The 115,343-nt window shown below is 59.7% G+C and carries 91 protein-coding genes, 1 other RNA gene and 1 pseudogene (1 of these 93 running past the window's edge); 44 read left to right on the plus strand and 49 right to left on the minus strand.

What is annotated here, in order from left to right:
* Positions 1-78: 78 nt before the first annotated feature.
* From PMI27_RS05225 to PMI27_RS05210, 4 genes are all read left to right on the plus strand, one after another.
* Positions 79-450, plus strand: coding sequence for a hypothetical protein (locus PMI27_RS05225; RefSeq protein ID WP_008148833.1), 372 nt, complete (start codon positions 79-81; stop codon positions 448-450).
* Between the two features lie 184 nt (positions 451-634).
* Positions 635-1,063 (plus strand): glycine zipper domain-containing protein, encoded by a 429-nt coding sequence (locus PMI27_RS05220; RefSeq protein ID WP_008148835.1) that lies wholly within the window; start codon positions 635-637, stop codon positions 1,061-1,063.
* A gap of 127 nt (positions 1,064-1,190) precedes the next feature.
* A complete protein-coding gene (locus PMI27_RS05215; protein ID WP_008148838.1) occupies positions 1,191-1,385 on the plus strand; it encodes a hypothetical protein in 195 nt (64 codons plus the stop codon).
* A gap of 108 nt (positions 1,386-1,493) precedes the next feature.
* Positions 1,494-1,706 carry a hypothetical protein gene (locus tag PMI27_RS05210; RefSeq protein WP_008148840.1) on the plus strand — a complete coding sequence of 71 codons (213 nt, stop codon included), beginning with the start codon at positions 1,494-1,496 and terminating at the stop codon, positions 1,704-1,706.
* Positions 1,707-2,272: 566 nt separating this feature from the next.
* Here the strand turns inward: PMI27_RS05210 and PMI27_RS05205 are convergent.
* Entirely contained in the window at positions 2,273-2,671 is a 399-nt protein-coding gene (locus PMI27_RS05205; RefSeq protein ID WP_008148842.1) for a hypothetical protein, read from the minus strand.
* Positions 2,672-2,674: 3 nt separating this feature from the next.
* Positions 2,675-7,528: an RHS repeat-associated core domain-containing protein gene (locus PMI27_RS05200; protein WP_024164597.1), complete on the minus strand. Its 4,854-nt coding sequence runs from the start codon at positions 7,526-7,528 to the stop codon at positions 2,675-2,677.
* Between the two features lie 263 nt (positions 7,529-7,791).
* On the opposite strand from PMI27_RS05200, the gene PMI27_RS05195 reads away from it, so the two are divergent.
* A complete protein-coding gene (locus tag PMI27_RS05195; protein ID WP_008146004.1) occupies positions 7,792-8,487 on the plus strand; it encodes an HAD-IA family hydrolase in 696 nt (231 codons plus the stop codon).
* Between the two features lie 136 nt (positions 8,488-8,623).
* On the opposite strand, the gene PMI27_RS05190 is transcribed toward PMI27_RS05195, so the two are convergent.
* Positions 8,624-9,370: a 3-oxoacyl-ACP reductase family protein gene (locus PMI27_RS05190; protein ID WP_008146002.1), complete on the minus strand. Its 747-nt coding sequence runs from the start codon at positions 9,368-9,370 to the stop codon at positions 8,624-8,626.
* A gap of 125 nt (positions 9,371-9,495) precedes the next feature.
* Here PMI27_RS05190 and PMI27_RS05185 point away from each other — a divergent pair, with 125 nt between their 5' ends.
* Positions 9,496-10,419, plus strand: coding sequence for a LysR family transcriptional regulator (locus PMI27_RS05185; RefSeq protein WP_008146000.1), 924 nt, complete (start codon positions 9,496-9,498; stop codon positions 10,417-10,419).
* Between the two features lie 118 nt (positions 10,420-10,537).
* Here PMI27_RS05185 and PMI27_RS05180 read toward each other — a convergent pair whose 3' ends face one another.
* From PMI27_RS05180 to PMI27_RS05170, 3 genes are all read right to left on the minus strand, one after another.
* On the minus strand, positions 10,538-11,266 hold the full coding sequence (locus PMI27_RS05180; RefSeq protein ID WP_008145998.1) for an aspartate/glutamate racemase family protein: 729 nt from the start codon (positions 11,264-11,266) through the stop codon (positions 10,538-10,540).
* Positions 11,267-11,322: 56 nt separating this feature from the next.
* Positions 11,323-12,864, minus strand: a complete 1,542-nt coding sequence (locus PMI27_RS05175; RefSeq protein ID WP_008145997.1) for an NCS1 family nucleobase:cation symporter-1 — start codon at positions 12,862-12,864, stop codon at positions 11,323-11,325.
* 566 nt (positions 12,865-13,430) lie between these two features.
* A complete protein-coding gene (locus PMI27_RS05170) occupies positions 13,431-14,171 on the minus strand; it encodes a phosphoadenylyl-sulfate reductase (RefSeq protein ID WP_008145995.1) in 741 nt (246 codons plus the stop codon).
* Positions 14,172-14,343: 172 nt separating this feature from the next.
* Here PMI27_RS05170 and thrH point away from each other — a divergent pair, with 172 nt between their 5' ends.
* Positions 14,344-14,961: a bifunctional phosphoserine phosphatase/homoserine phosphotransferase ThrH gene (gene thrH / locus PMI27_RS05165; RefSeq protein WP_008145993.1), complete on the plus strand. Its 618-nt coding sequence runs from the start codon at positions 14,344-14,346 to the stop codon at positions 14,959-14,961.
* 85 nt (positions 14,962-15,046) lie between these two features.
* On the opposite strand, the gene pabB is transcribed toward thrH, so the two are convergent.
* Complete coding sequence (gene pabB / locus PMI27_RS05160; RefSeq protein WP_008145991.1) at positions 15,047-16,384, minus strand: aminodeoxychorismate synthase component I; 1,338 nt, start codon at positions 16,382-16,384, stop codon at positions 15,047-15,049.
* Positions 16,385-16,593: 209 nt separating this feature from the next.
* Here pabB and PMI27_RS05155 point away from each other — a divergent pair, with 209 nt between their 5' ends.
* A complete protein-coding gene (locus PMI27_RS05155) occupies positions 16,594-17,844 on the plus strand; it encodes an IS256 family transposase (protein WP_008156893.1) in 1,251 nt (416 codons plus the stop codon).
* A gap of 122 nt (positions 17,845-17,966) precedes the next feature.
* On the opposite strand, the gene PMI27_RS05150 is transcribed toward PMI27_RS05155, so the two are convergent.
* From PMI27_RS05150 to rloA, 3 genes are read right to left on the minus strand one after another with little or no spacing between them, the layout of a single operon-like run.
* Positions 17,967-18,953: an alpha-L-glutamate ligase-like protein gene (locus PMI27_RS05150; RefSeq protein WP_008146339.1), complete on the minus strand. Its 987-nt coding sequence runs from the start codon at positions 18,951-18,953 to the stop codon at positions 17,967-17,969.
* On the minus strand, positions 18,953-20,488 hold the full coding sequence (rloB, locus tag PMI27_RS05145; RefSeq protein ID WP_008146336.1) for an osmotic stress tolerance membrane protein RloB: 1,536 nt from the start codon (positions 20,486-20,488) through the stop codon (positions 18,953-18,955). The genes PMI27_RS05150 and rloB overlap by 1 nt, the downstream gene beginning before the upstream one ends.
* Positions 20,489-20,493: 5 nt before the next feature.
* Positions 20,494-21,030: a retropepsin-like aspartic peptidase RloA gene (gene rloA, locus PMI27_RS05140; protein WP_008146333.1), complete on the minus strand. Its 537-nt coding sequence runs from the start codon at positions 21,028-21,030 to the stop codon at positions 20,494-20,496.
* Positions 21,031-21,332: 302 nt separating this feature from the next.
* On the opposite strand from rloA, the gene PMI27_RS05135 reads away from it, so the two are divergent.
* The 6 genes from PMI27_RS05135 to prpD all read left to right on the plus strand — a co-directional run bounded on the left by PMI27_RS05135 (position 21,333) and on the right by prpD (position 30,007).
* The gene (locus PMI27_RS05135; protein WP_177327884.1) at positions 21,333-22,052 is read left to right on the plus strand and encodes a GntR family transcriptional regulator; all 720 of its coding nucleotides are present in this window, start codon (positions 21,333-21,335) and stop codon (positions 22,050-22,052) included.
* A complete protein-coding gene (prpB, locus tag PMI27_RS05130) occupies positions 22,049-22,939 on the plus strand; it encodes a methylisocitrate lyase (RefSeq protein WP_008146328.1) in 891 nt (296 codons plus the stop codon). The genes PMI27_RS05135 and prpB overlap by 4 nt, the downstream gene beginning before the upstream one ends.
* A gap of 139 nt (positions 22,940-23,078) precedes the next feature.
* Positions 23,079-24,206, plus strand: coding sequence for a bifunctional 2-methylcitrate synthase/citrate synthase (gene prpC / locus PMI27_RS05125; RefSeq protein ID WP_008146326.1), 1,128 nt, complete (start codon positions 23,079-23,081; stop codon positions 24,204-24,206).
* A gap of 185 nt (positions 24,207-24,391) precedes the next feature.
* Positions 24,392-26,986, plus strand: coding sequence for a Fe/S-dependent 2-methylisocitrate dehydratase AcnD (gene acnD, locus PMI27_RS05120; protein ID WP_008146323.1), 2,595 nt, complete (start codon positions 24,392-24,394; stop codon positions 26,984-26,986).
* A 54-nt stretch (positions 26,987-27,040) separates the two neighbouring features.
* Entirely contained in the window at positions 27,041-28,231 is a 1,191-nt protein-coding gene (gene prpF / locus PMI27_RS05115; protein ID WP_008146321.1) for a 2-methylaconitate cis-trans isomerase PrpF, read from the plus strand.
* A gap of 291 nt (positions 28,232-28,522) precedes the next feature.
* Positions 28,523-30,007, plus strand: coding sequence for a 2-methylcitrate dehydratase (prpD, locus tag PMI27_RS05110; RefSeq protein WP_008146319.1), 1,485 nt, complete (start codon positions 28,523-28,525; stop codon positions 30,005-30,007).
* A 144-nt stretch (positions 30,008-30,151) separates the two neighbouring features.
* Here the strand turns inward: prpD and ppsR are convergent, their stop codons facing one another.
* On the minus strand, positions 30,152-30,970 hold the full coding sequence (gene ppsR / locus PMI27_RS05105) for a posphoenolpyruvate synthetase regulatory kinase/phosphorylase PpsR (RefSeq protein WP_008146317.1): 819 nt from the start codon (positions 30,968-30,970) through the stop codon (positions 30,152-30,154).
* Between the two features lie 174 nt (positions 30,971-31,144).
* Here ppsR and ppsA point away from each other — a divergent pair, with 174 nt between their 5' ends.
* The 8 genes from ppsA to PMI27_RS05065 all read left to right on the plus strand — a co-directional run bounded on the left by ppsA (position 31,145) and on the right by PMI27_RS05065 (position 39,273).
* Positions 31,145-33,520 carry a phosphoenolpyruvate synthase gene (ppsA, locus tag PMI27_RS05100; RefSeq protein WP_008146314.1) on the plus strand — a complete coding sequence of 792 codons (2,376 nt, stop codon included), beginning with the start codon at positions 31,145-31,147 and terminating at the stop codon, positions 33,518-33,520.
* 166 nt (positions 33,521-33,686) lie between these two features.
* Complete coding sequence (locus PMI27_RS05095; protein ID WP_008146312.1) at positions 33,687-34,676, plus strand: alpha/beta fold hydrolase; 990 nt, start codon at positions 33,687-33,689, stop codon at positions 34,674-34,676.
* 121 nt (positions 34,677-34,797) lie between these two features.
* Positions 34,798-35,289: a ribonuclease E activity regulator RraA gene (gene rraA, locus PMI27_RS05090; RefSeq protein ID WP_008146309.1), complete on the plus strand. Its 492-nt coding sequence runs from the start codon at positions 34,798-34,800 to the stop codon at positions 35,287-35,289.
* A gap of 26 nt (positions 35,290-35,315) precedes the next feature.
* Positions 35,316-36,311 (plus strand): zinc transporter ZntB, encoded by a 996-nt coding sequence (locus PMI27_RS05085; RefSeq protein WP_008146306.1) that lies wholly within the window; start codon positions 35,316-35,318, stop codon positions 36,309-36,311.
* A gap of 63 nt (positions 36,312-36,374) precedes the next feature.
* Positions 36,375-36,623, plus strand: a complete 249-nt coding sequence (locus tag PMI27_RS05080) for a hypothetical protein (protein WP_008146303.1) — start codon at positions 36,375-36,377, stop codon at positions 36,621-36,623.
* Between the two features lie 2 nt (positions 36,624-36,625).
* The gene (locus PMI27_RS05075) at positions 36,626-37,450 is read left to right on the plus strand and encodes a mechanosensitive ion channel family protein (protein WP_008027407.1); all 825 of its coding nucleotides are present in this window, start codon (positions 36,626-36,628) and stop codon (positions 37,448-37,450) included.
* Positions 37,451-37,540: 90 nt separating this feature from the next.
* On the plus strand, positions 37,541-38,131 hold the full coding sequence (gene sigX / locus PMI27_RS05070) for an RNA polymerase sigma factor SigX (RefSeq protein WP_008146300.1): 591 nt from the start codon (positions 37,541-37,543) through the stop codon (positions 38,129-38,131).
* Positions 38,132-38,238: 107 nt separating this feature from the next.
* A complete protein-coding gene (locus PMI27_RS05065) occupies positions 38,239-39,273 on the plus strand; it encodes an OmpA family protein (protein ID WP_008146296.1) in 1,035 nt (344 codons plus the stop codon).
* An 88-nt stretch (positions 39,274-39,361) separates the two neighbouring features.
* Here PMI27_RS05065 and cobA read toward each other — a convergent pair whose 3' ends face one another.
* The 8 genes from cobA to PMI27_RS05025 form a co-directional block, all read right to left on the minus strand.
* Entirely contained in the window at positions 39,362-40,126 is a 765-nt protein-coding gene (gene cobA / locus PMI27_RS05060) for a uroporphyrinogen-III C-methyltransferase (protein WP_008146295.1), read from the minus strand.
* Positions 40,127-40,136: 10 nt separating this feature from the next.
* Positions 40,137-42,851 carry a nitrate reductase gene (locus tag PMI27_RS05055; RefSeq protein WP_008146294.1) on the minus strand — a complete coding sequence of 905 codons (2,715 nt, stop codon included), beginning with the start codon at positions 42,849-42,851 and terminating at the stop codon, positions 40,137-40,139.
* Positions 42,851-43,168: a nitrite reductase small subunit NirD gene (gene nirD, locus PMI27_RS05050; protein WP_008146292.1), complete on the minus strand. Its 318-nt coding sequence runs from the start codon at positions 43,166-43,168 to the stop codon at positions 42,851-42,853. Before nirD ends, PMI27_RS05055 begins: the two co-directional genes overlap by 1 nt.
* Positions 43,165-45,618 (minus strand): nitrite reductase large subunit NirB, encoded by a 2,454-nt coding sequence (gene nirB / locus PMI27_RS05045; RefSeq protein WP_008146290.1) that lies wholly within the window; start codon positions 45,616-45,618, stop codon positions 43,165-43,167. Before nirB ends, nirD begins: the two co-directional genes overlap by 4 nt.
* A gap of 403 nt (positions 45,619-46,021) precedes the next feature.
* Positions 46,022-47,692 (minus strand): bifunctional protein-serine/threonine kinase/phosphatase, encoded by a 1,671-nt coding sequence (locus PMI27_RS05040; RefSeq protein ID WP_008146289.1) that lies wholly within the window; start codon positions 47,690-47,692, stop codon positions 46,022-46,024.
* Positions 47,693-47,699: 7 nt separating this feature from the next.
* On the minus strand, positions 47,700-48,911 hold the full coding sequence (locus PMI27_RS05035; RefSeq protein WP_008146287.1) for a nitrate/nitrite transporter: 1,212 nt from the start codon (positions 48,909-48,911) through the stop codon (positions 47,700-47,702).
* A 359-nt stretch (positions 48,912-49,270) separates the two neighbouring features.
* The gene (locus PMI27_RS05030; RefSeq protein WP_008146285.1) at positions 49,271-49,846 is read right to left on the minus strand and encodes an ANTAR domain-containing response regulator; all 576 of its coding nucleotides are present in this window, start codon (positions 49,844-49,846) and stop codon (positions 49,271-49,273) included.
* 15 nt (positions 49,847-49,861) lie between these two features.
* Positions 49,862-51,073 (minus strand): CmpA/NrtA family ABC transporter substrate-binding protein, encoded by a 1,212-nt coding sequence (locus PMI27_RS05025; protein WP_008146284.1) that lies wholly within the window; start codon positions 51,071-51,073, stop codon positions 49,862-49,864.
* A 229-nt stretch (positions 51,074-51,302) separates the two neighbouring features.
* Here PMI27_RS05025 and PMI27_RS05020 point away from each other — a divergent pair, with 229 nt between their 5' ends.
* A complete protein-coding gene (locus tag PMI27_RS05020) occupies positions 51,303-52,322 on the plus strand; it encodes a quinone-dependent dihydroorotate dehydrogenase (protein ID WP_008146283.1) in 1,020 nt (339 codons plus the stop codon).
* 313 nt (positions 52,323-52,635) lie between these two features.
* On the opposite strand, the gene rmf is transcribed toward PMI27_RS05020, so the two are convergent.
* Positions 52,636-52,851, minus strand: coding sequence for a ribosome modulation factor (rmf, locus tag PMI27_RS30760; protein WP_003223300.1), 216 nt, complete (start codon positions 52,849-52,851; stop codon positions 52,636-52,638).
* Between the two features lie 530 nt (positions 52,852-53,381).
* Here rmf and rlmKL point away from each other — a divergent pair.
* Both rlmKL and PMI27_RS05010 read left to right on the plus strand, forming a co-directional pair.
* Entirely contained in the window at positions 53,382-55,652 is a 2,271-nt protein-coding gene (rlmKL, locus tag PMI27_RS05015; RefSeq protein ID WP_008146282.1) for a bifunctional 23S rRNA (guanine(2069)-N(7))-methyltransferase RlmK/23S rRNA (guanine(2445)-N(2))-methyltransferase RlmL, read from the plus strand.
* 142 nt (positions 55,653-55,794) lie between these two features.
* Positions 55,795-58,194 carry a sensor domain-containing diguanylate cyclase gene (locus PMI27_RS05010; protein ID WP_008146281.1) on the plus strand — a complete coding sequence of 800 codons (2,400 nt, stop codon included), beginning with the start codon at positions 55,795-55,797 and terminating at the stop codon, positions 58,192-58,194.
* A 135-nt stretch (positions 58,195-58,329) separates the two neighbouring features.
* On the opposite strand, the gene dacB is transcribed toward PMI27_RS05010, so the two are convergent.
* The gene (gene dacB, locus PMI27_RS05005) at positions 58,330-59,790 is read right to left on the minus strand and encodes a D-alanyl-D-alanine carboxypeptidase/D-alanyl-D-alanine endopeptidase (protein WP_008146279.1); all 1,461 of its coding nucleotides are present in this window, start codon (positions 59,788-59,790) and stop codon (positions 58,330-58,332) included.
* Positions 59,791-60,023: 233 nt separating this feature from the next.
* On the opposite strand from dacB, the gene PMI27_RS05000 reads away from it, so the two are divergent.
* Positions 60,024-60,368 carry a YggL family protein gene (locus PMI27_RS05000; RefSeq protein WP_007896965.1) on the plus strand — a complete coding sequence of 115 codons (345 nt, stop codon included), beginning with the start codon at positions 60,024-60,026 and terminating at the stop codon, positions 60,366-60,368.
* Between the two features lie 150 nt (positions 60,369-60,518).
* Here the strand turns inward: PMI27_RS05000 and PMI27_RS04995 are convergent, their stop codons facing one another.
* The gene (locus tag PMI27_RS04995) at positions 60,519-61,709 is read right to left on the minus strand and encodes a benzoate/H(+) symporter BenE family transporter (protein WP_008146367.1); all 1,191 of its coding nucleotides are present in this window, start codon (positions 61,707-61,709) and stop codon (positions 60,519-60,521) included.
* Between the two features lie 339 nt (positions 61,710-62,048).
* Between PMI27_RS04995 and PMI27_RS04990 the strand changes: the two genes are divergently transcribed.
* The gene (locus PMI27_RS04990; protein ID WP_008146364.1) at positions 62,049-62,813 is read left to right on the plus strand and encodes a GntR family transcriptional regulator; all 765 of its coding nucleotides are present in this window, start codon (positions 62,049-62,051) and stop codon (positions 62,811-62,813) included.
* A gap of 187 nt (positions 62,814-63,000) precedes the next feature.
* On the opposite strand, the gene guaD is transcribed toward PMI27_RS04990, so the two are convergent.
* The 4 genes from guaD to xdhA all read right to left on the minus strand — a co-directional run bounded on the left by guaD (position 63,001) and on the right by xdhA (position 69,164).
* Positions 63,001-64,305, minus strand: a complete 1,305-nt coding sequence (gene guaD, locus PMI27_RS04985; protein WP_008146362.1) for a guanine deaminase — start codon at positions 64,303-64,305, stop codon at positions 63,001-63,003.
* 23 nt (positions 64,306-64,328) lie between these two features.
* Entirely contained in the window at positions 64,329-65,174 is an 846-nt protein-coding gene (xdhC, locus tag PMI27_RS04980; RefSeq protein WP_008146359.1) for a xanthine dehydrogenase accessory protein XdhC, read from the minus strand.
* Between the two features lie 143 nt (positions 65,175-65,317).
* Positions 65,318-67,717 (minus strand): xanthine dehydrogenase molybdopterin binding subunit, encoded by a 2,400-nt coding sequence (xdhB, locus tag PMI27_RS04975; RefSeq protein WP_008146357.1) that lies wholly within the window; start codon positions 67,715-67,717, stop codon positions 65,318-65,320.
* A complete protein-coding gene (gene xdhA / locus PMI27_RS04970; RefSeq protein WP_008146355.1) occupies positions 67,710-69,164 on the minus strand; it encodes a xanthine dehydrogenase small subunit in 1,455 nt (484 codons plus the stop codon). Before xdhA ends, xdhB begins: the two co-directional genes overlap by 8 nt.
* Before the next feature lie 267 nt (positions 69,165-69,431).
* On the opposite strand from xdhA, the gene PMI27_RS04965 reads away from it, so the two are divergent.
* The 6 genes from PMI27_RS04965 to ffs all read left to right on the plus strand — a co-directional run bounded on the left by PMI27_RS04965 (position 69,432) and on the right by ffs (position 78,849).
* A complete protein-coding gene (locus PMI27_RS04965; RefSeq protein ID WP_033053567.1) occupies positions 69,432-70,091 on the plus strand; it encodes a GntR family transcriptional regulator in 660 nt (219 codons plus the stop codon).
* A 2-nt stretch (positions 70,092-70,093) separates the two neighbouring features.
* Positions 70,094-73,582, plus strand: coding sequence for a chromosome segregation protein SMC (gene smc / locus PMI27_RS04960; protein WP_008146353.1), 3,489 nt, complete (start codon positions 70,094-70,096; stop codon positions 73,580-73,582).
* Positions 73,583-73,840: 258 nt separating this feature from the next.
* A complete protein-coding gene (gene zipA / locus PMI27_RS04955; protein ID WP_008146352.1) occupies positions 73,841-74,695 on the plus strand; it encodes a cell division protein ZipA in 855 nt (284 codons plus the stop codon).
* Positions 74,696-74,851: 156 nt separating this feature from the next.
* Positions 74,852-77,209, plus strand: a complete 2,358-nt coding sequence (gene ligA, locus PMI27_RS04950) for an NAD-dependent DNA ligase LigA (protein WP_008146793.1) — start codon at positions 74,852-74,854, stop codon at positions 77,207-77,209.
* 177 nt (positions 77,210-77,386) lie between these two features.
* The gene (locus PMI27_RS04945; protein ID WP_008146796.1) at positions 77,387-78,550 is read left to right on the plus strand and encodes a zinc-binding metallopeptidase family protein; all 1,164 of its coding nucleotides are present in this window, start codon (positions 77,387-77,389) and stop codon (positions 78,548-78,550) included.
* A gap of 202 nt (positions 78,551-78,752) precedes the next feature.
* An RNA gene (gene ffs, locus PMI27_RS30765) (signal recognition particle sRNA small type) lies at positions 78,753-78,849 on the plus strand.
* 182 nt (positions 78,850-79,031) lie between these two features.
* Here the strand turns inward: ffs and PMI27_RS04940 are convergent.
* The gene (locus tag PMI27_RS04940; RefSeq protein ID WP_008146799.1) at positions 79,032-79,346 is read right to left on the minus strand and encodes a helix-turn-helix domain-containing protein; all 315 of its coding nucleotides are present in this window, start codon (positions 79,344-79,346) and stop codon (positions 79,032-79,034) included.
* 283 nt (positions 79,347-79,629) lie between these two features.
* On the opposite strand from PMI27_RS04940, the gene PMI27_RS04935 reads away from it, so the two are divergent.
* Positions 79,630-81,330: a putative bifunctional diguanylate cyclase/phosphodiesterase gene (locus PMI27_RS04935; protein ID WP_008146801.1), complete on the plus strand. Its 1,701-nt coding sequence runs from the start codon at positions 79,630-79,632 to the stop codon at positions 81,328-81,330.
* A gap of 143 nt (positions 81,331-81,473) precedes the next feature.
* Here the strand turns inward: PMI27_RS04935 and PMI27_RS04930 are convergent, their stop codons facing one another.
* Positions 81,474-82,223 (minus strand): substrate-binding periplasmic protein, encoded by a 750-nt coding sequence (locus PMI27_RS04930; protein WP_008146803.1) that lies wholly within the window; start codon positions 82,221-82,223, stop codon positions 81,474-81,476.
* A gap of 144 nt (positions 82,224-82,367) precedes the next feature.
* On the opposite strand from PMI27_RS04930, the gene dnaX reads away from it, so the two are divergent.
* The 5 genes from dnaX to PMI27_RS04905 all read left to right on the plus strand — a co-directional run bounded on the left by dnaX (position 82,368) and on the right by PMI27_RS04905 (position 88,159).
* Positions 82,368-84,452, plus strand: a complete 2,085-nt coding sequence (dnaX, locus tag PMI27_RS04925; protein ID WP_008146804.1) for a DNA polymerase III subunit gamma/tau — start codon at positions 82,368-82,370, stop codon at positions 84,450-84,452.
* Between the two features lie 67 nt (positions 84,453-84,519).
* A complete protein-coding gene (locus PMI27_RS04920) occupies positions 84,520-84,858 on the plus strand; it encodes a YbaB/EbfC family nucleoid-associated protein (protein ID WP_008028561.1) in 339 nt (112 codons plus the stop codon).
* 262 nt (positions 84,859-85,120) lie between these two features.
* Positions 85,121-86,155 carry an NADP-dependent oxidoreductase gene (locus PMI27_RS04915; protein ID WP_008146807.1) on the plus strand — a complete coding sequence of 345 codons (1,035 nt, stop codon included), beginning with the start codon at positions 85,121-85,123 and terminating at the stop codon, positions 86,153-86,155.
* A gap of 65 nt (positions 86,156-86,220) precedes the next feature.
* Positions 86,221-86,823 carry a recombination mediator RecR gene (gene recR, locus PMI27_RS04910; RefSeq protein WP_008146809.1) on the plus strand — a complete coding sequence of 201 codons (603 nt, stop codon included), beginning with the start codon at positions 86,221-86,223 and terminating at the stop codon, positions 86,821-86,823.
* A 187-nt stretch (positions 86,824-87,010) separates the two neighbouring features.
* On the plus strand, positions 87,011-88,159 hold the full coding sequence (locus PMI27_RS04905; RefSeq protein ID WP_008146810.1) for an acyl-CoA dehydrogenase family protein: 1,149 nt from the start codon (positions 87,011-87,013) through the stop codon (positions 88,157-88,159).
* Between the two features lie 136 nt (positions 88,160-88,295).
* Here the strand turns inward: PMI27_RS04905 and PMI27_RS04900 are convergent, their stop codons facing one another.
* From PMI27_RS04900 to ccoG, 8 genes are all read right to left on the minus strand, one after another.
* The gene (locus tag PMI27_RS04900) at positions 88,296-88,844 is read right to left on the minus strand and encodes an adenine phosphoribosyltransferase (protein WP_008146813.1); all 549 of its coding nucleotides are present in this window, start codon (positions 88,842-88,844) and stop codon (positions 88,296-88,298) included.
* Positions 88,845-88,923: 79 nt separating this feature from the next.
* Positions 88,924-89,658, minus strand: coding sequence for a fumarate/nitrate reduction transcriptional regulator Fnr (fnr, locus tag PMI27_RS04895; protein WP_008146816.1), 735 nt, complete (start codon positions 89,656-89,658; stop codon positions 88,924-88,926).
* Between the two features lie 129 nt (positions 89,659-89,787).
* A complete protein-coding gene (gene hemN, locus PMI27_RS04890; protein WP_033053568.1) occupies positions 89,788-91,170 on the minus strand; it encodes an oxygen-independent coproporphyrinogen III oxidase in 1,383 nt (460 codons plus the stop codon).
* A gap of 180 nt (positions 91,171-91,350) precedes the next feature.
* A complete protein-coding gene (locus PMI27_RS04885) occupies positions 91,351-92,034 on the minus strand; it encodes a sulfite exporter TauE/SafE family protein (protein WP_008146819.1) in 684 nt (227 codons plus the stop codon).
* On the minus strand, positions 92,027-92,245 hold the full coding sequence (gene ccoS, locus PMI27_RS04880; protein WP_007905420.1) for a cbb3-type cytochrome oxidase assembly protein CcoS: 219 nt from the start codon (positions 92,243-92,245) through the stop codon (positions 92,027-92,029). Before ccoS ends, PMI27_RS04885 begins: the two co-directional genes overlap by 8 nt.
* 22 nt (positions 92,246-92,267) lie before the next feature.
* The gene (locus PMI27_RS04875; RefSeq protein ID WP_008146822.1) at positions 92,268-94,718 is read right to left on the minus strand and encodes a heavy metal translocating P-type ATPase; all 2,451 of its coding nucleotides are present in this window, start codon (positions 94,716-94,718) and stop codon (positions 92,268-92,270) included.
* 142 nt (positions 94,719-94,860) lie between these two features.
* Positions 94,861-95,400 carry a FixH family protein gene (locus tag PMI27_RS04870; protein WP_008146825.1) on the minus strand — a complete coding sequence of 180 codons (540 nt, stop codon included), beginning with the start codon at positions 95,398-95,400 and terminating at the stop codon, positions 94,861-94,863.
* 11 nt (positions 95,401-95,411) lie between these two features.
* Entirely contained in the window at positions 95,412-96,824 is a 1,413-nt protein-coding gene (ccoG, locus tag PMI27_RS04865) for a cytochrome c oxidase accessory protein CcoG (protein WP_008146827.1), read from the minus strand.
* A gap of 495 nt (positions 96,825-97,319) precedes the next feature.
* Here ccoG and PMI27_RS04860 point away from each other — a divergent pair, with 495 nt between their 5' ends.
* The gene (locus PMI27_RS04860) at positions 97,320-98,339 is read left to right on the plus strand and encodes a metallophosphoesterase family protein (RefSeq protein WP_008146837.1); all 1,020 of its coding nucleotides are present in this window, start codon (positions 97,320-97,322) and stop codon (positions 98,337-98,339) included.
* Between the two features lie 78 nt (positions 98,340-98,417).
* Here PMI27_RS04860 and ccoP (PMI27_RS04855) read toward each other — a convergent pair whose 3' ends face one another.
* The 8 genes from ccoP (PMI27_RS04855) to ccoN (PMI27_RS04820) form a co-directional block, all read right to left on the minus strand.
* The gene (gene ccoP / locus PMI27_RS04855; protein ID WP_008146838.1) at positions 98,418-99,401 is read right to left on the minus strand and encodes a cytochrome-c oxidase, cbb3-type subunit III; all 984 of its coding nucleotides are present in this window, start codon (positions 99,399-99,401) and stop codon (positions 98,418-98,420) included.
* Positions 99,398-99,583 carry a CcoQ/FixQ family Cbb3-type cytochrome c oxidase assembly chaperone gene (locus PMI27_RS04850; protein WP_003175465.1) on the minus strand — a complete coding sequence of 62 codons (186 nt, stop codon included), beginning with the start codon at positions 99,581-99,583 and terminating at the stop codon, positions 99,398-99,400. Before PMI27_RS04850 ends, ccoP (PMI27_RS04855) begins: the two co-directional genes overlap by 4 nt.
* Positions 99,584-99,588: 5 nt before the next feature.
* Positions 99,589-100,197, minus strand: a complete 609-nt coding sequence (ccoO, locus tag PMI27_RS04845) for a cytochrome-c oxidase, cbb3-type subunit II (protein ID WP_018925301.1) — start codon at positions 100,195-100,197, stop codon at positions 99,589-99,591.
* Positions 100,197-101,639 (minus strand): cytochrome-c oxidase, cbb3-type subunit I, encoded by a 1,443-nt coding sequence (gene ccoN, locus PMI27_RS04840; RefSeq protein WP_008157290.1) that lies wholly within the window; start codon positions 101,637-101,639, stop codon positions 100,197-100,199. The genes ccoO (PMI27_RS04845) and ccoN (PMI27_RS04840) overlap by 1 nt, the downstream gene beginning before the upstream one ends.
* A 483-nt stretch (positions 101,640-102,122) precedes the next feature.
* On the minus strand, positions 102,123-103,076 hold the full coding sequence (ccoP, locus tag PMI27_RS04835) for a cytochrome-c oxidase, cbb3-type subunit III (RefSeq protein WP_008157293.1): 954 nt from the start codon (positions 103,074-103,076) through the stop codon (positions 102,123-102,125).
* A complete protein-coding gene (locus PMI27_RS04830; RefSeq protein ID WP_443200789.1) occupies positions 103,073-103,285 on the minus strand; it encodes a cbb3-type cytochrome oxidase subunit 3 in 213 nt (70 codons plus the stop codon). Before PMI27_RS04830 ends, ccoP (PMI27_RS04835) begins: the two co-directional genes overlap by 4 nt.
* 9 nt (positions 103,286-103,294) lie before the next feature.
* Entirely contained in the window at positions 103,295-103,903 is a 609-nt protein-coding gene (ccoO, locus tag PMI27_RS04825; RefSeq protein WP_008157297.1) for a cytochrome-c oxidase, cbb3-type subunit II, read from the minus strand.
* A gap of 10 nt (positions 103,904-103,913) precedes the next feature.
* Positions 103,914-105,338, minus strand: coding sequence for a cytochrome-c oxidase, cbb3-type subunit I (gene ccoN, locus PMI27_RS04820; RefSeq protein WP_008157299.1), 1,425 nt, complete (start codon positions 105,336-105,338; stop codon positions 103,914-103,916).
* Between the two features lie 96 nt (positions 105,339-105,434).
* Between ccoN (PMI27_RS04820) and PMI27_RS04815 the strand changes: the two genes are divergently transcribed.
* A complete protein-coding gene (locus PMI27_RS04815) occupies positions 105,435-106,112 on the plus strand; it encodes an alpha/beta family hydrolase (protein ID WP_008157301.1) in 678 nt (225 codons plus the stop codon).
* 188 nt (positions 106,113-106,300) lie between these two features.
* Here the strand turns inward: PMI27_RS04815 and PMI27_RS04810 are convergent, their stop codons facing one another.
* The 3 genes from PMI27_RS04810 to acnA all read right to left on the minus strand — a co-directional run bounded on the left by PMI27_RS04810 (position 106,301) and on the right by acnA (position 111,620).
* Complete coding sequence (locus PMI27_RS04810; protein WP_008157303.1) at positions 106,301-107,866, minus strand: methyl-accepting chemotaxis protein; 1,566 nt, start codon at positions 107,864-107,866, stop codon at positions 106,301-106,303.
* A gap of 103 nt (positions 107,867-107,969) precedes the next feature.
* The gene (locus tag PMI27_RS04805) at positions 107,970-108,761 is read right to left on the minus strand and encodes a CPBP family intramembrane glutamic endopeptidase (RefSeq protein WP_008157305.1); all 792 of its coding nucleotides are present in this window, start codon (positions 108,759-108,761) and stop codon (positions 107,970-107,972) included.
* 117 nt (positions 108,762-108,878) lie between these two features.
* Positions 108,879-111,620 (minus strand): aconitate hydratase AcnA, encoded by a 2,742-nt coding sequence (acnA, locus tag PMI27_RS04800; RefSeq protein WP_008157307.1) that lies wholly within the window; start codon positions 111,618-111,620, stop codon positions 108,879-108,881.
* Positions 111,621-111,842: 222 nt separating this feature from the next.
* On the opposite strand from acnA, the gene rlmM reads away from it, so the two are divergent.
* Positions 111,843-112,916 carry a 23S rRNA (cytidine(2498)-2'-O)-methyltransferase RlmM gene (rlmM, locus tag PMI27_RS04795; protein WP_008157308.1) on the plus strand — a complete coding sequence of 358 codons (1,074 nt, stop codon included), beginning with the start codon at positions 111,843-111,845 and terminating at the stop codon, positions 112,914-112,916.
* Positions 112,917-112,923: 7 nt separating this feature from the next.
* Here the strand turns inward: rlmM and PMI27_RS32550 are convergent.
* Positions 112,924-113,061 (minus strand): annotated as a pseudogene (locus PMI27_RS32550) (metal ABC transporter ATP-binding protein); the annotation flags it as partial.
* A gap of 34 nt (positions 113,062-113,095) precedes the next feature.
* Between PMI27_RS32550 and tusA the strand changes: the two are divergent.
* Positions 113,096-113,347 carry a sulfurtransferase TusA gene (gene tusA / locus PMI27_RS04790; protein ID WP_007907805.1) on the plus strand — a complete coding sequence of 84 codons (252 nt, stop codon included), beginning with the start codon at positions 113,096-113,098 and terminating at the stop codon, positions 113,345-113,347.
* On the opposite strand, the gene PMI27_RS04785 is transcribed toward tusA, so the two are convergent.
* Positions 113,344-114,753: an MATE family efflux transporter gene (locus tag PMI27_RS04785; RefSeq protein WP_008157310.1), complete on the minus strand. Its 1,410-nt coding sequence runs from the start codon at positions 114,751-114,753 to the stop codon at positions 113,344-113,346. The genes tusA and PMI27_RS04785 overlap by 4 nt on opposite strands.
* Before the next feature lie 274 nt (positions 114,754-115,027).
* Here PMI27_RS04785 and pdxB point away from each other — a divergent pair, with 274 nt between their 5' ends.
* On the plus strand, positions 115,028-115,343 hold the start of the coding sequence (pdxB, locus tag PMI27_RS04780; RefSeq protein ID WP_008151436.1) for a 4-phosphoerythronate dehydrogenase PdxB. Its footprint extends 827 nt past the window's final position; only the first 316 of its 1,143 coding nucleotides appear in the window; the start codon lies at positions 115,028-115,030; its stop codon lies beyond the right edge, outside the window.

The following is a 115,343-nucleotide window of genomic DNA, read 5'->3' on the forward strand; positions in this document are numbered from 1 at the left end:
CGTGCGTGTCTGGACTTTGTCTCCTCAAAAGCATTCAATCTCGCCCCTTTCGGTTACCCCTTTTTTGAGGTTCTTGTCATGCGTTTAACACTGCCTGCTTTGGTTCTGGGGCTTTTGGTTGCTCAAGGTGCGATGGCTGCGGGTGATGGCACTGCCGCCCTCGGTGGTGGTTTGGGTGGCGCGCTGGGTAATGTGGTCGGCCAGAGCATGGGCGGCAGCACCGGTGCAGCGATTGGTGCGGGTGTAGCGGGCGCGGCCGGCAGTGCTGTTGCAGCACGCAAAGGCAGCCGCACTAAAGCCGCCATTGGTGGTGGTATCGGCGCGGCCGGCGGTTCGGTGATCGGCAATAGCCTGGGCGGCAAGACCGGTTCCACCATTGGCGCGGGCTTGGGCGGCGCATTGGGCGGCGGCGTGGGCAGCAACCTGGCCAAAGGTCATAAGCGTCACTGATCCTGATCGATCAGCTCAAAAAGCCCGGCTTGATGCCGGGCTTTTTGTATCTGGATATTTCTTCTTTCGCGCTCTTCGAATTTATAGCTGTCCAACGATCAACGCTGGTGTGATGAAAAAGCTAGACTCACGCCATCCGTAACGCGTTCTCTTACCCCCGATACGGAATTTAGAGGTTCATATCATGCGTTTGACATTGTCCACGTTGGTTCTGGGACTTTTGGTCGCTCAAGGTGCAATGGCCGCCGGTGACGGCACCGCTGCAGTTGGCGGTGGTATTGGCGGTGCGCTAGGTAACGTGGTCGGCCAGCAAATGGGCGGCAGCACGGGTGCTGCGATTGGCGCCGGTGTAGGCGGCGCGGCAGGTAGCGCGGTCGGCGCGAACAAAGGCAGTCGCACAGAAGCGGCTATTGGTGGTGGTTTGGGGTCGGCCGGTGGCTCGGTGATCGGCAATAGCCTGGGCGGCAAGACCGGTTCGACCATTGGCGCAGGCCTGGGCGGCGCGGCAGGTGGGGCGGTAGGCAACAACTTGGGTAACGATAGCGGCAGTTCGCACTCCGGTAGCGGCTACAGCCATAAGCATAAAAACAAGCACAAGAACAAACATCACTGATTCGACATCGAGCTCCACCAGAAACCCGGCCCCGCGCCGGGTTTTTCATTTCTGGAGCAGGACTCTGGAACGTTTGGTTGTGGGTCGCCTCGAACTTCATACACCCCAGAATGTTAAGAGGCATGCCATGACCCCTGAAACCGAAGGCAAGGAAGAAAAAGGCCCGAGCGGGCTTCCGTTCATTAACGATCCAGGAAACGAAGACCCAGGCTCATTGATGGATGACGCAACAGTGCCGCTCAATGATTCCGATGATGCGGGCGACGTCGGAAATATCGAGTTCGAAGACGAGGAAGAGGACGAAGACGAAGACGAGGATTGAGCCTGCTGTGCGACGGATTCGACCGATCGTCTCTCTGATCGAACGCAATGCAGGGCACCCTCCTCGAAACTTCAGGGCCTGCTTTTCAGGCCTCACGAGAGGTGCCTTATGAATGCTGATCCGAAAGACTCCGACGTCGACGATACCCCCGAATATCCGCTGCCTTCACCGACCGATTCCCTGAGTCGTGATCAACGTCCGCCTGATGACGACACCGCTGTAGAGCAGTTGCCGTCTGATGAAGTGAAGCGCGGGGATGTGGAAGCTCACCCTGATGACCCGGACATTGCCGGTGAAGATGGCTCAAACGAACCGAGCTGAACATACGCTGTGGCGCAGCGCCGCTCGTCGATTGTGCGGCACCTTTAAAAAGCGATGACGGCCAGAAATCAGGTACGCACCTTTTAAAGGAGGTACACCATGATCAGGTCAAAATTGACCGCCCTGACGGTGATCGGCGTGTTGTCGGCCGGCTCAATGTCGACGTTTGCTCAGTCCTCCGGCAACGATGCACCTGTGGATAAGGGGGGGATGCCGCCTTATTCAGAAATGAATGCGGGTTCCGCGGACGGGAAGGCGTTGCCGCCTGGCGCTATTAAGGGTGGGAATGGTGGTGATGCAAATGGAAGTAGCACCTCCCCGGAGGCGGGAAGTGGGGCGATGAGTGGTGGAGGTTCGATGGGGAGTGGTTCTGGGAGTGGGTCTGGAGGATCCGGTAGTTCTGGGATGAGTGGCAGTGGAAGCGGTGGGAGTTCGGGGCGTGCTAGAGGAGGAACAGGGGGGGCTGGTGGTGGTACGAGTGGTTCGGGTAGTTAAGTCCGAATTCTTACCGGAAGATGAGCCCAGTTCTAACTGGGCTTTTTCCAGATACTTTATCTTTACCCTAGCTACTCGTCGGAGATATCAGACTCAACCCATCGCATGAAAAACTCTTCCTGAACCTCAGGTTCGTTTGTCAGATTGTTTTCCTCGTAATCAAAGATACTTACTAAATCGCTTCTGAATGCTTGTTTTCCAAGTGTCAGTTCATATGCTTTTACACCTAACGACATCTGTGAGGACATAGTAGAGGGGTGTACGTTTATTTTTGCTCCTTTACACAAAAAAGTTACGTCACGATGGTCTTCCCTGACATGACCTAGGCATTTGTAAAAATCGTCGCCAGAGTACGAATTTCGATAACCATCTTCCATAACAAAAGTGATGCTTGGATTTTCGGAGTCACAGAGAAGCTCAGCGGATTGACGCTTGCCATTTTTGATTATCAAAATCTTTACGCTGTCCACGTTCTATTTCCTGTTCGGATTTAAGGTGGTGTGACCAGATGGGCGACCATTAGCACCAATAGGGGTTACCCCTAAAATATCTTCTCTTTTTACTCCGCCTTGAATTGCTAACTCTCGCTCGCTACCAAACTTATATTTTTTCCCAAGCTCCGAAGTCAGATCTCGCCCTGGGATCATCCGTATGGTGTACAAAAAACCGCTTCTCATGTTGAATCTTGTTGCGAAATCGATTCCAACCTCTCTAACTGGGGTAGTGCTTACAAAATTGCTCGGAGGCTTGTTGCTATCTAGGGAGTGGAGCAGCAAGTCATTGCTGTCGCCCTTGGTTTTAAATCCTTGTTCAAATATCTCATCTGGGTGACGACCGTCGCCACGATATAAATACAATTCCTCTGGGTATGATGGGAGTTGAGCTTCCCCCTTATCAACCTTAATATTCCCCGCCGGATCCTCATCCCCAAACGAAGGCCTTTTACACCCATCCCCCCCAGGACACTCACTCAACCCCAGCGGATCAACCCACCCCGTAGGGTTGCGCGTGTACTGATACCCGTTTAACCCGCCCGCCAACTTGCTCGGATCCGGCGTCAAATACCGTCCAACATCCGGATTGTAGTAGCGATGCCGGTTGTAATGCAGGCCCGTCTCCGCATCGAAATACTGCCCCTGAAACCTCAACGGCTGATCAAGCACCTGGTGGGTGTCGCGGTTGAGGCGAGTCAGGCGGCCATAGGCTGTGTATCGGGCGGCCCAGATGATGTCGCCGCTGTAGTCGGTGAGTTCTTGCGGTGTGCCGAGGTGATCGAGTTGGTAGTAGAACGGGCAGGCCTTGCGCGGGCCTTTGCCGTCGAGCATGGCCAGTGGGCGGAAAGTGCCGGGTTCGTAAACGTAGCTGCGGTAATGCTCGCGGCTGCTTTCGGCGACGAGGTGGTCGCCTTGCCAGAAGAACTCGGTGGTTTTGCCGTCGACGGTTTTGCTGATACGGCGGCCGAAGGCGTCGTAGCGGTAGGTCGCCTGGCTGCCGTTGGGCAGGGTGGCGCCGATCAGCCGATGCTGGCAGTCGTAGCGGTACTCGGTGACCAGTTTTTGCCCGGTGCCGCGACGTTCGCGGATCAGGTTGCCAAAGGCGTCGTAGTCGTAGTGGCGGTCGCCTTGCATGAGCAGGCGGTTGCCCTGCACCTTCGCTGCGCCGGGGCGGTCCTGCATCAGCAGGTTGCCCGCCGGGTCGTGGGCGAAGCTTTCCGGTTGTTGGTCGCGGGTGTGGCGGACGCGGATCAGGCGGTTGAGCGGGTCGTATTGGTAGCTGCGCTGGCCGTGACGGGTGTCGGCGATGCTGTCGAGGTTGCCGTTGGCGCTGTAGGCATAGTCGCGGCGATACAGTGGTTGGAGCTGTTGACTGACAGCGTGGGCCTTCAATCGGCCCTGATCGTCGTAGGCATATTCGCTGAGCAGTTGCCCCTGTTGGCGGTTTAGTTCGCGGCCGGCGAAGAACGTATGTGATGTCAGTCGCGCGCCGTTGAGGTCGATGGCGGTCAGCGCACCGCCCTTGGCGTGGTGGTAATCGAGTTTGCTGCCGTCCGGCAGGCGCAGATGGTTGAGTTGACCGCAGGCGTCGTAGCCATAGCGCAGGGTGCCCCAGCCCTGATGCTCGGTGATCAGCCGATCCTGCTGGTCATATTCGAACTCCAGCGGATGGTCGTGGCCATCGTCGACGCGGACCAACCGGCCGAGGCTGTCATAGCGGTATTCAACCTTGATGCCGTCGGGCAGGGTTTTGACCCGCAGGCGTCCGGCCGAATCCCGCTTATAAGCCGTTACCAACCGCGAGCCATCCTCACCGAACTCGGTTTTTTCCAGCAACTGGCCGTTGAGGTCGTAGGAATACGCCGTGCGCTGGCCGTCGAATCCGGTTTCCTGTCGGATCAAGCCATTGGCCGTGTAGTCCAGCTGATATGTTTCACCGGACTCGTTTTCGATTTCCGTGAGTAACAGCTGCGCGTTGTCGTAGCGGTACTTCAGCTGGGTGCCGTCAGCATTGATCCGACGGCTGACCAGGTGCAGGTCGTCGACGTATTCGTAACGGGTGACGCGACCCAATTCATCGCGTTCGGCGCTGATCTTGCCGTAGGCGTTGTAGCTGAACGCGCGGCTGGCGCCGGTAGGAAGCGTGGTCTGGATCAGTCGGCCGACGGCATCCCATTGGTACTGGGTGACGGCGCCATGTTCGTCCTGACGGGTAATCTGCCGCCCCAACGCGTCGTAGGAAAACCGCCGCTGGCCACCGTCCGGCAAGGTCTCTTCGAGCAGTTGCCCCAAGGCGTTCCAGACGAACACATGCCGACTGGTGTCCGGGGAACGGATCGACAGCAGCTGCCCTTTGTCGTCGTAGTGGTAGTGGCTGACCTGGCCGTCGGGGTCGGTCGCTTCCGTGGTGTCACCCTGGGCATTGCGCTGATACTTCCACACCGCTTTGCCGCGATACCGCGCATGCAGGAAACCGTTGCGATACTCGTAGGCCGTCGGTTCGTCGTCCGGCGGAATCAGCGCAACCAGCCGTCCGACCTCGTCGTAACGGTATTCGGTGATGGCACCGAGCGGATCCTGCTCGGCAAGCAGCCGACCGCTGTTGTCGTAAGCCTTGAGATGTTCGCCGCCGTCCAGCTCGACCTTGCGCACCAGTCGCGCGCGGTCGTCGTGCTCGTAAATTTCTTCGCTACCGTCGGCGTTCTTAACCAGCACACTGCCGTTGTCGTCCCAGACATAACGCGTGTCCATCTGCGAAAACGACGCCCAGTGGCGGATGCATCGAGCCGCCTTGCCGGACCGTTCCCACTCCCAGAAGAAACTCGCCCCACCGGCGAGTTGCCGCTGCAGAATCACGTGCTGCTCGTCGTAGTCGTAGCGCTCGCTTTCGCCAGCGGCATTGGTCGCCTCGATCAAGCGATGACGAGCGTCGTAGCGATAGGAAACCAGCGTCTGCTCAGTACGCCAGGCGTCTTCCAGGGTGTCGACCGGCTGAAAACGCTGATACTCGACGGCGACCATGTGCCGGCGGTCATAGCGCAACAGAAGGGAACGCCCTGCGCCGTTATCGAGGCGCTTGATCCTGTCAGACGTATCCCGCTGCACCGTCAGCCGATTGCCATAGGCATCGCTGATCGCTGTCAGACGTCCTGCACGAAAGTGGAAAAAGCGCGATTTTTCGCCAGCCAGGGCGAGGATCATTTCTTCCGGCTCGTCACCTAGATAAATCGCTGCCCGCGACAGGCTGTTGTGAATCGTCGGGCGCTCGATATTCGGTAACGGAAAGGTCGTACGGCGGTTTTCGTGGTCGATCCAGATGACGGTGTTGCCATCGATTTCCAAATGATGGGCGAGTGAGTGACTCCAGCCGAAGCCGAGCCCGCAATCGATCTCCACCGCACTGGTGCGATAGAGCCGGGTGAAGTCGAACGGCATAATCCCGTCCAGCGCACCGTCGGTCAGCGTGAGCAATTCCTCGCCCGTGACCATCGATACCGGACAGCCGTGGGTACAGGTCAACGGTCCGCAATCGGCGCTGTCACCGTTGGGGTTTTTCGCTTGATCCGGGGCATCGTCGCGATGTTCCTGCCTGCTAATCCTGGTCATGGCCTCGGATTTGTCGCGCGCAAGGGCGACCGGGTTCTTCACCGAAACAACCGGTGCAACGCCGGCCGTGATCTGCAATGGCACCACGGGCGCAGGGTTCAGAGGCGCATTTCGGACGTTGACTGCGAGGGGTTTGAGTACGCCCGCGTGGGCCGTCAGGTCGGATTTGGCGCCAACCTCGGCGAGCCGCAGGCTCGCGGCGGCCAGCCAGTTTCGCGCGCGGTCGGATTTGACCTTTTCCAGCACCTTGGCGCTGATGCCGAGCGTCAGTCCTGCCGTCCCTGTGAAACGCGCCAACAGGAAGCCGATCAATATTCCTGTTCGAATCTCCGCCACAACCTCGGCGATGTATTGCGGCGGCAACATCCGCAACCAACTGGTGAAAGCCGCGAGATGAATGAACATCAATGGCTCGTCACTTAACACCAACAACAAATTGGCAATCGATTCAGATGACGCCTTCAACAGCGTTTCCAGTTCGGTCTCGCTCAGGTACTCAAGGAGCTTTTGGCTGTTGGCCTGGAGGTCCGTGATCAGCTCGTAGATCTGCCTCACGTCATCCCACAAATCGTTCAGCGAATTCTCGAGACCGCGCCAATCCGCCTGTTGCAGCAGCCCGTAGCGTTTGACGAATCCGGCCTGAGAGAACTCAGCCCACGAGGGTTCGAATTCGGTGGCCCACTCGTTGCGCAGCCAGCCTTCCAGATCGCCGATGACTCCTTGATAAGAGGCGTAGAGCGCTTTGACATGATCAGCGCCAACATGGGGGAAAAAGGTAATGCGATAACGCAGGCTGCGCTCGCACTCGGGGATTTCCAGAACGCCGCTGGGGCCGATCTCGTGGTAGACCGGCTCGCCAAACGTACCTTCGGAAATCATCTGCTCAAGCATCACCGGCGTATTGCCGATAGGCACGAAGCGCGCAGCCTCAAACATATGTACCAGGGTCAACGGACCGTTGGCCGGGCACGCGGCGACTGTCGAACTGACTGGCGTGGTGGAATGCTTCGGCGCGCTTAGACGGACTTCGTTGCCGACCTTGAATACTTGCTCGACATCCAGGGCCTTGCCGGTCCAGAAGCTTTCAGCCCAGGCGTCGTAGTCGTTCAGGCACAGTCGAAAATCACCCAGCAGCGCTTCGACATTCGGCTGCTCAGGGTCCATGGCGGCGACCACCAGCAGCCCGATGGTGTTGTTCAAGGCCAGGAGGTTGTCAGGTATGAACATTCGCAGTCCCTCGCGCGGATCAATTCAGAGCGCGAGACTTTGCGGGGGATCGGCGGGGAAAGAAGTCGGGAAAGTAAGTGTTTGGTGTAGGGGAAATCGCTAAATGACGAAGAGCACTTCGGCGCAGGTTTTAGTACCGATCAGGCATTGCCCGTTGCCCTATGCCCGCCGCGCTCGCTATGCTGCTGAATCCTTTAATCGATCGCGGACCCGGCCGTACCTGAGCCGCCTCTGGGATGTCATTAGAAAACGGATCAGATGCGATGAATGCACCGCTGAATGAATTCGGCCCGATCAAGGCCGTGATTTTTGATATGGACGGCTTGTTACTGGATACGGAGGGCATTTACACCGAAGTCACGTCCATGATTGCTGCGCGTTACGGTCGGGTCTTCGACTGGAGCGTCAAGCAGAACATCATCGGCCGTGGCGCGGGTGATCTGGCGCGTTATGTGGTCGAGGCGCTGGACCTGCCGATTACCGCCGAAGAGTTTCTGGTGATCCGCGAACCGCTGATGCGCGAGCGTTTTCCTACGGCGCTGGCAATGCCTGGCGCGCAGGAGCTGGTTCGGCACTTGAATGCCAACAACATTCCGATCGCGGTGGGCACCAGTTCTTCGCGTCAGTCGTTCGGACAGAAAACCACCTTGCACCGCGATTGGTTCGCGCTGTTCGATTTCATCGTGACGGCTGACGATCCGGAAGTCGGCGCGGCTAAACCGGCGCCGGACATCTTCCTCACGGCGGCGCGGCGCCTGGGTGTCGCGCCCGAGGATTGCCTGGTGTTCGAGGATTCGCCGTTCGGTGTCACGGCGGCGAAAGCGGCGGGAATGACCGCGATTGCGATCCCGGATGCGGCGATGGCTGACGAAAAATACGCACACGCCGACGGCATTCTTCGTACGTTGAAAGCGTTCAAACCGAGCGCTTGCGGATTGCCGGCGCTCGAATGGGCTTAACGACGGACATGTGGGAGCGGCGGTGCGACGATTCGACTTGCTCGCGAAGAGGGAGTATCAGCCAACATTAATGTCGGCTGACACAACGCTTTCGCGAGCAAGCCCGCTCCCACATTTTTGAATTGCGTTTAAGTCATCAGGCGCCGAAACCACCGTCGATGGTCAGGCTGGCACCGGTGATGTAACCGGCTTCGGGACCGACGAGGTAGGCGACGAAGCTGGCGATTTCTTCCGCTTTACCGTAACGACCCACCGCCATCAACGGGATCAGGCTTTCAGCGAAGTCACCACTGGCCGGGTTCATGTCAGTGTCGACCGGGCCCGGTTGCACGTTGTTGATGGTAATGCCACGCGGGCCGAGGTCGCGCGCCAGGCCTTTGGTCAGGCCGACCAGCGCGGACTTGCTCATGGCGTACGGGCCACCACCGGCGAAGGGCATGCGGTCGGCGTTGGTGCTGCCGATGTTGATGATGCGACCGCCTTCGGTCATGTGTTTGGCTGCGGCCTGGGTGGCAATGAATACGCTGCGCACGTTGATCGCGAGGGTCTGGTCGAAGTCTTCGAGTTTGAAGTCTTCCAAGGGGGCAACGGCCAGCACGCCTGCGTTGTTGACCAGAATGTCCAGGCGACCAAAGGCTTTTACGGTGGCGGTCACGGCGTTGCGAATGGCCTCGGCGTCGGCGCTGTCAGCCTTGATGGCGAGGGCCTTGCCGCCGTTACCGGTGATGCTGTTTTGCAATTCTTCGGCTTTGGCCGTGGAGCTGACGTAGGTGAAGGCGACTGTCGCGCCTTCAGCAGCCAGGCGTTTGACAATGGCGGCGCCGATACCGCGGGATCCACCTTGAATCAAAGCCACTTTGCCGCTGAGGTTCTGAGTAGTCATATCGATCTCCAAAGTCCCGAGGCGAGATGTCTCGGTTGATGGAGCCTAGTATCGATTCAGGATTACCGGCTGTGTAGACGGTAATTGCGATAGTCTGTGTAAACCAAAAGTTTATAGTGGCGCTTATGGAAACCTTCAGCAGTATCGAATGCTTCGTGCGCAGTGCCGAGGTCGGCAGCTTCGCCGAAGCCGCGCGCCGCCTGAGTCTGACCCCGGCGGCGGTGGGCAAAAGCGTCGCCAAGCTTGAGGCGCGACTGGGTGTACGGCTGTTTCAGCGCAGCACTCGCAGCCTGACGCTCACTGAAGCGGGTCATCGGTTTCTCGGCGAAGTGAGTTCCAGTCTTCACACGATCCAGAATGCCGTGGCCAATCTGGCCAGTGCCGAGGGGCTACCGGCGGGGACGTTGAAGGTCAGCATGGGCACGGCGTTTGGGCGGTTGTATGTCGTGCCGTTGCTTGGGGAGTTTCTGCGGCGCTTTCCGGCGATCAACCCGGACTGGCATTTCGATAACCGTCAGGTCGATCTGATCGCTCAGGGTTTCGATGCGGCGATTGGTGGGGGATTCGAGCTGCCGCAGGGGGTGGTGGCGCGCAAGCTGACACCGGCCCATCGGGTGTTGGTCGCGTCAGCCGACTATCTTGCAGGGCGTGAGGTGATTGCCGAGCCCGATGATCTCAAACATCACGATGGCATCCTGATTCGATCGCCACAGACAGGTCGTGTGCGTTCCTGGCAATTGACCAGTCGCACCCAGCAACACAGCCCGCTGACGCTCAAGGCGCGGATGACCATGAGCGATTCGGAGGCGGCCTGCGCCACGGCCGCCCAAGGGTTGGGCATTGCGCTGGTGAGCATGCCGTTTGCCGTGGGCTATCTGGAGGCCGGGACCTTGCTGCGGGTGCTGCCGGACTGGTTTGTCGACGACGGCAACATTTCCATTTATTACGCTGAACACAAACTGCTGCCCGGCAAGACCCGGGCGTTTGTGGATTTCATCATTGAGCAGTTTGCGGAGCAGGGGTTGGGGCAGCGGTTTAGTGCGCTCTGAGCCAGCTTCAGAACCGAGGCGCGGCCATCGCGAGCAAGCTCGGCTCCTACATTGGATCTGCTTCGCTCACAAATCCCCTGTGGGAGCCGAGCTTGCTCGCGATGAACGATGACGCGGTCTACCTTCCAAACCGCCCGGGCCAGCCAGTAATTTTCTTGGGCCGCGGCGTTGCATAAGTCCGCACTTTGGACGTCGACAATCCCAATCGCACCAACGACTCGGCAATCGTCACCGCCGCCGTCACACCATCCACCACCGGCACGCCAGTGCGCTGACGAATCTGTTCATCCAGCCCGGCCATGCCGCCGCAGCCCAGGCAAATCACCTCGGCCTTGTCTTCAAGCACGGCCAATTCCGCCTGGCGAATAATTGCCTCCAGCGCACGCTCAGGATCGGATTCCAGTTCCAGCACCGCCAAACCACTGGCTCGCACCGATGCGCAACGGTCCCAGAGTCCGGACAGTTTGAGGCGATCCTCGATCAGCGGCACGGTGCGGTCCAGCGTGGTGACCACCGAGTAGGCATGGCCGAGGAACATCGCGGTGCTGGCCGCCGCATCGGTGATGTCCACCACCGGCACGTTGAGCAACTCCTGCAAACCCTCGCGCCCGTGTTCGCCGTAACCGGCCTGGATCACGGCGTCGAAGGGTTGGTCGTAAGCCATCACCCGATCCATCACCGCAATGGCGGCCAGATAACTTTCGAAATTGCCTTCGATGGAGTCAGCACCGAAGTAGGGCGTCAGGCCGATGATTTCCGTGCCCGGCGCGGCCACGGACTGAGCCGAACGCGCGATGGCCTGGGTGATGGATTCGGTGGTGTTGACGTTGACCACGAGAATTCGCATGGGAAGTCCTTATAACGGGTGGTTCTGCGGCCCGACGGTGCCGGGCCGCCAAGGGATTAATGGCTGACGTTATCGACGGCGATGGCTTCACCGCTGACGTCTGCGTAATGGGGCTGCCGTTTGGCGATGATCAGGTAGAGCATCCCGGCAATCCCGGCGCCAATCAGCCAGGAGAAAGGCGATACGCTGTCGAAGCCCGGTACCAGCGCCAGGACAATGGCGATCAGTGCGGCAGGAATGAACGCCGCGACGGCGCGTAAATTGACTCCGCGGCTGTAGTAATAAGCGCCGTTGGGGTCTTCGCTGTACAACTGCGGCACGTTGACCTGACCTTTTCGTACAAGCCAGTAGTCGACCATGATCACGCCGTACAACGGGCCAAGCAGGGCGCCGAGGCCGGACAGGAAATACACGATCACCAGTGGGCTGTTGTATAGGTTCCACGGCAGGATCAGCACCGCGATGGTCGCGCTGATCAGCCCGGCGCGGCGGAACGTCAGGTATTTGGGCGCCAGGTTGCTCAGCACGAAGGCCGGGGCGACGAAGTTGGCCATGATGTTCACCGCCACGGTGACGATCAGGAATGCCAGGCAGCCGAGCACCAGAAAGAAGGTGTTGGGAATCGAGGCGATGATTTCGGTCGGGCTTTCGATGATCCGGCCATTGATCTGAAATTGCGCACCGCAGAGCAGGACGGTGATGCTGGCGAACACCAGAATATTCACCGGCAGGCCCCAGAAATTGCCGACCTTGATGGTCTTGCGGCACGGCGAAGAACGGGCGAAGTCGCAGAAATTGAGGATCAGCGTGCCGTAGATCGACAGCCACAACGCGCCACCGGCGAAGATGTTGCGCCACATCTCGCCGCCGCTCAGCGGTTCGCGGATCGACCAGGCGATGGTCGCGTTGGCCTGAAAGTACATCCACGCGGCGAGGGCGGCGACAGTCAGCAGAATCACCGGTCCGGCGAACGCCTCGTAACGCCGCACCATCTCCATGCCATAGGCGAGAATCGCCAGTTGCACAAACCAGATCGCCACGAAGCACACCCAGCCCAGGCTCGATAGACCGAGGATTGAGTTGTGGTCGTAGTCCGCGAAACCTGGATGAACTGCGGTCAGCAGTACCCGAAAGACCACCGAGGCCAGATAGGTCTGAATCCCGAACCAGGCAATGGCGATAACGGCACGGATCAATGCAGGAATTTGCGCCCCGTGAATGCCGAAACTGATCCGGCTGATGACAGGAAACGGCACGCCGGTCTTTTGTCCCATGTAGCCGGAGAGGTTCATGAAGCAATACACCAACGCCGCGCCGATCCCCAGGGACAGCAGGATTTGCCAGCCGCCCAGTCCGAGGGCATACAGCCCGATGGTGAATGAGTAATTGGCGATGTTGTGAACGTCGTTGGTCCACAGGGCGAAGATGCTGTAGCGGCCCCAGCGTCGACCTTCGGCCTTGGTCGGCGCCAGGTCCTTGTTGTGAAGACGAGGGCTGAGTACGACGGGTTCTTGAAACGGTTGGTCGTGAGGGGGCGAAGTGGGTGGGAAGGAGGGCAGATCCAGCGCGATGTTGTTATTGGAGAGGCTAGTACGCATTCCGGCAGGCTCCGAGCTTGGCGTCGCGATGACTGTGCATGAGCGTTGGCTCGACAAATCTTCGTCGCGGGCAGTCAGCATCATTGGTTACGGGGCATCTGCAGCCTGTACGGGATAGGGCGCTTCAGGCTTGCGGATCTAAAGTGTGTGTATGTTTTGATGTGATTGTATACAAAACATGTATGCACTTAAGCCAGATCCATGCCAGTCAGCGATCTATGAAATCTGCCTTTAATTTCGTTTTGTTATCTATTCGCGATAAGTGACTGAAATAAAGGCGATATAAATTGACTGTTTGAACAGGTATTTATTTTTCAGCGGGATTTGTAGGAAAGGTCGACTGAGGAAGTCAGGGCAGGGGCGTGTAACTTTTTGGGGCGCTGAAATGAAAAGTGCACACACAAATGGCACCGATGGTGACATTCCTGTGTACACATTTCTAAGGCCAGTCACGACCCCTGTAGGAGCTGAGCTTGCTCCGGGCGGCGATCCGACGATAGCGGTCTAACAGTCAGTCCGCTATCGCGAGCAAGCTCGGCTCCTACAGGAAATTGCAAAGACTGGGGTTATTCCTTGGATTTGCTGATGATATTGCCCGCATGCAGCCCGCATTCTTTCTGCGTCGCTTCTTCCCACCACCAACGACCTTCGCGCTCGTGCTGGTTCGGCAACACCGGGCGGGTGCAGGGCTCGCAGCCGATGCTGATGAACCCGCGTTCGTGCAGGCTGTTGTACGGCAGCTCCAGCATGCGGATGTAGCCCCAGATCTCTTCACTGGTCATTTGTGCCAGCGGGTTGAATTTGTACAGGGTGCGTTCCGGGGTGGAGAACGCGGTGTCGATTTCCAGCACCGCGACGGCGCTGCGAGTGCCAGGGCTCTGATCCCGACGCTGGCCGGTGGCCCAGGCCGTCACTCCCGAGAGCTTGCGGCGTAGCGGCTCGATCTTGCGGATGCCGCAGCATTCGCCATGGCCGTCCTTGTAGAAACTGAACAGGCCTTTTTCCTTCACGAAAGGTTCGAGCTTGGTGTAGTCCGGCGACACTAGTTCGATGTCGATCTTGTAGTGTTCGCGCACCTGATCGATGAAGCGGTAGGTCTCGGGGTGCAAGCGGCCAGTGTCGAGGCTGAACACTTTGACGTTCTTGTTCAGCTTCCAGGCCATGTCTACCAGCACCACGTCTTCGGCGCCGCTGAAAGATATCCACAGGTCATCGCCAAACTCGGCGAACGCGAGTTTCAGGATGTCCTGGGCGGATTTGTTGGCATAGGTCGTGGCGAGTTCCACGACGTCGAACGTTGGGCTCATCAGGGCGGCTTCCTACAGGTCGGTGGCGCTGGGCGCTCTATATGGGCTGATGGTAACAAAATCCTGCAGCCGCTGGCGCGCCCTCTGCGTTGCACCGGTCAGCCTGAGTCGCTAGAGTTCGGCAGTCCTTTTGCTCGCTCGACTCAATAATCAATACAAATGGGAGTGTCTTGTGGAAATTGCCTGTCTGGATCTTGAAGGTGTACTGGTCCCGGAAATCTGGATCGCCTTCGCCGAAAAAACCGGGATCGAGTCCCTCAGGGCTACCACCCGGGACATCCCCGACTACGACGTGCTGATGAAGCAGCGCCTACGGATTCTCGACGAGCACGGCTTGAAACTCACCGACATCCAGGAAGTGATCGCTACGCTCCAGCCGCTGGACGGCGCCATCGAGTTCGTCAACTGGCTGCGTGAGCGCTTTCAGGTGGTGATTCTGTCGGACACGTTCTACGAGTTCTCCCAGCCGTTGATGCGTCAACTGGGCTTCCCGACCTTGCTCTGCCATCGTCTGATTACTGACGATTCCGGTCGGGTGACGAGCTATCAATTGCGTCAGAAAGATCCCAAGCGTCAGTCGGTTTTGGCGTTCAAGAGCCTTTACTACCGGGTGATCGCGGCGGGGGATTCCTACAACGACACCACGATGTTGGGCGAGGCGGATGCGGGGATTCTGTTCCATGCGCCGGACAATGTGATTCGCGAGTTTCCGCAGTTCCCGGCGGTGCACAGCTTTGAAGAGCTGAAGCAGGAATTCATCAAGGCTTCCAATAGGGCCTTGAGTTTGTAGTCGTCTTTGAGGACGCCTTCGCGAGCAGGCTCGCTCCCACAGGGGATCACCGAACCCTGTGGGAGTGAGCCTGCTCGCGATGCTTTTAAAGGTTTTGCAGGGTATCGAGCAGCACCTTCACCTTGGTAATCGATTCCTGATACTCGGCCTGCCACTCCGAGTCCGCAACGATCCCGCCGCCGCCCCAGCAACACACCTGCCCATCTTTCACCAACAGGCTGCGAATCGCGATCGAACTGTCCATTTCGCCACGCACATCCAGATACAGCAAAGACCCGCAGTACAACCCGCGCCGGGTCGGTTCCAGCTCGTCAATAATCTGCATCGCACGAATTTTCGGTGCACCGGTAATCGAGCCGCCAGGGAAGCTGCCAGCGATCAGGTCCAGGGCGTCCCGGTCATCCGCCAGTTCTCCGGTCACGCTGCTCACCAGGTGATGCACGTTCGGGTAGCTTTCCAGGCTGAACAACTCCGGCACCCGCACCGACCCGATACGGCAAGTACGGCCGAGGTCATTGCGCAGCAGGTCGACGATCATCAGGTTTTCCGCGCGGTCCTTGGGGCTGGCCAGCAGTTCGGCGGCGTTTGCCGCATCTTCGGCAGCGGTCAGTCCGCGAGGGCGAGTGCCTTTGATCGGGCGGGTTTCCACATGGCGTTCGCTGACTTTGACGAAGCGTTCTGGCGACAGGCTCAACACTGCGCCGCCGTCGGGCAGGCTCTGAAAACCGGAAAACGGCGTCGGGCACGCCGCCCGCAGCGCGCAATACGCGGCCCATGGATCGCCCTGGCACTGAGCACGGAAACGCTGGGCGAAATTGACCTGGTAACAGTCGCCGGCCTGGATGTACTGCTGAATGCGTTCTAGCGCGTGGCGATACTCGTCAGCGCTCAGGTCGGCCTTCATCGGGGCTTTCAACTTGAAAGATTCGACTGCTTCAGCTGTAGGCTCACTGAATAGCGTGATCAGACGCTGACGTTCGCTGTCGATCAGCGACGGGTGGAAGACCAGCTGACTTGTACTCAGTTGGTGATCGGTGATCAGTGCCCAGTCATACAGCCCGAAACGTGCGTCGGGCAATTGCAGATCGTCCTGCGCCTGACTCGGCAGGTTTTCCAGATGTCGACCGAAGTCATAGCTCAGGTAACCGATGAGGCCGCCAGCGAAGGGCAAATCGTAAGGAACAGCCGCTTCACCGAGTCGTGTCAGGTTGTCGCGAAGGCGTTGCAGGAAATCGCTGCCACTTTCGTCAGGCAATACTGCTATTTGCTCCAGCGGCCAGGCACTGAGCAGGTCATAGCGTCCACGCTCGGCACTCGGCCGGCCACTGTCGAGCAGCACGGCACCGGGGGCATGACGAATCGCCGCGAAGTACTCGGCGGGGTTGGCGCAATAGGGGAGCGGGTGTACGGAACAGGTCAACATGGGCGGGGCAGATCAGCCATCGAGGCGGGGGTGGCGATTGTAGTCTTCTCGGGGAATTGCTCCTAGAGGGGATGTCGGGGATTGGTAGATTGGGGGCAATGGGTGAGACAGACCTGTGGTGAGGGGATTTATCCCCGTTGGACTGCGCAGCAGGCCCGGGGGTGTCAGAAATTTTGTGTTCGGGCATAACATGAGTAAGAGGTGCATGTATGCCAACCAAGAAGAAACCCGCGTTGCGAGAGCTACCGAAAATCCCGAAAGAGCTGCTCGAGCAATTCACTGATGGACCGATGACCGCTGAAGCCATTGAGGACGCCTCTGCGGCGTTCAAGAAGGCTTTGATCGAGAGAGCCCTGAATGCTGAACTCGGTCACCACTTGGGCTATCCGCCGGGCGCGCAGCGCCCAGAGGATGAAACCAACCAGCGCAATGGCAAAAGCGGCAAGACGGTTCTAACCGGCGATGGCCCGCTCCGACTGGATATTCCTCGCGACCGGGACGGCAGTTTTTCTCCCATCCTGATTCCCAAGCACGAGCGCCGTTACACCGGATTCGACGACAAGATCATCGCCATGTATGCCCGTGGAATGACTGTCAGAGAGATCCGTGCGTTTCTTTCCGAGCAGTACGGTACGGACGTTTCTCCCGACTTCATCAGCTCTGTAACCGATGAGGTCATGGCAGAGATCGGTGCATGGCAACAGCGGCCTTTGGAGCCGATGTATCCGGTTATTTTCTTCGATGCTCTGCGGGTCAAAATCCGCGAAGAGGGGCTGGTTCGCAATAAGGCGATCTACTTGGCCCTGGGTGTTTTGCCTGACGGAACACGCGATATTCTCGGCATTTGGATCGAAAATACCGAGGGTGCCAAATTCTGGATGAAGGTGTTCAACGACCTCAAGACACGTGGCGTCGAAGACGTGTTGATTGCTGTGACCGATGGCCTTAAAGGCATGCCAGAAGCTCTCAGCGCCGTTTTTCCAGAAACGACACTGCAAACATGCATTGTTCATCTGATCCGCAACAGTCTTGATTACGCGGCTTGGGATAAGCGTCGTGAACTGGCCAAGGCGCTCAAACCGATCTATCAGGCAGTCACCGCCGAAGCGGCCGAGCAGGCGCTGGATGCGTTTGAAAGCGGGCCATGGGGCAAGCAGTATCCGACGGTAGTGGCTGCTTGGCGCCGCGCTTGGGATCGTGTGATCCCATTTTTCGTTTTCCCGCCAGCGATCCGAAAAGTGATCTACACGACCAACGCCATTGAGAGCATCAACGCTCAACTGCGCAAGATCATCAAAACCCGAGGTCACTTCCCGACCGACGATGCGGCGACAAAACTGATCTGGCTTGGGCTGCGCAACATCACAGCAAACTGGGGCTCAGCGGCCCATGACTGGAAAAGTGCAATGAATCAATTCGCGATTCTGTACGGAGATCGATTTATCAGGCCGACCTGGTAAAAGCATGGCCTGCCTAACAGCAGGCCGTTACCGGCCCGCACACAAAAAATCTGACAGTTCCGCAGGCCCTGATTTTTGGGGCCGCTTCGCTGCCCAACGGGGATAAATCCCCTCGCCACAGGTCAGCCTTCAACCGCCGGAATATGCCCAAACATTTCCTGAACAAACTCAACCCGTTCCTGCACCGTCTCAACAACCCCTCGAGCCTTCAACTCCTCCAGCCGCGCTTCAACCGCATGGGTACGCAACGTTAGTCCGCAATCATTGGCAATCTGAATGTTCAGCCCAGGCCGGGCGTTGAGCTCAAGAATCAGCGGCCCTTTTTCCTGGTCCAGCACCATGTCGACACCGATGTAACCCAGCCCGCACAGCTCATAGCAGCCGGCGGCAAGTTTCATGAAACCGTCCCAGTAGGGCAGTTGCACGCCGTCCACCGCGTTGGTGGTGTCCGGATGTTTGGTGATGATGTTGTTCAGCCAGGTGCCGCGCAACGTCTGCCCGGTTGCGAGGTCGACACCGACGCCGATGGCGCCCTGGTGCAGGTTGGCCTTGCCGCCGGACTGGCGCGTCGGCAAGCGCAGCATGGCCATCACCGGGTAACCCATGAGCACGATGATGCGGATGTCCGGTACGCCTTCATAGCTGATGCTTTTGAAAATCTGGTCCGGGATCACCCGGTATTCGATCAGCGCGCGGTCGCGGTGCCCGCCCAGGGAATACAGGCCGGTGAGGATGCTCGAGACATGGTGCTCGAGTTCCTCATGGTCGATGATCTTGCCGGAGACTGTGCGATAGCGCCCCTCGAACCGGTCGGCAACCACAATGATGCCGTCACCGCCCGCGCCCTGGGCCGGTTTGATCACGAAGTCGTTGCGCCTGCCGATGATGTCGTCGAGGTTGTCGATTTCTTTCTCGGTGGAAATCACGCCATACAGTTCCGGCACATGAATGCCGGCTGCGATGGCGCGTTCCTTGGTGATGATCTTGTCATCGACAATCGGGTACAGACTGCGCTTGTTGTACTTGAGCACGTAGTCCGCGTTACGCCGATTGATCCCCATGATGCCCCGGGCTTCCAGGGCCTTCCAGGTCTTCCAGAAGCCGAACATCAGGCGTCAGCCTTCTTCAGGAAGGCCTTGAAACGCACCAGTTCGGTCAGGCGGTAGCCGCGATAACGCCCCATCGCCAGCATGAACCCCACCAGGATCAACAGGATCGCCGGGAAGGTGAACACGAAGTAGACCAGCTCCGGAACGCTCATGATCAAGTGCGCCAGCGACGCGGCGAACAGCGTACCGATCGCCACTTTCATGGCATGGCCGGAACCGCGTTCTTCCCAGGTAATCGACAGGCGTTCGATGGTCATGGTCAGAATCACCATCGGGAACAGCGCCACCGACAACCCGCGTTCCAGACCGAGTTTATGGCTGAAGAGGCTGATCGCCGCGATCAGCACCACCACGAAAGTCAGCACCACCGACAGCCTCGGCAGCATTTGCAGCTTCAAGTGTTCAAGGTAGGAGCGAAGCGACAGGCCCAGCGCCGTGATGATCGTAAACAGCACGATACCGAAGCCGAGCTGGGTTTCCCGGAACGCCAGGGCAATCAGCACCGGGGTAAAGGTGCCGAGGGTCTGAATGCCGATCAGGTTGCGCAGGATCAGGATCACCAGCACACCGATCGGGATCATCACCATGATCATGAAGGTCTGCTGGGTTTCCAGCGGCAGGCCGTACAGCGAGTAATCGAGGAAGTTGGCGTCGGAGTTTTCGTCGGTCAGCTTGGCCAGGCGAATGGCGTTCATTTCGCTGTTGTTCAGGCTGAAAGTCACGTTGGCCTTCTTGCCGCCATCGACGGTGATCAGGTTGTCGTCGCCGGTCCACCACAGCAGGCGATCGGTCGGCAGGCCCTGTTCACCGGTTTCCGGGTTGAAGTACAGCCAGTCGGTGCCGTTGAAACTGCGCAACCACAGTTCCGGCATTTGCGGCTGGTCGGCCACCAGACGAATGGTGTGGACCTTTTCTACTGGCACGTGCGCGATGGACAGCACCAGCTCGACGATTTTCGCCTTGTGCCCGGGGGACGGATCGCCGCCCAGCAACAGCTTCACATTGTCGTCGTTGAGATTGTTGACACGCTTGATGGCTTCGCCGATGAAGGTTTCGACGTCGGCCGAGTGCTGGCGGATCGGTGCGAGCAGGGCTTCGGCGGCGATTTTTTCCGCGCCTTCGACAGCGATGCTGTCACGGAAGGTCGGCCCTTTGATCTTGGATTTTTCACCGGTGTAGCGCTTGGTCAGCACCAGGCGGTAGTAAAGCGTTTGATTGCCCTTGGCCCGACGTGCCGACCAGGTGACTTTGCGGTTGCCGTCGGCACGGTTCACGGCCACGCCGTAGTTATTGGAAATGAAGCTCTCGTTGAGGCTGACGTAATCGCGGCTCAGCGGTGGCACGAACATCTGGATCTTGACCGGGTCCTTGGTACTGGCGACGAACTCGACTTTGGCGTCGATGTTCCACAAGTCGTCGGTGGCGTCTTCGGTCACGGGGATGCCGAGCACGAAGATCTGATAGGCCGTGACTGAAATACCCAGCACCACCAGGATGGCGATCAGGAATTTCAGGTGAAGGGTAAGAGAGCGCATTGGAATTACTCTGCGGTATGAGCGTCGGTGGCGCAGGCGGGTTTGCCAGCAGCGTATTTAAGACTGGGGTCGACCAGCGCATCGAAGCGTTTCAGCGCTTCGGAACCGATCAGGAGCGGGTATTGGAAGGCGCTGCGGTCGGTCAAGTTCACTTCGATACTGCGTAAAGCCGAACCCATGCAGATATTCAGCTCGATCACCGGACGGGCGGTGTACTTCTTGCCTTCTTCCGGGTCGTAGTCGCCGGCCCTGCGCTTGATCTTGCTGACGCGGGCCAGTGGCCGTTCGATCGGGTGCGAGTGCGCAGCGTCGATGGCCAGATAGAAGCGCACCCAGGATTCGCCATTGCGTTTGAAACGTTTGATGTCACGGGCACTCAGGGAAGCGGTTTTCGCCCCGGTGTCGAGTTTGGCGGCGACTTCCAGGTCGATGCCGTCCAGGGAGGCGTACTCGTTGAGGCCGTAGACAGTCTTTTCCCCCGCCGCGGCGAAACCGGGCAGGCAAAGAAGATAAAGGAAGGTGGGGAAGGGCTTGAGTCTCATAAATCCTGGTGCGCAGCGGTCCGTACTTCTATTCAAGGCCCTGGCATCGCTGCGCAAGCTCCCTCGTATGCCTATCAACTGTTTATGACAGGCAGTGCAGATGTCACAAACAAATGCGGCCGGCATTCTAGCACGGTGGTTTTATGGCGCCACCGCTGGCGGGCGGCTATAAACAGCTGTGCTGCTTTGTTATGGTGCAGCCGGTTATTAGACGATTGTCGACAATACCGATTTTCTCTTTGACTATTCGACCTGTATTCGCTAGTTTTTGCGGCATCCGCTTACAAGGTGTCGACAATATGTTGGATCAACTCGATCCCCCGGTCATTGCCCAAGACGATTCAGAGACTCTTTCCGAGAACGTCTTCCGGCGCATTCAGGCGGCCATCGTCAAGGGTGAGATCGCCCCGGGCAGCAAGATCTCCGAGCCGGAACTGGCGCGCACCTATGGCATCAGCCGCGGGCCGTTGCGTGAGGCGATCCACCGGCTGGAAGGCCAGCGCCTGCTGGTTCGCGTGCCGCACGTCGGGGCGCGGGTGGTTTCGTTGAGCCATGCCGAGCTGCTGGAACTCTACGAAATCCGCGAATCCCTCGAAGGCATGGCCTGCCGTCTGGCGGCCGAACGCATGACGCTCGAAGAAATCGACGAACTGCGCCGGGTCCTCGAAACCCATGAGCGCGATGCGGCGTTTCAGGCCGGCGTCGGCTACTACCAGCAGGAAGGCGATTTCGACTTCCATTACCGAATCATCCAGGGCAGCGGCAACCGCACCCTGACGCAGATGCTCTGCGGCGAGCTCTATCAACTGGTGCGCATGTACCGCATCCAGTTTTCCACCACGCCCAATCGTCCGCGTCAGGCCTTTGCCGAGCACCACCGAATTCTCGACGCCATCGCCGACCGTGACGGTGAGCTAGCCGAGTTGTTGATGCGCCGCCACATCGGCGCCTCCAAACGCAATATCGCTCGTCACTACCAGGACGGCGCCAACCAGACAGCCACTGAACGAGGTGAGTCATGAGTTCCAACAAGAGCACTCCAGGCCAGCGATTCCGCGATGCGGTCGCCAGCGAACATCCGCTGCAAGTGGTCGGCGCGATCAACGCCAATCACGCGCTGCTGGCCAAGCGCGCCGGTTTCAAGGCTATTTATTTGTCGGGTGGCGGGGTGGCTGCCGGCTCCCTCGGCGTGCCGGACCTGGGCATCACCGGTCTGGATGACGTGCTGACCGACGTGCGCCGCATCACTGACGTTTGCGACCTGCCGCTGCTGGTGGACGTGGACACCGGTTTCGGCTCCTCGGCGTTCAACGTCGCGCGCACCGTCAAGTCGATGATCAAGTTCGGCGCGGCGGCGATTCACATCGAAGACCAGGTCGGCGCCAAGCGCTGCGGTCACCGTCCTAATAAAGAGATCGTGTCCCTGCAGGAAATGGTCGATCGCATCAAGGCAGCCGTCGATGCGCGTACCGATGACAGCTTCGTGATCATGGCCCGTACCGACGCCCTCGCAGTGGAAGGTCTGGAATCCGCTTTGGATCGCGCCGCCGCGTGCATCGAGGCCGGCGCCGACATGATTTTCCCGGAAGCCATCACCGAACTGGACATGTACAAGCTGTTCGCCAGCCGCGTGAAAGCGCCGATCCTGGCCAACATCACCGAATTCGGCGCGACGCCGCTGTACACCACCGAGCAACTCGCCGCTGCCGATGTATCGCTGGTGCTGTACCCGCTGTCGGCGTTCCGCGCGATGAACAAAGCCGCCGAAAACGTCTACACCGCGATCCGCCGCGATGGCACACAACAGAACGTCATCGACACCATGCAGACGCGCATGGAGCTTTACGATCGCATCGACTACCACACCTTCGAGCAGAAGCTCGATGCGTTGTTCGCCGCGAAGAAATAATGAAAGCCCTGTAGGAGCGAAGCTTGCTCGCGAAAGCGGTGTATCAGACGACATTAATGTTGAATGGCAGTCCGTCTTCGCGAGCAAGCTTCGCTCCTACAAGTTTCCCTAACAAATTCAAGAAAAACTGGAGACAGCAATGGCCGAAGCAAAAGTACTCAGTGGCGCCGGGCTCCGTGGCCAGGTTGCCGGGCAAACCGCACTGTCCACCGTGGGCCAGTCGGGCGCAGGCCTGACCTATCGTGGCTACGACGTTCGCGAACTGGCGGCTGACGCACAGTTCGAAGAAGTGGCCTACCTGCTGCTTTACGGTGAACTGCCGACCCAAACCCAACTCGCCGCTTACATCAGCAAACTGGGCAAGCTGCGCGACCTGCCGCAAGCGCTGAAAGAAGTGCTGGAACGCATCCCCGCCGACGCCCACCCGATGGACGTGATGCGCACCGGTTGCTCGTTCCTGGGCAACATCGAGCCGGAGAAAGACTTCTCCGAACAACACGACGTGACTGACCGCCTGCTGGCCGCATTCCCGGCGATCATGTGCTACTGGTATCGCTTCAGCCATGACGGCAAACGCATCAGCTGCGTGAGCGACGAACCATCCATCGGCGGCCACTTCCTGCACCTGCTGCACGACAAGAAGCCGAGCGAGTTGCACGTCAAAGTGATGAACGTTTCGCTGATCCTCTACGCGGAGCACGAGTTCAACGCCTCGACGTTCACCGCACGGGTTTGCGCCTCGACCCTGTCGGACATGTATTCCTGCGTCACGGCCGCCATTGGCTCGCTGCGTGGTCCGCTGCATGGCGGCGCCAACGAAGCGGCGATGGAAATGATCGAGCGCTTCAGCTCGCCGGAAGAGGCGATCAAAGGCACCCTCGGCATGCTCGAGCGCAAGGACAAGATCATGGGCTTCGGTCACGCGATCTATAAGGACAACGATCCGCGCAACGAGGTGATCAAGGGCTGGTCGAAAAAACTCGCCGACGAAGTGGGCGACACCGTGTTGTTCCCGGTTTCCGAAGCCATCGACAAGACCATGTGGGAGCAGAAAAAACTGTTCCCGAACGCCGACTTCTACCATGCGTCGACGTACCACTTCATGGGCATCCCGACCAAGTTGTTCACCCCGATTTTCGTCTGCTCGCGCCTGACCGGCTGGGCGGCGCACGTGTTCGAACAACGTGCCAACAACCGCATCATCCGCCCGAGTGCCGAGTACGTCGGCGTCGAACAGCGCAAGTTCGTGCCAATCGAACAACGCTGAATGGTGAAGGCCGGCTGAACCGGGAACCTGTAGGAGCCGAGCTTGCTCGCGATGACGGACTGACATTCAACATCGATGTCGACTGATACACCGCTATCGCGAGCAAGCTCGGCTCCTACAGGGAACCGGTCTCAATTCAAATGCCAGGCCCCACCTTTTGAAACTACCGTGACCGAGTCCTGACGATGAATACTGAATTCCGTAAACCGCTGCCCGGCAGCCATCTGGATTACTTCGACGTCCGCGCGGCTGTCGAGGCCATCCAGCCCGGCGCCTACGACACTCTGCCGTACACCTCTCGCGTGCTGGCGGAAAACCTGGTGCGTCGCTGCGACCCGGCCACGCTCACCGAATCCCTGAAGCAATTCATCGAGCGCAAACGCGACCTCGACTTCCCATGGTTCCCGGCCCGCGTGGTGTGCCACGACATTCTCGGCCAGACCGCGCTGGTCGACCTCGCCGGCCTGCGTGACGCCATCGCTTTGCAAGGTGGCGACCCGGCTCAAGTGAACCCGGTGGTGCCGACGCAATTGATCGTCGATCACTCCCTGGCCGTCGAGCGCGGTGGTTTCGATCCGGAGGCGTTCGAGAAGAACCGCGCCATCGAAGACCGTCGCAACGAAGACCGTTTCCACTTCATCAACTGGACCAAAAAGGCCTTCAAGAACGTTGATGTGATCCCGCCGGGCAACGGGATCATGCACCAGATCAACCTGGAGAAAATGTCTCCGGTGATCCAGGTGCGCGACGGCGTGGCATTTCCCGACACTTGCGTCGGCACCGACAGCCACACCCCGCACGTCGATGCACTGGGCGTGATCGCCATCGGTGTCGGCGGCCTGGAAGCTGAAAGCGTGATGCTCGGCCGCGCGTCGTGGATGCGTCTGCCGGAAAGCGTCGGCGTCGAATTGACGGGCAAGCTGCAACCGGGCATCACCGCCACCGACATGGTGCTGGCGCTGACCGAGTTCCTGCGTCAGCAAAAAGTCGTCGGTGCCTGGCTGGAGTTCTTCGGCGAAGGCGCCTCCGCACTGACCCTGGGCGACCGTGCGACCATTTCCAACATGGCCCCGGAATACGGCGCCACCGCCGCGATGTTCTACATCGACCAGCAGACCATCGACTACCTGAAACTCACCGGCCGTGAAGACGAGCAAGTGCAGTTGGTCGAGAACTACGCCAAGACCACAGGCCTGTGGGCTGACAGCTTGAAGAATGCGCAATACGAGCGTGGGTTGACCTTCAACCTGTCCTCGGTGGTGCGCAACATGGCCGGCCCGAGCAACCCGCACGCCCGCGTTGCGACCTCGGATCTCGCCGCCCAAGGTATCTCTGGCCAGTGGACCGAAGTGCCCGGCCAGATGCCGGACGGCGCGGTAATCATCGCCGCCATCACCAGTTGCACCAACACCAGCAACCCGCGCAACGTCATCGCCGCCGGTCTGCTGGCGCGCAATGCCAACAAGCTCGGGCTGACCCGCAAACCGTGGGTCAAATCGTCCCTGGCACCGGGTTCGAAAACCGTGGCGCTGTACCTGGATGAAGCCGGCCTGACCACCGAACTGGAGCAACTCGGCTTCGGCATCGTCGCCTTCGCTTGCACCACCTGCAACGGCATGTCCGGCGCACTGGATCCGGTGATCCAGCAAGAGATCATTGACCGCGACCTGTACGCCACGGCGGTACTGTCCGGCAACCGCAACTTCGATGGCCGGATCCACCCGTACGCCAAGAATGCGTTCCTCGCTTCGCCGCCATTGGTCGTGGCTTACGCCATTGCCGGGACCATCCGTTTCGACATCGAAAAAGATGTGCTGGGTATGGTCGACGGCAAGGAAATCCGCCTGAAAGACATCTGGCCGAGCGACGAAGAAATCGACGCGGTGGTCAAGGCGTCGGTCAAGCCGGAGCAGTTCCGTCAGGTCTACATTCCGATGTTCGCCATCCACGAAGACACCGGTCCGAAAGTGACGCCGCTGTACGACTGGCGCGAGATGAGCACTTACATCCGCCGTCCGCCGTACTGGGAAGGCGCGCTGGCCGGGGCTCGTCCGCTCAAGGGCATGCGCCCGCTGGCGGTGCTGCCGGACAACATCACCACCGATCACCTGTCGCCTTCGAATGCGATCATGCTCGACAGCGCCGCCGGCGAATACCTGGCGAAAATGGGCTTGCCGGAAGAGGACTTCAACTCTTACGCAACCCACCGCGGCGACCACTTGACCGCGCAACGCGCCACCTTCGCCAACCCGAAACTGTTCAATGAAATGGTTCAGGAAAACGGCAAGGTCAAGCAGGGTTCGCTGGCTCGCGTCGAGCCGGAAGGCAAAGTGATGCGCATGTGGGAAGCCATCGAAACCTACATGGAACGCAAGCAGCCGCTGATCATCATCGCCGGTGCCGACTACGGTCAGGGTTCGTCCCGCGACTGGGCGGCCAAAGGCGTGCGTCTGGCGGGTGTGGAAGCGATTGCAGCCGAAGGCTTCGAGCGCATTCACCGCACCAACCTGGTGGGCATGGGCGTGTTGCCGCTGGAGTTCAAACCGGGCACCGACCGCAAGACATTGGGCATCGATGGCAGCGAAACCTACGACGTGATCGGTGAGCGCACCCCGCGTGCCGAGCTGACGCTGGTGATCAACCGCAAGAACGGCGAACGCGTCGAAGTGCCGGTGACCTGCCGCCTCGACACCGCCGAAGAAGTGTCGATCTATGAGGCCGGCGGCGTGCTGCAACGCTTCGCTCAGGACTTCCTCGAAGAATCGGCGGTTGCCGTTTAACACGATGAGTTCGGGCGGGGCCATGCGGTCCCGCTCGATCCTAAAAGGAACATCATGGCTCACGCACCTCAAATTAGAATCCCCGCCACCTACATGCGCGGCGGCACCAGTAAAGGCGTGTTCTTCAGCCTGAAAGACCTGCCTGAAGCGGCACAGGTTCCAGGCCCTGCGCGCGACGCTTTATTGCTGCGCGTGATCGGCAGCCCCGACCCGTACGACAAGCAAATCGACGGCATGGGCGGCGCGACCTCCAGCACCAGCAAAACCGTGATCCTGTCCAAAAGCATCAAGGCCGATCACGACGTCGATTACCTGTTCGGTCAGGTGTCCATCGACAAGCCTTTCGTCGATTGGAGCGGCAACTGCGGCAACCTGTCGGCGGCGGTCGGTTCGTTTGCCATCAGCAATGGTTTGGTGGACGCCAGCCGCATCCCGCACAACGGCGTTGCCGTGGTTCGCGTGTGGCAGGCCAACATCGGCAAGACCATCATCGCCCACGTGCCGATCACCAATGGTGAAGTGCAGGAGACCGGTGATTTCGAACTCGACGGCGTGACCTTTCCGGCCGCCGAAGTGCAGGTCGAATTCATGGACCCGGCGGCGGAAGAAGAGGGCGGCGGCGGTTCGATGTTTCCTACCGGCAACCTGGTGGATGACCTCGAAGTGCCTGGCGTCGGAACCTTCAAGGCGACCATGATCAATGCCGGTATTCCGACGATTTTCGTCAATGCCGAAGACATCGGTTACACCGGCACCGAGCTGCAAGGCGCGATCAACAGCGATCCGAAAGCGTTGCTGATGTTTGAAACCATTCGGGCTTACGGCGCATTGCGCATGGGCCTGATCAAGGATCTGGACGAAGCGGCCAAGCGTCAGCACACGCCTAAGGTGGCCTTTGTGGCCAAGCCTGCGGACTACGTTGCTTCGAGTGGTAAAGCGATTGCGGCGGGTGATATCGATCTGTTGGTGCGGGCGCTGTCCATGGGCAAATTGCACCACGCGATGATGGGCACTGCGGCCGTGGCGATTGGTACGGCGGCAGCGATTTCCGGCACGCTGGTGAACCTCGCCGCAGGCGGTATCGAACGCAATGCCGTGCGCTTTGGGCATCCGTCCGGCACCTTGCGTGTGGGTGCTGAAGCGAGCCAGGTGAACGGTGAATGGACCGTGAACAAAGCCATCATGAGCCGCAGTGCGCGGGTGTTGATGGAAGGTTACGTCCGCGTGCCGGGTGATTCGTTCTGATCTGAAAATCACCCCTCACCCCAACCCTCTCCCCAAGGGGGAGAGGGGGAAAGGGAGCCGATCTTCATGCTTTTCAAGGCCTGAGTTCGACTCTATATCTCAGGTCGATGTAGCTCGAAAGACAACTCGGTCGGCCCCCTCTCCCCTTTGGGGAGAGGGCTGGGGTGAGGGGGCGATGCAACTGAAAACACACACAGCAAGCAGGCACCCCAGACCTGCAAAAAAACCAACCCAACCTGCCGCTGAGGAAACACCACAACCCATCATTCCTTCATTGGAGTAACCCCCCAAATGAGCACCAACGTCGACCAGAACAACCGCCCCGACTACGACACGGTCCTGCAGGACATTGCCGACTACGTCCTCAACTTCAAGATCCAGTCCGCCGAAGCCCTCGACACCGCACGCAACTGCCTGATGGACACGTTGGGTTGCGGCCTGCTGGCCCTGCGCTTCCCCGAATGCACCAAACACCTCGGCCCCATGGTGGAAGGCACCGTCGTCCCGTTTGGCGCGCGTGTCCCCGGCACCAGTTATCGCCTCGACCCGGTCAAGGCGGCGTGGGACATCGGCTGCATCGTGCGCTGGCTCGACTACAACGACACCTGGCTCGCCGCCGAGTGGGGCCATCCGTCCGATAACCTCGGCGGCATTCTCGCGGTGGCCGATCACTTGTCGCAAAAGCGCCTGGCCAATGGCGATGCACCGCTGACCGTTCGCGCGGTGCTCGAAGCCATGATCATGGCTCACGAAATCCAGGGCGTGATCGCGCTGGAAAACTCCTTCAATCGCGTAGGCCTGGATCACGTCATCCTGGTGAAAGTCGCCTCGACCGCTGTGACCGCCAAGCTGATGGGCGCCAATCGCGAGCAGTTGTTGTCCGCATTGTCCCATGCGTTCGCCGACGGTCAGGCGCTGCGCACTTACCGTCATGCGCCGAATGCCGGATCGCGTAAATCCTGGGCGGCCGGCGACGCGTCCAGCCGTGGCGTGCGGCTGGCGGACATCGCAATGCGTGGCGAAATGGGCATCCCCGGCGTACTCACCGCGAAACAATGGGGCTTTTACGACGTGCTGTTCAGCCACACCAACAACGACCTGGCGCTCAAGCCAGAAGACAAGCGCGCGTTCAGCTTCTCCCGGAAGTACGGCAGCTACGTGATGGAAAACGTGCTGTTCAAGATCAGCTTTCCGGCCGAGTTCCACGCGCAAACGGCCTGCGAAGCGGCGGTGACTCTGCATCCGCAAGTCAGAAATCGCCTGCACGAAATCGACAAGATCGTCATCACCACCCACGAATCGGCGATCCGCATCATTTCCAAGGTCGGCCCGCTGGCCAATGCTGCGGACCGTGACCATTGCATTCAGTACATGACAGCCGTGCCGCTGGCGTTCGGCAATCTGGTGGCCGAGCAGTACGAGGACGACTTCCACGCGGCGCATCCGATCATCGACGTGCTGCGCGAAAAAATGGTCATCGTCGAAGACCCGCGCTACACCCGCGAATACCTGGAAGCCGATAAGCGCTCCATCGCCAATGCGATACAGGTGTTCTTCAAGGACGGCTCCAGCACAGAAAACGTGTTGGTGGAGTACCCGATCGGCCATCGCCGTCGCCGCACCGACGGCATTCCGCTACTGGAAGACAAATTCAAGGCGAACCTGGCGACGCGCTTCACCGCCCAGCGCAGCGCCGAGATCTTTGCGTTGTGCAAGGATCAGGCAGCGCTTGAGGCGACACCGGTGAACAGGTTTGTCGACCTGTTCGTAATCTGACGCAAATCCCTGTAGGAGCATGGCTTGCCCGCGATGGTGCCCTCAAGATCGCCATCGCGGGCAAGCCATGCTCCTACAAGGGGGCACGTACATCCTGTAGGAGCAAGGCTTGCCCGCGATAGCGGCCTGACAGGCGCTACAGAGCTACTTGAACCGCCGCTCCACACCTTTCTCCACCAGAATCTTCGCCGAAATCTCTTCCACCGAAAAATGTGTGGAATTGATGTGCGCAATGTTCTCGCGGCGGAACAGATTCTCCACCTCGCGCACTTCGAATTCGCACTGGGCGTAGCTCGAATAGCGGCTGTTGGGCTTGCGCTCGTTGCGGATCGCGGTGAGGCGGTCCGGGTCGATGGTCAGGCCGAACAGTTTGTGCTGGTGGGCACGCAGGGTTGCTGGCAATTGCAGGCGTTCCATGTCGTCTTCGGTCAGCGGATAGTTGGCCGCGCGGATGCCAAATTGCATGGCCATGTACAGGCACGTCGGCGTCTTGCCACATCGCGACACGCCCACTAGGATCAGGTCCGCCTTGTCGTAATAATGCGTGCGAGCACCGTCGTCGTTGTCGAGGGCGAAGTTCACTGCCTCGATCCGCTCCATGTAATTGGAGTTGCTGCCAATCGAGTGGGACTTGCCGACGGTGTAGGAAGAATGCTCGGTCAATTCCTGTTCAAGAGGCGCCAGAAAGGTCGAGAAAATGTCGATCATGAAACCATTGGACGTTGCGAGGATCTCACGGATGTCCTGATTGACAATGGTGTCGAAGATGATCGGCCGAAAACCATCGTTTTCAGCGGCTTTGTTGATTTGTTGTACCATGACCCGCGCTTTATCCGCGTTGTCGATGTACGGCTTTGTGAATTTGCTGAAGGTAATGTTTTCGAACTGCGCCAGGAGGCTTTGACCCAGGGTTTCGGCTGTAATGCCGGTACCATCGGAGATAAAGAAAGCAGATCGTTTCATTTGCACCTTGGGCCTTAAGCTAGTGACGAATCTTGGATATGATAGGCGCGATTTGCTGGCCGCCAGTGGCCTGCATTCTCACTTATTTTCCAGGTCCAGGCCATACAGCTGGCAAACGCTCCATAGAGCAGCCGGCTTCTGAGCTTTTCCAACACAGTTAGTGGAGAGATCACCTTGGTAGAGTACGTAGTTTCCCTCGATAAGCTCGGCGTCCATGATGTAGAGCACGTAGGGGGCAAGAACGCATCCCTGGGCGAGATGATCAGTAACCTTGCAGGTGCCGGTGTATCGGTGCCCGGTGGCTTCGCCACGACAGCTCAGGCTTATCGTGATTTTCTCGAGCTGAGCGGCCTGAACGATCAGATCCATGCCGCCCTCGACGCCCTGGACGTCGACGATGTCAATGCCCTGGCCAAGACCGGCGCCCAGATCCGTCAATGGATCATGGAAGCCGAATTCCCCGAGAAGCTCAACGCCGAGATCCGCACCGCGTTCGCCACGCTGTCGGCCGGCAACCCTGACATGGCTGTGGCCGTGCGCTCTTCCGCTACCGCCGAAGACCTGCCGGACGCTTCCTTTGCCGGTCAGCAGGAAACCTTCCTGAACATCCGTGGTGTCGAAAACGTTATTCGCGCCGCCAAAGAGGTGTTCGCTTCGCTGTTCAACGACCGCGCGATTTCCTACCGCGTCCACCAGGGTTTCGACCACAAGCTGGTAGCCCTGTCGGCCGGCGTGCAGCGCATGGTCCGCTCCGAAACCGGCACCGCCGGCGTGATGTTCACCCTCGATACCGAATCGGGCTTCCGTGACGTGGTGTTCATCACCGGCGCCTACGGCCTGGGTGAAACCGTCGTACAAGGCGCGGTGAACCCGGATGAGTTCTACGTCCACAAAGGCACGCTGGCAGCCGGTCGTCCGGCCATCCTGCGTCGCAACCTGGGCAGCAAAGCCATCAAGATGATCTACGGCGAAGTCGCCACGGCCGGTAAGTCGGTCAAGACCATCGACGTCGACAAGGCTGATCGCGCACGTTTCTGCCTGACCGACGCCGAAGTCAGCGAACTGGCCAAGCAAGCGATGATCATCGAGAAGCACTACAAGTGCCCGATGGACATCGAATGGGCCAAAGACGGCGACGACGGCAAGCTCTACATCGTTCAGGCCCGTCCTGAAACCGTGAAGAGCCGCACCCAGGCCAACGTCATGGAACGTTACCTGTTGAAAGAAACCGGCACCGTGCTGGTTGAAGGTCGCGCCATCGGCCAGCGCATCGGCGCCGGCAAGGTCCGCATCATCAAGGACGTGTCCGAGATGGACAAAGTCCAGCCAGGCGACGTTCTGGTCTCCGACATGACCGACCCGGACTGGGAACCGGTCATGAAGCGCGCCAGCGCCATTGTCACCAACCGTGGCGGCCGTACCTGCCACGCGGCGATCATCGCTCGCGAGCTGGGCATCCCGGCCGTGGTCGGTTGCGGCAACGCCACCCAGCTGTTGAAAGATGGCCAGGGCGTGACCGTTTCCTGCGCTGAAGGCGACACCGGTTACATCTTCGAAGGCGAACTGGGCTTCGACATCAAGAAAAACTCCGTGGACGCCATGCCTGATCTGCCGTTCAAGATCATGATGAACGTCGGCAACCCGGATCGTGCATTCGACTTCGCGCAGTTGCCGAACGCCGGTGTAGGCCTGGCCCGTCTGGAATTCATCATCAACCGCATGATCGGCGTGCATCCCAAGGCGCTGCTGAACTACGCCGGGCTGCCGCAGGACATCAAGGACAGCGTCGACAAGCGCATCGCCGGTTACGACGATCCGGTTGGCTTCTATGTCGAGAAGCTGGTTGAAGGCATCAGTACCCTGGCCGCTGCGTTCACCCCGAAAAAGGTCATCGTGCGTCTGTCGGACTTCAAGTCCAACGAATACGCCAACCTGATCGGCGGCAAGCTCTACGAGCCGGAAGAAGAAAACCCGATGCTGGGCTTCCGTGGCGCTTCGCGTTATATCAGCGAATCGTTCCGTGACTGCTTCGAACTCGAGTGCCGCGCCCTCAAGCGTGTGCGCAACGAGATGGGTCTGACCAACGTCGAAATCATGGTGCCATTCGTCCGTACCCTCGGCGAAGCCAGCCAGGTCATCGACCTGTTGGCGGAGAACGGTCTGAAGCGCGGCGAAAACGGTCTGCGCATCATCATGATGTGCGAACTGCCGTCCAACGCGATCCTCGCTGAAGAATTCCTCGAGTTCTTTGACGGCTTCTCCATCGGTTCCAACGACCTGACCCAGCTGACCCTGGGCCTGGACCGTGACTCCGGGATCATCGCGCACCTGTTTGACGAGCGTAATCCGGCGGTCAAGAAGCTGCTGGCCAACGCGATTCAGGCCTGCAACAAGGCTGGCAAGTACATCGGCATTTGCGGTCAGGGTCCTTCGGACCACCCTGATCTGGCCAAATGGCTGATGGAGCAGGGCATCGAAAGCGTGTCGTTGAACCCCGATTCCGTACTGGAAACCTGGTTCTTCCTGGCTGAAGGTCAGGCTCCGGCTTGATGGTGTGAGTGAAAGGGCCACTCACTGTAGGAGCAAGGCTTGCCCGCGATGGCGTCTTCAAAATCGCTATCGCCAGCAAGCTGTGCTCCTGCAGGGGGTAGTCGTTTTCTGAGATTGAAGTAGGGCGGGCTCCTCTGGAAGCCGCCCTTTTTTGTGCAAGAGCATTATGCAAAGCAGCAGCAACCTATTTCCTGTCGCCCTGATCAGCGCCGAGCGGCGCGGCGATCTGAGCGAAGACGTCTATCGTCTGAAACCCGGCAACAGCCCTGACGGCACCGTCGAACTGGCTGTGACACGCCTGGGCATGGCGGATGGCTCAGACGCGCGTGGCGTTCCGGTTATTTTGCTTCACGGCAGCTTTTCCAATCGCCGGTTCTGGTTTTCCCCAAAGGGGCTTGGACTGGGCGCCTACCTGACGCGTCTGGGATTCGATGTATGGATTCCCGAAATGCGTGGCCATGGCCTGTCCCAGCGCAACCAGAACTACCGCAAGAATCGTGTTGCCGACTACGCCCGTTACGATTTGCCAGCCATTGGCGCGTTCGTGCGCGAGCAGAGCGGCCAGATCCCGCACTGGATCGGGCACTCGCTGGGCGGGATTACCCTGGCAGCGGCATTGGGGGGTGAGTACATCGGCGAGCCGGTGGTGGCTTCCGCGGCGTTTTTCGGTACTCAAATCAGCCGCACCTATTGGCCATTGAAAATTCCGCCGGTGGAGTGGAGCGGGCGCTTCATTCTCAAACGCTTTGCCCAGTTGTCTGGTTCACGGCTCAAGCGCGGCCCGGAGGACGAGCCTATTGGCCTGGCCCTGGAAAGCATGCGCTGGTATGGCCTGTTCGGGCGCTTCGGCGATGCCGACAAGGATTGGTGGGCCGGATTGGCTGACGTTCAGTTGCCGGTATTGGCCGTGAGTGCCGCCGGTGACCATCAGGACCCGACCTGGGCTTGTCGCAAGCTGTTCGATCAGGTGGGTTCCGAGCATAAGCAATTCATCAGCCTGGGTCGCGAGCAGGGCTTTGGCGATAATTTCGGTCATGTGGAGATGCTCGTCAGCAAGTCTGCGCAGACTGAAGTCTGGCCGTTGGTGGCGCGCTGGTTGGCAGATCAGCAAACGCCATTGCTGGGTGGAAAACCGGATCTGGCTGCGGCGGTATGAGCCTGATGCTCTAACAAGGGCATTTCGCTCCGTTCGGCTTGCGGCTAAGATATGACGCATTGAGCTTTTCTGGTCACTTTGCGACATCCTCGATTGTCTTCCTCTCTACAGGAGTTTCTCGATGAACCATTACATCACGCCTGACCTTTGCGACGCCTATCCGGAGCTGGTGCAGGTGCTGGAACCGATGTTCAGCAATTTCGGCGGTCGTGATTCTTTCGGTGGCGAAATCGTGACCATCAAATGTTTCGAAGACAATTCGCGGGTCAAGGAGCAGGTCGAGCTGAAGGGGAATGGCAAGGTGCTGGTGGTCGACGGCGGCGGTTCCCTGCGTCATGCGTTGCTAGGTGACATGCTGGCCGAGAAAGCCGCGAAAAACGGTTGGGAAGGGCTGGTGATCTACGGTTGCATCCGCGACGTAGATATCATCGCGCAGACCGATCTGGGCGTTCAGGCCCTGGCCAGCCACCCGAGGAAATCCGACCGGCGCGGGCTCGGCGATCTCAACGTTGCGGTCACTTTTGCCGGTGTGACGTTCCACCCGGGCCACTACATCTATGCGGACAATAACGGCGTGATCATTTCGCCAAGCCCGCTGAAAATGCCTGAATAAAGCGCTGCACCAACAAAGGGGTGAGGATGTTCGAGGAAGAAAACGCGCAGTGGGGGCTGGTGCATGCCCTGGTGCTGGACGGTAAAGGCAGTGCGCGTTCGATAGCCCGGACTGAACTCGATGACTTGCAGCTGCAGGCCCATGAAAGCCTGTGGCTGCACTGGGATCGCAGTCACCCGCAAACCCAGACCTGGTTGCGACAATCCAGCGGTCTGAGCGAATTCAGCTGTGATCTTTTACTTGAAGAAAACACCCGTCCGCGTCTTGTACAGCTTTCGGACAGCGAACTGCTGCTATTTTTGCGTGGGGTCAACCTGAACCCGGGCGCCGAGCCGGAAGACATGGTCTCGGTGCGGATCTTCGCGTCGGCCCAGCGGGTCATTTCCCTGCGTTTGCGTCCATTGCGCGCCACCGATGAGTTGCTGCTGCAGCTCGCCGAAGGCAAAGGACCGAAAACGGCGTCAGAACTCATCCTTTATATGGCGCAATACCTCACCCACAAGGTGCAGGATCTGGTCAGCTGCCTCTCGGAAGTGGTCGATGAGGAAGAAGAAAAGCTGGATGCCGACGAACGGTATACACCCGAGCACGGAGCCGTTTTACAGATCCGGCGCAGGGCTGCTGCGTTGAAGCGCTTTCTCGCTCCGCAGCGGGACATTTTCGGTCAGCTGACGCGGATAAAGCTGCCCTGGTTCGTCGAAGATGATGGCAATTACTGGAACGAATTGAACAACAGCCTGACCCGATATCTCGAGGAGCTGGAATTGACCCGGGAGCGGGTGGGGTTGGTCCTCGAGGCCGAAGATAGACGTTTGAGCGTGCGAATGAACCGCACGATGTACCGCTTCGGGATCATCACCGGGATCTTTTTGCCGATGAGTTTTCTGACGGGTCTTCTGGGCATCAATGTCGGCGGGATTCCGTTCTCTGCAAGCCCCTATGGCTTCCTGATCGCGTGCCTGATGATGGTCTCGGTGGCGCTGGGGCAGTGGTGGTTATTCCGACGTTTGCGCTGGGTCTGAGGGTGAGCGATGTGACCCGAGCAAATTTGACCGCGTCTTTCACAGACATCACGAGAGGTGCGTATGCACGATCCGTTTGAACAGTCTTTGCGTGACATGCTCAAGGCATCACCGTCCACCCGGGACGATGATGCGTGCCTTGGGCGTGTACTGAAAACCGCCAACCGCCAGGTCGGCGCCGGTGATCTGTTCAGCCTGCTGGGCCGCTGGCTGCCCGCGCTGATGATCGCCCTGAATAACGGATCGGCCCATGTCGCTCCGGTTTCCCGCCACCGTAAACCTACCGTTCGCACTGCTGATAAGGCTGATTGAATATGGAACTTGATCTCTGGACTCAGAGCCTCGTCACTGCAATGACTGCGTTATGGACCAAGGTTGCAAATTTCATCCCGAACCTGTTCGGCGCACTGGTTGTGCTGCTGTTGGGTTTCGTCGTTGCGAAACTTTTGGACACTTTGCTGTCTAAGTTGCTCGCCAAGCTGGGGCTCGATCGCCTGATGGGCGGCACCGGTCTGACCAAATTGCTGTCCCGGGCCGGCCTTCAAGTGCCGATCTCAACCTTGATTGGCAAGATTGTCTATTGGTTCGTTCTGCTGATTTTTCTGGTTTCTGCCGCAGAATCCCTTGGACTTGAGCGAGTTTCGGCTACGCTTGACATGCTTGCGCTGTATTTGCCGAAAGTATTTGGCGCCGCGCTGGTGCTGCTGGTGGGTGTTTTGCTCGCGCAATTGGCCAATGGGCTGGTGCGTGGTGCAGCAGAGGGCGTAGGGCTGGACTACGCTGCGGGCCTGGGGAGAATTGCCCAGGGCCTGGTGATTATCATCAGTATTTCGGTCGCAATCAGCCAGTTGGAGGTCAAGACTGACCTGCTCAACCACGTGATTGTGATTGTTTTGATTACCGTTGGTCTGGCGGTTGCGCTGGCCATGGGGTTGGGAAGCCGGGAAATTGCCGGTCAGATTCTTGCGGGAATCTATGTGCGTGAGTTGTATCAGGTTGGGCAACAAGTGCGTGTTGGCGAGGTCGAAGGTCAGATCGAAGAGATCGGCACGGTTAAAACCACATTGCTGACCGATGAGGGGGAGCTAGTCTCTCTTTCCAATCGGATTCTCCTGGAACAGCATGTGAGTAGCCGCTAACCCGGCAAACCCTGCTAATGTATGCCGCCGCAAAAAATGCCCTGAAAAGGGTTGCGGCGGACATTGACCTGACTGTCGGCCCGACTTGTTTTGAATAAAGCTCAATCGCTGTCCACGCGCTACGACCCCCGCGAGCTCTCTGATGAGGAGTTGGTCGCGCGCTCGCATACCGAGCTGTTTCACGTAACGCGCGCCTATGAAGAACTGATGCGGCGTTACCAGCGAACATTATTTAACGTCTGTGCGCGGTATCTTGGGAACGATCGCGACGCAGACGATGTCTGTCAGGAAGTGATGTTGAAGGTGCTGTATGGCCTGAAGAACTTCGAGGGCAAATCGAAGTTCAAGACGTGGCTATATAGCATCACGTACAACGAGTGCATCACACAGTATCGGAAAGAACGGCGAAAGCGTCGCTTGATGGATGCTTTGAGTCTGGACCCCCTCGAGGAAGCGTCTGAAGAAAAGGCGCCGAAACCCGAGGATAAGGGTGGACTCGATCGCTGGTTAGTGTATGTGAACCCGATTGACCGTGAAATTCTGGTGCTACGATTTGTCGCAGAGCTGGAATTTCAAGAGATCGCGGATATCATGCACATGGGTTTGAGTGCGACAAAAATGCGTTACAAACGTGCTCTAGATAAATTGCGTGAGAAATTTGCAGGCATCGCTGAAACTTAGTTCGGCGCAAATATCTCTTACGTGTAGGCAAGTTCTGATAGACTTGCCGCCGAGTTGTCCCCCGGTTTGCGGGACTGCTTCACAATCACCAGATGGGGATTTAACGGATGAAACTGAAAAACACCTTGGGCTTGGCCATTGGTTCTTTGATTGCCGCCACTACGTTCGGCGCACTGGCACAAGGCCAAGGCGCAGTTGAAATCGAAGGCTTCGCCAAGAAAGAACAGTACGACAGCGATCGTGACTTCAAAAACAATGGCAACCTGTTTGGCGCTTCCGTAGGCTACTTCATCACCGACGACGTTGAACTGCGTCTGGCTTACGACGAAGTGCACAACGTGCGTTCCGATGACGGTCGTAACGTTAAGGGCGCTGATACCGCTCTGGACGCTCTGTACCACTTCAACAACCCAGGCGACATGGTCCGTCCATACGTTTCTGCCGGTTTCTCGGACCAGAGCATTGGCCAGAACGGCGGTGGCGGTCGTAACCGTTCCACCTTCGCCAACGTTGGTGGCGGTGCCAAGCTGTACTTCACCGAGAACTTCTACGCCCGTGCTGGCGTTGAAGCTCAATACAACATCGACCAGGGCGACACCGAGTGGGCTCCAAGCGTCGGTATCGGTGTGAACTTCGGTGGCGGCTCCAAGCCTGCTGCTGCTCCAGTTCCAGCACCAGCTGAAGTCTGCTCCGACAGCGACAACGATGGCGTTTGCGACAACGTTGACAAGTGCCCGGACACCCCAGCCAACGTAACTGTTGACGCTGATGGCTGCCCAGCAGTTGCTGAAGTTGTTCGTGTTGAGCTGGACGTGAAGTTCGACTTCGACAAGTCGGTAGTCAAGCCTAACAGCTACGGCGACATCAAAAACCTCGCTGACTTCATGAAGCAGTACCCATCCACCAACACTACTGTTGAAGGTCACACTGACTCCGTCGGTCCTGACGCTTACAACCAGAAACTGTCCGAGCGTCGTGCAAACGCCGTTAAACAAGTTCTGACCAACCAGTACGGTGTTTCTCCTTCCCGCGTTCAGTCTGTTGGCTACGGCGAATCCCGCCCAGTTGCTGACAACAAAACTGAAGCTGGTCGCGCTGTTAACCGTCGCGTAGAAGCGCAGGTTGAAGCTCCAGCTAAGTAATTAGCTCGCAGCTCTGAGAAAAGCCCGGCTTAGGCCGGGCTTTTCTTTGTCTGCGATTTGATGAGGGCAGGGTTGAAGCGAGGGAGAGTCAGGCTGACTGAGTGATTGCAGTCGCGGGCAAACCACCTTCCAGAATGGATACTTTCGCACAGGCCGCGACAGCACCGATCACCAGGATCGCCGGGCTTTTGAGCTCGAAGCTGCAGGCATCTTCTTCCATCGCAGTCAGATCGCTCCGACATTCCCGTTGGTGTGGCAGGGAAGCGTTTTCAATCATCGCCACCGGTGTATCCGCCGCCATTCCTCCGGCGAGCAACTGCTCACGGATCTCGCTCAGTTTTGCGACACCCATATACACCACCAGCGTCGTGCCACCTTGGGCCAGGGCTTGCCAGTTCAGGCTGCTGCCATCCTGAGTGTGGGCGGTGACCAGCGTCACGCCACGCGCAACACCCCGCAGGGTCAACGGAATATCGCATTGCGTTGCGCCGGCAAGCCCGGCGGTGATGCCGTTGACCAGTTCCACTTCGACCCCATGTTCACGCAGCCACTGCGCTTCTTCGCCGCCCCGGCCAAAAATGCACGGATCACCGCCCTTGAGGCGTACTACGCATTTTCCGTGGCGAGCATAACGAAGCATCAGGCGATGAATGAATGCCTGAGGTGTAGAGCGACAGCCACCGCGCTTGCCCACGGGAATGATCCGCGCCTGCGGGCAATGCTCCAGCACCGCATCGTTGACCAGGTCATCGATCAGCACCACATCCGCTTCGCTCAACGCCCGCACGGCCTTGAGGGTCAACAATTCCGGATCGCCAGGACCCGCACCCACCAGCCAGACTTTTGCGCTCATAGTGTTTTCCTCACGAGGTGACGGCGACCGGCTGCGCAGTGGCGGCCAGCAAACGCTTGATTTCCGGGACGCAGGAGCCGCATTGCGTGCCGCAGCCCAATTCTTGTTTCAAACCCTGCAAGTCCAGACCGCGGCTAATGCCGGCGCAGACCGCGCTTTGGCTGACGTTTTTGCAGTTGCACAGGGTTTTGTTACCGATGGCCGGCGTACTGCTGTTGCCCGGCGGTGCGCTCAGCGGTGCCAGCAGCCAGCGCCGCAGCTGTTCGTCCGCGCGACCTTCCAGCCACAGGCTTTGCAGCCAGTGCTGGGCGAGGGTTTCACCGGCCAGGCGAATCGCGGTGATCCGGCCGTTCTCGATCCGCACGCGTTTACCGATGGAGCGCCGTGGGTCGTCGTAGGCCAAAACCGGGCCATCGTTGAGTCCCAGGCATTGATCGATGTCACGCAGCAGTTGCGGATCGGGCGCGACGGCGCTGGCGGCGCGTATCAGCAGCGCGGGGCGTTCACGGCCAGCCAGGCTGAGGCTGACGTAGGAAAACGCCTCACAGAGCGGTCGTAGCGTCTCAAAATTCTGTTGAACATCGCCCTCGATCAGGGCGAATAGCTGCCATGGGAGATTTACAGGTTCGAGACGCACGCCGCTGTGTTTGAGTTCGGGTTGTTTCGACAAAGGGTCGAAAGCCGGTTGGGTGAGCGCATTAACGCCACCCTTGAGGAAGCGATCACCCCAATGCATGGGCAGAAAGGCCTGACCGGGCCGCACGCTGTCGTCGCCTCCAACCGCGACAATCACCGCGCCACGGCGACTTTTCAGGCTGACCAGGTCGCCCGATTGCAGCCGATGCCGACGCAGTTCATCCGGGTGCAAACTCAACACGGCTTCGCTGACGTGGCCGAAGAGCTGTGCGGCGGTGCCGGTGCGGCTCATGCCGTGCCATTGGTCCCGCAGGCGGCCAGTGATCAGGGTCAGTGGGAAGCGCGCGTCGCGTTGTTCCTTGGCGGCGCGGTACGGGTCGGCCACGAATTGTGCACGTCCACTGGCCGTCGGGAAAATTCCGTCCAGGTACAGCCGCGCTGTACCTTCGCTGGCGCCAGTGGGGAAGGGCCATTGCTGCGGACCGAGGCGGTCGATCAGTGCATGACTGATGCCGGACAAGTCCAGATCACGCCCGCGGGTCAATTGCTTGTACTCGTCGAAGACCTGCGCCGGGTTGTCAAAGGCAAACAGGCTGTTTTGCCCGGGGCGCAGATGTTTTTCCAGGCGCTGTGCGAAATCCACAGTGATCGCCCAGTCAGAGCGGGTTTCACCGGGTGCGACGATCGCCCGACGAACGTGGGAAATGCGCCGTTCGGAGTTGGTCACCGTGCCATCCTTTTCACCCCAACTGGCGGCGGGCAGCAACAGGTCGGCAAACGCGGCGGTTTCGGTGGTGCGGAACGCTTCCTGCAACACCACGAACGGGCAGGCTTGCAGCGCTGCGCGCACGGCGGTTTGATCCGGCATTGATTGCGCGGGGTTGGTGCAGGCGATCCACAATGCCTTGATTTTTCCGCTGCGCACCTGCTCAAACAATTCGATAGCGGTGAGCCCGGTGTTTGCAGGCAGTTGATCCACGCCCCAATACGCTGCCACTTCCGCGCGATGTTCGGCATTGGCAGCCTCGCGATGGCCGGGCAGCAGGTTCGACAAGCTGCCGGTTTCGCGGCCACCCATGGCATTCGGCTGACCGGTCAGGGAGAAAGGTCCTGCGCCGGGACGGCCGATTTGCCCGGTGGCCAGGTGCAGGTTGATCAGTGCGCTGTTTTTCGCGCTGCCGGCGGTGGACTGGTTCAAGCCCATGCACCACAGCGACAGGAAGCTCGGTGAAGTGCCAACCCATTCGGCGCATTGATGCAGTTGTTCAATGCTGATCCCGCAGAGCTGCGAAACCATCTGCGGCGTGTAATCGCGCACCAGGTTCTTCAGTTCGGCCAAGCCTTCGGTGTGGGCCTTGATGAAGTCGCGGTCGACCCAGTCTTCCCACAGCAGCAGGTGCAAAATCCCATGGAACAAGGCGACATCGGTGCCTGGCAGAATCGCCAGGTGCAGGTCAGCCAGATCGCAGGTGTCGGTACGACGCGGGTCGATGACGATGACTTTCATCTGCGGCCGGCGGGATTTCGCTTCCTCCAGGCGACGGAAAAGTATCGGGTGGGCGTAGGCCATGTTGCTGCCGACGATCATCACGCAGTCGCTCAATTCCAGGTCTTCGTAGCTGCACGGCGGTGCGTCGGCGCCCAGGCTGCGCTTGTAACCGACCACGGCCGAAGACATGCACAGGCGCGAATTGCTGTCGATGTTGTTGGTGCCCACCAGTGCTCGCGCCAGTTTGTTGAAGGCGTAGTAATCCTCGGTCAGCAACTGCCCGGAAATGTAGAACGCCACGCTGTCCGGGCCGTGTTCGGCAATGGTCTCGGCAAAAACGCTGGCGGCGTGATCGAGGGCGGTGTCCCAGTCGGTGCGGCTGCGGGCCAGGCCTTTGCCCAGGCGCAGTTCGGGATACAACGCCCTGGCTGCGAGGTCGCCGGTCAGGTGCAAGGTAGAGCCTTTGCTGCACAGTTTGCCGAAGTTGGCCGGGTGGGCCGGATCGCCACTGACGCCGAGAATGCGCTCGCCGTCATGCTCGATCAGCACGCCGCAGCCGACCCCGCAATAGCAGCAGGTGGAAGCGGTGATCTGGTTCATCAGCTTGCTTCCCGCAGGGCCAGCAACACCCGGCCATTCTCGACCCGTGCTGAATGGTGGTGAGCGCAACCGATGTCCGGGGCCTGGGCTTCGCCGGTTTCCAGATCGATCTGCCAGTTATGCAGTGGGCAGGCGACCCGTTTGCCATAGATCAGACCTTGGGACAGTGGCCCGCCCTTGTGCGGGCAGCGGTCATCGAGTGCGAAAACCTCATCGTCGCTGGTACGAAAAATCGCGATGTCGCCTTTCGGGCCGGCGATGATCCGCGAGCCCAAGGCATTGATTTCTTCCAGTGCGCAGATATCCAGCCAGTTCATGCCGGCACCTCCAGATTCTTCACCGTGATGACGTCGAATTCTTTCTTCAGCAGCGGTTGTTCCAGGCGTTCCTTCCACGGGTCCTGTTCAAACGACAAGGAGAATTGCAGGCGATCGTTGAGCGCCTTGCGCCGCTCCGGGTCTTCCAGCACGGCTTTCTTGATGTGTTCCATGCCGACCCGTTGCAGGTAGTGCACGGTGCGTTCGAGGTAGAAAGCTTCTTCGCGATAGAGCTGCAGGAACGCGCCGTTGTATTCACGCACTTCTTCGGCGGTCTTGAGCTTGACGAAGAATTCCGCGACTTCGGTTTTGATCCCGCCGTTGCCACCGATGTACATCTCCCAGCCCGAGTCCACGCCGATAATTCCGACGTCCTTGATCCCCGCTTCCGAGCAGTTACGTGGGCAACCGGAGACGGCCAGTTTCACTTTGTGCGGCGACCACATGTTGAACAGGTCGTGCTCAAGCTCGATGCCCAGTTGCGTGGAGTTCTGCGTACCGAAGCGGCAGAACTCGCTACCGACGCAGGTCTTCACGGTGCGGATGGATTTGCCATAGGCGTGGCCGGACGGCATGTCGAGATCCTTCCAGACGCCTGGCAGGTCCTGCTTCTTGATCCCCAGCAAATCGATACGCTGGCCGCCGGTCACCTTGACCATTGGCACGTTGTACTTGTCGGCCACATCGGCAATGCGCCGCAGTTCCGAAGGATTGGTCACACCGCCCCACATCCGTGGGACTACAGAGTAAGTGCCGTCTTTCTGTATGTTGGCGTGGGCCCGTTCGTTGATCAGGCGCGATTGCGGGTCGTCCTTGGCTTCGCCCGGCCAGGTGGAAATCAGGTAGTAGTTGAGTGCCGGGCGGCACGTGGCGCAGCCGTTCGGGGTGCGCCAGTTCAGGTAGCTCAGGGTGCCGGCGATGGTCAGCAGGTGCTGGTCGCGGATGGCCTGGCGGATTTGCCCGTGATTCAAGTCGCTGCAACCACAGATGGCTTTTTCGCTTTTCGGTTTGACGTCTGCTGCGCCGCCCACGGTGTTGATCAGGATCTGTTCCACCAACCCTGCGCAGGAGCCGCAGGAGCTGGCAGCCTTGGTGTGTTTCTTGACGTCATCGACGCTGAACAGCCCGTGTTCCTGAATCGCCTTGACGATGGTGCCTTTGCACACGCCGTTGCAGCCGCAGACTTCGGCGGTGTCGGCCATGCTCATGGCTTTGTCCTGGCCTTGATGTCCTACGTCGCCCAAGGCGTTTTCACCAAACATCAGGTGATCGCGGATCTCGTCGATGGCGTGATTCTCACGGATCTGCCGGAAATACCAGCCGCCGTCTGCCGTATCGCCGTACAGACAGGCCCCGACCAGCACGTCATCCTTGATCACCAGTTTTTTGTAGACCCCGCCGATAGGGTCGGAGAGGGTGATGGTTTCGGTGCCTTCGCCGCCCATGAAATCGCCGGCGGAGAACAGGTCGATGCCGGTGACTTTCAATTTGGTCGACGTTACCGAGCCCTTGTAGGTGGCGAAGCCCAATTGAGCGAGGTGGTTGGCGCAGACCTTGGCCTGTTCGAACAGCGGCGCCACCAGGCCGTAAGCGATGCCACGGTGGCTGGCGCATTCGCCGATGGCGTAGACCCGAGGGTCGTAGGTTTGCATCGTGTCATTGACCAGAATCCCGCGGTTGCAGGGGATGCCGGATTTTTCCGCGAGTTCGGTGTTGGGGCGAATACCGGCGGCCATCACCACCAGGTCGGCGGGGATGATGTCGCCATTCTTGAATTCAACCGAGCCGACCCGGCCATTGCCGGCGTCGTGCAGGGCCTGGGTCTGTTCGCACAGGCGGAAATGCAGGCCACGGGCTTCCAGGGCGGTTTGCAGCAACTGGCCGCTGGTTTTGTCCAGTTGCCGTTCCAGCAGCCATTCGCCGATGTGCACCACGGTGACGTGCATGCCGCGCAGCATCAGGCCGTTGGCGGCTTCCAGGCCGAGCAGGCCGCCACCGATCACAACGGCGTGCTTGTGGGTTTTTGCGGTGTCGATCATTGCCTGGGTGTCAGCGATGTCGCGGTAGCCGATCACGCCGTGCAAGGTGTTGCCGGGAATCGGCAGGATGAAAGGGGTCGAACCGGTGGCGATCAGCAGCCGATCGTATTCGGCCTCGCTGCCGTCTTCGGCGATGACCCGACGTTTGACCCGGTCGATCTCCACCACTTTGCGGTTGAGCAGCAACTTGATGTTGTTGTCCAGGTACCAGTCCAGATCGTTCAGTACGATCTCTTCGAAAGTCTGTTCGCCGGCCAGCACGGGCGAGAGCAGGATGCGGTTGTAGTTGGTATGAGGTTCGGCGCCGAAGACCGTGATGTCGTACAGCTCATTGCTCAGCTTGAGCAGCTCTTCCAGGGTGCGAACCCCGGCCATGCCGTTGCCGATCATCACCAGTTTTAATTTTTTCATCAGGTTCTCCGGGGAGCTCGGACCCGCCTCATCAGGGCTTACAGGTCTTGCTCGACAATATTTGCGCAAACAAAAAAAGGCGTCCCGCTAGTTGCCTAGCGAGGACGCCTTTGTCCTGGTCCCGTTCTCTCGGGCAGCGCATCCTTCATCGTTGAAGGCTGGGCTTTATGTATGGTGAGAAAGGTAATGCAGTGGTTGTGCCAAGTCTGGCAAATGCAGAATTTATGGGCTTTCGTCCTGGGCGGAGGGTGTTTTTGTGCACCGGTTCAATGCGCTATGCCCGGTTTTGAAGCAGAAAAGTCAAAAGATCGCAGCCTGCGGCAGCTCCTACAGGAGATCGTGGGCACCCGTAGGAGCCGCCGCAGGCTGCGATCTTTTGATCTTTAGGGGGGCAATGAAAAACTCAACCATGAAACAACAAAACCAGCAGCACCAGATTCACCAGCAACGACACCAAGGCCAAGGTCCGCCAGACCTTCAACGGTTCGCGCTCCAGCAGCGGTCTGGGTCGCACGCTCAAACTGCGCCGCTCGCCCTGTTCCAGCAGCAGCAACCATTCTTCCGCCGTTTCAAAGCGTTGATCCGGATCCGCCGCCACGGCGTGCTCCAGACTTTGTGCAATCCATTCCGGCAGGTCGGGTCGATAGCGACTGGCGCTGACCGGAATCCCGAACCGTGGGCGCTGGAAGGCTTCGATTTCGCCGTAGGGATAATGCCCGGTGAGCAGGAAATACAAGGTCACGCCGACGGCATATAGATCCTGTTGCGGTGTCGGTGCATCCCCGCGAAAGGCTTCCGGCGCGATATAGCTGGGTGTTCCGGGCAGGGCAGAAGGCTGGTCTTCGGACAGGCCTGGACAGTAGGCGAGGCCGAAATCCAGCAGGCGTAATTCGCCGTCGTCCCCCAGCAGCAGGTTCTCCGGTTTGATATCGCGATGGAGAATCTGCCGTCGATGCAGCATGCCAACGGCGCGCAGCAGGCGTTCGGCCAGATCTTGCCATTGGGGCAGAGGCAGCGGTCCGACATTGGCGTGCAACTCTGCCAAGGTAGATCCGGAATATTCCCGCATCACGTAGTACAAATGCTGACGCTGACTGGCGGCATGGACTTCAGGGAAGTGGCGTCCGGCCACGCGCTTGAGAAACCATTCTTCCGACAGCAACGCCTGCCCTGCGAGGTGATCGTCACGCAGCGCACCGGGCAAGGTTTTCAGCAGCCAGGGTTGTTGTTGCCCATCGCGCACCCGATAGAGCAGCGACTGCTGGCTCTGGCCGAGTATCCCTTCAACCTGCCAACCTTCGAAAGACTGGCCTGGTTTCAAGGCTGGCGGCAGCGGCCATTGCTGCAAATGAATCAACGCATCGCCGATGCTCGTTTCACCGAGGGCATCGACCCGCACCAACAAGGCGCTGGCGTTATCCTGGCTGCCGGCCAGATGCGCCGCGCTGACCAAGGTCTGCGCAGCGCTGTTCAGATCCGGTTGATCGCGAAGAATTGCCGCAATCGCGGTGTCGCCCAGCACGGCCCAAATGCCGTCGCTGAGCAGTACGAAACTTTCGTTCAGCCGCAGTTCGCCATCGAGAAAATCCAGCACCAAATGCTGATCGAGCCCAAGTGCCCGTTTGAGCACATGCTGCATGCCCGGCTGGTCCCAGACGTGATCCTCGCTGACCCGTTGCAAGGTGTCGGCGTGCCAGCGATAAACCCGGCAATCGCCGACATGGGCCAAGGTAAACCGCCTACCGCGCATGACCAAAGCACTGACAGTGGTGAGCAACGGTTGCCCACCGCCATTGGCCTGCAACCAGCGATTTTGTGCCAGTAGCAGGCGATCCAATGCCTGCGCGACGCCCCAGGTTTCCGGCGTGGCGTAGTAATCCAGCGCCAGGGCCTGCAACGTCGAGCGGGCGGCGAGGCCACCATCGGCGCACTGGCTGACGCCATCGGCGATGGCGAACAGGTAACCCTTGCTCGCCGCCAGCGCCGGGGCCGGAGTCACCAGGCGCAGGGCGTCCTGATTCTCCTCGCGAGGGCCGATGGCGCTCGCTTCGGCAAAACTCAGTTGCAGGCTCATTGAGGCCTCAGACCCGAGCAGCGGTCACGGCTGCCGAACCCCAAGTGGTTCTCCAGCGACGTTTCACGCCGTGCAGACCGAACCAGGCCAGAACGCCAAGGCTGGCGAACAACCACAAGGCCAGTTGATAGCTGCCGGTGCTTTGCTTGATCGCGCCCATGCCCGCCGCCAGTGCAAATCCACCGATACCGCCGGCCATGCCGATCAAACCGGTCATCACACCGATCTCGCGACGAAAACGCTGCGGCACCAATTGGAAAACGGCGCCGTTACCGGCACCCAAACCGAGCATGGTGCAGACGAAAAGTGCCAGCGCCGCGTAGGAACTCGGCAGATTGAAACCCACCGCTGCGATGCAGAGCGCCGCCACCGTGTACATCCCCAACAGGGTGCGAATGCCACCGAAACGATCCGCCAGAGCGCCGCCCAACGGACGCATCAAGCTGCCACCAAACACACAGGCGGCGGTGTAGTAACCGGCGGTCACCGGGCTGAGGCCATATTGGTCGTTGAAATAGCCGGGCAGGGCGCTGGCCAGGCCGATGAAGCCGCCGAAGGTCACGCTGTAGAAAAACATGAACCACCAGCTGTCGCGGTCGCCCAAGGCCTTGAAGTAGTCGGACACGGACTTGGCTTTTGGCCGCTCAGGCGCGTTTTTGGCCAGCCAGGCGAAGACGATGATGGTCAGGATCAGTGGGATCAGGGCGAAGCCGAACACGTTGCTCCAGCCAAATGCTGCCGCCAGTACCGGGGCGATCAGTGCTGCGAGCACAGTGCCCGAGTTACCGGCACCGGCGATGCCCATGGCTTTGCCTTGGTGTTGTGGTGGATACCATTGCGAGGCCAGCGGCAGGGCGACGGCGAAGGACGCGCCGGCCATGCCGAGGAACAGGCCCAGCACCAACGCTTGTTCGTAACTGTGAATGCCGAGTTTCCAGGCACCGAACAGGGCGCAGATGACGATCACCTGGCCAATCAGCCCGGCGGTTTTCGGCGACAGGCGATCAGCCAGCAAGCCCATTACAAAGCGCAATACCGCCCCGGCCAGAATCGGCGTCGCCACCACCAGCCCGCGCTGTTGGGTGGTCAGGTGCAGGTCGGCGGCGATCTGCACCGCCAGTGGGCCGAGCAGGTACCAGACCATGAAACTCAGGTCGAAATAGAGGAAGGCCGCGAACAATGTCGGGGTATGGCCAGATTTCCAGAAGCTTGAATTCATCGCGCACCTCAGCTGTTAGGAGTCTCGAGAAGGAGTCATGAGCTTGCAGGTGGGGCGCCGCATCGGCCGCACCACCGGCCCCGGTCTGTGGGGCCAAAACAAAAAAACGCCGCCACCGGATTCGCCAAAGGGCAAATGAGGTGAGCGACGTCTTTGTCGTAGGTGGGGCAACCGCCGTTGGTTACCTGTAGTGATTACCTAGCGAGATCTGTGCCAACAGTTCGCTTTTGTGGCGAGGGGGCTTGCCCCCGTTGGGCTGCGAAGCGGCCCCATGCACTTCTTCAGAAATACCTAGCGGACAGGTCTTGCGACGGCTTCGCCGCCGAACGGGGGCAAGCCCCCTCGCCACAGTGACCGCTTCAGCCGAGCAGCTCACTCATGGCGATGATCTGCTCCGCCACCTGTATCAGCTTCTGCTGCCGGCTCATGGCCTGGCGGCGCATCAGGGTGTAGGCCTCTTCCTCGTTGCAGTCCTTCATTTTCATCAGCAGCCCTTTGGCCAGCTCGATGCGCTTGCGCTCGGCCAGTTGCTGGTCGCGGGCATTGAGCTGGGCGCGCAGGGCCTGGTCGCTTTCAAAGCGCGCCATGGCCACGTCGAGAATCGGCTGCAAGCGCTGTGCATGGATGCCTTCGACGATGTAGGCACTGACGCCGGACTTGATCGCCTGACGCATCACATCGGGGTCATGTTCATCGGTAAACATCACGATCGGCCGTGGTTGGTCGCGGCTCACCAGCACCACTTGCTCCATCACATCGCGGCTCGGTGACTCGGTATCGATCAAAATCACGTCCGGACGCACCGTTTCGACGCGCGCGGGCAGGTCGATGGTCAGGCCCGACTCGTCGATCACCTCGAACCCGGCTTCGGTCAGGGCCGCCTTCAGGCGACCGACTTTCTTCGCGGTGTCGTTGATCAGCAGGATACGCAACATATTCGTAGTCTCCTGTCAGCGGCTGGCGAGAAGGGGCGAGCTGTCGCTCATGGCGTGCAGCTTGAAACTGCGGGCATAGCCGGCGGGGTCCAGGCCATCCCAGACCTTGCCGTCGATCAACTGGCTGCTGCGCATTTGCCGATCACTCGCGGCCACACCTACAGCGGTGGCGGCCTCTCGATACAAGTCTAGTTGCTGGACCTGACGGGCCACGCCCAGGTAATCCGGGTCGTCGCGCAACAAGCCCCAGCGGCGGAACTGGGTCATGAACCACATGCCATCGGACAGATACGGCAGATTGACCTCGCCATCACCATGGAAGCGCAGCGCGTGCGGGTCTTGCCAGCGATGACCCAGGCCATCGGCGTAGTCACCGAGCAATCGCGGTTCGATGCAGTCGAGCGGTGCGTCGAGGTATTGCGGGGCGCTCAACAGCTTCGCGGTGCTGCGGCGATTTTCGGTGCTTTGTTCGATGAAGCGGCTGGCCTCCAGAATCGCCATCACCAGCGCCCGTGCGGTGTTGGGGTATTGCTCGACAAAGGCGCGGGTGCACCCGAGGACTTTTTCCGGATGATCGGGCCAGATGGTCTGGGTGGTGGCCATCGTGAACCCCAGGTTCTGCTGCACCGCGCTGGCGGACCATGGCTCGCCGACGCAGAAGCCGTCGATGCGCCCGGCTTGCAAGTGCGCGACCATTTGCGGCGGCGGCACCACCACGCTGTCGACGTCCTGCAACGGGTGGATGCCCTGACTCGCGAGCCAGTAATACAGCCACATGGCGTGGGTGCCTGTAGGAAATGTCTGGGCGAAGGTGAGTTTTGGGCGACTTTGGTGCACGTGCCGTTCCAGTGCTTCAGGACTGGTCACGCCCAGCGCCTGTAAGCCATGGGAGAGGTTGATGCTCTGGCCATTTTGGTTCAGGCCCATGAGCACCGCCATGTCGGTCGACGCGACACCGCCGATGCCCAAATGCACGGCGTAGATCAAACCGTACAGGCTGTGGGCGGCATCAAGTTCGCCACTGACCAGTTTGTCCCGCAGGTTGGCCCAGGACGACTGGCGCTTGAGGTTCAGGGTCAGGCCATAAGGTTGGGCGAAGCCCTGCGTGGCTGCGACCACGACCGAGGCGCAGTCGCTCAGGGCCATGAAGCCGAGGTTGATTTCGGTCTTTTCCGGGGCATCGCTGCCGTTGACCCAGGCCAGAGGGTTGGCTGGAACTTCAATCATCAGTAAACACCTTCCATAAAAAAGCGCCGGACCGGGCTGCTTGCCAGGGCAAGGCCAAGTGACGACGCCTTTGTCTTTCGACTCATCCCGCCGTTGGCATGAGTGCTGATGTCAGTGACGGTGCAAGGCATATGCCATCGCTCGCTGATTTTGTCGCGCGCCTCGCCTGCAACCCCGATGCCCGGCTATAATCGCCGCCACTTTTCGTAGCCCAGAGTCAAACCCGCCCATGTACACCCTGGCCCGTCAGCTGTTGTTCAAACTATCCCCGGAAACCTCCCACGATCTGTCCCTGGACCTGATCGGCGCGGGCGGGCGTTTGGGCCTCAACGGCTTGCTGTGCAAGGCATCGGCGAAAATGCCGGTGACCGTCATGGGCCTGGACTTCCCGAACCCGGTGGGTCTGGCGGCCGGTCTGGACAAGAACGGCGCGGCCATCGACGGTTTTGCGCAACTGGGTTTTGGTTTTGTCGAAATCGGCACCATCACCCCGCGTCCGCAGCCGGGCAACCCGAAGCCACGCATTTTCCGTCTGCCGGATGCCGAGGCGATCATCAACCGCATGGGGTTCAACAACCTCGGCGTCGATCACCTGCTGGCTCGAGTGGCGGCGGCCAAATTCAAGGGCGTGCTGGGCATCAATATCGGCAAAAACTTCGATACCCCGGTTGAGCGGGCGGTCGACGACTACCTGATCTGCCTGGACAAGGTCTACGCCCACGCCAGCTACGTGACCGTCAACGTCAGCTCGCCGAACACCCCGGGCCTGCGCAGCCTGCAATTCGGCGATTCGCTGAAGCAGTTGTTGGCCGACCTGGCGACGCGCCGCGCAGAACTGGCGCTGCGCCACGGCAAACATGTACCGCTGGCGATCAAGATTGCGCCGGACATGACCGACGAAGAAACCGCTCAGGTCGCGCAAGCGCTGATCGAAACCGGGATGGACGCGGTAATCGCCACCAACACCACCCTGAGCCGCGTCGGCGTAGAAGGCATGGAACACGGCGACGAGGCGGGCGGCCTGTCCGGCGCACCGGTTCGCGACAAGAGCACCCACACCGTGAAGGTGCTGGCGGCCGAGTTGGCCGGTCGCTTGCCGATCATCGCCGTGGGCGGCATCACCGAAGGCAAGCACGCGGCTGAGAAAATCGCTGCGGGTGCCAGCCTGGTGCAGCTCTATTCCGGCTTCATCTACAAAGGCCCGGCGCTGATTCGTGAATCCGTCGACGCAATAGCAGCCCTGCGCTGAGGGCTTTTGTGGCGAGGGGGTTTAGCGAAACGTCGCACCGCCCCGTTGGGTCGCGAAGCGACCCCAAGACCAGTCAACTCGGTGAATCAGTTAAAACTCGTTGGCAGGATTTACGGCCGCTTCGCAGCCGAACGGGGGTAAACCCCCTCGCCACAGAAAGCCCCCTCGCCACAGGGGTTCGTCGCTGAATTTGGAGCAGGCATAAAAAAGGGCTCCTCGAAGGAGCCCCTGGGCCGAAGCCCGCCGCCCGGATGGGGCGTGCGTGGTAAGTCGTTACGTAATCAGATTGTCGTGTCGGAGTGTGTGCCCTGTGTTAGCCGACGGCGTGAAGTTCGTTGAGTCTATGGATTCCCGCAGTGCCGGTCATACCGTCCCAGTTGTCGCCGCGTCCTTCTCGCCAGCCGTTAATCCAGGCTTGGCGTACCGACGGTAGAGTAAATGGGCAAAGCTCACGGGATTTGCCACCAACGCCATATTGATATCCGCGCAAAAATGCTCTTTCCAACGGATCACGCTTAAGTCTTCTCATAGGGTGTTGCCCTCACTTGTTGACTGTATTTATCGCGTCGACCTCAATTGAGGTCTGGCAGAAAAACTCCTGCCGTTGGGGCTCGCTGCCGGCGTCGCGAGCCAAGGTGTTGACGTCATTGCGGCGTCAACCTGTGTTGAGTTCTAACCAATGCGTCACATCGAGGGAATGATCGTTTTGTCATAAGGACGTAACGATAAAGATGGTATGGCCATAAGTAACACGATGTTTGCCCGTGTTTATTGGCCAAACCCCGGTATGATCAGCCCCTCACTGCATGATGGGGTTAATCCTTTGCTGAGAATGGCTCGCGTTGCAGTGGGGCATTATTCGACGAAGGGTCGACTTATGACATTTTGTTGCATCAACTTTTTTATCTGCCTTTGCATCTAAGCTCTTTTAACCCGAGCTTGCAGGGGTGGGACGGCACACCTTCGTGCCACGCGGGCGCTCTTTTAGAAAAGCGCCTGATTGAAAACCGGGCCGGCAATGCGTTGCCGGTTCACTTAGCTAAAGGCTCTGAAATTCCAATGTCCGATCAATTCGAAATCTTCCTCACTTGCCCAAAAGGTCTTGAAGGCCTGCTCATCGAGGAAGCCGTCGGGCTTGGCCTTGAAGAAGCGCGTGAGCACACCTCTGCCGTGCGCGGCATGGCCACCATGGAAACCGCATATCGCCTGTGCCTGTGGTCGCGTCTGGCGAACCGGGTGCTGCTGGTGCTCAAGCGTTTCCCGATGAAGGACGCCGAAGACCTGTACCACGGCGTGCTGGATATCGAGTGGCAAGACCACATGCTCAACGATGGCACCCTGGCCGTTGAGTTCAGCGGTCACGGCTCGGGTATCGACAACACCCACTTCGGCGCCTTGAAGGTCAAGGACGCCATCGTCGACAAACTGCGCACGCCACAGGGCGATCGTCCGTCCATCGACAAGCTCAACCCGGACCTGCGTATTCACCTGCGCCTGGACCGCGGCGAAGCGATCCTGTCCCTCGACCTCTCAGGCCACAGCCTGCACCAGCGCGGCTATCGCTTGCAGCAGGGCGCGGCGCCGCTGAAGGAAAACCTCGCGGCCGCGATCCTGATCCGTTCCGGCTGGCCACGCATTGCGGCCGATGGCGGCGCGCTGGCTGACCCGATGTGCGGTGTCGGTACGTTCCTCGTCGAAGCCGCGATGATCGCCGCCGACATGGCGCCGAACCTGCGTCGCGAGCAGTGGGGCTTCACCGCTTGGCTGGGCCACGTCCCGGCGCTGTGGAAAAAGCTTCACGAAGAAGCCACTGAACGTTGCGCGGCCGGTCTGGCCAAGCCACCGCTGTGGATTCGCGGTTACGAAGCCGATCCGCGCCTGATTCAACCGGGCCGCAACAACGTTGAACGTGCCGGCCTGAGCGAGTGGATCAAGATCTACCAGGGCGAAGTCGGGACGTTTGAGCCACGTCCGGACCAGAACCAGAAAGGCCTGGTGATCTGCAACCCACCGTACGGCGAGCGTCTGGGTGATGAAGCGAGCTTGCTCTATCTCTACCAGAACCTCGGCGAACGTCTGCGTCAGGCCTGCCTGAACTGGGAAGCCGCGGTATTCACCGGCGCCCCGGACCTGGGCAAGCGCATGGGCATCCGCAGCCACAAACAGTATTCGTTCTGGAACGGCGCCTTGCCGTGCAAGTTGCTGCTGATCAAAGTCACGCCGGACCAGTTCGTCACTGGCGAACGTCGCACTCCGGAACAGCGTCAGGTCGAGCGCGAGCAAGCCGAAGTCGAAGTCGCAGACAACGACGTGGCACCCGGCAAGTACGAGAAGTACAACAAGAACGGCAACCCGATCAAACCGGCACCGGTGGTGATCGAGCAGCCGCGCTTGAGCGAAGGCGGGCAGATGTTTGCCAACCGTCTGCAAAAGAACCTCAAGGCCCTCGGCAAGTGGGTCAAGCGTGAAGGCATCGACTGCTACCGCGTCTACGATGCCGACATGCCGGAATACTCGATGGCCATCGACCTGTATCAGGATTGGGTCCACGTCCAGGAATACGCCGCGCCGAAATCCATCGATCCGGAAAAAGCCTCGGCGCGCATGTTCGATGCCCTGGCCGCCATTCCGCAGGCCCTGAACATCGACAAGAGCCGCGTGGTGGTCAAGCGTCGCGAGCGTCAGAGCGGCACCAAACAGTACGAACGCCAAGCGGCACAGGGCAAGTTCGTCGAGGTCAACGAAGGTGGCGTGAAGCTGCTGGTGAACCTCACGGATTACCTCGACACCGGGCTGTTCCTCGATCACCGGCCAATGCGCATGCGGATTCAGAAAGAGGCCGCCGGCAAGCGCTTCCTCAATCTGTATAGCTACACCGCAACCGCCAGTGTTCACGCAGCCAAGGGCGGCGCGCGCAGCACCACCAGCGTCGACCTGTCGAAAACCTATCTGGACTGGGCGCGTCGCAATCTGTCGCTGAACGGTTTCTCCGAGAAGAACCGTCTGGAGCAGGGCGACGTGATGGCCTGGCTCGATGCCTGCCGTGACGAATACGACCTGATCTTCATCGATCCGCCGACGTTCTCCAACTCCAAGCGCATGGAAGGGATCTTCGACGTGCAGCGTGACCAGGTGCAATTGATCGACCTGGCCATGGCGCGTCTGGCCCCGGGCGGCGTGTTGTACTTCTCCAACAACTTCCGCAAGTTCCAGCTCGAGGAAAACCTCACCGAGCGTTATGCGGTCGAGGAAATCACCGCCCAGACCATCGATCCGGATTTCGCCCGTAATGGCAAAATCCACCGTGCCTGGAAAATCACGGCGCGTTGACATTTGCAGGGATTGGATCCACAGAGCCTTGATTTTTAAAGGCTCTTGGCTTCTTTCTGTGCTGGTCAAATTGATGGCTAATAGCTATAACTCAACGCATGGCCAATGGGCTTTCCCGCACCTGGCGTTTTGAGTTGCGTCTATGTCGTTGCACGCCGTGCGCCCGAAGATCCTGGGTTTTATCAGTGAAGATGTCTCGGCCTGGCTGGTCGCACTGCTGGTATTGGCTGTCGGCGGGATTCTCACGGGATTGTTGGCGTGGTCGACGCTGAATCTGTTCCACCATCAATTGCGGCAACGTTTCCAACTGCTGGCCAGTGAACGTTACAGCCGTATCGAAGAACGCTTTGAAGATCAGGAGCAGCGCCTCGATGGCCTGCGCCGGTTCTTTGCCAATTCCGATTCGGTCTCCCGCGCGGAGTTCGACGGTTACACTCAACCGCTGCTGCACCGGACTCAGGCCTATTCCTTCGCCAAGCGGGTAACCGGTGCCGAACGGGCGGAATTTGAACGCCAGGTGCGTGCAGAGGGTTTACCCGACTTCACCCTGCGCGAACTCAATGCCGACGGCCAACTGCAACTTGCGGCCGAACGGGATGAGTACGTGGCGGTGCTGTATAGCCAGACCCAAAGCAAACTCGGCTCGCCGCTGGGCTACGACTTGTGGGCTCAACCCTTGCGCCGTGCCACCCTTGAAAGGGCCGATCAACACGGCGCCATGGTGGTATCGCAGCCAATGCATCTGGTCAATATCGAACCGGCCTATGCGCGCGGCGTGCTGCTGGTCTCACCGGTGTTGTTGCGCAATGGTCCGGCTACGGCGGGGGTGAAACCGTACGGTTATGTCATGGCCGTGATCAGCATGCATCAGTTGCTGGCGGACGGGCTGCCAGAGGCTGGCCGTGACTATCTTTCGGTGCGCATCCTCGACTTATCCACAGACGATCAGCACGAAGTGCTGTATGAGTCTCCTAACCCCCCAGCCCCCAGTGATCTGGCCGCGACCCGGTTGCTGCGGCTTGCCGACCATGACTATCAAGTCGACATTCAGCCCAGCGATGCCTTCCTGAAAGCCAATCACTCTTCGGTGACCACCCTGGTGGTGCTGGGCGGTTTGCTCAGTCTGCTGCTCAGTGCCTTGCTCTATGTGCTGGTCAGTCAGCGTCAACGGGCGCTGAAAATGGTCGAGCAACGGACCCAGGAACTGCGCGCCCGCGAGCAGGAGTTGCGCGGCACCCATGGCCAGTTGCGTGGCGTGCTGAATGCCGCGACCCAGGTGGCGATCATCGCCACTGACCTGCGCGGAGTTATCCGCACCTTTAATGCCGGTGCCGAGCAAATGCTCGGTTACACCAGCACCGAGGTGGTGGGCCACATGACTCTGGAAAACCTGCACCTGCCCCGAGAGCTCCTGGCACGTTCGGCGGAGTTGAGCGCGCGCTATGGCAAACCGATTCCGACCTGCCAGGCGATGTTGGTCGAGGGCGGCGAGGAGGGCGGTCACGAAGCGCGGGAATGGACGTTGCTGCGTAGCGACGGCAGCCATTTGACGGTGAACATGCTGGCGACCCCGGTCCTCGACGAGCAAGGCTTGTGGGTCGGGCACCTGGCGATCTGTATCGACATCACTGAACGCAAGCGGGTCCACGAGGCCCTGGCGGCTCGGGACCTGTTGTTGAAGAAACTCAGCGCCCATGTGCCCGGCGGGATCTACCAATTCAAGATGGAGTTCGATGGGCGCTTCAGTGTGATCTACGCCAGCGACGGTATTCGCGAGATTTACGAACTTGAACCGGATGTCCTGTTGTTCAACGCCGAAGCGATATTCACGCGGATACATCCGCAGGACACCACCCGGGTCCGCGCTTCGATCCGGGCGTCGGCGGACACCCTCAGCCCTTGGCGCGAGGAGTACCGCGTGCAGCTCCCCCTGCGCGGCCTGCGTTGGGTTCGTGGTGAGGCGACACCGGAGGAATTGCCCGGTGGCGGCGTGCTCTGGCACGGCTATGTCTCGGACATCTCCGACTTGAAACGGGTGGAAGAAGAACTGCGGGCGCTATCGATCACCGACTCTCTGACCGGGATCCACAACCGCCGTTACTTCCAGGAACGCCTGACCACCGAAATGGCCAGGGTCGAACGCGGTGGCGGCGAACTGTCGGTGATCATGCTCGATATCGACCATTTCAAACGCATCAATGACCAGCATGGCCACGCTGTCGGCGATCGGGTGTTGCAGATTGTGTGCGAACGCATCGGCCTTCGGCTGCGGCGCACCGACGTGTTCTGTCGCCTGGGTGGCGAGGAGTTCATGGTGCTTTGCCCGGACATCAACGGCGAACATGCCCATGTCCTGGCCTTGCAGCTATGGCAAGGGTTGCGCAGTTCGCCGATCGAAGGCGTCGGGACAGTGACCGCCAGTTTCGGGATTGCCAGTTGGCGAGTCGGGGAGGGCGCGGATGCGCTGCTGCTGCGGGCGGATTCGGGGGTGTATGCGGCGAAACAGGCAGGGCGGGATCGGGTAGAAGGAGAGATGAACTAGAGCTGCGTGCTTACCCCTGTGGGAGCGAGCCTGCTCGCGATAGCGGTGTGACAGTCGACATCAATGTTGAATGTCACACCGCTATCGCGAGCAGGCTCGCTCCCACATTGGTTCTGTGGTGTTTTGTAGATCGGGTTAGAGCACCGAAGCCGTTTCCGGCAGTTTCGGCTGGCGATACAGGTCCAGCAGCACCTGATCCAGCACCGACGATGCGCCAAACGGTGCCTTGTCGTTAAGGATCGCCACTACCGCCCAGGTATTGCCGTTGATGTCGCGGCTGAAGCCGGCAATCGCCCGCACCGTATTCAGGGTGCCGGTCTTGATGTGCGCTTCACCGCGCATCGCCGTGGTTTTCAGGCGTTTGCGCATGGTGCCGTCGGTGCCGGCAATCGGCATCGAACTGATGAACTCGGCCGAATACGGGCTTTTCCAGGCCGCTTGCAGCATGCCGGCCATTTCACGCGCACTCACCCGTTCCGCACGGGACAGGCCGGAACCGTTTTCCATCACCAGGTGCGGCGCGGTGATGCCTTTCTTCGCCAGCCACTGACGCACGACACGCTGTGCAGCCTTGGCATCGTCACCGTCGGCCTCGGTGCGGAACTGCGCACCCAGGCTCAGGAACAGCTGCTGGGCCATGGTGTTGTTACTGTATTTGTTGATGTCGCGGATGATTTCCGCCAGGTCCGGCGAGAAGGCCCGAGCCAGGACCTTGGCATCTTTAGGGGTTGGTGCCAAACGGTCCACGCCCTGAATGCTGCCACCCAGTTCCTTCCAGATCGCTCGCACGGCGCCTGCGGTGTAGGTCGCGTGGTCGAGCAGCGACAGGTAAGTCTGGGAGCTGCAACCCTCGCCCAACTGGCCACCAACCGTCACGGTCACGCTGCCATCGGCCTGGGTCACCGGGTTGTAACGCACGCCACCGGTGCATTGCTTGGAGTTGACGGCTTTGACCTGGTTTTCGATGCGGATGGTGGCAATCGGCGGTTCCACCGACACCAGCACCCGGCCGTTGTCGTTGCGCGCCACAAAGCGCAGGGCCTTGAGGTTGACCATCAGCGCGTCAGGTTTGACCAGGAAGGGCTTGTTATCGTCATTGCCGTCGTCGTTGAACTGCGGCAATTGCGGCTGTACGAAGAAATTACGGTCCAGCACCAGATCGCCGGTGATTTGCGTCACACCGTTGGCGCGCAGGTCACGCATCAGCAACCAGAGTTTTTCCATGTTCAGCTTCGGATCGCCGCCACCCTTGAGGTAGAGGTTACCGTTGAGGATGCCGCCGCTGAGCGTGCCGTCGGTGTAGAACTCGGTTTTCCACTGGTGGTTCGGGCCGAGCATTTCCAGCGCCGCGTACGTGGTGACCAGTTTCATGGTCGAGGCCGGATTGACGGAGACGTCAGCGTTGAAAATCGTCGGGGTGCCAGGGCCGTTGAGCGGGATCATCACCAGCGACAGGGCGTTGTCCTGCATCTTGCTGGCCTTGAGGGCTTTTTCAACGTTGGGCGACAGCGCGGTGTTGATCGGGGCGGCGGAAACAGAGAAGGCCAGTGGGAGCAGGAAACCGGCCAGTAACAATGGACGCAAAGATTTGATCATGTGAAATAAAACCCTACAGCCGAGGGGAAAAAAAACGAGGGCATGAAGATAAATTCCCTCAGTGGTCATGAAAGTGTCGGCATTATGCCCCAAGGTGTAGCGGCTTGTGCCGTGCCCTGGCCTTCTAATCCGCTATTTTTTACCGACGGTAGGGCTTGCAACCCGGAGAAACGGGCATTCGGCGCCTTAAACTGCTAAAGTGCCGCCCGTTATTACTTATGAGGATTGTTCCAATGGCGACTAACCGTTCCCAGCGTCTGCGCAAAAAACTGTGCGTCGATGAATTTCAAGAGCTGGGTTTCGAACTGAACCTGGATTTCAAAGAAGATTTGGCTGATGAAGCCATTGATGCTTTCCTCGACGCGTTCCTGAAAGAAGCCATGGAAGCCAACGGTCTGGGCTATGTTGGCGGCGACGACTTCGGTCTGGTTTGCCTGCAGAAGCGTGGCTCGGTGTCCGAAGAGCAGCGTGCCGCTGTTGAAGCCTGGCTCAAAGGCCGCAGCGAATTGACCGAAGCGACTGTCAGCCCGCTGATCGACGTCTGGTACCCGGAAAAGCCGATCAATCCGGTAGCTTGATGTTCTAAAAAACGGCGGCCCAAGGGTCGCCGTTTTTTTATACCCGGAAGATCAAGAGATCGCAGCCTCGTTTCACTCGGCAGCTCCTACAGGGCAACGCATTCCAAGGTAGGAGCTGTCGAGTGAAACGAGGCTGCGATCTTTTGCTTTTCAGGCTTTACGCCAGTTCAAGATCAGCAAGGTCAACACCCCCGCCACAATCCCCCAGAACGCCGAACCGATGGAAAACAGCGTCAGCCCCGACGCCGTGACCATAAAGGTAATCAGCGCCGCTTCACGTTCCTTCACTTCATTCATGGCGATGCTCAAGCCATTGATGATCGAGCCGAACAACGCCAGTGCCGCAATCGACAGCACCAATTCTTTCGGTAGCGCGGCAAACAGCGCCGCCAGTGTCGCGCCGAACACCCCGGCAATCCCGTAGAAAATCCCGCACCAGACGGCCGCCGTGTAGCGCTTGTTGCGATCCTCATGGGCATGCGGCCCGGTGCAAATCGCCGCGCTGATGGCTGCCAGGTTGATCCCGTGGGAACCGAACGGCGCCAGCAGCAATGAAGCGATGCCAGTGGTGGTGATCAGCGGCGAGGCCGGCACGGTGTAACCGTCGGCGCGCAGCACGGCGATGCCCGGCATGTTCTGCGAGGTCATTGCCACGACAAACAGCGGAATGCCGATGCTGATGGTCGCGGCGAGGGAGAAGTGTGGCGTGGTCCAGACCGGCGTCGCCACTTCCAGATGAAAACCGCTGAAGTCCAGCAGACCCATGAACCCTGACAGCGCCGTCCCGATCAACAGCGCGGCCAGTACGGCATAACGTGGCGACAGGCGTTTGACCACCAGATAAGTGAAGAACATGCCCAACACCAGCGCGGTGCGATGCTGCGCGGCGACGAAGATTTCGCTGCCGATCTTGAACAGAATCCCCGCCAGCAGCGCAGCGGCCAATGACGCCGGAATCTTTTTCACCAGCCGTTCGAAGCTGCCGGTCAAACCACAAATGGTCACCAGAATCGCGCAGGTAATGTAGGCGCCGATGGCTTCGCCGTAGGTCACGCCGCCCAGACTGGTGATCAGCAACGCCGCGCCGGGGGTCGACCAGGCGATGGTGATCGGCGTGCGGTAACGCAGAGACAGGCCAATCGAGCACACCGCCATGCCAATCGAGATCGCCCAGATCCATGACGAAATCTGCGCGCTGGTCAGGCCCGCCGCTTGCCCGGCCTGGAACATCAGCACCAGCGAGCTGGTGTAGCCGGTCATCATTGCAATGAAGCCGGCGACGATGGCCGAGGGTGACGTATCGGCAAAAGGGCGGAGCTGCGTGTGCGTGATGTCGTTCATGACAGCGGTGTTCCTTGTTCTGGTGGTCCCTTGTAGGAGCCGAGCTTGCTCGCGATGGCGGTTTAACATTCAACAATAATGTCAACTGTCCCTCCGCCATCGCGAGCAAGCTCGGCTCCTACAGGGGATCGCGTTCGGGCTGCGGATTCTGGGTTCAAGCCTAAACTCAAAGGTAACCAGTCGTTGCAATACAGCGGAAGTGACAAACAGCCGTACAGTCGTGTTGCCACCGTCCATTGTGTACAATCGCAGTGTTTTTTACGCGATACTTGCCAGCGACCCACTGTGCCGTATTACAGTCACGGTCAATTCGCCGCAGTTCTTCCGACTCGAGTGCCCATGAACGAACAGTTGCAACCCCTAAAGAAACAACCGCGAGCAGGCAAAGCCGGCCGCAGCGGTACCCAGGACGATATTGTCTACGCGCATATCTTCGAGGCCATCCTCGAACAGCGTCTGGCGCCCGGTACCAAGTTGAGCGAAGAAGCGCTGGGGGAAATTTTCGGGGTCAGTCGCACCATCATTCGCCGCGCGCTGTCGCGCCTGGCCCATGAAGGCGTCGTGCTGCTGCGGCCGAACCGTGGCGCTGTCGTGGCCAGCCCGAGTGTCGAAGAGGCTCGCCAGGTGTTTATGGCCCGGCGTCTGGTGGAGCGTGCGATTACTGAATTGGCGGTGCAACACGCCACTGCCGAGCAGATTGCCGAGTTGCGCCAGATGGTCAACGACGAGCGCGACAGCTTCTCCCGGGGCGATCGCGGCGCCGGTATCCGTCTGTCGGGCGAGTTCCACTTGAAACTGGCCGAAGCGGCGAAAAATGCGCCGCTGATCAGCTTCCAGCGCAGCCTGGTGTCCCAGACGTCGTTGATCATTGCCCAGTATGAAAGCGGCAATCGCTCCCACTGTTCCTACGACGAGCACACCCAGCTGATCGACGCCATCGAAGCGCGCAACGCTGAGCTGGCGGTGGACCTGATGATGCATCATATGGATCACATCGACAGCAAACTCAACCTCGACGAAGAAAGCGCGTCGGATGATTTGCATGCGGTGTTCTCGCATTTGTTGCAGACCAAGAAGCCTGGGCGGCCTGCTGCCAAGCTCTGATCTCTTGGGTGACCGAAAAGATCGCAGCCTCGTTTCACTCGACAGCTCCTACAGGAGCGCGCGTTCCAATACGGAGCTATGTAGGAGCTGTCGAGTGAAACGAGGTTGCGATCTTTTGATCTTCTGACAGGCAATAAAAATCCCCCGGGCTGTAAAGCTGCGGGGGATTTTTTATGCCCGAAGAAAACTAGCGCTGATGCACCTGATTCCCCGCCGCATACGTCTGCAACACCGTCCGGTCATCCCCCAGCGTCATCAACACAAACAACGTCTCGGCAATGTTATTGGCCTGCTTCAAGCGATAGCTCAGCAGCGGCGTGGCGTTGTAATCCAGCACCAGGAAGTCCGCATCAGTACCCGGTTGCAAGGTGCCGATCTTGTCTTCCAGGCGCAGCGCGCGAGCGCCGCCGAGGGTGGCCAGGTACAGCGATTTGAACGGGCTCAGTCGCGCACCTTGCAACTGCATGACCTTGTACGCTTCGTTCAACGTTTGCAGCAGCGAGAAACTGGTGCCGCCACCGACGTCCGTACCGAGGCCGACATTCAACTTGTGCTTCTCGGCCATCGGCAGATTGAACAGGCCGCTGCCGAGGAAGAAGTTCGAGGTCGGGCAGAAGGCGATCGCCGAGCCTGTTTCCGCCAGTCGCGCACACTCGTCATCGCACAGGTGCACGCCGTGGGCGAATACCGAACGTTCGCCGAGCAGTTTGTAGTGGTCGTAGACGTCCAGGTAGCCCTTGCGCTCCGGGAACAGCGCCTTGACCCACTCGACTTCCTTGAGGTTTTCGCTGATGTGGGTCTGCATGTACAGGTCAGGGAATTCGCTGAGCAACTGGCCGGCGAGGGTCAGTTGTTCCGGGGTGCTGGTCGGGGCGAAGCGTGGGGTGACCGCGTAGTGCAGGCGACCCTTGCCGTGCCAGCGCTCGATCAGCGCCTTGCTTTCGACGTAGCTGGATTCGGCGGTGTCGGTCAGGTAGTCCGGCGCGTTGCGGTCCATCATCACCTTGCCGGCAATCATTCGCAGGTCCAGTTGTTCGGCGGCTTCAAAGAACGAGTTCACCGATTGCGGATGCACGCTGCCGAAGACCAACGCGGTGGTGGTGCCGTTGCGCAGCAGTTCCTTGATGAAAATATCCGCGACTTGGTCAGCATGAGTCTTGTCGGCGAACTGGCTTTCACACGGGAAGGTGTAGGTGTTGAGCCAGTCCAGCAACTGCTCGCCGTAGGCGCCGACCATGCCGGTTTGCGGCAAGTGAATGTGGGTGTCGATGAAGCCCGGGGTGATCAGCGCGTCCTGATAATGGGTGATTTCGATATCGGCCGGCAGGGTCGGCAGCAAGTCGCTGGCGTGACCAAGGGCGCTGATCTGGCCGTTATCGACCACCAGCAAGCCGTCTTCGAAATACTCATACGAGGCTTCGATGCCCACTTCGGCGGGGTCGGCGATGCTGTGCAGAATGGCGGCGCGGTAGGCTTTGCGAGTCAGAGGCATTGTTGTTCTCAATTCGTGGCTTTTTAGTTCGACGCTTGGCTGCGGCGTGAGGCAGGCAGCAGTTTGGCGATCGATGATCCGGCGCTAGCGGTGTGCTGGCCGAAATTGGCGTTATAGGTGGCGATGATTTCGCCGGCGATGGAAATGGCGATTTCCACAGGCAACTTGCCTTTGACTTCGCCGATGCCCATCGGGCAGCGCATGCGTTGCAGCACGGCGCTGTCGAAACCACGTTCACGCAAGCGGTGTTCGAATTTCACCCGTTTGGTCTTCGAACCGATCAGGCCGAAGTAGGCAAAGTCGTTGCGCTTGAGGATCGCGGCGGTGAGTTCGAGGTCGAGCTGGTGATTGTGGGTCATGACGATGCAGTAGCTGCCGGCGGGCAGGTCATCGATTTCGTCCACCGGTTCTTCGGCAACGATTTTGCGTACGCCGTGGGGGATCTGTTCCGGGAATTCGGCTTCCCGCGAATCGATCCAGCGCACCCGGCAGGGCAGGCTGGCGAGCAGCGGCACCAGCGCCCGGCCGACGTGGCCGGCACCGAATACGGCGATCTGCGCCTGGACCTGGCCCATCGGTTCGAACAGCAACACCGTCACGCCGCCGCAGCACTGACCCAGGCTGGCGCCGAGGCTGAAGCGCTCAAGGTGCGTGTCCTGCTTGCCGCTGGCCAACATCTCGCGGCCGATTTGCATGGCCTTGTATTCCAGATGCCCGCCACCGATGGTGTCGAAGGTCTGGCTGGCGCTGATGACCATTTTCGAGCCGGCGTTACGCGGCGTCGAGCCGAGCTCTTCGATGATGGTGACCAACACGCAGGGTTCACCCCGGGATTGCAGGTCGGCGAGGGCGTCGATCCAGTTGTACATGTTTTCACCCCTACAACATTGTTGTCTGTTCGGCCGTCATCGCTAGCAGGCTAGCTCCCACAGGGTCTGTGGTGTCCACACAATCTGGATTCAACGCAAATCCTGTGGGAGCCAGCCTGCTGGCGATTGGGCGCGCCTCGATTCTAGAGCGGAGCCAACTCAGTCTCGGCTTCCACAGCCTTCGCCACCTTCAACTGGCGCATCTGCTCACAGCCCCACAACACCCGCTCCGGCGTCGCCGGCGCATCGATTTTTGATTGATGCTTGTAGTCGCCCAGGCTGGCCACGGCGTCCTTGATCGCACACCACGACGCGATACCCAGCATGAACGGCGGCTCGCCCACGGCCTTGGAGTGGAACACCGTGTCTTCCGGATTTTTACGGTTTTCCACCAGCTTCACCCGCAGGTCCAGCGGCATGTCTGCCACCGCCGGGATCTTGTAGCTGGCCGGGCCGTTGGTCATCAGTTTGCCCTTGTTGTTCCACACCAGTTCTTCCATGGTCAGCCACCCCATGCCCTGGATGAAACCACCCTCGACCTGACCGATGTCGATCGCCGGGTTCAGTGAGTCGCCGACGTCGTGGAGGATGTCGGTGCGCAGCATTTTGTACTCGCCGGTGAGGGTGTCGATGATCACCTCGCAGCACGCTGCGCCGAAGGCGTAGTAATAGAACGGCCGGCCCCGCGCCTGGCTACGGTCGTAGAAGATTTTCGGGGTCTTGTAGAACCCGGTGCTCGACAGCGAAACCTGAGCGAAATACGCCTGCTGGATCAGCGCTTCGAAGGTCAGGATGTGATCACGAACGCGTACATGACCGTTGTGGAATTCCACGTCCTCTTCGCTGACTTTGTACTGCCGCGCGGCAAATTCCACCAAGCGTTTCTTGATAATTTCCGCCGCGTTTTGCGCGGCTTTACCGTTAAGGTCAGCGCCACTGGAAGCGGCGGTCGGCGAGGTGTTTGGCACCTTGTCGGTGTTGGTCGCGGTGATCTGCACACGGTCCATTTCCACCTGGAACACTTCAGCCACGACCTGCGCGACTTTGGTGTTCAGGCCCTGACCCATTTCGGTGCCGCCATGGTTCAGGTGGATGCTGCCGTCGGTGTAGACATGGATCAGCGCACCGGCCTGGTTGAGGAAGCTGGCGGTGAAGGAAATACCGAATTTCACCGGGGTCAGCGCCAGGCCTTTTTTCAGGATCGGGCTGTTGGCGTTGTAGCGACGAATCGCTTCGCGGCGTTCGGCGTACTGGCTGCTTTCTTCGAGTTCGGCGGTCATTTCCTCGAGCATGTTGTGCTCGACGGTCTGGTAGTAATGGGTGACGTTGCGCTCGGTCTTGCCGTAGTAGTTGGCCTTGCGCACCGCAAGCGGATCGAGGGCCAGATGGCGGGCGATGGCATCCATCACTTCTTCGATAGCGACCATGCCTTGTGGGCCACCGAAACCACGGTAAGCGGTGTTCGACGCGGTGTTGGTTTTGCAGCGGTGACCGTTGATGGTCGCGTCACCCAGGTAGTACGAGTTGTCGGCGTGGAACATCGCGCGGTCAACAATCGACGCCGAGAGGTCCGGCGAACAACCGCAGTTACCGGCCAGTTCCAGGGCAATGCCGTGCAGCCGGCCAGTGCTGTCGAAGCCCACGTCGTATTCGACGTAGAACGGGTGACGCTTGCCGGTCATCAGCATGTCTTCGACGCGCGGCAGGCGCATTTTGGTCGGCTGGCCGGTGAGGTGCGCGATCACTGCGCACAGGCACGCCGGGCTCGCGGCCTGGGTTTCCTTGCCGCCGAAACCACCGCCCATGCGGCGCATGTCGACGACGATTTTGTTCATCGACACATCGAGCACTTCGGCGACGAGCTTCTGCACTTCGGTGGGGTTCTGGGTCGAGCAGTAGACGATCATGCCGCCGTCTTCGGTCGGCATCACCGAAGAGATCTGGGTTTCCAGATAGAAGTGTTCCTGGCCGCCGATGTGCAACGTGCCCTGGATACGATGTTCGGCGGTGGCCAAGGCACCGGCCGAATCACCGCGCTGATGCGTGTGACTGTCGAGCACAAAGTGGCGTTTGCGCAGCGCTTCAACCACGTCCAGTACCGGCTCGAGATCTTCGTATTCGATGATCGCGGCCATCGCGGCTTTACGCGCGGTTTCCAAATCTTTCGCAGCGACGGCGAGCACCACTTGACCAACGAATTGCACGTCATCGATGGCCAGCAACGGATCGCCGGGCATCAACGGACCGATGTCTTTCAGGCCTGGAACGTCTTTGTGAGTGATGGCGATGCGCACGCCTTCAAAGGCGTAGCAAGGCTGGGTGTCGATGCTGATGATTTTCGCGTGAGCGCGGTCCGACAGGCGTGCGTAAACATGCAACTGGTTCGGAAATTCCAGCCGGTCGTCGATGTACTGCGCTTCACCGGAAACGTGCTTGGCGGCGCTGTCATGCTTGACGCTGCGGCCGACACCGGTGGTCAGGTCCTTGGCGAACAGTTCAGCCAATTCGGCTTGGGTCTTCTCTACAGCGTGATGATTAGACATAAGCGGTCACCCGAGTCTCGATGTGCGGTGTTTGCAGTTCGATGAAGTATTTACGCAACAGGTTCTGGGCGCTGAGCAGGCGGTATTCCTTGCTCGCACGGAAGTCCGAGAGCGGCGTGAAATCTTCGGCCAATGCGGCGCAGGCGCGTTCGACGGTGTCGTTGTTCCAGGTGGCGCCGAGCAATACAGTTTCGCAGGCCTTGGCGCGTTTTGGCGTTGCCGCCATGCCACCGAAGGCGACGCGGGCGTCGGCGATCACGCCGTTGTCGATGCGCAGGTTGAACGCGGCGCAGACGGCGGAAATGTCATCGTCCAGACGCTTGGAGACTTTGTAGGCGCGGAACAGTTGTTCGGCGCTGGCACGCGGCACGATGATCTTTTCGATGAACTCGCTTTCCTGACGCGCGGTGACCCGGTAATCGATGAAGTAATCTTCCAGCGCCATCGTGCGGCGGGTTTCGCCTTTGCACAAAACGATCTGCGCGCCGAGCGCAATCAGCAGGGGCGGGGAGTCACCGATCGGCGAGGCGTTGCCGATGTTGCCGCCGAGGGTGCCCTGGTTGCGGATCTGCAGGGAAGCAAAGCGTTGCAGCAATTCGCCGAAGTCCGGGTACTCGGCTTTCAAGGCCTCGTAGCAATCGGAGAGGGCGGTGGCGGCGCCGATTTCCAGGCGATCGTCAAAGCGTTCGATGCGCTTCATCTCGGCGACATTGCCGACGTAGATCATCACCGGCAGGGTGCGGTGGAACTGCGTGACTTCCAGCGCCAGGTCCGTGCCGCCGGCCAGCAGGCGAGCCTGTGGATAAGCATCATAGAGGTCAGCCAGATCGGCAACGGTCAGCGGTACCAGGCAGCGCTTGTCGCCACTGTTGAGTTCGCCGATGTCAGTAGGGGCGATGGCCTTCAGGCGAGCGATGGTGTCGGCTTCACGGGCGTCGAACTGGTCCGTTTGCTTGCCGCAGCAGGATTGTTCGGCGGCCGCCAGAATCGGCCGATAGCCGGTGCAGCGGCAGAGGTTCCCGGCCAGCGCTTCGTGGGCTTTATGAACATCCGGTTGATCGCTGTTCTTTTGCAGCGCGAACAGCGACATGACGAAGCCGGGTGTGCAAAAACCGCATTGCGAGCCGTGGCACTCGACCATGGCTTTCTGCACGCTGTGCAGTTCGCCTTGGTGTTTGAGGTCCTCGACACTGATCAATTGTTTGCCGTGCAGTGACGAAACAAACGTCAGGCACGAGTTGAGGCTGCGATAGCGAATGTGTTCGCGGCCATCGTCATCCGTTTGCAGCTCGCCGACCACCACGGTGCAGGCGCCGCAGTCACCGCTGGCGCAACCTTCTTTGGTGCCGGGTTTGCCCACATGGTCGCGCAGGTAATTGAGCACGGTCAGGTTTGGGTCCAGGGCGTGCTCGCTACGGAGTTCCTGGTTAAGTAAAAACTGGATCACGGAAGGCCTCGCAGACTCATTATTGTTGTTAACCGACTTGAACCGAATTTATCAGGTCTGACTTTGCGGTCAATGATTTTCTGACTTAAAGGTCAGGAAATAGCGTTTTGTCGATCAACGACTCGTTCCTTCATTATTGACCCTCTCGGGATAGCCTGCTTTTTGCTGGATTCGTGCCAAAAACCGCCGAGTGGGCACTCCGCCATGACCCTTTATGTGCGGTACACTGCGCCGCTTGTGCAGATCGAAGAGTTTGAAGGGACAACCATGACGTTCAAGGCGCCGGACAGCCTCGCCGAGCAAATTGCTCACCACCTCGCCGAACGCATCATTCGTGGCGAAATGAAGCCCGGGGAGCGCATCCAGGAACAGAAGGTCACGCTGGCCCTCAATGTCAGCCGCGGTTCGGTCCGTGAAGCCTTGCTGATCCTCGAGCGCCGCCACCTGATCGCGATCCTGCCGCGACGTGGCGCCCATGTGACCGAGCTCACGGTCCACAAGGTCCAGAGCCTGTGCGCGCTGATGAGCGAGCTTTACATCCTGCTGGGCAATGCAGTGGCCAGCGGCTGGCAAGTCCAGGCCGACATGGCTCCGTTCGTGCAAATCCAGCAGCGTCTGACCGCCAGCTACGAGCGCCAGGACATTCGCACCTTTGTCGACGACAGCTTCAGTGTGATGCGCGCCGCGTATCCGTTCGCCAACAACCCGTACTTGCAGGAAACCGTCGAGAATCTGCAGCCGGCCATGAGCCGCGCGTATTTCCTCGCCCTGGAACAGCGCAAGGCCTCGATGAGCGAATTCCTTGAACTGTTCGAACGCTTGCTCGCCGCCGTGCTGGCCCGTGATTTTCCGCAGATCCGCATTGTGCTGACGGCGTATGCCCAGCGCAGCAGTGATCTGGTGGTTTCCGCCCTGACGGACGCTTAAGCGTGCGGCTAAAGTGCATCAAGCTGGCGGGGTTCAAATCCTTCGTCGACCCGACCACGGTGAACTTCCCCAGTAACATGGCGGCGGTGGTCGGGCCCAATGGTTGCGGCAAGTCGAACATCATCGACGCCGTCCGCTGGGTGATGGGCGAGAGTTCGGCCAAGAACCTGCGCGGCGAGTCGATGACCGACGTCATCTTCAACGGCTCGACCAGTCGTAAACCGGTGAGCCAGGCCAGCATCGAGCTGGTGTTCGATAACTCCGACGGCACTCTGCTCGGCGAATACGCGGCCTACGCGGAAATTTCCATTCGCCGCAAAGTGACTCGCGACAGCCAGACCACTTACTACCTCAACGGCACCAAATGCCGCCGTCGCGATATCACCGACATCTTTCTGGGTACAGGCCTGGGCCCGCGCAGCTACTCGATTATCGAGCAGGGGATGATCTCCAAGCTGATCGAGTCAAAGCCCGAAGACCTGCGCAACTTCATTGAAGAAGCGGCGGGAATCTCCAAGTACAAGGAGCGCCGGCGCGAGACCGAAAACCGCATCCGCCGCACCCACGAAAACCTGGCCCGCCTGACCGACCTGCGCGAAGAGCTCGAGCGTCAGCTTGAACGCTTGTACCGCCAGGCCGAGGCCGCCAAGAAGTATCAGGAATACAAGGGCGAGGAACGTCAGCTCAAGGCCCAACTGTCGGCCCTGCGCTGGCAGGCGTTGAATGAACAGGTCGGTCAGCGCGAAGCGATCATCGGCAATCAGGAAGTCACCTTCGAAGCGTTGGTGGCCGAGCAGCGCAACGCTGATGCGGCTATCGAACGGCTGCGGGACGGGCACCACGACCTGTCCGAACGTTTCAATCTGGTGCAGGGGCGCTTCTATTCGGTCGGCGGCGACATCGCCCGGGTCGAGCAGAGTATCCAGCATGGTCAGCAACGCCTACGTCAGCTGCAGGACGACCTGAAAGAAGCCGAGCGTGCGCGCCTGGAAACCGAGTCTCACTTGGGACACGACCGCACCTTGCTGCTGACTTTGGGCGAAGAGCTGGACATGCTCACCCCTGAACAGGAAGTCACCAGCGCCGCCGCCGAAGAGGCTGCCGCAGCGCTGGAAGAATCCGAAACCACCATGCACGCCTGGCAAGAGCAATGGGATACCTTCAACCTGACGGCCGCCGAACCGCGTCGCCAATCCGAAGTTCAGCAGTCGCGCATCCAGCAGCTGGAAACGAGCATGGAGCGCCTGGCCGATCGTCAGAAGCGTCTCGGCGAAGAGCGCGCCTTGCTCTCGGCAGACCCGGAAGACGCGGCGATCATGGAGCTCAGCGAGCAGCTCGCTGAATCCGAAGCGACGCTTGAGGATTTGCAGACCAGTGAACAAGCTCAGGTCGAAAAGCTTGAACAACTGCGTCAGGAATTGCAGCACGCGCTGACGGCGCAGCAACAGGCCCAAGGTGATTTGCAGCGTCTGAACGGTCGCCTCGCCTCCCTTGAAGCCTTGCAGCAAGCCGCACTCGATCCGGGCACCGGCACAGCCGAATGGCTGCGCGAACAACATTTGGCGGACCGTCCGCGTCTGGCTGAAGGCCTGAAAGTCGAAGCCGGTTGGGAGCTGGCGGTGGAAACCGTGCTCGGCGCCGACCTGCAAGCGGTGCTGGTGGATGACTTCGGCGATTTCGATCTGGCCGGTTTTGCCCAAGGCGATTTGCGCTTGCTCAGCCCGGCCACCGATGGCGTGCGCGTGCCCGGCAGCTTGCTCGATAAAGTCGAAGCGCAGATCGATCTGGCGCCATGGCTGGGGCAGGTTAAACCGGTCGACAGCCTTGAACAGGCCTTGGCTCTGCGCAATCAATTGACCGCCGGCCAGAGTCTGATCAGCCGCGATGGTTACTGGGTCGGTCGGCACTTTTTACGCGTGCGTCGCGCCAGCGAAGCGGAAAGCGGCGTGCTCGCTCGCGGTCAGGAAATCCAGCGTTTGGACCTTGAGCGCGAAGAGCGCGAAGCCACGGTCGAAACCCTGGAAACCCAACTTCAGAATCTCAGGGCGCAGCAGCGTCAGCAGGAAAACGGTCGCGAGCATCTGCGCCGTCTGCTGCAAGACGAAGCGCGTCAGCAAGGAGAGTTGAAAGCCCAGTTGTCCGCCGGTAAAGCCAAGGCTGAACAACTGACCCTGCGTCGTACACGCCTGGACGAAGAACTCACCGAGTTGGCGGAGCAGCGCGCTCTGGAACACGAAAATATCGGCGAGGCGCGTCTGCAACTGCAGGAAGCCCTCGACAGCATGGCGCTGGACACCGAGCAGCGCGAGCTGCTGCTGGCACAGCGCGACAGCTTGCGCGAGCGACTTGATCGAGTGCGTCAGGAAGCCCGGCAGCACAAGGATCACGCCCATCAACTGGCGGTGCGTCTGGGTTCGCTCAAGGCACAACACGACTCGACGCGTCAGGCGCTGGAACGTCTGGAAATGCAATCCGAGCGCCTGACCGAGAAGCGCGAACAACTCAGTCTCAACCTGGAGGAGGGCGAGGCGCCGCTGGAAGAGTTGCGCCTCAAACTCGAAGAGTTGCTCGACAAACGCATGACCGTCGACGAAGAACTCAAGACTGCGCAGATCGCTCTGGAAGACGCTGACCGTGAATTGCGTGATGCAGAAAAACGTCGCAACCAGGCCGAACAGCAATCGCAGTTGATTCGGGGGCAGATGGAAACCCAGCGCATGGAATGGCAGGCCCTGACCGTGCGCCGCAAGACTTTGGAAGATCAGTTGCTGGAAGACGGCTACGATCTCCACGGGGTGCTTGCCACCCTGGTGGCCGACGCCAACGAGAAAGACGCCGAAGAAGAACTCGAACGCATTGCCGCGCGGATTCAGCGCCTCGGTGCGATCAACCTGGCGGCCATTGACGAATACCAGCAACAATCCGAGCGTAAACGTTATCTGGATGCGCAGAACGACGATTTGGTCGAGGCGCTGGATACGCTCGAGAACGTGATTCGCAAGATCGACAAGGAAACCCGAAACCGCTTCAAAGATACCTTTGATCAGATCAATGGCGGTTTACAGGCCCTTTTCCCAAAAGTTTTCGGTGGAGGACGCGCCTATTTGGAACTGACGGGCGAAGATCTACTCGATACAGGGGTAACGATCATGGCGCAGCCGCCAGGAAAGAAGAACAGCACCATCCATTTGCTCTCCGGTGGCGAAAAAGCCCTGACAGCCCTGGCTCTGGTTTTTGCCATCTTCAAGTTGAATCCGGCGCCGTTCTGCATGCTCGATGAAGTTGACGCGCCATTGGATGACGCTAACGTTGGACGCTACGCACGGCTGGTCAAAGAGATGTCGCAGACGGTGCAGTTCATCTATATCACCCACAACAAGATCGCCATGGAAATGGCCGAGCAACTGATGGGGGTGACGATGCACGAGCCGGGTTGTTCGCGTCTGGTGGCAGTGGATGTCGAGGAGGCGATGGCGATGGTGGATGCCTGAGTCGGCGCTTGTAGGAGAGGTATTTTTGAGTTGTAGGACTTATTTACCTGTCCTGACTTGCTGGCCAATCGACATATTCGCGCAAGCCGTTGTGACAGACGGTGTAAAGTTGCCTTTGGTCGTGCTAGTTTAATGTCAATTTTTCGTATACGTGGGCAAAACGCCTGTCAGAACATAGAGTTGGCGCCACGTTTTAAAGCGGTTTACGAGTTGTAAACCTCTTATTTTTCAGCATTTTTTATAGAGGCACGGGATTACATGGAAATCGGTCTGCGCGAGTGGCTGATCGTCATCGGCATTATTGTCATTGCCGGTATTCTTTTCGATGGCTGGCGTCGCATGCGCGGCGGCAAGGGGAAACTGAAATTCCGTCTCGACCGAAGTTTGTCCAACTTGCCGGACGAGGACACCAGCGCCGAGCTGTTGGGCCCGCCCCGTGTGCTGGATACGCATAAAGAGCCGCAACTGGACGAGCACGATCTGCCGTCGGTGAGCATGCCTGCCCGTGAGCCGCGTGAGTCGGGTTCCAAGCGCGGCAAGCGTGGCCATGGCGAGCCTTCGCAAGGCGACATGAACCTCAGCCTGGATCTGGACGGCGGCCCGAGCTTCAGCAGCCGTGACGACGATTTCCCGGATGACACCAAGGTTTCGAGTTCAGCCAGCGACAAGGAACAACCGCAAGCCGAAGAAGTGCTGGTGATCAGCGTGATCTGCCGCGACGCCGCCGGCTTCAAAGGCCCGGCGCTGTTGCAGAATATTCTGGAAAGCGGTCTGCGTTTTGGCGAGATGGACATCTTCCACCGCCACGAAAGCATGGCTGGCAATGGCGAAGTCCTGTTCTCGATGGCCAATGCGGTCAAGCCGGGTGTTTTCGATCTGGACGACATCGACCACTTCAGCACACCGGCAGTGAGCTTCTTCCTCGGTCTGCCAGGCCCGCGTCATCCGAAGCAAGCCTTCGACGTGATGGTGGCCGCGGCGCGCAAACTGTCCCAGGAGCTGAACGGCGAACTGAAAGACGACCAGCGCAGCGTGCTGACCGCCCAGACGATTGAGCATTACCGTCAGCGCATCGTCGAATTCGAACGTCGCGCCCTGACCCAGAAACGATAAAGGCAAAAGATCGCAGCCTCGTTTCACTCGACAGCTCCTACAGGGATCGCGATTTTCTGTAGGAGCTGTCGAGTGAAACGAGGCTGCGATCTCTAGATCTTGATGAGATGAGATTGAGCAGCCTCGGCTGCTCTTTTGCTTTATGAGAGAACACCCATGACCGCCGCCAAAAACCGCATTCTAGAGCTGCGCGCTGAACTCGATCAGCACAACTATCGCTATCACGTGCTGGACGAGCCGAGCATTCCGGACGCCGAATACGATCGGTTGTTCCACGAGCTCAAGGCCCTCGAAGCGACGCATCCCGAACTGATCACCAGCGACTCGCCAACCCAGCGCGTCGGCAGTGCGGCGCTGTCGGCGTTCACACAGGTGCGTCACGAAGTGCCGATGCTCAGCCTCGGCAACGCCTTCGAAGAAACCGACATGCGCGAGTTCGATCGCCGGGTAACTGAAGGTCTCGACCTTCCGGTTGGCGACTTGTTCGGCGGCGGCGCGGCGGTGGAATACAGCTGTGAACCCAAACTCGATGGCCTGGCGGTCAGCTTGCTGTATCAGGACGGCGTGCTGGTGCGCGGCGCGACTCGCGGCGACGGCACCACTGGCGAAGACATCAGCGTCAACGTCCGTACCGTGCGCAACATTCCGCTCAAGTTGCACGGTACGGGCTGGCCAGCGACCCTGGAAGTGCGCGGCGAAGTGTTCATGTCCAAGGCCGGTTTTGAGCGCCTCAACGCCACGCAACTGGAAGTCGGCGGCAAGACCTTCGCCAATCCGCGCAACGCGGCGGCGGGCAGTTTGCGCCAGCTCGATTCGAAGATCACCGCCAACCGTCCGTTGGAATTTTGCTGCTACGGCATCGGTCAGATTTCGGCCGATATTGCTGATACGCACATTGGCAATCTGCAGCAGCTCAAGGCTTGGGGCATGCCGATCAGTCATGAGTTGAAACTGGCTCACGGCATCGCTGAATGCCTGGATTACTACCGCGACATCGGTGAGCGCCGAAATTCACTGCCCTACGAAATCGACGGCGTGGTGTTCAAGGTCAACAGCATTGCCTCTCAGCGTGAGCTGGGCTTCCGTGCTCGTGAACCGCGCTGGGCGATCGCGCACAAATTCCCGGCGATGGAAGAACTCACTGAATTGCTTGATGTGGAATTCCAGGTCGGTCGTACCGGTGCGGTGACGCCGGTGGCGCGCTTGAAGCCGGTCAAGGTCGCCGGCGTGACCGTGGCCAACGCGACGTTGCACAACATGGACGAAGTGGCGCGTCTGGGCCTGATGATTGGCGACACGGTGATCATTCGCCGCGCTGGCGATGTAATTCCGCAGGTGGTGCAAGTGGTCATCGAGCGCCGTCCGGACAACGCACGGCCAGTACAGATTCCCGAGAAATGCCCAGTCTGCGGCTCGCATGTCGAGCGCACGCAACTGGTCAAACGCAGCAAAGGTCGCGAGACCGTCAGCGAAGGCGCGGTGTACCGCTGCGTCGGTCGTCTGGCCTGCGGTGCTCAACTCAAGCAGGCAATCATTCACTTCGTCTCCCGTCGCGCCATGGACATCGAAGGCCTGGGCGAGAAGAGCGTCGAGCAACTGGTGGACGAAGGGCTGGTGAGTTCGCCGGCTGATTTGTATGCGCTGACGTTCGAACAGATTGTCGATCTGGAAGGCTTTGCCGAGTTGTCGAGCAAGAACTTGCTCAGCGCCATCGAAGACAGCAAGCAGCCAAGCCTGGCGCGCTTCATCTACGCCCTCGGGATTCCCGATGTCGGCGAAGAAACAGCCAAGGTGCTGGCACGTTCTCTCGGCTCGCTGGAGCGGGTTCAGCAAGCCTTGCCGCAAGTGCTTACGTATTTGCCGGATGTTGGTCTGGAAGTGGCTCACGAGATTCACAGCTTCTTCGAAGATGCGCATAACCAGCAGGTGATCAAGGATCTGCTCAAGCACGGCCTGCAGATTCAGGATCAGGGTGAGCTTGGCGCCGAGTTTGCCGCCAGCACTACGTTGGGTGGCTTCCTCGACAAGCTGCACATCCCTTCGGTCGGGCCGGGTGGGGCGCAGAAGCTGGCGGACAAGTTTGGTTCGCTTGAAGGTGTTTTCAGTGCCGACTGGCTGGATATGCGCCAGGCGCTGCCGGAAAAACAGGCCACTTCGGTTCGGGAGTTCTTTGCGGTTGCACAAAATCGCCAGATTGCCGAAGCCGCCGAGAAACAGCTGCGCGATTTCGGCATGCACTGGCAGAGCGAGAAGAAAGTCGTCGAAGGCTTGCCGCTGGCCGGGCAGACCTGGGTGCTGACCGGTTCGCTGGAGTTGATGAGCCGCGACATCGCCAAGGACAAACTTGAAAGCCTCGGTGCCAAAGTGGCGGGCTCCGTGTCGGCCAAGACTCATTGTGTGGTCGCTGGGCCGGGTGCAGGTTCCAAGTTGACGAAGGCTAATGAGCTGGGATTGAAGGTTCTGGATGAAGAAGCGTTTGTCGAGTTTCTGATGAAGTACGGTATCAGCGTTTAAGGTCGCCAAGATCGCAGCCTCGTTTCACTCGACAGCTCCTACATTGGAATGCATATCCTCTGTAGGAGCTGTCGAGTGAAACGAGGCTGCGATCTTTTGATGTTGCCCACGCAAAACGCGGGAACGATCACGGCGCGGGGATGATCTAGTCTTGGCAAGCCTCAGGGAGAGATCGTCATGTACCGCTTCTTCGAACAGCTCAGTACACGCATCGCCGCGCCCTTCATCGGCGAAAGCTCGCGTAACAGCAAGGTCTGGCAGTGCCGCTGCGGGCAGTCGCTGTTTTTTCGCAACAGCCAGTGCCTGGCGTGTTCGGCGGCGCTGGGTTATCAGCCGGAGCAGAGTCGCCTGTCGTCGCTGCAGCCCGGTGTGCAGGCTGATACCTGGTTGCTCGACGCCGATCCGGAAGCCGGTGTCTTTCGCCGCTGCGCCAACCTCGATTCCCCGGCCGCGTGCAATTGGCTGTTGCCCGCCAATGACCACGATGCGTTATGCATCGCCTGTAGCCTGAATCACACCATCCCCGACCTGTCGATTGCCGAAAATCACGAACGCTGGTGCAAGGTCGAAACGGCCAAGCGGCGGCTGGTTGCACAGTTGGTCAGCCTGGGGTTGCAGGTAACTCCCAAAACCGTGGACGAAGAGACGGGGCTGGCGTTCGATTTCATTGGTGTCGACCTCGAAGGCAAGCCACCCACCACGGGTCACGCCAACGGTCTGATCACCCTCGATATCAAAGAAGCCGACGATGCTCATCGCGAGCGGATTCGGGTGCAGATGCACGAACCTTATCGCACATTGCTCGGGCATTTTCGGCATGAGGTCGGGCATTACTACTGGGATCGGTTGATCGCCAACAGCCATTGGCTGGAACCGTTCCGCGGCCTGTTCGGCGACGAACGCGCCAGGTACTCCGACGCTCTCGAACGGCATTACCAGCAAGGCGCACCGCTCGACTGGCAGGAACATTACGTCAGCGCCTACGCGACCATGCATCCGTGGGAGGATTGGGCCGAAACCTGGGCTCACTACTTGCACATGATGGATGCGGTGGATACGGCGTTGGGGTTCGGAATGAGTGCCAGGGAGATGGATTTCGACTATCAGCCGTTTCCCCCAAGCACCCTCTATGATCCACAGCATCCCGGCGGGGCGGCGTTCCTGTCGTTCGTCAATGCGTGGATCGAACTGGCGGGCATGCTGAATGAGTTGTCGCGCAGCATGGGGCAGCCGGATTTCTATCCGTTCGTCCTGCCGCCGGCAGTGATCGCCAAACTGCACTTCATCCACCTGGTGATCCAGCAAGAGGGCGGCCGGGCGGATGAGGTGTTGGCGCAATAGGATCAAAAGATCGCAGCCTGCGGCAGCTCCTACAGGTGTACGCCGATTCATGTAGGAGCTGCCGCAGGCTGCGATCTTTTAAAGGTCAGCGCATGTCCTTGAAGCAGCACATGTTTTTTAATCCGCCCGAACGGTTGTAACTTCGTCTCAGATAGGTACAATGGCGCCGTTCGCCGTCAGGTGAACGTCGTTATGGTGATCCCATCGGTCCCCCCGCAACGATTACCCGTGAACCTGGTCAGATCCGGAAGGAAGCAGCCACAGCGGGAACATTGTGTGCCGGGGTGTGGCTGGTGGGGTTGCCTCCATAACGCACCGCGAGTCCTCTCTCGCGTTATCTGTCTAAAAAATTACATTCTTGTTGCTCTGCCATGGATCATGTCCAGGCGGTGTTTTTTCGTTTCCGTTTTTCAGGGCGAACACATAAAAGGAGGCCGAGCTGTCGAATGCGACAGCTCGGCCTCCTTTTTTATTTCTGGCGCTAAGGCTTGGACAAGGCCTGGTCAACCGCTGCAATCAGCTTTCCCAGATCCTTCGGGGTGGCTTTATGTATGACACCGAACAGATACGCCCGCTGTTCATCTTCATCGCCTAAATCTGCGAAAAAGGCTTTCAGCTTCACACCCAACACATCGGCAAACAGGAACAAGGCTTCCACGCTGGGGGTGTAGGTACCGGTTTCGAAGCGGCTGATGGTTTTGGGGTCAAAACCGGTTTTTTCACCGAGTTCAGCCTGAGTAAGCCCAGCGACCTTGCGGTAGCGCCGAATGGCCGCACCCAAACTTGAAATTTGCATCGCTTAATTCCCATTTAGAATCAAGAACTTAACGATAGATTTTTGCATTAGACAACTGCATGATCCATCACCTTGCTTTGCAAAATGTGATGCGTTTCGTAGAATCGCCGCTCAAAATGGGTATTTGCGGCCTTTAAGGTTAGTTGATCTCAGCTGTCAGGAGGCCATCAACCGCTGTTCATGGAGTGATAACGTGTTGCTGCGCATTACCTATAAAAACATCTCTTCCGGGCATCCTGCACTGGTCGAGCGGTATCACCGCTAGCCACAGCGAGCCTGACTCATGGATGAGAAATACCGCAGGGCCGTGGATGCCGCCGCGATTTTTTCCGAGACTGATCTGAGCGGCCGGATCACCCACGTCAACGATCAGTTCTGTGCCGTGTCCGGCTATAGCCGCGAAGAACTGCTCGGGCAGAACCATCGTCTCCTCAACTCGGGTCTGCACTCCGCCGATTTCTTCGCGGCGATGTGGCGCACCATCGCCTTGGGCCAGGTCTGGAAAGGCGAGATCTGTAATCGCGCCAAGGACGGCAGCCTGTATTGGGTCGACAGCACCATGGTGCCGGTACTTGATGACTCCACCGGGCGGGTTGACCGATATCTTTCGATTCGTTTCGACATCAGCGAAAAACACCAATTGCTGCATTCACTGCAATGGCGGGTGGGGCATGACGTGCTGACCGGGCTGCCGAATCGCGCGTTCCTCTCGGATTTGCTGGATCAGGCGCTGGAGTTCTCCCGACACGAAAACATCCCGCTGGCGGTGTGCATGCTCGATCTCGACGGCTTCAAAGCGGTCAATGATGGCTACGGGCATGCTAGTGGCGATCTGCTGTTGGTCGAGGTGGCCAAGCGTCTGCGCACCATTGTTCGCGGCGAAGATGTGGTGGCGCGGTTGGCTGGTGACGAGTTTGTGTTGGTGTTGCGATACGTGCGAGATCTGCCGGAACTGCGTGCGGCGTTGAACCGGGTGCTCGGCGCTATTTCGGCGCCGTACTCGCTGCATGGCAAGGGCGTCAATGTGTTTGCCAGTATCGGCGTCACCCTGTTCCCCCACGACAATGAAGATGCCGAAACCCTGCTGCGTCATGCCGATCAGGCCATGTACGTGGCGAAACAACGCGGTCGCAATCGCTTTCATGTGTTCGACGTGTCACGGGATCAGGAGGTCAAAGCCACTCACCAGACGGTCGAGCGAGTGCGCCAGGCGCTGGCTGCCGGTGAGTTGCGTGTGCATTTCCAGCCCAAGGTGAACATGCGTCGTGGCGAGGTTGTCGGCTTCGAGGCGTTGTTACGTTGGGAGCATCCGCTACACGGCATGGTGCCGGCCCGGGAGTTTTTGCCGCTGGTGGAAGAAACGGACCTGATCATCGATATCGGTGAGTGGGTAATGGATCAGGTCCTGTCGCAGTTGCACCATTGGCAGCAAGCGGGGCAGGGCTGGCCAGTCAGCATTAATATTGCGGCACGACATTTCCAGCGCGCGGATTTTGTCGACCGGCTCAAACACGTGCTCGCCCGGCATGCCCAGGTGGCTCCGCAGATGCTCGATCTGGAAATCGTCGAGTCGGTGGCGATCGAGAATATTCAGCACGTCAGCGCCTGTTTGCAGGCCTGTCAGGCGCTGGGGGTGCAGTTCTCACTGGGGGACTTCGGCACTGGTTATTCGTCCCTGAGCTACCTCAAGCGTTTGCAAACCCAAACCATCAAGATCGACAAGTCGTTCGTGCGCGATATCGTTAATGATCGTGATGATCTGGCCCTGACCATGGCGGTCATTGGCCTGGCTCGGGCCTTTGGCCGGCAGGTGATCGCCGAAGGGCTGGAAAGTATCGAGCACGGTGAATTGCTGCTACGCCTGGGCTGCGAAGTTGCTCAAGGCTGTTTCATTGCCCGGCCGATGCCGCCCGCAGAAGTACCGGGCTGGGTTGCGGGGTTTGTCGCGCCAGTGCAATGGCAGGTGCTGGATCAAGCAGGCTGAAGTTTTGTGATCAACACCGAACCCATGTGGGAGCGAGCCTGCTCGCGATAGCGGTCTGACATTCAACATTGATGGGGACTGACATACCGCTATCGCGAGCAGGCTCGCTCCCACAATGGTCTCGTGTCGATCAGAGGAATCGCTTAGGGTGTGCTTGGCTCGGAACCTATATAGAGCCGGATGATGTCGTCGATTTCCCCGGACATTTTCATTCGCACCAAGGTGCGCAAAATGCGCTGCACGGGCACCTTGGGATCGTTGCGCACATAACAACCGACACTCTGTTCCTGCAAGACCGCCACGCCTTGCAGTTGCCGGCCAGGCAGCAGGCGCTGATTGAACCAGTCCAGTGTCCATTGATTACTCACGGCATAGCGATAGCGTCCGGCGTGGAGTTTTTCCAGCACCTGCTCCTGGTTGCGCGCGTCTTCGCGATGCAGCCGGTCGGCGTCAAACAGCGGTTGCAGGGTCGGGTAGCTGTAGCCGAGTACGGTGCCGATGGCTTGTCGCGACAAGTCCGCAGGTATCACTGAGGTCAGCGGATCTGACCGGCTGATCAGCAGGTCGCGCTGAAACCACAGTGGAATGCTCCAGATGTAGTCCCCGGACTGATTCGGCTGCCAGGACTGCGCCGCATAGCAGCGGATATCGACTTCGCCGTGCTCCATGGCGTTTTGCACTCGCGTGCGAGGCAGCACGTGAAATTCGGCCGGTACGCCGACCTGGGTCGCGAGGCTGACCATCATGTCGTGCAGGATGCCTTGGGTGGGGCGGCCGCGGTCCAGTTGCACCATCGGCATCGCCCAACTGTCGGGCACCACGAAGCGCAATGGCGGCTCGGCGCCAGCGACATTCAGGCTGATCAACAGCAGTGCCCCAAAGGCCAGCCGCATAAACGCTCCGGTGCTGATAAAACCCGAGCCGATAAAAGCCCCCCAAAGACCATCTTAGCCAGATTAGACGAGCGCACCGGATGCAATTTTGGCCTTGCTCCGATAGCATTAGCCGCTTCTGTTCCTTCGTTGCGACGGTTTTCGATGAGTTATCAGGTTCTTGCACGTAAATGGCGTCCGCGCTCGTTCCGCGAAATGGTCGGCCAGACCCATGTGCTCAAGGCTCTGATCAATGCCTTGGACAGCCAGCGGCTGCACCACGCCTATCTGTTTACCGGTACCCGCGGGGTCGGCAAGACCACCATCGCGCGGATCATCGCCAAATGCCTGAACTGTGAAACAGGTATCACTTCAACGCCGTGCGGCGAGTGCTCGGTGTGCCGCGAGATCGATGAAGGCCGCTTTGTCGACCTGATCGAGATCGACGCCGCGAGCCGGACCAAGGTCGAGGACACCCGCGAACTGCTCGACAACGTGCAGTACGCGCCGAGCCGCGGGCGCTTCAAGGTCTACCTGATCGACGAAGTGCACATGCTCTCCAGCCATTCCTTCAATGCGCTGTTGAAAACCCTTGAAGAGCCGCCGCCCTACGTCAAGTTCATCCTGGCGACCACCGATCCGCAGAAACTTCCTGCAACGATTCTTTCGCGGTGCCTGCAGTTCTCTCTGAAAAACATGACGCCGGAGCGTGTGGTCGAGCATTTGACCCATGTGCTGGGTGTCGAGAACGTGCCGTTCGAAGACGACGCACTGTGGCTGCTGGGCCGTGCTGCCGACGGTTCGATGCGCGACGCCATGAGCCTGACCGACCAGGCGATTGCCTTCGGTGAAGGCAAAGTCATGGCTGCCGACGTACGGGCGATGCTCGGCACGCTCGATCACGGTCAGGTCTACGATGTCCTGCATGCTCTGATCGAAGGCGACGCCAAGGCCTTGCTCGAAGCCGTCCGTCACTTGGCCGAACAAGGCCCGGACTGGAACGGCGTGCTCTCGGAAATTCTCAACGTGCTGCACCGTGTCGCCATCGCCCAGGCTTTGCCTGAAGGCGTCGACAACGGTCATGGCGACCGTGACCGGGTGCTGGCGCTGGCCCAGGCTTTGCCGGCCGAAGACGTGCAGTTCTATTACCAGATGGGCCTGATCGGTCGCCGCGACTTGCCGCTGGCGCCGGACCCGCGCGGTGGCTTCGAAATGGTCCTGTTGCGAATGCTCGCGTTCCGGCCGGCAGACACCACGGACGCGCCAAGGCAACCGCTAAAGACAGTGGGGATCAGCCAGGCCACAGTTGATTCCGCAAATTCAGTGGCTGCCGCGCCCGTTGTTGCGCCGGTAGTCGCTGCGGCAGTTGCACCCGTTGAGCCTGTGCCGGTTGCGACAGTGGTTGCTCCAGTACAAGCGCCCGAGCCTGAGCCGGTCGTGCCCGTCGTTGCGCCTGAGCCTGTCGTTGAAGCAGCAGCGGTCGAAGTCGTCGTCGATCTGCCTTGGAACGACCCGATAGAGCCCGAAGTCGTTCAGCAACCTGCTGTCGAGCCGGTGCTGGAAACTGCCAGCGAGCAACCCGAATTGGCGCCGATGCCATTACCGACGCCCGACAGCGTAGTGCCGGACGCGCCTGAGTGGGCCGCTGCGCCGATTCCGGAGCCGTCGGTAGCCGAAGTCGACGCCGCCACGCCGGGCATGGACCTGGACGACGAGCCGCCGCTGGACGAGGACTACATCGAGCCGGACATGGAGTCGGCTTACAGCTACCTCGACGAACTGGCCAGCGAACACACCGCTGAGCCAACGCCGGAAGCCGAACCTGAACCGGCCGCCATGCCGGCCACCGGTCTGGCGTTGCAATGGCTGGAGTTGTTCCCGAAACTGCCGATCTCCGGCATGACCGGCAGCATTGCCGCCAACTGCACGCTGATCGCCGTCGAGGGTGACAATTGGCTGATGCACCTGGACCCGGCCCACAGCGCGTTGTTTAACGCGACTCAACAGCGTCGCTTGAACGATGCGTTGAACCAGTTTCACGGGCGTACGCTGACCCTGCGCATGGAGCTGATCAAGCCCGAGCAGGAAACCCCGGCCCAGGCTGCGTCCCGTCGCCGTGCGAACCGTCAGCGCGAGGCCGAAGAGTCGATTCACGGTGATCCGTTCATCCAGCAAATGATGCAGCAGTTCGGTGCGGTGGTCCGTAACGATACTATTGAACCTGTCGAGACCCTGGTCACTCAGGGCTAATAACTGAAGGTGTTCGGCCGAAAGGGCCGGGCGCTGTATTTATCCAAGTACTTTTGAGGTGATTCCCATGATGAAAGGTGGCATGGCCGGCCTGATGAAGCAGGCACAGCAGATGCAGGAAAAAATGGCCAAGATGCAGGAAGAACTGGCCAACGCCGAAGTCACCGGTAAAGCCGGTGGCGATATGGTCACCGTGGTGATGACCGGTCGTCACGACGTCAAGCGCGTGACCATCGATCCAAGCCTGGTCGAAGGCTTGAGCGAAGACGACAAAGAGATGCTGGAGGCTGTGTTCGCTGCCGCCGTCAACGATGCCGTGCGCAAGATCGAAGCCAACAGCCAGGACAAAATGTCCGGCATGACCGCTGGCATGCAACTGCCACCGGGTATGAAACTGCCATTCTGATTCGCCAAAGCGCTTCGGATGGGTTACAAAAAAATGCCAGGCATCGCGCCTGGCATTTTTGTTTCTGTCTGTTGAAGATTTAGCGCCTATCAGGCCGCTTTCGCGAGCAGGCTCGCTCCCACAGGTGACCGCGTTCCAATGTGGGAGCGAGCCTGCTCGCGAAGAAGTCGACTCGGTCCTGTTGAAGAAACATCGAACGCGCTACCCCCATCAAGGTCTGCTCCCTATACCGCCAAATTCATCGATCAAAGGAGAAGCTCACATGCCACAAGCATTGACCCTCAACCAACGTATCGTCCTGGCGTCCCGCCCGGTAGGCGCGCCGACGCCGGAGAATTTCCGCCTGGAGCGCGTTGCGCTGCCGGACCTGGCCGACGGTCAGGTGCTGCTCAAGACCCTTTACCTGTCACTCGATCCCTACATGCGCGGACGCATGAGCGACGCGCCGTCCTACGCCGCACCGGTTGAGATCGGCGAGGTGATGACCGGTGGCGCTGTCAGCCGGGTCGAGCGCTCGCTGAATCCGAAGTTTCAGGAAGGTGATCTGGTGGTCGGTTCTACCGGTTGGCAGAGCCACAGCCTCAGCGACGGTCGCAACATTATTCCGATGCCGTCCGGGCTGCCGAGCCCGTCAATGGCGCTGGGCGTGTTGGGCATGCCCGGCATGACCGCGTATATGGGCCTGATGGACATCGGCCAGCCCAAGGCCGGCGAAACCCTGGTGGTGGCGGCTGCATCCGGCGCTGTGGGTTCGGTGGTCGGCCAGGTGGCGAAGATCAAGGGCTTGCGCGTGGTCGGCGTGGCCGGTGGCGCGGACAAGTGCCGTTATGTGGTCGAGGAGTTGGGTTTTGATGCCTGCATCGATCACAAGAGCCCGAACTTCGCCGATGAATTGGCCAAGGCGTGCTCCGAGGGCATCGACATCTATTACGAAAACGTCGGCGGCAAGGTGTTCGATGCCGTGCTGCCGTTGCTTAATCCCAAGGCGCGAATTCCACTCTGCGGTCTGATCGCGTCCTACAACACTCACGAAGCACCGAGCGGCCCGGATCGACTGCCGCAATTGCAGCGCACGCTGCTGACCAAGCGCGTGCGAATCCAGGGCTTCATCGTGTTCGACGACTACGGTGATCGTCAGCCGGAATTCGTCAGCGCCATGGCGCCGTGGGTGCGCGACGGCAAGGTGAAGTTCCGCGAAGACGTGGTCGATGGCCTAGAGCAGGCGCCTGAGGCGTTCATCGGTCTGCTGGAAGGACGCAACTTCGGCAAACTGGTTGTGCAGGTCGCCCAGGACTGAGTAATTGACGCTAAACAGAGGCGCGGGTATAAACCGCGTCTCGTTGTTTTGTCGGACTTTTCCCCATGAGCTTCAGCCCTTTGATTCGCCAACTGATCGACGCCCTGCGAATTTTGCCAGGTGTGGGTCAGAAAACTGCCCAACGCATGGCGTTGCAGCTGCTCGAGCGTGATCGCAGCGGCGGCTCGCGATTGGCCCTGGCACTGAGCCAGGCCATGGAAGGGGTGGGTCACTGCCGGTTGTGCCGCACGCTGACCGAAGACGACCTCTGCCCGCAATGCGCCGATACCCGTCGCGACGACACCTTGCTCTGCGTCGTGGAAGGGCCGATGGACGTTTACGCGGTGGAGCAGACCGGTTTTCGTGGGCGCTACTTTGTACTCAAGGGCCATCTGTCGCCACTCGACGGACTGGGGCCGGAAGCCATCGGTATTCCGCAACTGCTGGCGCGGATCGAAGAGGCGGGTACGTTCACTGAAGTCATTCTGGCGACCAACCCGACCGTGGAAGGTGAGGCGACAGCGCATTACATTGCCCAATTGCTCAACAACAAAGGCCTGATCGCCTCGCGCATCGCCCATGGCGTGCCGTTGGGTGGCGAGCTGGAATTGGTGGATGGCGGGACGTTGGCGCATTCGTTTGCCGGGCGTAAGCCGATCGTTTTGTAATTTGTGGCGTCTGCACTGACGCCATCGCGGGCAAGCCTTGCTCCTACAAAAACAGAAGCACCGCATCACCTGTAGGAGCAAGGCTTGCCCGCGATGCAGGCGACGCGGTCCATCTTATTCACACAATCTTGTTGAAAACCAAGCAAGCGCTCGGTTAACTTCGCTGAACCTTCAGTGGAGCTCGCCGATGCCTGCCTTTCAGGATTACTTCGACCCCAGCCACCAATTGGTCCGCGACAGCGTCAGACGTTTCGTCGAGCGCGAGATCTTGCCGGACATCGACCAGTGGGAAGAAGCCGAAAGCTTTCCCCGCGAGCTCTACCTCAAGGCCGGGGCGGCGGGGATTCTGGGGATCGGTTACCCCGAAGCCCTGGGTGGCAGCCACGAAGGTGATCTGTTCGCCAAGGTCGCCGCCAGCGAAGAGCTGATGCGTTGTGGCTCCGGCGGCTTGGTGGCGGGGCTAGGCTCGCTGGACATCGGCCTGCCGCCGATCCTCAAGTGGGCCAGGCCCGAAGTCCGCGATCGCGTTGTGCCGCAGGTGCTTGCCGGCGAGAAGATCAGCGCCCTGGCCGTGACCGAGCCCAGTGGTGGCTCCGACGTCGCCAACCTGCAAACCCGCGCCGTGCGTGACGGCGAGTTCTACTGGGTCAGCGGCAGCAAAACCTTTATCACCAGCGGCGTCCGCGCGGATTTCTACACCGTGGCGGTGCGCACCGGTGCGCCGGGTTTCGGTGGCATCAGCCTGCTGTTGATCGAGAAGGGCACGCCCGGTTTCACCGTTGGCCGTCATTTGAAGAAAATGGGTTGGTGGGCGTCGGACACTGCCGAACTGTTCTTCGACGATTGCCGGGTGCCGGTTGGAAATCTGATTGGCGCCGAGAACATGGGCTTCGCCTGCATCATGGGCAACTTCCAGAGCGAACGCCTGGCGCTGGCGCTAATGGCCAACATGACCGCGCAACTGGCGCTGGAAGAAAGTCTGAAATGGGCTCGCCAGCGCGAAGCGTTCGGTAAACCCATCGGCAAGTTTCAGGTGCTCAAGCATCGCCTCGCCGAAATGGCCACGGCACTGGAGGTGTCGCGGGAATTCACCTACCGCCAGGCGGCGAAAATGGCGGCGGGGCAGAGTGTGATCAAGGAGATTTCCATGGCCAAGAATTTTGCGACTGACACGGCTGACCGGATTACGACGGATGCGGTGCAGATTTTGGGTGGCCTCGGCTATATGCGCGAGAGCCTGGTGGAGCGGCTGTATCGCGATAACCGGATTCTGTCGATCGGCGGGGGGACGCGGGAAGTGATGAACGAGATCATCAGTAAGCAGATGGGGCTTTAATCGGTGGTGTAGCGGCTGACGCTATCGCGAGCAGGCTCGCTCCCACAGGGGATCTCCTGTGTACACAAACTCTGTGAACGACATAGATCAAATGTGGGAGTGAGCCTGCTCGCGATGGCGTCAGCCCAGACGCCGCCTATTTATCAGACAACGCAAACTGCGTCAGGCAAAACGTCGGAATCCCCATATCTTCCAGGCGCTGTGACCCGCCCAACTCTGGCAAATCAATGATCGCCGCCGCCTCATGAACCCGCGCGCCCATGCGTCGAACCAGGTTCGCCGCGGCAATCAGCGTCCCGCCCGTGGCGATCAGGTCATCGAACATCACCACCGAATCGCCCTCGCACAGGCTGTCGGCGTGGACTTCGAGGAAGGCTTCGCCGTATTCGGTCGCATAACCCTCGGCCAGTACGTCGGCCGGCAGTTTGCCTTGCTTGCGGAACAGCACCAGTGGCTTGTTCAGCTGATAGGCCAGGACCGAACCGATCAGAAAACCACGCGCGTCCATCGCACCGATGTGGGTGAAGTCGGCCTCGACATAACGATGGGCGAAGCTGTCCATCACCAGGCGCAAGGCCGTGGGCGACTGGAACAGCGGGGTAATGTCGCGAAAGATCACGCCTGGCTTGGGAAAGTCGATCACAGGGCGGATGAGGGATTTGATGTCGAAGGAGTCGAAGACCATCGTCGAGGTGTCCTGGCAGGCTGCAAACGACGGAGTATAACGGCGGCTGAACCGTTTCGCTCAGCCGCCATCGCCGAAATCAGCCGTCTAGCGAGCCGCCGGCCAGGGCGCAGAGCTGGATCGGGTCGAGGATGTGGATTTCCTTGCCTTCAGCCGCAATCAATTCGTTTTGCTGGAAACGCGTGAACACCCGGGACACGGTTTCCACCGCCAGGCCCAGGTAATTGCCGATTTCGTTGCGCGACATGCTCAGGCGGAACTGGTTGGCCGAGAAACCCCGGGCGCGGAAACGGGCCGACAGGTTGACCAGGAACGTGGCGATGCGCTCGTCGGCGGTTTTCTTCGACAGCAGCAACATCATTTGCTGATCGTCGCGAATCTCGCGGCTCATCACGCGCATCAACTGACGGCGCAGTTGCGGCAGTTGCAGCGCCAGTTCGTCGAGGCGTTCGAAAGGGATTTCACACACCGATGTGGTTTCCATGGCTTGCGCCGAGACCGGGTGTTTTTCGGTGTCCATGCCCGACAGACCGACTAGTTCGCTGGGCAGGTGGAAACCGGTGAGTTGTTCTTCGCCGCCATCGCTCAGACTGAAGGTCTTCAGGGCGCCAGAGCGTACTGCATAAACGGAATCGAAGGTGTCGCCCTGGCGGAACAGGAACTCGCCCTTTTTCAGCGGGCGGCCACGTTTAACGATTTCGTCCAGCGCTTCCATGTCTTCCAGATTCAAAGAAAGTGGCAAGCAGAGGGGAGCCAGGCTGCAATCCTTGCAATGGGCCTGACTATGAGCGCGCAGCTTTACTGGCTCGGACATTTCTTAAATCCTTGTGGGAAAACACACATAAGCCGTAAGGGTAACCCACGGGAGGACATTCAGGCACGCGGCGATTTTGTCGCAGGGTCGTAAAGTCAGTGTTTCGTAGACCGGCCAGTGAGGTGATGGCTAGATCACCCGTGAAAACCGCTGGCGATTGTGCTGTTCCAGGTACGCGTCGAACACCATGCACACCGAGCGCACCAGCAATCGTCCGGCGGGCAATACGGTGATCCGTTCGTTATCCAGTTCGATCAGGCCGTCTTCAGCCATTCCCTGCAACTGCGGCCAGAGTTCGCCGAAGTAACCCTGAAAGTCGATGTTGAAGGCGTGTTCGATCTCGGAGAACTCCAGGCTGAAGGTGCAGATCAGTTGCTGGATGACCGCTCGTCGCAGGCGGTCATCGGCGTTGCACAGCAGGCCCCGGCTGGTAGCCAGCTGCGAGCTGGCCAGCGTGTTCTGGTACTGATTCAAGTCGCTGTTGTTCTGGCAATACAGGTCGCCGATCTGGCTGATGGCGGACACGCCCAGGCCAATCAGGTCGCAATGACCGTGGGTGGTGTAGCCCTGGAAGTTGCGTTGCAGGGTTGATTCTTCTTGAGCAATTGCCAGTTCATCGTCGGGCAGCGCGAAGTGGTCCATGCCGATATAGCGATAACCGGCCTTGGTCAGTTGCTCGATGGTGCCCTGGAGCATTTCCAGTTTTTGCGCCGGTGTCGGCAGTTCGTCGCTGTTGATTCGCCGTTGCGGCATGAAGCGTTCCGGCAGGTGCGCGTAGTTGAACACCGAAAGGCGGTCCGGTTGCAGGTTGATCACTTCATCAACCGTGCGGGCGAAATTCTCGGGTGTCTGCCTTGGCAAACCATAGATCAGGTCAATGTTGATCGAGCGAAACTGCAGCGTGCGGGCAGCGTCGATCACCGCGCGGGTTTCTTCCAGGCTTTGCAGGCGATTAACTGCCCGTTGCACTGCCGGATCGAGGTCTTGCAGGCCGATACTGACCCGGTTGAAACCCAGTTCACGGAGCAGGCCCATGGTCGACCAGTCGGCTTCGCGAGGGTCGATTTCGATGCCGTAGTCGCCGGAATCGTCGTCCAGCAAGTTGAAGCTTTTGCGCAACTGGGCCATCAACTGGCGCAGTTCATCGTGACTGAGAAAGGTCGGGGTGCCGCCGCCGAAATGCAGTTGATCGACTTTCTGCGCGGGGTCGAGGTGGCAGGCGATCAGCTGGATTTCCTGCTCAAGGCGCTGCAAATAGGGCTGGGCCCGACCGCGGTCCTTGGTGATGACTTTATTGCAGGCGCAGTAGTAGCAAATGTTCGCGCAGAATGGCACGTGCACATACAGCGATAACGGGCGCAGGGCTTTACGGCTGTCGCGCAGGGCGTGGAACAGGTCGAACGTGCCGACCTGACCGTCGAATTGCACCGCGGTCGGGTAGGAGGTGTAGCGCGGTCCCGCCAGGTCGTAACGGCGGATCAGATCGGTGTCCCAACGAATGGCGTCGAGCATCATGCGGGCATTCCCCCGGATAGGCTGGCAGTGTCAGCGAGTCTAGGGGGAGGCGCGGTGGGGCATCTTGATTTGCGTCAACGGCATTAAGATCAAAAGATCGCAGCCTTCGGCAGCTCCTACAGGTGCACGCGATCTCATGTAGGAGCTGCCGAAGGCTGCGATCTTTTGATCTTTGCTTTAATGCCCCATGAGCCAATGCTGATGCGGCCCCGGCAAGGTCCAGATGCCGAACAGGATCACCAGTAATCCGCCCGTCATCCGCACGCTACGTTTGCGCAACAACGCCGTGACCCGCTCAGCCGCCAGCCCCGTGGCGAGCAACACCGGCCAGGTGCCGAGCCCGAACGCGAGCATCAAAAGCGCACTGTCCAGCGCATTGCCCTGACTCGCCGACCATAGCAACGTGCTGTAAACCAACCCGCAGGGCAGCCAGCCCCAGAGCGCGCCCAGCAGCAGCGCGCGGGGGACGTTCGACACCGGCAGCAGTTTGTTGGCCACGGGCTGGATGTGCCGCCACAGGCCGCGACCGAGGCTTTCGATGCGGGTCAGGCCGCTCCACCAACCGGCGAGGTATAGGCCCATGGCGACCAGCAGCAATCCGGCGATGACGCGCATGAACATCGCCGCGGGGCTGTTGGCTACCGCCCACCCGGCCAGACCGATCAGCAGGCCGGCCGTTGCGTAGCTGAGAATTCGCCCCAGGTTGTAGGCCAGCAGCAGTCGAAAACGCCGGCTGCGTTGCTCCTTGGGAATCGCCAGGGTCAACGCGCCCATCAAGCCGCCGCACATGCCCAGGCAATGCCCGCCGCCGAGCAGACCGAGAATCACCGCAGACACCAGCAGCGGCGCCAACTCAAGCATGAGGGGGCGCCTTGTCGTCCGGTTTGGCCGGATGGCCGCTGGCTTCGTCGACCGCGGCCTTGTGGTTCGGGTCCTGGTCATCAAACAGGATGCTGTGGGCCGGGCCGTCGAGGTCGTCGTACTGACCGCTGTCGACTGCCCAGAAGAAGATGTAAATGGCGATGGCCACGATCAGCAGCGCGGCCGGGATCATCACGTAGAGAGCTGGCATCTTGACTCCATGCCCGCGCGGCTCAGGCCGGCAGCGGACGGGTTTCTGGCGTGGCGCTGACCGCAGGCGTGTTTGGCATGCGAGTCAGGCGCAGGGCGTTCAGCACCACGGTCAACGAACTGATGGACATGCCGACCGCGGCCCATACCGGGGTGATCCAGCCGAGGGCGGCGAACGGCAACATGAGGCCATTGTACAGCCCGGCCCACAGCAGGTTCTCGATGATTACCCGGCGGGTGCGCCGAGCCAGGCTGAAGGCTTGTACCAATGCGTCGAGGCGGTTCGACAGCAGTACGGCATCGGCACTGGTTTTCGCCAGATCGGTGGCCGACCCCATGGCCACGCTGATGTCGGCGGCGGCCAGCACGGGCACGTCGTTGACCCCGTCACCGAGCATCAACACCTTGCGGCCTTCCTTGTGCAGCTGTTGCAAGACCTGCAATTTATCGTCAGGACGCAAGCCGCCTCGGGCTTCATCGATGCCCAGTTCCGCAGCGACACTGGCGACCATCGGCGAGCTGTCACCGGACAGCAGCAATGTTCGCCAGCCGCGAGCCTTGCAGGCCGCGAGCAGTGCAGGTGCATCGGCACGCAGGCGGTCGTCGAGAACAAACCACGCCAACGGCCCCTGGTCGTCGCCGAGCAACAGCCATTGGCCGGCCTCATCCGGCATCGATGGCACGGCAGCGCCACTGAGTTCACAGACAAAACCCTGTTGGCCAATGCGCAGGCGTTGTTCACCGACCAACCCTTCGAGGCCGAGTCCTGGCGTGCTGTGGACTTCTTCGGCGGCCAGCGGTGCCCGGCCAAACGCCCGGGCGATCGGGTGTTCGGAGCGGTTTTCCAGCGCTGCGGCGAGGCTCAGGCATTGATCGCTATTGAGTGCGCCGAGCGGGCGAATCGAACGCAAGGCCAGGCGACCTTCCGTCAGCGTGCCGGTCTTGTCGAAAATCACCGTGTCGATCTGATTGAGGCCTTCCAGCACGTGGCCGCGAGTCAGCAGCAAGCCGAGTTTGTGCAGTGTGCCAGTGGCGGCGGTGAGGGCGGTCGGCGTGGCCAGGGACAAGGCGCACGGGCACGTCGCAACGAGCATTGCCAGCACAATCCAGAAGGCTCTCGACGAATCCAGTTCCCACCAGATGAGGCCGATGACGGCCGCGGCAATCAGTGACAGCAACAGGAACCATTGCGCGGCGCGATCAGCAATTTCCGCCAGTCGCGGCTTCTCGGCCTGGGCGCGGTCCAGCAGGCGGACGATGGCGGACAGTCGGGTGTCTTGACCCAGCGCCAGGACTTCCACGGTCAGCGCGCCTTCGACGTTTAGGGTGCCCGCGGTGACGGCATCGCCCGGCGTGCGCGGTTGCGGCAGGTATTCGCCGGTGAGCAGGGATTCGTCGACGCTCGACTGGCCGTCGAGGATCTTGCCGTCAGCCGGGAGGATTGCACCGGGATGCACCAGCACCTGATCGCCCACACGCAGTTCGCTGAGCAGGATCCGCTCGCTCTGGCCGTCGGCACTCAAGCGCAGACACGAGGCGGGCAGCAGGTTTACAAGCTGTGCGGTGGCGGCGGCGGTGCGTTCGCGGGCGCGACGTTCGAGATACCGTCCGGCCAGCAGGAACAGCGCGAACATGCCCACCGCATCGAAATACAGTTCACCGACACCGGTGATCGAGGTCCAGATCCCGGCGATGTAGGCGCTGCCAATGGCCAGCGACACCGAAACGTCCATGGTCAGATGGCGGGTGCGCAAGTCGCGCATGGCGCCTTTGAAGAATGGCGCGCAGCTGTAGAACACGATCGGGGTGGTGAGGAACAGCGCGACCCAACGCAGGATGGTGTGCAGCTCGGGGCTGAGGTCGATGTTGAATTCCGGCCAGGTGGCCATGGTCGCCATCATTGCCTGAAACCACAGCAACCCGGCGACGCCGAGTTGGCGCAGGGCCAGGCGGTTTTCGCTGGCCAGTTGTTCGCTGGCGCGGTCGGCCTGATAGGGGTGCGCGGCGTAACCGATGTGGCGCAATTCGCTGAGTACCTGGCTCAACGGCAGTTGCGCGTCCGCCCAGCGCACATGCAGGCGATGGTTGGACAGGTTCAGGCGCGCTTCGGCCACTGCCGGCAAGCCGCGCAGGTGTTTCTCGATCAGCCAGCCGCAGGCGGCGCAACTGATGCCTTCCATCAACAGGGTGGTTTCGGCCAGTTCGCCTTCGTGGCGGACGAAGGGGGCTTGCACGTCGGCGCGGTCGTACAGCGCCAGTTCGTCCACCAACTGCACCGGCAGCGCTTCGGGGTTGGCCGATGACTCGCTGCGATGCTGGTAATAGGTTTCCAGTCCGCCGGCCACGATGGCTTCGGCCACGGCCTGGCAACCCGGGCAGCAGAACTCGCGGGTTTCACCGAGGACGGCAGCGGTGAAGCGGCTGCCGGCCGGGACGGGCAGGGCGCAGTGGTAGCAGGGGAGTGGAGTGGTCATGAGGTGAAGTCTATATCGTTCGGAAGGGCCTCATCGCGAGCAGGCTCACTCCCACATTTGATCGATGTCGTGCACAAAATTCATGTACACCGCAGATCCACTGTGGGAGCGAGCCTGCTCGCGATGCGCGAAGCGCAGGCTTTTACTTCTTCAGGTCTTCGGCGCCTTGCAGTGGTTCATCACCTAGCAGCAAATCCTTGTCATGGCTGACCTGTTCTTCTTCGAACATGCGCCAGGTCTTGTCATCCTGTACGCCCAGCAGTTCTACAAAGCGGCGACCGTCGACCTTGTCGTTCAACTGGCCAATGTAGCGGCCCTGTTCGGTTTCGCTGCGCGCCAGGGTGATCTTGCGATCCTTCTCTGGCTGGGTCGGTGAGATCAGGTTCAGCTCCAGGGTTTTCGGTTGGCTGTTGCCGCTCAGGCGCAGGTCGACCTCACCGGTCACGTCGTCCAGATGAACGCTGGCGCGCAGCAGCAGGGTCTGCGCCAGCAACTCACGGTCGAGGGAACGGTTGATGCCTTTGCCGGCTTCGTAATAGTTGTCGTTGACCAGGTTGTCCGGGTTGTTCACCGCGATCGTCACCATGGACAAGGTCAGGGTCACGGAACACGCCAGGATGGCGATGATGATCCACGGCCAAAGGTGCTTGTACCAGGGGCTTGCGGCAGTTGCTGTGGGCATGATCACTTCTCTCAACGAACTTGTGGGCCGATGAACCGGCTCTTGGCTTCAATGTGGACGCTGTCGTCATCGGCATCCTTGAGGATGAATTTCACCTCGTTGGTGCTCGATGGCAGTTTCTCCGGTGCGCTGGACAGTTCGACCGGTTGGCTGAAAATCTCCCCGGCGGCGACCTTGATCTCGCGCTTGCCTTGCAGCTTGAGGTCCGGCAGGCCAGCGGCTTCGAGCACGTAGGTGTGGTCGCGCTGATCCTTGTTCATGATCTTCAGGCTGTAGACGTTTTCGATCCGGCCTTCGGCGTTTTCGCGGTACAGCACGCGGTCTTTGCTGACGTCGAAACCGACCAGCGAACGCATGAAGAACGCGGTCATCAGCAAGGCGATCATCGCCAGCAGCACCGTGGCATAGCCGATCAGGCGCGGGCGCAGTTTATTGGTTTTTTGCCCGGACAGGTTGTGCTCGGTGGTGTAGCTGATCAGACCGCGCGGGTAATCCATCTTGTCCATGATGCTGTCGCAGGCATCGATGCAGGCCGCACAGCCGATGCATTCGACTTGCAGGCCGTCGCGGATGTCGATACCGGTCGGGCAGACCTGGACGCACATGGTGCAGTCGATGCAGTCACCCAGGCCCATGGCCTTGTAGTCGACGCCTTTCTTGCGCGGGCCACGGCTTTCGCCACGACGCGGGTCGTAGGAAACGATCAGGGTGTCTTTGTCGAACATCACGCTCTGGAAGCGTGCGTACGGACACATGTAAATGCACACCTGCTCGCGCAACCAGCCGGCATTGCCGTAGGTGGCGAGAGTGAAGAAGCCGACCCAGAAATACGACCAGCCGTCGGCTTCGCCGGTGAAGAAGTCGATGGTCAGCTCGCGGATCGGCGAGAAGTAACCGACGAAGGTCATGCCGGTGATGAAGCCGATCAACAACCACATCGTGTGTTTGCTGAATTTGCGCAGGAATTTGTTGGCACTCATCGGCGCTTTGTCGAGCTTGATGCGCTGGTTGCGGTCGCCTTCGGTGACCTTCTCGCACCACATGAAAATCCACGTCCAGACACTTTGCGGGCAGGTATAGCCGCACCAGACCCGGCCGGCGTACACGGTAATGAAGAACAGGCCGAAGGCGCTGACGATCAGGATCCCCGAGAGCAGGATGAAGTCCTGCGGCCAGAAGGTTGCTCCAAAGATGAAGAATTTGCGTTCCGGCAGGTTCCACCAGACGGCCTGATGGCCACCCCAGTTCAGCCAGACCGTGCCGAAATACAGCAGAAACAGCCCGGCACCGCCCATCATCCGCAGGTTGCGGAACAGGCCGGTGAAGGCGCGGGTGTAGATTTTTTCTCGAGAGGCGTAAAGGTCGACGCTGTTGTTCGCGTTCTTGGCAGGGGTGACGTCGTGTACCGGAATCTGATTGCTCATCATTGCATCCCACGGCAGTGGAAAAATGCCCCGGTCAGTACGTGCCGACCGCGGTCAAAAAGAGGTGTTGCAGTGGCGCAATGATACGCCTGTCGCTCTAGCCCGAGGGTGCGACCTTTGGTCGCGTTGGGGAAAAATCATGAATGGTGTAGCAGATGTAACAAAACGTGATGCAGATCAATTGACTTGTTCAGTATGGACGGTTTTTTGCGTCCTGCCTTCCACACACTGCCCACCTGTTTCGGCGTGCCTGAGCATGCTGGCGATTCAATGACTGTTGTGAGTCTGTCGTTTTAATCTTTGTGTTGTTGTTTTTTTGGAGCGCTTATATAGGCGAACTTGTGAGGAGTTGTGGGTGCTTAGTTGCTGGCTTGAAATATAGTTAATTAATTGTCGGGTGCTGGATGTTTGTGTGAGTTTGAAGTCTGCTATATGTTTGTATCCGGACAGATTGTCTGTCGCTAAATTATTAATGTTATCTGGAAATGGAATTCTATGAACGTATCAACTACGGGTGGCCTGTTGGCGTGCCTGGCCTTTGCTGTCATGACACCTTTTGCACATTCAGCGCCAACAACAGTATCTCCGGTGGATATGGTGTTTACCTCAGATCCGCAATATCCGTGGACTGAGAAAACCGATGCCGGTGAAACCCAGACCGACTCGGAACGGGATTCGCGTTCCAAGTGGCTGATCGAAACCCAATACAATGATATTGCCAATTTCAGGCAGAACTTTGGTGGCGTCGCGCGAGTGCCGGTGATGATCAATGGCGATATCACTGCCTTTGGTCATGGTTGGCAGCGTTCGGTGGTCAAACCGATTCTGGACAACAAGTTGCTTGGCCAGTATGACTATGGGCTGGGTAATCATGACTATGAGAACAATGTCGATGACTGTCTTTTTAATAATTGTGCCGCAGGGAGTGTCGAGGATTTTTTGACGCGCTATACCGGTAAAGATGGCAGGGCCGACAGCATTGATGTTCAACTGATAGATGAGGGTACCGTCAAGAAACGTGTGTCTGGCAGTCTGGCTTACTCCAAGAACTTTGGAGATGTTCATATGGTGCAGCTGAATAATGAGCCTACTTACTCGGTCAACTTTACCGCTTATGACTGGCTGGTGCCGAAGGACTATCACCTGACGGACGCACTTGACTGGTTGGAAAAGGATTTGAAGGGCGCCCGTGAAAAAGGCCAGATCATTATCCTGAATATGCATAAACCCCAGTGGGGTGGCAGTGATCAGCAATTGAGTCGCTTCAATAAGATGATCAAAGATTACAAGGTGACCGCGGTGTTTGCCGGGCACTACCACCGGTCTCATGGCAAATACACCAGCGCCACCAGAGAGTTTGGTGACGTGCCATTGTTCCTGAGTGGGGCGGCTTCGCAACAAACGTACCTGATTGCGACCTTCACCAAGGAAAGGGACAAGTTGATGGTCTACCGCGTGACGGGCAACAACTGGCCTAGTCGAAAGCTTGAGGCAACTATCCCGGTCAAGCGTTAAGTCGGGTCGATCGTAAAATGAAAACGGCCCCGCCAGTATTACTGGCGGGGCCGTTTTTTGTTGCATCAAGCGTTTGTCTTACTGGGCATCCGCTACCGGCGCTTTCTCACCGTGAGAAAGGCTGTAGACGTAAGCGGCCAGCAGGTGAACCTTGTCGTTGCCTTGCAGCTGTTCTTGCGCAGGCATCTGGCCCTGACGGCCGTAACGGATGGTCTGCTGCAGTTGAGCGAAGCTCGAGCCGTAGATGAACGCGCCCGGGTGGGTCAGGTCAGGTGCGCCCATGGCTGGCGTACCTTTGCCTGCCGGACCGTGGCACGCCACGCAGTTGGCAGCGAACAGTTTCTGCCCGGCAACCGGGTCAGCCTTGGCGCCTTCCGGCAACTTGCGGCCATCAAGGCTGGTCAGTACGAACGCGGCAACGTTCGCAACGCCTTGCTCGCCGATCACTTCAGCCCAGGCCGGCATCACCGCGTGACGACCGCCCATGATGGTGGTCTTGATGGTTTCCGCTTCGCCGCCCCAGCGCCAGTCGGCGTCGGTCAGGTTAGGGAAGCCATAAGCGCCCTTGGCGTCAGAACCGTGGCAGACCGAGCAGTTGGAGGCGAACAGGCGGCCACCCATCTTCAGGGCTTGCGGGTCCTTGGCGACTTCTTCGATTGGCATGGAAGCGAATTTGGCGAAGATCGGGCCGAACTTGGCGTCCGACTTGGCCATTTCCTTTTCCCACTCGTGAACGCCGGTCCAGCCGCTCTGGCCGTTGGCGAACGCGGTCTGCTTTTCGTTATCGAGGTAGTTGTACCCCGGCAGCAGGCCTTTCCAGTTACCCAGGCCCGGGTACAGCACCAGGTAGCCCAGGGCGAAGATGATGGTGCCCACGAACAGCATGAACCACCATTTTGGCAGTGGGTTGTCGTACTCCTCGATCCCGTCGAAGGAGTGGCCAACCGTTTCTTCGGTGGCTTCGCTGCGCTGGCCCTTGCGGGTGGACAGCAGCAGCCAGGTCAGGGCGAAGATCGTGCCGAGACTGAGGACTGTGACGTACAGACTCCAGAACGTAGTCATTCTTTGTTACTCCTAGAAGCTTGCTCGACGTGCTTGATGGCTTCGGGATCATCCGCGAAAGGCAGCAAGGTCGCGTCTTCAAACTCCGACTTGCGCTTGGGGCTGAATACCCACAACGCCAGACCGATGAAGGCCACCATCACAACAACGGTGCCCAGGCCACGAATCATCCCGATATCCATCTAAATCACCGTTTGCTTTTGATGATGGTGCCCAGGCCTTGCAGATAGGCCACCAGCGCGTCCATTTCGGTTTTGCCCTTCACAGCATCCTTGGCGCCGGCGATGTCTTCGTCGGTGTAAGGGACGCCGAGCGTGCGCAAGACTTCCATTTTCTTGGCGGTGTCTTTGCCGTCGAGCTTGTTTTCCACGAGGAACGGGTAGGCCGGCATTTTCGACTCAGGCACTACGTTGCGCGGGTTGTACAAATGCGCACGCTGCCAGTCATCGGAGTAACGACCGCCAACACGGGCCAGGTCCGGACCGGTACGCTTGGACCCCCACAGGAACGGGTGGTCCCAGACGCTTTCACCGGCGACCGAGTAGTGGCCGTAACGTTCGGTTTCAGCACGGAACGGGCGGATCATCTGCGAGTGGCAGCCGACACAACCGTTGGCGATGTAGATGTCGCGGCCTTCCAGTTCAAGGGCGGTGCGAGGCTTCATGCCTTCGACCGGCTTGTTGGTGACGTCCTGGAAAAACAGCGGAACGATCTGGGTCAGGCCGCCGATGCTGACGGCGATAACCATGAAGAAGGCCAGCAGGCCAATGTTCTTCTCGACTGCTTCATGCTTCATCAGTGAGCTCCAACTACAGCAATCTGTTCAGCAGCTTTGGCTTCTGCCGGGTTCGAGGCACGTACGGTACGCCATACGTTGTAGGCCATGAACAGCATGCCGCTGGCGAAGAACGCACCGCCCAGGGCGCGAACGATGAAACCAGGATGGCTGGCTTGCAGCGCTTCAACGAACGAGTAGGTTAGGGTGCCGTCGTCGTTGATTGCACGCCACATCAGACCCTGGGTAATGCCGTTGACCCACATCGAAGCGATGTACAGAACGGTACCGATGGTCGCGAGCCAGAAGTGCGTGTTGATCAGGCCGATGCTGTGCATCTGCACACGACCGAACAGTTTCGGGATCATGTGGTAGATGGCGCCGATCGAGATCATCGCTACCCAGCCCAAGGCGCCGGCGTGTACGTGGCCGATGGTCCAGTCGGTGTAGTGAGACAGCGAGTTGACGGTCTTGATGGCCATCATCGGGCCTTCGAAGGTCGACATGCCGTAGAAGGCCAGCGACACAACGAGGAAGCGCAGGATCGGGTCGGTGCGCAGCTTATGCCAGGCGCCCGACAGGGTCATCATGCCGTTGATCATGCCGCCCCAGCTGGGTGCCAGCAGGATGATCGACATCGCCATGCCCAGGGACTGAGCCCAGTCCGGCAGAGCGGTGTAGTGCAGGTGGTGCGGACCGGCCCAGATGTACAGGGTGATCAGCGCCCAGAAGTGCACGATCGACAGGCGATAGGAGTAGATCGGACGCTCGGCCTGCTTCGGAACGAAGTAGTACATCATCCCCAGGAAGCCAGTGGTCAGGAAGAAACCCACCGCGTTGTGGCCATACCACCACTGGATCATCGCGTCAGTCGCACCGGCGTAGGCCGAGTAGGACTTGAAGAAGCTGACCGGCAGGGAAGCGTGGTTGACGATGTGCAGCATCGCCGTCACGACGATGAAGGCACCGTAGAACCAGTTACCCACATAGATGTGCTTGGTTTTGCGCTTGGTGATGGTGCCGAAGAACACCAGACCGTAAGTAACCCAGACGATGGCCAGCAGAATAGCCAGGGGCCATTCCAGTTCCGCGTATTCCTTGGTGGTGGTGTAACCCAGCGGCAAGGTAACGATCGCGCCGACGATCACCGCTTGCCAACCCCAGAAGGTGAAGGCGGCGAGGCTGTCGGAAATCAGTCGCGTTTGGCAGGTTCGCTGCACGACGTAATAAGAAGTGGCAAACAGTGCACAACCACCGAAGGCGAAAATCACCAGGTTGGTGTGCAACGGGCGTAAGCGTCCAAAAGTCGTCCACGGCAGACCGAAGTTCAATTCCGGCCATACAAGCTGTGAGGCGATGAAGACACCAAGCCCCATGCCAAGGATCCCCCAGACCACCGTCATGATGGCGAACTGGCGGACTACCTTATAGTTATAAGCAGTCGGACTGATTGCTGTGCTCATTCTAAGGTTCCACGGTTTGGGTGTTTTATTAGGAGTAAAAATCGGCCGCAAGTATGGAGAAAGCGGGGGGTCATTGCAACGCGCCATGACCTGGGTCAATGCTTTCAAAAGCTGATTCTGCGGCCTTTCCATGCGCTGCGTAGGGACAAAATTGCCCAAGGGCAAAATGTCGCAGCAGACGAAAATGGTGAGGGGGTCAGGTCGGATGTAACGGGGTGTGTTCAAACACAACGATCGGGTGACAGATGGCAATTGGCACGACAGCCGGTATCTACCAGCCTTTGCGGCCTGTCATCGAGCAGATTCGTCGAACACATCGGGTCGGGTCGACCTGGAACCGGCTCATGCCAGTCCGCATCGGGGGAAGCTTAGACCCGAATCTGGTGAACCGAAAGGAGGACCAACGGAGGGGTGCGACACTTGGTCGCAAAGGGGCAGGGAACTGCCGCATCCGGGAGAATGCGGCAGCAGAGCGGTCGAGATTTATTCGTGTTTGCCTTCAGCCTGCAAACGCTCTGTATTCAGGCCGTGTGACAGGCTGTACACATAAGCGGCCAGCAATTGCACCTTATCGTTGCCGAGCAATTCGTTCTGCGCCGGCATATGACCCTGGCGACCATGACGAATAGTCTGTTGCAGCTGCGCCAGGCTTGTACCGTAGATAAAACCGGCCGGTTGCGTCAGATTCGGCGCGCCCATGGCTTCAGTGCCCTGGCCGTTTGCCCCATGACAGGCTACGCACATCGTGCTGAACGCTTGCTGTCCGGCGTGCAGGTCGGCACCGCTGTCGGCAGGCACCGGCAGGCCGGCCAGGTCTTGGCGCACATAAGCCGCGACGTTCTTCACACCGGCATCACCCAGGATTTCACCCCAGGCCGGCATCGCGGCCATGCGACCACCCATGATCGTGGTTTTGATCGTGTCGGCGTTGCCGCCCCAGCGCCAGCTGGTGTCCGCCAGATTCGGGAAGCCAAAGGCGCCCTTGGCATCCGATCCGTGGCAGACCGCGCAATTGGAGGCAAACAGGCGACCGCCCATTTTCAACGCGAGCGGGTCCGTGGCCACTTCTTCCACAGGCATCGCCGCGAATTTGGCGAAGATCGGCCCGAACTTCGCATCGGCCTTGTTCATCTCCTTTTCCCACTCGTGGACGCCGGTCCAACCGTCCTCGTAACCCGGCAGAATGCCTTTCCAGTTGCCCAGGCCTGGGTAAAGCACCAGATAGCCCACGGCAAACACCAGCGTGCCGGCGAACAGCATGAACCACCACTGCGGCAGCGGGTTGTCGTACTCCTCGATGCCGTCGAAGCTGTGGCCCATGGTCTGGTCGACGCTGCCCTTGGTTTCGCCCTTGCGGGTGCCGATCAGCAGCCAGGTCAGGCCGATCAGGCTGCCGATGGTCAGTACGCAGATCCACGTACTCCAGAAGGTGGTCATGGCCGGGTACTCCTTGTTTCAGGTTCTTGGGTGGCGTCATCGGGTAGCGGTTCATCGGCGAACGGCAGCAAACGCGCTTCGGCGAATTCCGGAGTGCGCTTGCGGTTGAACACCCACAGCGTCAGGCCGACGAAGGCCACGAACACCACGACCGTGCCCAGGCCGCGGATCATTCCACTGCTCATTACGCTTACGATTTCAAAGGGCATGGACATGGCTCACCTCTTGCTCTTGATGGATGTGCCGAGCACTTGCAGGTAAGCGACCAGCGCGTCCATTTCGGTCTTGCCCTTGAGCGAAGCCACCGAGCCTGCGATGTCGTCGTCGGTGTATGGCACGCCGAGGGTGCGCATCGCCTTGATCTTGGTTTCGGTGTGGCTGCTGTCGAGTTGATTGGCTACCAGCCACGGATAACCGGGCATTTTCGATTCCGGCACCACGTTGCGCGGGTTGTACAAATGCGCGCGGTGCCAGTCTTCGGAATAGCGACCGCCGACCCGGGCCAGGTCCGGACCGGTACGTTTCGAGCCCCACAGGAACGGATGATCCCAGACGCTTTCACCGGCCACCGAGTAGTGGCCGTAGCGTTCGGTCTCGGCGCGGAACGGACGGATCATCTGCGAATGGCAACCGACGCAGCCTTCGCGGATGTAGATGTCGCGACCTTCCAGTTGCAGCGCGGTGTAGGGCTTCATGCCTTCCACCGGTTTATTGGTCACGTCCTGGAAGAACAGCGGGACGATCTGGGTCAGACCGCCGATGCTCACGGCCAACACCATCAGCAACATCAGCAGGCCGACGTTTTTCTCGATTGTTTCGTGTTTCATGGCGGCCTCCTCAGGCGATCTGCGCGGCAGCGGCGACTTCGGCAGGCTGCGAGGCCCGCACGGTGCGCCAGGTGTTGTAGGCCATCAGCAACATGCCGCTGAAGAAGATCGCACCGCCTACCAGGCGCACGACGAAGCCTGGGTGGCTGGCCACCAGGGTTTCGACGAAGGAGTAGGTCAGCGTGCCGTCTTCATTGACTGCGCGCCACATGAGGCCCTGGGCGATGCCGTTGACCCACATCGAGGCGATGTACAGCACGGTGCCGATGGTCGCGAGCCAGAAGTGCGCGTTGATCAGACCGATGCTGTGCATCTGCGTGCGGCCGAAGATTTTCGGGATCATGTGGTACAGCGCGCCGATGGAGATCATCGCGACCCAACCGAGGGCGCCGGCGTGAACGTGACCGATGGTCCAGTCGGTGTAGTGGGAGAGGGCGTTGACCGTTTTGATCGCCATCATCGGCCCTTCGAAGGTCGACATGCCGTAGAACGCCAGCGAGACCACGAGGAAGCGCAGGATCGGGTCGCTGCGCAACTTATGCCAGGCGCCCGACAGCGTCATCATCCCGTTGATCATCCCGCCCCAGCTCGGCGCCAGCAGGATCAGCGACATCACCATGCCCAGCGACTGGGCCCAGTCCGGCAGAGCGGTGTAGTGCAAGTGGTGCGGACCGGCCCAGATGTACAGGGTGATCAGCGCCCAGAAGTGCACGATCGACAAGCGATAGGAATACACCGGACGCTCGGCCTGTTTCGGCACGAAGTAGTACATCATCCCGAGGAAACCGGCGGTGAGGAAAAAGCCTACGGCGTTGTGGCCGTACCACCACTGAACCATGGCATCGGTCGCACCGGCGTACACCGAATAGGACTTGGTGAAACTCACCGGCAGCTCAAGGTTGTTGACGATGTGCAGAATCGCCACGGTGATGATGAACCCGCCGAAGAACCAGTTGCCGACGTAGATGTGCTTGGTCTTGCGCTGCATGATCGTGCCGAAGAACACCACGGCGTAGGCGACCCAGACGATGGTGATCAGGATGTCGATCGGCCATTCAAGCTCGGCGTACTCCTTGGAACTGGTGTAACCCAGCGGCAGGCTGATGGCCGCCAGCAGGATCACAAGCTGCCAGCCCCAGAAACAGAACGCGGCGATTTTCGGCGCGAACAATCGGGTCTGACAGGTGCGTTGCACCGAATAGAACGAACTGGCGAACAGGGCGCAACCGCCAAAGGCGAAGATCACTGCGTTGGTGTGCAACGGGCGCAGGCGTCCGAAGCTGGTCCACGGCAGATTGAAGTTGAGTTCAGGCCAGACCAATTGAGCCGCGAGAAAAACCCCGAGCCCCATGCCGACGATGCCCCACACCACCGTCATAATGGCGAATTGGCGGACCACCTTGTAGTTGTAGGCGGTACTGATAGAAGTGTTCATGGTTCCCCATCCACGGTTCAGCCGAAGTGAAGGCGTTTGCGTACGGCAGACGCTCCCTTCGCCTGGAGTTATAGGCAGACTAAAAGCGAGGCAAGCATGGACAAAGAGCACAAGGCCAGTATTGACGGGGATCAATGGGCGCGGTGTGTGCAGGATCATGGATGGTTGTGGAATGCCGCCACGACGCCGGCATCGGCGACGCTGATTCTTGCCCATGGCGCCGGTGCGCCGATGGACAGCGCCTGGATGAACGACATGGCTGAGCGCCTTGCTGCTCAAGGCGTCAATGTGCTGCGCTTCGAGTTTCCCTACATGGCGCAACGGCGTGTTGATGAGGGCAAACGTCCACCGAACCCGGCGCCGAAACTGCTCGAGTGCTGGCGTGGGGTCTATGCCGTGGTGCGACGCCATGTCGCTGGGCGTCTGGCCATTGGCGGCAAGTCCATGGGCGGGCGCATGGCCAGTTTGCTGGCCGATGAGCTGGGCGCGGATGCGCTGGTGTGCCTGGGGTATCCGTTTTATGCGGTGGGCAAACCGGAGAAGCCTCGGGTTGAGCATTTGGCCGCGCTGAAGACACGGACGCTGATTGTTCAGGGCGAGCGGGATGCATTGGGCAATCGTGAGGCCGTCGAGGCTTACACGTTGGCGCCGAGTATCGAGGTGTTTTGGTTGGCGGCGGGAGATCATGACTTGAAGCCGTTGAAGGCTTCGGGGGTTACCCATGAGCAGCATTTGGCGGCTGCGGCGGGGAAGGTTGCAGCATTTCTTCAGTGAGATTTGCGGTGCCGGTCAGGGCCTCATCGCGGGCAAGCCTTGCTCCTACTGGATATCGGTGTCCGACGCATGACCTGTAGGAGCAAGGCTTGCCCGCGATAGCAATCTGTCAGGCGCCATCACTTTCAAACTGGCAATAAAAAACCCGGAAGCTTTCACTGTCCGGGTTTTTGTCTTTCCAGCGACTGTTAGCGGTTAAACCGCTCCACCAACGAATACTGGGTATTCGCCGTCTTCGTCAGCTCTTCACTCAACAACGCCGAGTGTTGCGCCTGTTCCGAGGTCTGATCCGCCAGGTGCGAGATGTTGCTGATGTTGCGGCTGATTTCTTCGGCGACAGCACTTTGCTCTTCGGTCGCCGCAGCGATCTGGGTGGTCATGTCGGTGATGTTGGCCACCGCTTCGCTGATCCCCACCAGTGCCTGATCCGCTTCCAGTACCCGCGCCACACCTTCTTCAGCCTGGCGATGACCAGCCTCCATGGTTTGCACTGCGGTGCTGGCGGTTTGCTGGAGCTTGGCGATCAGGGCGTGGATCTGCCCGGTGGATTCGCTGGTACGTTGCGCCAGTTGACGGACTTCGTCGGCCACTACCGCAAACCCGCGACCCATTTCACCGGCACGGGCCGCTTCGATGGCGGCGTTCAAGGCTAGCAGGTTGGTCTGGTCGGCGATGCCTTTGATCACGTCGACCACGCCACCGATTTCGTCGCTGTCCTTGGCCAGTTGGGTCACGGTCAGCCCGGTTTCACCGACCACCACCGACAGGCGCTGGATGGCTTCGCGGGTTTCCCCGGCGATGTCGCGGCCGCGACCGGTCAGGCGATTGGCTTCCTGGGTAGCGTCGGCCGTGCGCTGTACGTGGCTGGCGACTTCCTGCGTGGTGGCGGCCATCTGATTGACAGCGGTGGCCACTTGCTCGGTTTCGACACGCTGACGTTCCAGGCCGGTGGAGCTGCTGTGAGCCAGGGTGTCGGACTGTTTCGCTTGGTCGCTCAGGTGCTCGGCGGTGTCCTGCAGACGGGTCAGGCAGGTTTTCAGGCGGGCTTCCTGGCTGAGGATCGACATCTCCAGACGCGCCTGGGCACCGCGGCTATCGGTGTACATTTGCGCGATCAGCGGGTCGGAGGTCGTTTGCCCGGCCAAGTGCAGCAGACGCTTGAGGCCGCGCTGTTGCCAGCTCAACCCCAACAGACCCAATGGCACCGACAGGCCGGCGGCCAACGCAAAACCCCATTGGGAATTGAGCGACGCACCGATCATGAAGCTCAGTTGGCTGACCAGAATGAACGGCAGCCAGTCCTGCAGCACCGGCAGCCATTTGTCCGTTGAAGGAATCGCCGACTTGCCCTGGTTGATGCGTTGGTAGAGCGCTTCGGCACGGCGGATCTGCTCGGCGGTGGGCTTGACCCGCACCGATTCATAACCGACCACCTGATTGCCTTCGAAAACCGGCGTGACATAGGCGTTAACCCAGTAGTGATCACCGGTCTTACAGCGATTCTTGACAATGCCCATCCATGGCAAGCCTTGTTTCAGTGTGCCCCACATATGCGCAAACACCGCGGCCGGGACGTCAGGGTGACGGACCAGGTTATGCGGCGCACGGATCAGCTCTTCACGAGAGAACCCACTGATCTCGACGAAAGCATCGTTACAGTAGGTGATCACGCCCTTGGCATCGGTGGTGGAAATCAACCGTTGCTGAGCCGGGAAGGTCCGTTCGCGTTGTGTAATAGGCTGGTTGTTACGCATGGCTTTTTCAATCCGCAAGGCTTTGACGGGTTGTCGGCACCGTCAGCCATTTATTGAGATTATTTTTCAGTAATCAGTGGCGCGTCGCAAAACGCCCCTTGCGTCAGCCGGCAAGCATCGGATAGGTGAACAGTCCGAAATGCAGCAGGTTCAGGCCGAAATGGGTGGCGATGGCCGCACCCAAGCCACCAAAACGGTAGGCCAGACCATAGCCGACACCTGCCAGGCTCGCCAGCAACACCCATTGCCAGCCGGAGCCCGCATGCACCAGGCCGAACAGCAGCGTGGCGAGGAGCAGGGCGAGGTTTTCACCATGGGGCAGGTTTTTGAAGCACCGGGTCAGACCGCCCTGGATGTAGCCGCGAAAGAGTGCTTCCTCGACCAGGGTCACCAGCAGCAGATTGTTCAGTAGCCACAACCAGGCTTGATCGGGCCACTTCGGAGCCCAACTGATCACGCCCAGCAACAGCGCGCTACCCAAGGCCAGCACGGCACTCAACGTCAGCGCCAGCGCGGTGGCATAGATGGAAGCGCGCAGCGAATGCCGGCCGACAATCCACGGGCAGGCCAGCAAAAGCCAGAATCCGATCAGGGGTTTGTCCTGATTCAGGTACATGAAAAACGGCACGGCATCGTCGGTGAATCGTTGAGGGGCGAAACCACGACCGTTGTAGAAACCGGGAAGCCAGTGCATCGCCAATGCCAGGACCAGGACGAAGAACACCCCATGACCGAGGTAGCGCGCGATGGGGAGATTTTGCTGACGGACGGCGAAGCCTGTGAACAGCAGCAACGCGAAGGAGATTACGGCCAGCCAGCCGAGGTGACCGTAAATCAGTGCCAGACCATAGCCGAGGGAGAGGAGGGCCAGGTAGTTCCATGGCAAAGCAATCATTTGAAATCCTTGGTTTTTTGGTCAGCTACTACATAGAGGCATAGAGGCGCGCGATTATAGGGATGTCCGGCCTAAACAAAAACACCGCCCGAAGGCGGTGTCTGTGTCAGCAGGCTGTTACGAGGCAATCAACTGCCGCAACACGTAATGCAAAATCCCCCCCGACTTGAAGTACTCCACCTCATTCAAGGTATCGATCCGGCACAACACCTCGACTTTCTCGCGGCTGCCGTCTTCACGGGTGATCACCAGCGACAGGTTCATCCGCGGCGTCAGTTCGACGCCGGTCAAACCGAGAATATCCAGTGTCTCCTTGCCGGTCAGGTTCAGGCTCTTGCGGTTTTGATCCAGCTTGAACTGCAACGGCAACACGCCCATGCCCACCAGGTTGGAGCGGTGAATCCGTTCGAAACTTTCCGCAATGACCGCTTTGACCCCCAACAGATTGGTGCCCTTGGCTGCCCAGTCGCGACTCGAACCGGTGCCGTATTCTTGCCCGGCAATCACCACCAGCGGCGTGCCCGAGGCTTGATAACGCATCGCCGCATCGTAGATTGGCATCCTCTCCCCGGTGGGAATGTAAATCGTATTACCGCCTTCTTCGCCGCCGAGCATCTCGTTACGGATGCGGATGTTGGCAAAGGTGCCGCGCATCATCACTTCGTGGTTGCCGCGTCGCGAGCCGTAGGAGTTGAAGTCCCGTGGTTCTACACCTTTCTCGCGCAGGTAGTGGCCTGCGGGGCTGTCGACCTTGATGTTGCCGGCGGGGGAGATGTGGTCGGTGGTCACCGAATCACCCAGCAGCGCGAGGACTCTGGCACCGGCGACGTCCTTGACCACCGGCGGCGGCCCGCCGATGTCATCGAAGAACGGTGGATGCTGGATGTACGTCGAATCGTCCTGCCAGACATACGTCGCCGCTTGCGGCACTTCGATTGCCTGCCATTGCTCGTCGCCGGCAAACACTTCGGCGTATTCCTTGTGGAACATCGCGGTGTTGACCTGGTTCACCGCGTCGGCGATCTCTTTGGTGCTTGGCCAGATGTCCCGCAGATACACCAGATTGCCCTCTTTGTCGGTACCCAAAGGCTCGCTGCTGATGTCGATGCGCACCGTCCCGGCCAGCGCATAGGCGACGACCAGCGGAGGGGAGGCCAGCCAGTTGGTTTTCACCAGCGGATGCACGCGACCTTCGAAGTTGCGGTTGCCCGACAACACCGAGGCGACGGTCAGGTCGGCGGCCTGAATGGCTTTTTCGATCGGTTCCGACAATGGCCCGGAGTTGCCAATGCAGGTGGTGCAGCCGTAGCCGACCAGGGCAAAACCCAGTTCATCAAGGTACCGGGTCAGGCCGGCAGCCTTGTAGTAGTCGGTGACCACTTTCGAGCCTGGGGCCAGCGAGCTCTTGACCCACGGTTTGCGCTTGAGGCCTTTTTCCACGGCTTTCTTCGCCACCAGGCCGGCGGCCATCATCACGCTCGGGTTGGAGGTGTTGGTGCAGGAGGTAATCGCCGCGATCACCACCGCGCCGTTTTTCAATCGATAGGTCTGACCGTCGTATTCGTAGTCGGCTTCACCGGCCAGATCGGCATTGCCCACCGCGACGCCTCCGCCGCCTTCACTTTCGAGGCGACCGACTTCCTTGCTGGTGGGTTTGAATTGCAGGTCGACGAAGTCACTGAACGCTTGCGCGACATTCGGCAGCGATACCCGGTCCTGGGGGCGTTTCGGCCCGGCAAGGCTGGCTTCGACGCGGCTCATGTCCAGCGCCAGAGTGTCGGTGAACACCGGTTCCTGGCCCGGCAGGCGCCATAGGCCCTGGGCTTTGCTGTAGGCCTCGACCAGTTTCACGGTCTCGCTGGTGCGACCGGATAAGCGCAGGTATTCCAGGGTGATGTCATCCACCGGGAAAAAGCCGCAGGTGGCACCGTATTCCGGGGCCATGTTGGCGATGGTCGCGCGGTCGGCCAGCGGCAGGTCGGCGAGGCCGTCGCCGTAGAACTCGACGAATTTGCCGACTACGCCTTTCTTGCGCAGCATCTGGGTGACGGTCAGCACCAGGTCGGTGGCGGTGATGCCTTCCTTAAGCTTGCCGGTGAGTTTGAAGCCGATCACTTCCGGGATCAGCATCGACACCGGTTGGCCGAGCATCGCCGCTTCCGCTTCGATCCCGCCGACGCCCCAGCCGAGCACGCCGAGGCCGTTGATCATGGTGGTGTGGGAGTCGGTGCCGACCAGAGTGTCGGGGAAGGCGTAGGTGCGGCCGTCCTCGTCCTTGGTCCAGACCGTGCGCCCCAGGTATTCCAGATTCACCTGGTGGCAGATCCCGGTGCCCGGTGGTACCACGCTGAAATTGTCGAAGGCGCTTTGGCCCCAGCGCAGGAACGCATAACGTTCACCGTTGCGCTGCATTTCGATGTCGACGTTTTGTTCGAAGGCGCTGGCACTGTCGAATTTGTCGACCATCACCGAGTGGTCGATCACCAGATCCACGGGGGAGAGCGGATTGATTCGCTGCGGGTCGCCGCCGGCCTTGGCCATCGCGGCGCGCATCGCGGCCAGGTCGACCACGGCAGGAACACCGGTAAAGTCCTGCATCAATACCCGCGCGGGACGGTATTGAATTTCGCGGTCGGAGCGACGTTCTTTGAGCCAGGCAGCAATCGCCTTGAGGTCGGCGCCGGTAACAGTTTTTTCATCTTCCCAGCGCAGCAGGTTTTCCAGCAGCACTTTCAACGACATGGGCAGCTTGTCCAGGTCGCCCAGGCTTTTGGCGGCATCCGGCAAGCTGAAATAGTGATAGGTCTTGTCGTCGACTTGTAAGGTTTTAAGGGTTTTCAGGCTATCGAGGGACGGCATTGAAATGACTCCTTTGGGTCCGCACGGCTACGGACTGGCGGGACAGACAGAGCCTTAAACCTAGTCCTGTTTGGTGCTTAAGGCTAATAACTGGACTCTATGGCCAAGTCCAAGGTTCCGAACTCGGCTATCATGCGCCGGTTTTCGTGACAGGCTTTGCTTCAACGCAAGTCTGGGCATCGCGCAGTGGCTGAATTTCTCGCCATCTGCCCAGGAGTAAGAATGAACACCCTCTTTATGCATTGCCGGCCGGGCTTCGAAGGCGAAGTCTGTTCCGAGATTTCCGAACACGCCGCACGACTGAACGTGGCCGGTTATGCCAAGGCCAAGACTGCCAGCGCCTGCGCCGAATTCATCTGCACCGAAGAAGACGGCGCCGAGCGCCTGATGCGTGGCCAGCGTTTCGCCGATCTGATCTTCCCGCGCCAGTGGGCTCGCGGGATCTTCATCGATCTGCCGGAAACCGACCGCATCAGCGTGATCCTCGCGCACATGGCAGACTTCCCGCTGTGCGGCAGCCTGTGGCTGGAAATGGTCGACACCAATGATGGCAAGGAACTGTCGAACTTCTGCAAGAAGTTCGAAGGCCACCTGCGCAAGGCGCTGATGGCCGCTGGCAAACTGGTTGAAGATGCCCACAAGCCACGCCTGCTGCTGACCTTCAAAAGTGGCCGAGAAGTGTTCATGGGCTTGGCCGAGTCGAACAACTCGGCGATGTGGCCGATGGGCATTCCGCGGCTGAAGTTTCCACGTGAAGCGCCGAGCCGTTCGACGCTGAAGCTGGAAGAGGCGTGGCACCATTTCATCCCGCGCGATCAATGGGACGAGCGTCTGCACAGCGACATGACCGGCGTCGACCTTGGCGCCGCGCCGGGTGGCTGGACCTGGCAGCTGGTCAACCGCGGCATGTTGGTGACCGCCATCGACAACGGTCCGATGGCCGAAAGCCTGATGGACACTGGTCTGGTACAACACTTGATGGCTGACGGTTTCACCTTCAAGCCCAAGCAACCGGTGGACTGGATGGTCTGCGACATCGTCGAGAAACCGGCGCGCAACGCCGCGATGCTGGAAGAGTGGATTGGCGAGGGGCATTGCCGCGAAGCGGTGGTCAACCTCAAGCTGCCAATGAAACAGCGTTACGCCGAAGTGAAGCGCTTGCTGGAGCGCATTGCCGACGGGTTCAAGGAACGCGGTATTCGGGTCGAGATCGGCTGCAAACAGCTGTACCACGACCGTGAAGAAGTGACCTGCCATTTGCGCCGGCTCGACGTGAAGAAACCCAAGTCCCGCTGATTCACACGGACCCATGTGGGAGCGGGCTTGCTCGCGAATGCGGACGAACATTCAACATTGATGTCGACTGACCCACCGCTTTCGCGAGCAAGCCCGCTCCCACAGGGATCGGTGTAACGCCATAGATGACCGAACACCCGGCAATGCGCGACAATGCCGGCAAGTTTCAGGAGTGAATCATGAGTGAAATGATTGATACGCCGGTTGACGGCACCCTCGACGCCACCGGCCTCAACTGCCCGGAACCGGTGATGATGCTGCACCAGCACATCCGTGACCTGGTGCCCGGCGGTCTGCTGAAGGTGATCGCCACCGACCCGTCGACCCGTCGCGACATTCCCAAGTTCTGTGTGTTTCTCGACCACGAACTGGTGGCGCAGCACGAAGAGGCAGGCACCTACCTCTACTGGATCCGCAAGAAACTCGCTTAACCCGCCGAATGGCTGATGCGGATCCGCTTGCGTGCACTGCGCGTCAGGCGGATCGACAGCATCAACGCCGCGCAACTTAAGCCCACGATCAATCCCTGCCACAGCCCGCTCGGGCCGCTCGGCGCGCCGAACCAATCGGTCAGGCCCAACGCGTAACCCACCGGCAAACCAATCCCCCAGTAAGCGAACAGCGTCAGGATCATCGTCACCCGAGTGTCCTGATAGCCGCGCAATGCGCCGGCAGCCGTTACCTGGATCGCATCGGAAAACTGGAACAGCGCCGAATACACAATCAGCATCGCCGCGACATGAATCACCGTCGGGTCGGCCGTATAGATCGTTGCGATGTGTTCACGCAGCGACAGCATCATGCTCGCGGAAATGCACGCATAGGCCAGTGCCGTGCCCATGCCGACACCGGCGGCGAAGCGGGCCTCGCGCGGCTCCTGACGGCCGAGCGCCTGGCCGACCCGCACGGTCACGGCCATGCCAAGGGAGTAAGGAATCATGAACACCAGCGAGCTGAAATTCAGCGCGATCTGATGCCCGGCCACCACCGTCGCGCCGAGGCTGCCGATCAGCAGCGCAATCACCGCGAAGATGCTCGACTCGGCGAACACCGCGATGCCGATCGGCAGGCCGATGCCCAACAGGCGTTTGATCACCGACCACTGTGGCCAGTCGAAACGGCTGAACAACTCACTCGACTGATACGCCGGCGCCCAGCGCTCCCACCCGGCCATGCCCAGCGCCATCACCCACATCACGATCGCCGTGGCCCAGCCGCAACCGACACCGCCCATGGCCGGCACACCGAAGTGGCCATAGATGAAGACGTAGTTCAGCGGAATGTTCAGCGCCAACCCGCACAGACCCAGCACCATGGCCGGACGCGTGCGCCCCAGGCCGTCACTGAAGCAGCGCAGCACATGGTAGAACGCAACGGCGGGCAAACCGCTGGCGATGCCGTGCAGGTATTGCATGCACGGGCCGATCAGTTCGGGATCGACCTTCATGATGTGCAGAATCGGTTCGGCGCTGAACAACATGCCGGTCGCCATCAAGCCCACGACCAATGCCAGCCACAGTGCCTGGCGCACGATCGGGCCGATCTCGCGATGGGTGCCGGCGCCGAAACGCTGGGCGACTTTCGGGGTAGTCGCCAGCAGCGTGCCGGTCATCAACAGAAACACCGGCACCCAGATCGAGTTGCCCAGCGCCACCGCCGCCAGATCCCGTGGTCCGACCCGGCCCGCCATCACCGCATCGACGAAGCCCATGGCGGTGGTCGCCAGTTGCGCGATCATGATCGGCAAGGCCAGGCCGAGCAGGTTTTTCAGCTCCAGGCGAACCCGGGCCGGACGGGTGAGGGAAATAGCGGCGGGGCGGTCAGTCACGGAATTCAAGGGCGAAACGTCCAGAGATGTTGATGCGCAAGGCGGCGCATTCTACGCCCTGACGCAGTGGTCAGGAAAAGTCCTGTGTTAGGGATTTGTAATCACGCACGGTCCCTTGTAGGAGCTGTCGAGTGAAACGAGGCTGCGATCTTTTGATCTTGTCTTTAAAAAACAAAGTCAAAAGATCGCAGCCTCGTTTCACTCGACAGCTCCTACAGGGGATGCGTGCTAGGCGTGACGTGCCATCTCCGCCTACACTGCCGATCCGCCAAAGGAGCCTGCCATGCTGATTGTTGCCGACGAAAATATCCCGCTGCTCGATGCCTTCTTCGAAGGTTTCGGTGAAATCCGCCGGGTGCCGGGACGTTCCATTGACCGCGCCACCGTCGAACAGGCCGATGTGCTGCTGGTGCGCTCGGTGACCAACGTTAACCGCGGGTTGCTCGAAGGCAGCAAGGTACGCTTTGTCGGCACCTGCACCATCGGCACGGATCACCTGGATCTGGATTACTTTCAGCGGGCCGGCATCACCTGGTCCAGCGCACCCGGCTGCAACGCCCGGGGCGTGGTCGACTACGTGCTCGGCAGTCTGCTGACCC

This window comes from Pseudomonas sp. GM41(2012) (assembly GCF_000282315.2).
GTDB lineage: Bacteria > Pseudomonadota > Gammaproteobacteria > Pseudomonadales > Pseudomonadaceae > Aquipseudomonas.

Bases quoted from the DNA above. Each gene is read 5' to 3' on its own strand.
- PMI27_RS05225 (WP_008148833.1), top strand. From the start codon at position 79: ATGCGTTTAACACTGCCTGCTTTGGTTCTGGGGCTTTTGGTTGCTCAA.
- PMI27_RS05220 (WP_008148835.1), top strand. From the start codon at position 635: ATGCGTTTGACATTGTCCACGTTGGTTCTGGGACTTTTGGTCGCTCAA.
- PMI27_RS05215 (WP_008148838.1), top strand. From the start codon at position 1,191: ATGACCCCTGAAACCGAAGGCAAGGAAGAAAAAGGCCCGAGCGGGCTT.
- PMI27_RS05210 (WP_008148840.1), top strand. From the start codon at position 1,494: ATGAATGCTGATCCGAAAGACTCCGACGTCGACGATACCCCCGAATAT.
- PMI27_RS05200 (WP_024164597.1), bottom strand. From the start codon at position 7,528: ATGTTCATACCTGACAACCTCCTGGCCTTGAACAACACCATCGGGCTG.
- PMI27_RS05195 (WP_008146004.1), top strand. From the start codon at position 7,792: ATGAATGCACCGCTGAATGAATTCGGCCCGATCAAGGCCGTGATTTTT.
- PMI27_RS05190 (WP_008146002.1), bottom strand. From the start codon at position 9,370: ATGACTACTCAGAACCTCAGCGGCAAAGTGGCTTTGATTCAAGGTGGA.
- PMI27_RS05185 (WP_008146000.1), top strand. From the start codon at position 9,496: ATGGAAACCTTCAGCAGTATCGAATGCTTCGTGCGCAGTGCCGAGGTC.
- PMI27_RS05180 (WP_008145998.1), bottom strand. From the start codon at position 11,266: ATGCGAATTCTCGTGGTCAACGTCAACACCACCGAATCCATCACCCAG.
- PMI27_RS05175 (WP_008145997.1), bottom strand. From the start codon at position 12,864: ATGCGTACTAGCCTCTCCAATAACAACATCGCGCTGGATCTGCCCTCC.
- PMI27_RS05170 (WP_008145995.1), bottom strand. From the start codon at position 14,171: ATGAGCCCAACGTTCGACGTCGTGGAACTCGCCACGACCTATGCCAAC.
- pabB (WP_008145991.1), bottom strand. From the start codon at position 16,384: ATGTTGACCTGTTCCGTACACCCGCTCCCCTATTGCGCCAACCCCGCC.
- PMI27_RS05155 (WP_008156893.1), top strand. From the start codon at position 16,594: ATGCCAACCAAGAAGAAACCCGCGTTGCGAGAGCTACCGAAAATCCCG.
- PMI27_RS05150 (WP_008146339.1), bottom strand. From the start codon at position 18,953: ATGTTCGGCTTCTGGAAGACCTGGAAGGCCCTGGAAGCCCGGGGCATC.
- rloB (WP_008146336.1), bottom strand. From the start codon at position 20,488: ATGCGCTCTCTTACCCTTCACCTGAAATTCCTGATCGCCATCCTGGTG.
- rloA (WP_008146333.1), bottom strand. From the start codon at position 21,030: ATGAGACTCAAGCCCTTCCCCACCTTCCTTTATCTTCTTTGCCTGCCC.
- prpB (WP_008146328.1), top strand. From the start codon at position 22,049: ATGAGTTCCAACAAGAGCACTCCAGGCCAGCGATTCCGCGATGCGGTC.
- prpC (WP_008146326.1), top strand. From the start codon at position 23,079: ATGGCCGAAGCAAAAGTACTCAGTGGCGCCGGGCTCCGTGGCCAGGTT.
- acnD (WP_008146323.1), top strand. From the start codon at position 24,392: ATGAATACTGAATTCCGTAAACCGCTGCCCGGCAGCCATCTGGATTAC.
- prpF (WP_008146321.1), top strand. From the start codon at position 27,041: ATGGCTCACGCACCTCAAATTAGAATCCCCGCCACCTACATGCGCGGC.
- prpD (WP_008146319.1), top strand. From the start codon at position 28,523: ATGAGCACCAACGTCGACCAGAACAACCGCCCCGACTACGACACGGTC.
- ppsR (WP_008146317.1), bottom strand. From the start codon at position 30,970: ATGAAACGATCTGCTTTCTTTATCTCCGATGGTACCGGCATTACAGCC.
- PMI27_RS05095 (WP_008146312.1), top strand. From the start codon at position 33,687: ATGCAAAGCAGCAGCAACCTATTTCCTGTCGCCCTGATCAGCGCCGAG.
- rraA (WP_008146309.1), top strand. From the start codon at position 34,798: ATGAACCATTACATCACGCCTGACCTTTGCGACGCCTATCCGGAGCTG.
- PMI27_RS05085 (WP_008146306.1), top strand. From the start codon at position 35,316: ATGTTCGAGGAAGAAAACGCGCAGTGGGGGCTGGTGCATGCCCTGGTG.
- PMI27_RS05080 (WP_008146303.1), top strand. From the start codon at position 36,375: ATGCACGATCCGTTTGAACAGTCTTTGCGTGACATGCTCAAGGCATCA.
- PMI27_RS05075 (WP_008027407.1), top strand. From the start codon at position 36,626: ATGGAACTTGATCTCTGGACTCAGAGCCTCGTCACTGCAATGACTGCG.
- PMI27_RS05065 (WP_008146296.1), top strand. From the start codon at position 38,239: ATGAAACTGAAAAACACCTTGGGCTTGGCCATTGGTTCTTTGATTGCC.
- cobA (WP_008146295.1), bottom strand. From the start codon at position 40,126: ATGAGCGCAAAAGTCTGGCTGGTGGGTGCGGGTCCTGGCGATCCGGAA.
- PMI27_RS05055 (WP_008146294.1), bottom strand. From the start codon at position 42,851: ATGAACCAGATCACCGCTTCCACCTGCTGCTATTGCGGGGTCGGCTGC.
- nirD (WP_008146292.1), bottom strand. From the start codon at position 43,168: ATGAACTGGCTGGATATCTGCGCACTGGAAGAAATCAATGCCTTGGGC.
- nirB (WP_008146290.1), bottom strand. From the start codon at position 45,618: ATGAAAAAATTAAAACTGGTGATGATCGGCAACGGCATGGCCGGGGTT.
- PMI27_RS05040 (WP_008146289.1), bottom strand. From the start codon at position 47,692: ATGAGCCTGCAACTGAGTTTTGCCGAAGCGAGCGCCATCGGCCCTCGC.
- PMI27_RS05035 (WP_008146287.1), bottom strand. From the start codon at position 48,911: ATGAATTCAAGCTTCTGGAAATCTGGCCATACCCCGACATTGTTCGCG.
- PMI27_RS05030 (WP_008146285.1), bottom strand. From the start codon at position 49,846: ATGTTGCGTATCCTGCTGATCAACGACACCGCGAAGAAAGTCGGTCGC.
- PMI27_RS05025 (WP_008146284.1), bottom strand. From the start codon at position 51,073: ATGATTGAAGTTCCAGCCAACCCTCTGGCCTGGGTCAACGGCAGCGAT.
- PMI27_RS05020 (WP_008146283.1), top strand. From the start codon at position 51,303: ATGTACACCCTGGCCCGTCAGCTGTTGTTCAAACTATCCCCGGAAACC.
- rmf (WP_003223300.1), bottom strand. From the start codon at position 52,851: ATGAGAAGACTTAAGCGTGATCCGTTGGAAAGAGCATTTTTGCGCGGA.
- rlmKL (WP_008146282.1), top strand. From the start codon at position 53,382: ATGTCCGATCAATTCGAAATCTTCCTCACTTGCCCAAAAGGTCTTGAA.
- PMI27_RS05010 (WP_008146281.1), top strand. From the start codon at position 55,795: ATGTCGTTGCACGCCGTGCGCCCGAAGATCCTGGGTTTTATCAGTGAA.
- dacB (WP_008146279.1), bottom strand. From the start codon at position 59,790: ATGATCAAATCTTTGCGTCCATTGTTACTGGCCGGTTTCCTGCTCCCA.
- PMI27_RS05000 (WP_007896965.1), top strand. From the start codon at position 60,024: ATGGCGACTAACCGTTCCCAGCGTCTGCGCAAAAAACTGTGCGTCGAT.
- PMI27_RS04995 (WP_008146367.1), bottom strand. From the start codon at position 61,709: ATGAACGACATCACGCACACGCAGCTCCGCCCTTTTGCCGATACGTCA.
- PMI27_RS04990 (WP_008146364.1), top strand. From the start codon at position 62,049: ATGAACGAACAGTTGCAACCCCTAAAGAAACAACCGCGAGCAGGCAAA.
- guaD (WP_008146362.1), bottom strand. From the start codon at position 64,305: ATGCCTCTGACTCGCAAAGCCTACCGCGCCGCCATTCTGCACAGCATC.
- xdhC (WP_008146359.1), bottom strand. From the start codon at position 65,174: ATGTACAACTGGATCGACGCCCTCGCCGACCTGCAATCCCGGGGTGAA.
- xdhB (WP_008146357.1), bottom strand. From the start codon at position 67,717: ATGTCTAATCATCACGCTGTAGAGAAGACCCAAGCCGAATTGGCTGAA.
- PMI27_RS04965 (WP_033053567.1), top strand. From the start codon at position 69,432: ATGACGTTCAAGGCGCCGGACAGCCTCGCCGAGCAAATTGCTCACCAC.
- zipA (WP_008146352.1), top strand. From the start codon at position 73,841: ATGGAAATCGGTCTGCGCGAGTGGCTGATCGTCATCGGCATTATTGTC.
- ligA (WP_008146793.1), top strand. From the start codon at position 74,852: ATGACCGCCGCCAAAAACCGCATTCTAGAGCTGCGCGCTGAACTCGAT.
- PMI27_RS04945 (WP_008146796.1), top strand. From the start codon at position 77,387: ATGTACCGCTTCTTCGAACAGCTCAGTACACGCATCGCCGCGCCCTTC.
- PMI27_RS04940 (WP_008146799.1), bottom strand. From the start codon at position 79,346: ATGCAAATTTCAAGTTTGGGTGCGGCCATTCGGCGCTACCGCAAGGTC.
- PMI27_RS04935 (WP_008146801.1), top strand. From the start codon at position 79,630: ATGGATGAGAAATACCGCAGGGCCGTGGATGCCGCCGCGATTTTTTCC.
- PMI27_RS04930 (WP_008146803.1), bottom strand. From the start codon at position 82,223: ATGCGGCTGGCCTTTGGGGCACTGCTGTTGATCAGCCTGAATGTCGCT.
- dnaX (WP_008146804.1), top strand. From the start codon at position 82,368: ATGAGTTATCAGGTTCTTGCACGTAAATGGCGTCCGCGCTCGTTCCGC.
- PMI27_RS04920 (WP_008028561.1), top strand. From the start codon at position 84,520: ATGATGAAAGGTGGCATGGCCGGCCTGATGAAGCAGGCACAGCAGATG.
- PMI27_RS04915 (WP_008146807.1), top strand. From the start codon at position 85,121: ATGCCACAAGCATTGACCCTCAACCAACGTATCGTCCTGGCGTCCCGC.
- recR (WP_008146809.1), top strand. From the start codon at position 86,221: ATGAGCTTCAGCCCTTTGATTCGCCAACTGATCGACGCCCTGCGAATT.
- PMI27_RS04905 (WP_008146810.1), top strand. From the start codon at position 87,011: ATGCCTGCCTTTCAGGATTACTTCGACCCCAGCCACCAATTGGTCCGC.
- PMI27_RS04900 (WP_008146813.1), bottom strand. From the start codon at position 88,844: ATGGTCTTCGACTCCTTCGACATCAAATCCCTCATCCGCCCTGTGATC.
- fnr (WP_008146816.1), bottom strand. From the start codon at position 89,658: ATGTCCGAGCCAGTAAAGCTGCGCGCTCATAGTCAGGCCCATTGCAAG.
- hemN (WP_033053568.1), bottom strand. From the start codon at position 91,170: ATGCTCGACGCCATTCGTTGGGACACCGATCTGATCCGCCGTTACGAC.
- PMI27_RS04885 (WP_008146819.1), bottom strand. From the start codon at position 92,034: ATGCTTGAGTTGGCGCCGCTGCTGGTGTCTGCGGTGATTCTCGGTCTG.
- ccoS (WP_007905420.1), bottom strand. From the start codon at position 92,245: ATGCCAGCTCTCTACGTGATGATCCCGGCCGCGCTGCTGATCGTGGCC.
- PMI27_RS04875 (WP_008146822.1), bottom strand. From the start codon at position 94,718: ATGACCACTCCACTCCCCTGCTACCACTGCGCCCTGCCCGTCCCGGCC.
- PMI27_RS04870 (WP_008146825.1), bottom strand. From the start codon at position 95,400: ATGCCCACAGCAACTGCCGCAAGCCCCTGGTACAAGCACCTTTGGCCG.
- ccoG (WP_008146827.1), bottom strand. From the start codon at position 96,824: ATGAGCAATCAGATTCCGGTACACGACGTCACCCCTGCCAAGAACGCG.
- PMI27_RS04860 (WP_008146837.1), top strand. From the start codon at position 97,320: ATGAACGTATCAACTACGGGTGGCCTGTTGGCGTGCCTGGCCTTTGCT.
- ccoP (WP_008146838.1), bottom strand. From the start codon at position 99,401: ATGACTACGTTCTGGAGTCTGTACGTCACAGTCCTCAGTCTCGGCACG.
- PMI27_RS04850 (WP_003175465.1), bottom strand. From the start codon at position 99,583: ATGGATATCGGGATGATTCGTGGCCTGGGCACCGTTGTTGTGATGGTG.
- ccoO (WP_018925301.1), bottom strand. From the start codon at position 100,197: ATGAAGCATGAAGCAGTCGAGAAGAACATTGGCCTGCTGGCCTTCTTC.
- ccoN (WP_008157290.1), bottom strand. From the start codon at position 101,639: ATGAGCACAGCAATCAGTCCGACTGCTTATAACTATAAGGTAGTCCGC.
- ccoP (WP_008157293.1), bottom strand. From the start codon at position 103,076: ATGACCACCTTCTGGAGTACGTGGATCTGCGTACTGACCATCGGCAGC.
- PMI27_RS04830 (WP_443200789.1), bottom strand. From the start codon at position 103,285: ATGCCCTTTGAAATCGTAAGCGTAATGAGCAGTGGAATGATCCGCGGC.
- ccoO (WP_008157297.1), bottom strand. From the start codon at position 103,903: ATGAAACACGAAACAATCGAGAAAAACGTCGGCCTGCTGATGTTGCTG.
- ccoN (WP_008157299.1), bottom strand. From the start codon at position 105,338: ATGAACACTTCTATCAGTACCGCCTACAACTACAAGGTGGTCCGCCAA.
- PMI27_RS04815 (WP_008157301.1), top strand. From the start codon at position 105,435: ATGGACAAAGAGCACAAGGCCAGTATTGACGGGGATCAATGGGCGCGG.
- PMI27_RS04810 (WP_008157303.1), bottom strand. From the start codon at position 107,866: ATGCGTAACAACCAGCCTATTACACAACGCGAACGGACCTTCCCGGCT.
- PMI27_RS04805 (WP_008157305.1), bottom strand. From the start codon at position 108,761: ATGATTGCTTTGCCATGGAACTACCTGGCCCTCCTCTCCCTCGGCTAT.
- acnA (WP_008157307.1), bottom strand. From the start codon at position 111,620: ATGCCGTCCCTCGATAGCCTGAAAACCCTTAAAACCTTACAAGTCGAC.
- rlmM (WP_008157308.1), top strand. From the start codon at position 111,843: ATGAACACCCTCTTTATGCATTGCCGGCCGGGCTTCGAAGGCGAAGTC.
- tusA (WP_007907805.1), top strand. From the start codon at position 113,096: ATGAGTGAAATGATTGATACGCCGGTTGACGGCACCCTCGACGCCACC.